Source organism: Pseudomonas sp. NGC7, assembly GCF_047159675.1.
Taxonomy (GTDB): domain Bacteria; phylum Pseudomonadota; class Gammaproteobacteria; order Pseudomonadales; family Pseudomonadaceae; genus Aquipseudomonas; species Aquipseudomonas kermanshahensis.
Map to the genome: position 1 here is coordinate 5,698,179 of NZ_BAAFZY010000001.1, position 115,343 is coordinate 5,813,521.

The window sequence follows — 115,343 nt, forward strand, 5'->3', positions numbered from 1 at the left end:
CCGACCTCGAAAAGCACCACGTCTACTTGCTGACGGACACCTCGCACCATGTCGCAGCGCATCTGAATGCTATGTTGAAGGCCGCCATCCAGAAAGAAGGCGTAACAACGCCGCCCCATTGCTGGGAGGGCGGTGGTTGAACCGCCCGCGTTATTTCCTGACCAGGGAAGTACCTGGCTGCCATAATGAGCTGGCATTGCTCGTGGCCCGTGACGATACAGGCCTAGGCATGCGAGTGGCGTGGTTCTAGGGGGAGCCACCACTGACTCGGAGGTTCCCGCATGTTTGATTCCAGCGCCCTGTTGCGCCAGCGCTTTGCTGGGCTGCGCAGCACGGCAGAGTTGTTTTCCCTGCGTCATGTGAAGCAGTCGTACCAGGCATTGTCTGTGCGTCGCAATGTGGCCGAGCCGCCCTTCTTCAGCCAGGACGAGGGCGCCATGCTTACCGTGCGGGTCAGCGGCGTTGAGGCCTATGCCGCCACCGCCGACCTGTCCCAACAAGGCTTGCAGCAGGCGCTCGAACGCGCCGAAGCGCTGGCCCGGCAGATCGCCAGGCATATCCTGCTGGACCTGCGCGACCAACCGGTGACCAGCGCACGCCACGACCATGTCTCGCCCAACTTCGACCAGCCACTGCCCAACCTCGCCGATTGCCTGGGCCTGCTCGCCGCCGAGTCGGCCAGCGTGCCCCAGGACAGCCGCCTGGTGGATTGGCAGGCCGGCCTGGACATCACCCTGGTTGAACAAACCTACCTCAACTCCGCCGGCGCCGAACTGCGCCACGCCCAGCGCTTCCTGTTCCCAGGCCTGAGCGTGACGGCCAGCGACGGCCAAGACAGCCAGAGCCGCAGCCTGGGCCGGGACAACTTTGGCCAGCAGGGGGGCTTCGAGGTCATCGAGCGCTGTGGCCTGGTCGGCGCCGCCCGCCGGGTCGCCGACGAGGCGCTGCAACTGCTGCTGGCACCCAATACGCCCAGCGGCCCGCGTGACCTGCTGCTGATGCCCGACCAGATGATGCTGCAGATTCACGAGTCCATCGGCCACCCGCTGGAGATGGACCGCATTCTCGGCGACGAGCGCAACTACGCCGGCACCAGTTTCGTCAACGCCAGTGACTTCGGCCACCTGCAATACGGCTCGAAGCTGCTCAACGTGACCTTTGACCCGACCATCGGCGAAGAACTCGCCAGCTACAGCTACGACGATGACGGCACCCAGGCCAGCAAGCAGTTCCTGATCCGCGATGGTGTGCTACTGCGCCCGTTGGGCGGCGCCCTGTCGCAGTTCCGCTCCGGCCTGGACGGCGTGGCCAACAGCCGTGCCTGTGGCTGGAACCGCGCACCGATCGACCGCATGGCCAACCTCAACATCGAGCCGGGCGACCGCTCGCTGGCGCAGCTGGTCAAGGGTATCGAGCACGGCATCCTGATGCGCACCAACCGCTCCTGGTCCATTGACGATGCCCGCAACAAGTTCCAGTTCGGCTGCGAGTGGGGCCAACTGATCGAAAACGGCGAGCTCAAGGGCATCGTCAAGAACCCCAACTACCGCGGCATCTCGGCGCAGTTCTGGCGCAACTTGTCCGCCGTCGGCGACGCCAGCACCTTCCAGGTGCTCGGTACGCCCAATTGCGGCAAAGGCGAGCCCAACCAGGTGGTGCGGGTCGGCCATGCTTCGCCGGCCTGCGTGTTCAGCCAGATCGATGTCTTCGGAGGCGACGCCTGATGAGCGCCACACCCCAACACCGTTTCGAAAGCCTGCTTGGCGCCCTGCGCGATGCCCTGCAGCCGGGCGAACAATTCACCTTTGGCTACAGCGCCGAACAGTCACAGTTCGTGCGCTTCAACCATGCCAAGGTGCGCCAGGCCGGCGAGGTGAGCCAGGCCAGTGTGCAACTGCGCCTGATCTGTGATGGCCGCCAGGCCGAGCAGTTGATCACCCTGGGCGATGATGCCGTGCAGGACCGCGCGCGCCTGGCCGATGCCCTGGGCCAACTGCGTCAGACCTTGCCCCTGCTGGCCGTCGACCCCTACCTGCGCCTGGACGAAACCCCGTGGAACAGCCACAGCCAGCAAGACCACACGCTGCCGGAACTGGATGAAGTGCTGGCCTTGATCGAACGGGAAGCCGGCGACCTGGACCTGGTCGGCATCTACGCCGCCGGGCCGATCTGTCGCGGCTTCGCCAGCTCGTTCGGGGCCTTTGGCTGGCACCAGGCCAACAGTTTCAACATGGACTGGAGCCTGTTCCACAGCAACGGCCAGGCCGTGAAAGCCAACTATGCCGGGCAGGCCTGGAGCGCTGACGAGTTCGTCGCGCGCCTGCGCCTGGCCCGCGAGCAACTGGCGTTCCTGGGCCGCCCTGCCATCACCTTGAAACCAGGCAGTTACCGCGCCTACCTGGCGCCAGCGGCCATGGACGAGATCGCCGGCATGCTGTGCTGGGGCGGGTTTTCTGCGCAGGCCCTGGCCACTGGCAACAGCGCCCTGCAGCGCCTGTATAACGGCGATGCGCAGCTGAGCCCGCTGGTCAGCTTCGACGAGCAAGTCAGCGGCTCGCTGAGCCCGGCGTTTTCGGATGAGGGGTCACCCCGCCTCGATGTGCCGCTGATCCAGCAAGGCCAAGCCGTGCAGCGCTTGATCAGCGCACGCAGTGCGGCCGAGTTCGCGCTCGTGGCGAATGGTGCCGACAGCTACGAGTCGCCCTGCGCCTTGAGCCTCGCGGCGGGCAACCTGGCCAGTGAAGCAATCCTCGAACGGCTGGGCACCGGGCTGTATATCAGCAACTTGTGGTACCTGAACTACTCGGACCTGCCAGCAGCACGCATGACCGGCCTGACCCGTTTTGCCACCTTCTGGGTGGAGAATGGCCAGATTCAGGGGCCGGTAAGCACCATGCGCTTCGATGACAGCCTGTACAGTTTGCTGGGCAGCCAGCTGGAGGACCTGACGCGCGAGCGCGAGATGATCTTGTCTACCAGTACCTATGGACAGCGCAGTACTGGGTCGAGTCATTTGCCAGGGGCGCTGGTCAAAGGCCTGACCCTGACATTGTGATAGGCATTACCGGCCCTTTCGCGGGGCAAGCCCGCTCCCACAGCGATGTCACCCCATTCGAGGGCAGTGGAGATCCTATGGGAGCGGGCTTGCCCCGCGAAGAGGCCGGCACAGACAAAAGAGGACGTCATGCCTGATCGTGCACCGCTGGACCCCGTCACCGCCCGCTGGATCCCCTGGGTCGTGGCCATCGCTTTCTTCATGCAGTCCCTGGACGGCACCATTCTCAACACCGCGCTGCCGGCCATGGCGCGCTCGCTGGAAGAGGACCCGCTGCGCATGCAAGGCGTGATCATCGCCTACATGCTCACCGTAGCCTTGCTGATCCCCGCCTCCGGCTGGCTCGCCGACCGCTTCGGTACCAAGCACATCTTCTTCAGCGCGATCCTGTTGTTCAGCTTCGGCTCACTGCTATGCGCCGCCGCCGACAGCCTCGGTTTTCTGATCATGGCCCGAGTCGTTCAAGGCCTGGGCGGCGCATTAATGCTGCCGGTCGGCCGGCTGGTGGTACTGCGCGCCTACCCCCGCACCGAGCTGGTGCGGATCATGAGCTTCATCACCATCCCCGGCCTGCTCGGCCCCCTGCTCGGCCCAACGGTCGGTGGCTGGCTGGTGGAAATCCTCAGCTGGCACTGGATCTTCCTGCTCAACCTGCCGGTCGGTGCCATCGGCTGTTATGCCGTGTGGAAGTTCATCCCTGACCTGCGCGGCGCAGAGCGCACCAGCTTCGATGGCCCGGGCTTCCTCTTGTTCGGCGCGGCGATGGTGCTGATCACCATCGCCATGGAAGGCTTGGGCGAGTTGCACTTGCCGCACTTGCGGGTGATGTTGCTGCTGTTCGCTGGCATGGCCTGCCTGGCCGCCTACTGGCTGCGGGCCGGGCGCGATCCCGAGCCGCTGTTCTCGCCCAGCCTGTTCCGCGTGCGCACCTTTGCCATCGGCATCCTCGGCAACCTGTTCGCGCGCCTGGGCAGCGGCGCCCTGCCCTTCCTCGTACCCTTGCTGCTGCAGGTGGCACTGGGCTATTCGCCAGCCCAGGCAGGCATGAGCATGATCCCGCTGGCTGCAGCGGCGATGCTGGCCAAGTCCATCGCCCGGCCGCTGATCGAGCGCTTCGGCTACCGCATCATCCTCACCGGCAATACCCTGCTGCTGGGCCTGCTGCTGGCCAGCCTCGGCCTGGTCGACGAGCAGACGCCCTACGCCGTGCTGCTGATACAACTGGGCCTGCTCGGTGCCGTGAACTCCATGCAGTTCACGGCCATGAACACGGTAACCCTGATCGACCTCGACGATGCCAGCGCCAGCAGCGGCAACAGCCTGCTGTCGGTGGTCGCGCAACTGGCGCTGAGCCTGGGTGTGGCTTGCGCGGGTGCATTGCTGGGCGGCTTCACGGCGGCCGGCAGCGCCGAGGGGGTGGAAAGCACCTTGGGCGCCTTCCAGCTGACCTTCGTGACCATCGGCATCATGGCCATGCTGGCCGCAGCCATCTTCCTGCAACTGGCGCCGACAGACGGAAGGCGTGCCCGTCGTCCGGAACAACACATGGAGTCGTAGGGCGAATGGCCATGAGGCTGGTAGACTGTGCGGCATTTTTCGCTTCGCCACACAGGCCCGCCTCGTGACCACCGAATCCACCGCCTTTGCCACCCTGCCGCTGTCCGCCGCCATGCTGGCCAACCTGGACGCCCTCGGCTATACCTCGATGACGCCGATCCAGGCACAGAGCCTGCCGGTCATCCTCAAGGGCCAGGACCTGATCGCCCAGGCCAAGACCGGCAGCGGCAAGACCGCTGCGTTCGGCATCGGCCTGCTGAACCCGATCAACCCACGCTATTTCGGTTGCCAGGCGCTGGTCCTGTGCCCGACCCGCGAGCTCGCCGACCAGGTCGCCAAAGAGTTGCGCCGGCTGGCGCGCGCCGAAGACAACATCAAGATCCTGACCCTCTGCGGCGGCGTTTCGCTCGGCCCGCAGATCGCGTCGCTGGAGCACGGTGCGCACATCATCGTCGGCACCCCGGGGCGCATCCAGCAGCACCTGGATAAAGGCACCCTGGTACTCGACGGGCTCAACACGCTGATCCTCGACGAAGCCGACCGCATGCTCGACATGGGCTTTTTCGACGCCATCGCCAGCATCATCGGCAAGACCCCGGCCCGCCGCCAGACCCTGCTGTTCTCAGCCACCTACCCGTCCGGCATCAAGCAGCTTGCCGCAGACTTCATGCGCAACCCGCAGCAGGTCAAGGTCGAAAGCCTGCACACCGACAACCAGATCGAACAGCGCTTCATCGAAATCGACGCGCAACAGCGCCTCGAAGCGGTGACCCGCGTGCTCGGCCACTATCGCCCGCAATCGTGCGTGGCGTTCTGCTTCACCAAGCAGCAGTGCGAAGACGTGGTCGCCCACCTCACGGCCAAAGGCATCGTCGCCCAGGCCCTGCACGGTGACCTCGAACAGCGCGACCGCGACCAAGTGCTGGCCATGTTCGCCAACCGCAGCAGCTCGGTGCTGGTGGCGACCGACGTGGCCGCGCGCGGCCTGGACATCGACGGCCTGGACATGGTGCTCAACGTCGAGCTGGCGCGTGACGCCGAGATCCACGTGCACCGTGTCGGCCGCACCGGCCGTGCCGGCGAGAAGGGCGTTGCGGTCAGCCTGGTGGCCCCGGCCGAGGGCCACCGCGCCCAGGCCATCGAAGCGTTGCAGAAGAGCCCGCTGCGCTGGGACCAGCTGGACAGCCTGAAAAATAAAGGCGGCGAGCCGCTGCTGCCGGTGATGAGCACCTTGTGCATCGCTGCCGGGCGCAAGGACAAACTGCGCCCAGGTGACATCCTCGGCGCATTGACCGGCGATGCCGGCATCCCGGGCAAGCAGGTGGGCAAGATCGCCATCTTCGATTTCCAGGCCTTCGTGGCAGTGGAACGGGCACTGGCCAAGCAAGCGATGCAGCGCCTGAACAGCGGCAAGATCAAAGGCCGGGCCCTGAAAGTCCGCATCATTTAAAAAACTATTGGGGCCGCTTTGCGGCCCTTTCGCGACACAAGGTGGCTCCTACACGGGTTACGCGATCCCCTGTAGGAGCGGCCTTGTGTCGCGAAAGGGCTGCAAGGCAGCCCCAGCAATCTTCAAGAGGTAACCCGTGCACACCACCGACGTGATCATCCTCGGCGCCGGCGCCGCCGGCCTGATGTGCGCCCAGCTCAGCGCCCGCCGTGGCCGCCGGGTACTGCTGCTGGACCACGCCAACAAGCCAGGCAAGAAAATCCTCATGTCCGGCGGCGGGCGCTGCAACTTCACCAACATGTACACCGAGCCTGCCAACTTCCTTTCGCACAACGCGCACTTCTGCAAGTCGGCGCTGGCCCGCTACACCCAGTGGGACTTCATCGAGCTGGTGGCCAAGCATGGCGTGCCGTATCACGAGAAGAAGCTCGGGCAGCTGTTCTGCGACAACAAGGCCAGCGACATCCTCAACATGCTCCTGGCCGAGTGCGACGAGGCCGGTGCCGAGTTGCGCATGGACACCAGCATCTCGCACATCGAGAAAACCGAAAACGGCTACCTGCTGCAAACCAGTGCCGGGCAGTTCGCCTGCCAGTCGCTGGTGATCGCCACCGGCGGCCTGTCGATCCCGACCCTGGGCGCTACCGGTTTCGGCTACCAGGTGGCGCGCCAGTTCGGCCACACCCTGCTGCCGACCCGCGCCGGGCTGGTGCCCTTCACCATCACCGAGCCCCAACTCAAGGCACTGTGCACCGAACTGTCGGGCACCTCGCTGGACTGCACGGCCAGCTGCAACGGCACCAGCTTCCGCGAGAACCTGCTGTTTACCCACCGCGGCCTGAGCGGCCCGGCGATTCTGCAGATCTCCTCGTTCTGGGAGGCCGGCGACACGGTGGAGATCAACCTGCTGCCGGACCGCGATGCACTGACCTGGCTGCAACAGCAGCAGGCCGAGCGCGCCAACGCGGAACTGAAGACGGTGCTTGGCGAGGTGTTCACCCGCAAGCTGGCCAACCTGTTGGCCGAGCAGTGGTTCGAATCGAAGCCGATGAAGCAGTACACCCCGGCAGAATTGGCCCAGATCGCCGAAAAACTGGCAGCCTGGCAGGTGGTACCGGCTGGCACCGAGGGCTATCGCACCGCCGAAGTGACGCTGGGCGGCGTGGACACCCGCGAGGTGTCGTCCAAGACCATGGAGTCGCTCAAAGCCCCGGGGCTGTACTTCATTGGCGAGGTGCTGGATGTCACCGGCCACCTGGGCGGTTTCAATTTCCAGTGGGCATGGGCATCGGCTAACGCTGCGGCGCAGTTCGTGTAGAGTAGAATCCATTCAGCAGCACGGAACGCTTCTTGCTGGTCCGTGCGGCACTGTATTCATTCGATCACAGCCCAAGGCCATCATGTCATCGAGCTCGTTCCGTCAGTCACTGCGTCGCCTGTGGGGCCAAGACAAGTTCAGCTACAGCATCAGGGTTACGGTCGCCCTCACCGGCAGCATGGCCTTGTGTTGGTACCAGGATGAAATGGCCCTGCTGATCCCCTTGTTCCTGGGCATCATCGCCAGTGCGCTGGCCGAAACCGACGACAGCTGGCAAGGCCGGCTCAGCGCGCTGGCGGTAACCCTGGTGTGTTTTGCCATCGCCGCGCTGTCAGTCGAGTTATTGTTCCCCTACCCCTGGATCTTCGCCGGCGCCCTGGCCCTGGCGGCCTTCGGCCTGACCATGCTCGGTGCACTGGGCGAGCGCTATGGTGCGATCGCTTCAGCCACGCTGATTTTATCGGTGTACACCATGATCGGCGTGGACCAACGCGGCGGCCAGGTGAATGACTTCTGGCACGAGCCAATGCTGCTGGTGGCGGGCGCAGCCTGGTACGGCCTGCTGTCGGTGCTGTGGCAAGCGTTGTTCTCCAATCAGCCGGTGCAGCAAAGCCTGGCCAAACTGTTTTTCGAGCTGGGGCGCTACCTCAAGCTGAAGGCCAACCTGTTTGAACCCATCCGCAACCTCGACCTGGAGGCCCGCCGCCTGGAGTTGGCCCAGCAGAATGGCAAGGTGGTCGCGGCGCTCAACGCTGCCAAGGAAATCATCCTGCACCGGGTCGGCAACAGCCAGCCAAATTCCAAGGTCAGCCGTTACCTGAAACTGTACTTTCTGGCCCAGGATATTCACGAACGCGTCAGCGCCTCGCATTACCCGTACAACGCCCTGGCCGAAGCGTTCTTCCACAGCGACGTGATGTTCCGCTGCCAGCGCCTGCTGCGCCATCAAGGCTCCGCCTGCCAAGACCTGGCACGCTCGATCCGCTTGCGCCAGCCGTTCGTGCTCGACAGCCGGTTTGCCGACACCCTGGAAGACCTCAACGCCTCTCTGGAGCACTTGCGCAACCAGAACAACCCGGCCTGGCGTAGCCTGCTGCGGTCGTTGCGGGCACTGGCCGCCAACCTTGCCACCCTCGACCGCCTGCTGGGCGCCGCCAGCAACCCGGACAGCCTGGCCGATGCCAGTGACAGCAGCCTGCTCGACCGTTCGCCACGCTCGCTGAAGGATGTGTTGAGCCGCCTGCGCACCCAGCTCACGCCGACCTCGCTGCTGTTCCGCCACGCTCTGCGCTTGTCGCTGGCACTGTCGATCGGCTACGGCATGGTGCATTTGATTCACCCGACCCAGGGCTACTGGATCATCCTCACCACGCTGTTCGTCTGCCAGCCCAACTACGGCGCGACCCGGCGCAAGCTGGTGCAGCGGGTGTTCGGCACGGCCATCGGTTTGACGGTTGGCTGGGCCCTGTTCGACCTGTTCCCCAGCCCGATCATCCAGTCGATGTTCGCTGTGGTCGCCGGGGTGGTGTTCTTCGTCAACCGCACCACCCGGTACACCTTGGCAACCGCAGCGATCACCTTGATGGTGCTGTTCTGCTTCAACCAGATCGGCGACGGCTACGGCCTGTTCCTGCCGCGCCTGTTCGATACCCTGGTGGGCAGCCTGATCGCCATTCTGGCGGTGTTCCTGTTCCTACCCGACTGGCAAGGCCGGCGCTTGAACAAGGCGCTGGCCAACACCTTGGCCTGCGCCAGCGTGTACCTGCGCCAGATCATGCAGCAGTATGCCCACGGCAAACGCGACGACCTCGCCTACCGCCTGGCCCGCCGCAATGCCCACAACGCCGATGCGGCGCTGTCGACCACGCTGGCCAACATGCTCATGGAACCGGGGCACTTCCGCAAGGAAGCGGACGTTGGCTTCCGTTTCCTGGTGTTGTCGCACACGCTGCTCAGCTACCTCTCCGGGCTTGGCGCGCACCGCGACACCGCCTTGCCGGCGGAGGTGCAAGAGCTGTTGATCGAGGGCGCGGGGCAAAGCCTGGCCAACAGCCTGGATGAAATCGCCAATGGCCTGGCGGCGCGGCTACCGGTGGCGATCCACAGTGATGCCGAAGAAGCGCTGGCCAACGACCTGGAGCAGATGCCAGAAGAGCTGGATGAGCACCAACGGTTGGTGCAGACCCAGCTGGCACTGATTTGCAGGCAGTTGGGGCCATTGCGCACGCTGGCAGCGCACCTGGTCAAGGAAAGCGCGCCGGCCTAAATGCTATGTGGCCTGTGGCGGCCTCTTCGCGGGTAAACCCGCTCCCACAGGAAATGGGTATCGCTTGCGTGGGAGCGGGTTTACCCGCGAAGAGGCCAGCACGGGCATTAGAGGTCAAAAGCCATGCTGGCGTAACAAGCGCGCATAACTGCCATCAGCTTTCATCGCCGCAATCGCCTGTTCGAACCGTTCGACAATCTGCTGGTGTTGCGGGTGTTTCAGGCTGACCAGAATATGCAGGCTGTTCTGCGCCAGTGGCGGGTCGATCAGTTCCACACCATCACGCACCGCCTGCGGTTCGCGCTGCAGGTTGTAACGGGCCACGTATTCATCTTCTACCGCCAGGTTCACCCGGCCTGCCGCCAACATGCGCACGGCTGACGAGAAATTGCGCACAGGCACTTTGTGCAAGCGGGTGTCGCTGTCGAAATCGGGCGAGTAGGCATAGTCACGCACCACGGCAATGCTGTAGGGGTACAAATCGGCAGCATGCTGATAGTCAAACGCCTCACCCTTGCGCTTGAGCAAGCGGATGCGGTTAGTCAGGTAGGCGTCGGAAAACTGGCCGATGCGCGCACGCGCGTCGTTGCGCCAGGCATTGATCAACACGTCGTAACGCCCTTCGCCGACGCCCATCAAGGCCCGTGCCCAGGGCACTTCTTCGAACGCACTGGTGTATCCGGCCCGGGCCAGCGCCGTGGTGACGATGCTGGTCGCCAAACCGCCGCCGGGCATGCTGGTGTCGGTAAACGGTGGCCAGTTGTCCGCCACAAGCCGCAGCTTGCCGTAACCCTGGGCGGGCGAGGCCAGCATCACTGCCAGCAACCCCAGAACACAAAGCAGTGGCCGCATGCTCAAGTCCTTTCGCAATGGAGGGCACACACTGTGTAGGCGGTCTGCACCACAACTGCCGCTGAGCGTACACAAAGCTGCGGCCGAAGGCAGCGGGCAATAGTGTCATTTTGCCTCTATTTTGGCCGAAGGCTGCATGACACCGCCTGCAGCAATCAGCCACTCGTCGGTAGCCTTGGGATTTGCGATGATCGACGGATCATTCAAGGAGTTCCTGCCCATGTCCATTGACTGGCTTTGCAAGCACCACACTGATCTCGGCAAGGAGCAGCTCTATGCCATCCTGCAGTTGCGCACTGAAGTGTTCGTGGTCGAACAACGCTGCAGCTACCAGGAAGTCGATGGCCAGGACCTGACCGGCGACACCCTGCACCTGATGGCCTGGCAAGACGACAAGCTGGTGGCTTACCTACGCCTGCTCGACCCGCAATCCCAAGGGGGCGATGTGGTCATCGGCCGCGTGGTCACGTCACCTGCGGCGCGCGGGCTCAAGCTGGGGCATGCGTTGCTGCTCAAAGGGCTGGAGGCGGCCGAGCATTGCTGGCCGGGTACGCCGGTGTACCTGTCGGCACAGGCGCATCTGCAAGGGTTTTATGCAGGCCATGGGTTTAAGGCGGTGGGTGAGGAATACCTTGAGGATGACATTCCGCACATTGGTATGCGTAAAGGCTGAGAAGGCCCGGGGCGCTGTGGGAGCGGGCTTGCCCCGCGAACACCGGCGAAGCCGGTGCCATGCACCGCGTAGCCCCATTCGCGGGACAAGCCCGCTCCCACAATGACCATTGGTCTCTGCGCGGCAGCGCAACGCCAAGAAGCTGGGCAATCTCCCACAGGCCGGCTTTAGAGCACGTCACGGATACCCCAACACTTCGCGGATCTGGCGCAAATGCCGAATGATCCACTGCTTGTCGATCGCGCCCCAGTCATGAATGCGATAATGCCCGGCATGATTGCGCGCGCCTTCCTGCTGCTCGAACTCACAGACGATGTCCAGGTCGGCCAGGGCGGCGATGGTGTCCTGGGCCGTGCGGCGTGGCATGCCGGTGGCCTCCATCAGCGCCGGCACGCTGGTCGCGGTCTGGCTGTCGATCAGCCAGGCCACGTACAGGCGGCGGTAGAAGCTGCTCTTGGTCTTGCTCACTTCCATGCTGCATGGTCCTTAACAGTTGCCCGGCAGCTCCCGATAGGTCAGGTAGACGCGCAGGTCGAATTCAAGTTGATGGTAGTCCGGCTCCATGTGCTGACAGAGCTGGTAAAACGCCTTGTTATGGTCGCGCTCACGCAGGTGCGCCAACTCGTGCACCACGATCATGCGCAAAAACTGCGGCGCGGCCTCCTTGAACAAAGCGGCGATGCGGATTTCCTTCTTCGCCTTGAGATTGCCACCCTGCACCCGGGATACCGCCGTGTTCAGCCCCAACGCTCGGTGGGTCAGGTCCAGGCGGTTGTCGAACAGCACCTTGTCCAGGTTGGGCGCACTGCGCAGGTACTGCTGCCGCAACGCCTGGGCATAACCGTACAGCGCCTTGTCGCTCTGCACGTCATGGCGGTCGGGGTAACGACGCTGCAGGTACTCGCCCAGGCGGTCGCTGTCGATCATCTGCCGCACCTGCTCTTGCAGGTGCGGCGGGTAGGCTTGCAGGTAACGTAATACGGTCATGGCAGTGCATTCGGCGTGACGAAGGGCGATTCTAGCCAATCATGGCCGAGGCCAGGAGAAAATCGCCGGGAAGCCGCTGGCATCCGCTGCGGTCATGGGGTGCGCCACCAGAAAACCCTGCACGTAGGCGCAACCGTTTGCCTTCAGCCACGCAGCCTGGGCCGGGGTTTCCACACCTTCGGCGATCACTGTGATGCGGTAGTCGGCGCACAGACTCACCACGCTGCGCACCAGCGCGGCGTCCACGGCTGAGTCCGGCAGGCGTGCCACCAGGTGGCGGTCCAACTTCAGGGTATCGATCGGTAAATCCCGCAGCATGCGCAACGAGCAGTCACCTGCGCCAAAATCATCCAGCGCCACCCGCACGCCCAGCTCACGCAGGCGGTGTATCTGCTTCACCGCCGCGTCGATGTTGTACATCAGCGACGTCTCCGCGACCTCGACTTCAAGCTGCGCGGGGTCAAGTTGATAGTCCAGGATCACCCGCTGCAGCTCCTCGACCAGGCCCGGCATGACGAACTGGGCACGGCTCAGGCTGATACCCAGCACCAGGTCGCGAGGGAAACGATCGCACCAGGCCTGGCGCTGCGCTGCCCCCTGACGGTAGATCCAGCTGGCCAGGCGGTTGATCAGCCGGGCCTCTTCCAGCAGGGGGATGAACAGCCCCGGCGGCACATCGCCAACGCTGGGGTGCTGCCAGCGCAACAACGCCTCGAAACCGCGCAAGTGGCCATCGGCGAAGCCCACCTGGGGTTGATACACCAGGCTAAAGTCCTGCTGTTCGATTGCTGCCCGTACACCGTCTTCAAGCATTAACCGTGAACGTGCGCGGCCATTGAGCTCGTGGTCATAGAAGCGGTATTGCTGGCGGCCAGCCTGCTTGGCCGCGTACATCGCCGCATCGGCTGCGCGCAGCAGGCCCTCGACGGTGGCGCCGCAGTCGGGGTACGTGGCAATGCCGATGCTGACCCCAAGGCACACATCCAGCCCTTCCACCTGCTGGCTGATGGCGATGCGCTCAAGCAAGCGCTCGGCGTAACGCCCGGCCTGCTCGGGGTAAGGCAAGCTATCGAACAACGCCGTGAACTCATCACCGCCCATCCGTGCCAGCAGTGCTTCGCTACCCAGGCAGTCCTTGATTTGCTCGGCGACCCAGCGCAGCACGCGATCACCCGCTTCATGGCCCAACGAGTCGTTGATCCGCTTGAAGCCATCCAGGTCCATGTACATCAGCGCCTGCGCCTTGTCCGAGCGCTCGTTGCGCAGCAGCACGCCCTCGGCGGCCTGGTAGAAGCCGCGGCGGTTGAGCAGGCCGGTCAGCGGGTCGGTTACCGCTTGGTATTCGAGCTGTTGGTGGAGGTTGCGCACCACCGACATGTCCAGCACCGTCACCACCATCGCCTGCTGATCGGCCGGCAAGGGTGCACACGACAGCGCGACCGGTACCAGTTCGCCCCCCAGGGTGCGTAACTGAGCATCGTGCACGCGGAAGATCCGCCGCCCCAAGTAGGCCTGGTAGAAGTCCGACTCGCTCCACAGGTTGGCGTTGGCCATTTGCACCAGGTCAAGCAACTGGGCGCCCTGCAACTGCTCCACTGGCGCTGCCAGCAAGCGTGAAATGGCTGGGTTGGCGAAACTGATGGTGCCGGCAGCATCTACCACCAGAATCCCTTCGGCGGCGTTTTCCAGAATCGAAGCGTTGAACGCCCTGGCTGTTTCCAGCTCGCGGGTCAGTTGCTGCAACATGCGCCGGTTGCGTTGCTGATCGAGCAGGGCCTGGACCTTGGGCTTGAGAATCTGCGGGTCGAACGGCTTGAACATGTAGTCCACCGCGCCACTGGCGTACCCCTTCAGCACGGCGGCATCGGACTGTTCGTTAGCGGTAAGGAAGATGATCGGGGTCAGCCGCGTGCGCTGGCTGCCGCGCATCAGCCGGGCGACTTCGAAGCCGTCCATTTCTGGCATCTGTACATCCAGCAAGACCAGGTCGACGTCGTGTTCGAGCAAGGCACTCAGGGCTTCCACCCCCGAACTTGCGGTCAATACTTGCCAATCCTGCCGGGCCAGCAAGGCCCGCATACTGATGAGGTTCTCGGGGTAATCATCTACCACCAGTAGAACCGAGCTGCCACCATCCCGTGGCTGTGGTTGAAGGTGAGCGCCATCCATGCTGCTTCTCTATTGTGTGACCGACTTCAAATCACGATTGGATCCGATAAGTACTCTAGACCCGGGCCTGTAACTCGCAATGCAATCAGAACGCTATCAGTGCATAAACTGTACGGTAGCCGACTAACGGTTGCTCTGCCGTGAATACGGGTTATCGCAGGCATAAAAAAACCCGCATCTCTGCGGGTTTTTCAGTACTACCAGCGAATCAATTGACCTTGGCGGCCAATTCACCTTTCAGGTAACGCTGGAACATGCCTTCCAAGGAGATCGGCTTGATCTTGGAGGCATTGCCGGCGGTGCCGAACGCTTCGTAACGGGCGATGCACACGTCACGCATGGCTTTGACGGTTTCACCGAAGAACTTGCGTGGGTCGAACTCGCTTGGGTTCTGGGCCATCAGGCGACGCATGGCACCGGTGGAGGCCAGGCGCAGGTCGGTGTCGATGTTGACCTTGCGCACGCCGTGCTTGATGCCTTCGACGATTTCTTCAACCGGCACGCCGTAGGTTTCTTTGATGTCGCCGCCGTACTGGTTGATGATCGCCAGCCACTCTTGCGGTACCGAAGAGGAACCGTGCATCACCAGGTGGGTGTTAGGGATGCGCTTGTGGATTTCCTTGATGCGGTCGATCGCCAGCACGTCACCGGTCGGTGGCTTGGTGAACTTGTAGGCGCCGTGGCTGGTGCCGATGGCGATGGCCAGGGCGTCGACCTGGGTCTTCTTGACGAAGTCGGCGGCTTCTTCAGGGTCGGTCAGCATCTGGCTGTGATCCAGCACGCCTTCAGCGCCAATACCGTCTTCTTCACCGGCCATGCCGGTTTCCAGCGAACCCAGGCAGCCCAGCTCGCCTTCTACCGAAACGCCGCAGGCGTGCGCCATGGCAACGGTCTGCTGAGTAACGCGGACGTTGTACTCGTAGTCGGTTGGGGTTTTGCCGTCTTCACCCAGCGAGCCGTCCATCATGACCGAGCTGAAGCCCAGCTGGATCGAGCGCTGGCACACGTCAGGGCTGGTGCCGTGGTCCTGGTGCATGCACACCGGGATGTGCGGGAACTCTTCGATCGCGGCCAGGATCAGGTGGCGCAGGAAGGGCGCACCGGCGTATTTACGGGCACCTGCCGAAGCCTGCACGATGACCGGAGAGTCGGTCTTGTCGGCGGCTTCCATGATTGCGCGCATTTGCTCGAGGTTGTTGACGTTGAAAGCTGGAACGCCGTAACCGAACTCGGCGGCGTGGTCCAGCATCTGGCGCATGCTAATGAGTGCCATTGTGTATCTCTCTCCCGACAAGCGTCGTTTGTTTCGTGCAAGCCTGCCGCAGGGGCGGTTGCTGTTCAAGTAGTGTGGGCCACCTGGGCGGCCCGGCCAGTCACGGTGCCTTGCAGCCCCGCCCTATCAGATCGTTGGTTGCCACCCAGTACACCAGGCCTTCTTCGCCTTTGGTGTGGAAGGCCAGCACGCCATCGCTGTACATCGCGCCCGACGCGCTCGGCTCGGACTTGAGCCGGTAGACCTGGTCGCCGCCGCCAAGGCGTACGTCGACCGAATCTTGTTGTGCATCCGCGAAGCGCCACAGCACTTCAGTCTGGGTGTCACAGACCCAACGGGTCCAGTTATCTGCCGGGGCGGGTTGCGCCGGCTGCAGCAGTGAGCATCCTGCCAGTGTCGCCAGGGCCGCGATGGCCATAAGCGCTTTCATCTCATTACTCCGCTAAGGGCTGCTTTGCAGCCCATCGCCGGCAAGCCGGCTCCCACAGGTACCGCACCACCCTAAGGGCATGTGCAAGGCCTGTGGGAGCTGGCTTGCCGGCGATGGGCCGCACAGCGGCCCCAGTGTTGAAGACCTTCAAACCCAGCTTAGGTGCCCGAGAACCCGATCAAGGGCAACCAGGCGCCTTGTGCTGGTGGTCTTCGTCATACTTTTCCAGGCCATCCGGACCCAGGCGCTTGTTGATGACCGGTACGGTCTCAGCCTGCCACTCGGACTGGTAGCAGCCGCCCTTGGGCGACCGCGACGCGGCTTCATCCGAAGACGGGCTGCTGGAGCACGCGCTCAGCATCCCGGCCAGAATCATCACAGGCAATTGCTTGACCATCAGGTCGCTCCCTTTGCCAAGCGCCAACGTCATCAGGCCTTGGCCCGCTCTTCCAGGATTGCCACAGCCGGCAGGACCTTGCCCTCGACGAACTCGAGGAACGCGCCACCACCGGTAGAAATGTAGGAGATATCGGCGCCAACGCCATATTTGTCGATCGCCGCCAGGGTGTCACCACCGCCCGCGATGGAGAACGCGGCGCTTTCGGCGATGGCTTTGGCCAGCACTTTGGTGCCGTTGCCGAACTGGTCGAACTCGAACACGCCAACCGGGCCGTTCCACAGAATGGTCTGCGACGACTTCAGCAGCTCGGCGAAGTTGGCAGCGGTTTGCGGGCCGATGTCCAGGATCATGTCGTCAGCGGCAACGTCGGCAATGGCCTTGACGGTCGCTTCGGCGCTTTCGGCGAATTCCTTGGCAACCACCACGTCGACCGGCAGCGGTACGTTGACCTTGGCAGCGATGGCCTTGGCGGTGTCGACCAGGTCAGGCTCGTACAGCGACTTGCCGACGGGGTGGCCAGCAGCCGCCAGGAAGGTGTTGGCGATGCCACCACCGACGATCAGCAGGTCGCAAACGGTGCTCAGGCTGTTCAGCACGTCGAGTTTGGTCGACACCTTGGAGCCCGCGACGATGGCCGCCATTGGCTTGGCCGGGGCTTTCAGCGCCTTGCCCAGGGCATCCAGCTCGGCGGCCAGCAGTGGGCCGGCAGCGGCGACTTTGGCGAACTTGGCCACGCCATGGGTCGAACCTTCGGCGCGGTGGGCAGTGCCGAACGCGTCCATCACGAACACGTCGCACAGGGCAGCGTATTTCTGCGCCAGCTCGTCGGCGTTCTTTTTCTCGCCCTTGTTGAAGCGCACGTTCTCGAACAGCACCAGGTCACCGGCCTTGACCTCGACACCGTCCAGGTAGTCGGCGATCAGCGGCACGTCACGGCCCAGGGCTTTGCTCAAGTAGTCGGCGACCGGCTTGAGGCTGTTCTCAGCAGAGAATTCACCTTCGGTCGGGCGGCCCAGGTGCGAGCAGACCATTACCGCTGCACCCTTTTCCAGGGCCAGCTTGATGGTCGGCAGCGCTGCCAGGATACGCGCGTCGCTGGCTACCACACCGTCCTTCACAGGCACGTTGAGGTCTTCGCGGATCAGTACGCGTTTACCTTGCAGGTCGAGGTCGGTCATCTTCAACACGGTCATGAATGCAGTCCTTCAGGGCTGTTTGTTGCGGGTTGGTTGAACGACGTGCAGATAGTGTTCGGCAACGTCGAGCATACGGTTGGCGAACCCCCATTCGTTGTCGAACCAAGCCAGCAGGTTTACCAGGCGGGGGCCGGAAACACGGGTCTGGCTGGCATCGACGATCGCCGAATGCGGGTCGTGGTTGAAATCACAGCTGGCGTGGGGCAGCTCGGTATAGGCCAGCAATCCTTTGAGCGGGCCCTCCAGCGCTGCCTCGCGCAGCACCCGGTTGACCTCGGCGGCGCTGGTGTCGCGGGCGGTCTGCAGCGTGATGTCCAGGCATGAGACGTTGACGGTCGGCACGCGTACCGCTTTGGCCTGAATTCGCCCGGCAAGTTCCGGCAGCAGCCGCTCGATGCCGCGCGCAAGGCCCGTGGACACCGGGATCACCGACTGGAACGCAGAGCGCGTACGGCGCAGGTCTTCGTGGTGGTAAGCGTCGATCACCGGCTGGTCGTTCATCGCCGAGTGGATGGTGGTGATCTGCACGTATTCGATGCCGAACGCCTGGTCCAGCACGCGCAACAGCGGCACGCCGCAGTTGGTGGTGCAAGACGCGTTGGACACCAGGCGCTCGTTGCCCGTCAGGCATGCCTGGTTGATGCCGTACACCACCGTGGCGTCCACGTCCGCCTCGCTGGCCATGGGCTGCGAGAACAGCACCCGTGGCGCGCCGGCATCGAGGAATCGCTGGCCATCGGCGCGGGTGTTGTAGGCGCCGGAGCACTCCAGCACCAGGTCGATATCCAGGGCGGCCCAGTCGATGCCTTCCGGGGTGGCGCTGCGCATCACCTTCACGCAGTCGCCGTTAATATGCAGACAGTCACCGTCGACTCTCACTTCCCCAGGGAAACGCCCGTGGGTGGAGTCGAAGCGTGTCAGGTACTCGAGGCTGGCCTGATCGGCCAGGTCGTTCAACGCAACAATCTCGAAACCGGCCTTCGCCCCCCGCTCGAACAACGCGCGCAGGACACAGCGGCCGATGCGGCCATAACCGTTGAGTGCAACTTTGTAGGGACGCGGGTGGGGCATTCGTAGGCTCGCTAACGCATGATGGCTGTTGGGGCCGCGGTGCGGCCCATCGCGACGCAAGGCCGCTCCTACAGGTACCGCGCCATCATCGGGGCTGCGCAGTACCTGTAGGAGCGGCCTTGCGTCGCGATGGAGGGCAAAGCCCTCCCCTTGCACGACCTGGAGGGCATCACTGCCCTCCATTTTCACATCAGTCTTCCAGCAGCTCTTCGGCGGTGCCCAGGATATTCTCCAGGGTAAAGCCGAATTCTTCGAACAATGCAGAGGCCGGGGCCGACTCACCGTAGGTGGTCATGCCGATGATACGGCCTTCCAGGCCGACGTACTTGTACCAGAAGTCGGCGTGGGCAGCTTCGATGGCGATGCGCGCCCCCACTTCCAGTGGCAGTACAGACTGCTTGTAGGCAGCGTCCTGGGCGTCGAACACGCTGGTGCACGGCATGGAAACCACGCGGACCTTGCGGCCTTGCTCGCTCAGCTTGTCGAAGGCCTGAACCGCCAGGCCCACTTCGGAACCGGTGGCGATCAGGATCAACTCTGGCTCGCCAGCGCAGTCCTTGAGGATGTAACCACCACGGCTGATGTCAGCGATCTGCTGGGCGTTACGGTCCTGATGCTGCAGGTTCTGACGCGAGAAGATCAGCGCCGATGGGCCGTCTTTGCGCTCCAGGGCGTTTTTCCAGGACACGGCCGATTCGACCGCGTCAGCTGGGCGCCAGGTGTCCAGGTTCGGCGTGCTGCGCAGGCTGGTCAGCTGCTCGATCGGCTGGTGAGTCGGGCCGTCTTCGCCCAGGCCGATGGAGTCGTGGGTGTAGACGTGGATCACGCGCTGCTTCATCAGGGCCGACATGCGCACCGCGTTGCGGGCGTATTCCATGAACATCAGGAAGGTCGCGCCGTAAGGCACCAGGCCGCCGTGCAGGGCAACGCCGTTCATGATCGCGGTCATGCCGAACTCGCGTACGCCGTAGTAGACGTAGTTGCCGCTAGCGTCATGGGCGTCGACGCCCTTGCAACCTTTCCACAGGGTCAGGTTGGAACCGGCCAGGTCAGCCGAACCGCCGAGGAACTCAGGCAGCAGCGGGCCGAAGGCGTTCAGGGCATTCTGGCTGGCCTTGCGGCTGGCAATGGTCTCGCCTTTGGCAGCGACTTCGTTGATGTAGGCCTGGGCCTTCTCGGAGAAGTCAGCCGGCAGCTCGCCGCTGTCACGGCGCTTGAACTCAGCAGCCAGCTCAGGGTACGCCTTGGCGTAGGCGTCGAAGCGCTGGTTCCACTCGGCTTCAGCTTTGGCACCGGCGGCCTTGGCGTCCCACTCGGCATAGATGTGGGCCGGGATTTCGAACGGGCCGTGGTTCCAGTTCAACTCTTTACGGGCCAGGGCGATTTCGTCGTTGCCCAGCGGTGCGCCGTGGCAGTCTTCCTTGCCCTGCTTGTTCGGCGAACCGAAGCCAATGATGGTCTTGCAGCAGATCAGGGTCGGCTGATCGCTTTTGCGTGCAGTCTCGATCGCGGTCTTGATCTCGTCGGCGTCATGGCCGTCGACGTTGCGGATCACCTGCCAGTTGTAGGCTTCGAAACGCTTCGGCGTGTCGTCGGTGAACCAGCCTTCGACTTCGCCGTCGATGGAGATGCCGTTGTCGTCGTAAAAGGCAATCAGCTTGCCCAGGCCCAGGGTGCCGGCCAAAGCGGCGACTTCGTGGGAGATACCTTCCATCATGCAGCCGTCGCCGAGGAACACGTAGGTGTTGTGGTCGACGATGTTGTGGCCGTCACGGTTGAACTGTGCGCCCAGGACTTTTTCCGCCAGGGCGAAGCCCACGGCGTTAGCCAGGCCTTGGCCCAGTGGGCCGGTGGTGGTCTCCACACCTGGGGTGTAGCCGTATTCCGGGTGGCCCGGGGTACGGCTGTGCAGCTGGCGGAAGGCCTTGAGGTCGTCGATCGACAGGTCATAGCCGGTCAGGTGCAGCAGCGAGTAGATCAGCATCGAGCCGTGGCCGTTGGACAGCACGAAGCGGTCACGGTCGGCGAAGCTTGGGTTGCTCGGGTTGTGCTTCAGGTAGTCACGCCAAAGCACTTCGGCGATATCCGCCATGCCCATAGGGGCACCTGGGTGGCCGCTGTTAGCCTTTTGCACGGCATCCATGCTGAGGGCACGAATGGCGTTGGCACGTTCACGACGGCTGGGCATCGCTGATCTCCTGGGGCTGAAAGGTTGTGATACGAAAAAAGGCGGCCATTTTCGCCCACTGGGGGGCTGGGGGCAAACATTTAAGCGTCAAGCGGCACGCTTTAAGCGGCAAGGTGCATGCAAGCATGGGCTGGGGCCGCTCTATCCTTGCAGCTCATCGCCAATATCAAAACTTTTTGATATTGGCCTTGCGGGTGCCACGATGCCTGTCTAGACTGCCGCCCCATGAACCTCCGTGCGCAATCGATCCCTCAGCGAAGCGACACCCTGGCCGCCTTGTGCAAAGCCAGTGGCGACGCGCTGCGCCTGAATGTTTTGCGCGCATTGGCCAGCGATTCGTTTGGCGTGCTCGAACTGGCGCAAATCTTCGACATCGGCCAGTCCGGCATGAGCCATCACCTGAAGGTGCTGGCCCAGGCCGAGCTGGTGGCGACCCGGCGCGAGGGCAACGCGATTTTCTACCGCCGCGCCCTGCCCGACAGCCTACGCCTGGGCGGGCGTCTGCACACGGCGTTGCTCGAAGAAGTCGACGACCTGACCTTGCCACCTGCAGTGCAGGCGCGCATCGCCCAGGTACAGCAACGCCGCGCAGCCACCAGCCAGGACTTTTTCCTGCGCGTGGAAGAAAAATTCCGCGCCCAGCAAGACCTGATCGCCGGCCTGCCGCAGTATCGCGAAAGCCTGCTGGCGCTGCTCGACAAGCTGAACTTCGCGCCCACCGCCAGCGCGCTGGAAGTAGGCCCCGGCGACGGCGGCTTCCTGCCGGACCTGGCACGGCGCTTCGCCATGGTGACCGCCCTGGACAACAGCCCGACCATGCTCGAGCTGGCCCGCCAGGTCTGCCAGCGTGAGCGCCTGGACAACGTGAACCTGCAGTTGGCCGATGCACTGAATGCAACGGATGTGGCAGCCGACTGCGTTGTGCTGAACATGGTGCTGCACCATTTCAGCGACCCGGCCCTGGCCCTGCGCCAGCTGGCCAAACGGGTGAAAGCGGGCGGCAGCCTGCTGGTCACCGAACTGTGCAGCCATGACCAGGGGTGGGCGCGCGATGCCTGCGGCGACCTCTGGCTGGGCTTCGAACAGGACGACCTGGCCCGTTGGGCCAATAGTGCCGGGCTGGTCCCCGGGGACAGCCTCTATGTGGGCTTGCGCAACGGTTTCCAGATACAGGTCCGCCATTTTCAGCGGGCGACTGGCGACATACACCATCGGTAAATTTTAGGAACCCTTCGAGATGAGCGAATACTCCCTTTTCACCTCCGAGTCCGTGTCCGAAGGGCATCCGGACAAGATCGCCGACCAGATTTCGGACGCTGTCCTTGATGCCATCATCGCTCAGGACAAATACGCCCGCGTGGCCTGCGAAACCTTGGTCAAGACCGGTGTCGCCATCATCGCTGGCGAAGTGTCCACGTCCGCCTGGGTCGACCTCGAAGAACTGGTACGTAAAGTCATCATCGACATCGGCTACAACAGCTCCGACGTCGGCTTCGACGGCGCCACCTGCGCGGTGATGAACATCATCGGCAAGCAGTCCGTGGACATCGCCCAGGGCGTCGACCGCTCCAAGCCGGAAGACCAGGGCGCTGGCGACCAGGGCCTGATGTTCGGTTACGCCAGCAACGAAACCGACGTGCTGATGCCAGCACCGATCTGCTTCTCGCACCGTCTGGTCGAGCGCCAGGCCGAAGCGCGCAAGTCGCGCCTGCTGCCGTGGCTGCGCCCGGACGCCAAGTCGCAGGTCACCTGCCGTTACGAAAATGGCAAGGTAGTCGGCATCGACGCGGTGGTCCTGTCGACCCAGCACAACCCTGAGGTCTCGCAAAAAGACCTGCAGGAAGCGGTGATGGAGCTGATCGTCAAGCACACCCTGCCGGCCGAACTGCTGCACAAAGATACCCAGTACCACATCAACCCGACCGGCAACTTCATCATCGGTGGCCCGGTGGGTGACTGTGGCCTGACCGGCCGCAAGATCATCGTCGACTCCTACGGCGGCATGGCCCGCCACGGTGGTGGCGCGTTCTCCGGCAAGGACCCGTCCAAGGTAGACCGTTCCGCCGCCTACGCCGGTCGCTACGTGGCCAAGAACATCGTCGCTGCCGGCCTGGCCGAGCGTTGCGAGATCCAGGTCTCCTACGCCATTGGCGTAGCTCAGCCAACCTCCATCTCGATCAACACCTTCGGTACCGGCAAGGTCTCCGACGACAAGATCGTCCAACTGGTGCGCGAGTGCTTCGACCTGCGTCCGTACGCGATCACCAAGATGCTCGACCTGCTCCACCCGATGTATCAGGAAACCGCGGCCTACGGCCACTTCGGCCGCACCCCGCAGCAGAAGACAGTCGGCGACGACACCTTCACCACCTTCACCTGGGAACGCACCGACCGCGCCCAGTCGCTGCGTGACGCTGCCGGCCTGTAAGTTTCCTACAGCGCTGGACGAAAGCCCCTGCCGAGCAATCGGCAGGGGCTTTTTTGTGACATATCGGCTGACAACTGTTCACGGCAATCGGCACCCAGCCTGCCTAGGCTGAGGGTTCCCACCCGCCATGCAAGGATGCTGGCCATGCCGTTCATGCTGTTGTTCGCACTGCTGCTATCGCTACATGCCTCGCTGGTGCACGCCAGCCCCTGCCCCGACTGGGACGCCAAACAAGCCCACGCCGAGGTCACCCACCTTCGCAGCACGATTGCCCAATGGGACGACGACTACCATCGCCTGGGCATCATCCAGGTAGCAGATGAACTGTATGACCAGAGCCGGCAACGCCTGGAACACTGGCAGCAATGCTTCGGCCTGCAGGCGCAACCCGCGCCACTGGCCACGGCGCGCGGCCCGATTACGCACCCCGTCCCGCATACAGGCGTCGACAAGCTGGGCGACGAGCAGGCCGTCGGCCGCTGGATGGCCGGCAAGGCTGGCCTGTGGGTGCAGCCGAAGGTCGATGGGGTGGCGGTATCCTTGCTCTACCGACAGGGGCAACTCGTACAGTTGCTGAGCCGGGGTGACGGGGCCCAGGGGCACGACTGGAGCCGCCACATCCCGCACCTCGATGCCATTACCCGGCAACTGCCCCAGGCCCTTGACCTGGTGTTGCAGGGTGAGCTGTATCTGCGCCTGGACCAGCACGTGCAAGCCCAGGCGGGCAGCGCCAAGGCGCGGGGCACCGTGGCAGGGCTGCTCGCCCGCAAGCAGCTCAGCGCTGAACAAGGCGCCAGCATCGGCCTGTTCGTCTGGGATTGGCCACAGGGCCCCAGCAGCCAGGCCGAGCGCCTGTCGCAGCTGGCCCAACTGGGCTTCCCCGACAGCCAGCGCTACAGCGTTGCCATCGACTCCATCGCCGATGCCGCACACTGGCGCCAGCACTGGTACCGCTCACCTCTGCCCTTCGCCACCGACGGCGTCATCCTGCGCCAGAGCAGTCGGCCTCCTGCCGAGCGTTGGCAGGCCAAGCCGCCCTACTGGCTGGCAGCCTGGAAATACCCCTACGCCCAAGCCTTGGCAGAGGTACGTGAGGTACGCTTCCGGGTCGGTCGCACGGGCAGGGTCACGCCGGTGCTGCGCCTGCACCCGGTCACACTGGACGACCGGCTGATCACACAGGTCAGCCTGGGCTCACTGGCACGCTGGCAGCGCCTCGACATTGCGCCGGGTGATCAGGTAGCAATCAGCCTGGCCGGCCTGACCATTCCGCGTTTCGAGCACGTGGTGCACCGCGCGGTCCAACGCCAGCCGGTGGAGGCGCCGCAACCGGGGCGCTACCACCCCCATAGCTGCTGGCACGCAGACGACGGTTGCGACGAGCAGTTCATTGCGCGGCTTACGTGGCTCAGTGGCAAGCAGGGGCTGGCAATGCCGCGCACCGGGCCAGGTACGTGGCAACGCCTGGTCGGGGCTGGGTTGGTCACTTCGATGACGGATTGGCTGCAACTCGACGCTCAGCGCCTGGGCCAGGTACCGGGCATCAGCGACGCCACCGCCACGCAGCTGCTGCACGCCTTCGAAGGCGCCCGATCACAGCCCTTCTCCCGCTGGCTGCGCGCGCTTGGCGCACCCGTACCGGGTGGCATCCAGCTCGACGGTGATTGGGCGCAGCTGTCCTCGCGCACGGCCGATGAGTGGCACGCCATGCCGGGTATCGGCGCAGTGCGCGCGCGTCAGCTGGAAGCGTTTTTTACGGCCAACGAAACTCAAGCCATTGCGGCGCAGTTAAACGAGGCCGGCGTGAACGCGTTCCAAATCAGCAACAAACCGCTCGCGCAATGATTTTTTACCAAATCCCACGCAAGGAAAGTCTGAGTTTCGGCCATAAAAAACCAACAAGGGTTTCTAAATAGGAAAAACCAAGGCAGGATTTCCCCCAACTTTTCTGCCCCGCCCCGTTCAGGAGGCTTTTCATGAAACGTATTTCGACTCTTTTCTTGCTCGCAACACTGGGCCTCGCTGCTGGCGCCGTGCAGGCTGCCGAGCCGGATGCTGGCCTGACTGGCTGCGCGGCCAAACGCAGCGCCATCGAGAACCAACTGAAGATTGCCCGCGAACACGGCAACAGTGACCAGGTTGCGGGGCTCGAGCAGGCACTGGAAGGTGCAAAAAACTGTACAGAAACCAGCCTGCGCAAAGAGCGTGAACAAAAGGTGCTCGATGCGCGCCATGAGGTCGCGCAACGCGAAAAAGACCTGAAGAAGGCCGAAAAGAAAGGCGATGCTGAAAAGATAAACAAGCGTAAAGACAAACTCGCCGAGTCGCGCAAAGAACTGCAGGAAGCGGTCGACGAACTCGACCGCTGAGGTGCAGCGTCCGTGAGCGCCTTATCGCCGGCAAGCCGGCTCCCACGGGTACTCCACTGCTCTCAAGGGCTGTGTATTTCCTGTGGGAGCTGGCTTGCCGGCGATAAGGCCCTTACAGGCGATCAATGATTGCGGAATTCAGTATGGCAAGCCTTGCACCCAGCCTCGACCCTGTCCATCGGTCCCTTCAACTGCGCCGCCTCCAGCGGCTGGCCCCGGGTAGCATCGACCAATTCACCGGTCACGCCCTCCAGTTGCCGGGCAAGGTCATGGAACCGCGCCTGACGCTCCCACACCTCCGCTCGCGCGCTGCTGTCACCACCATCGCGCGCTTGGGGGAAGTGCTGCCACGGCTGGTGCGACAGGCTGTCGAGCTTCACGGCCCCGTCGGAGAACTTCACCCCGTCGAACGGCAAACGGCCGCGCAGCATGCCACCCAGGTCCTCGCTGGTCTTGAGCATGTCCTTGAAGATCGCCTTGCGCTGGCCCAGCGGCGAGTTCGGGTCCACACGGTCACAGGCACTCAGGGCAAGGGCTGCGAGCAGAACAACGGTCAATCGCTTGAACATCACGGTCACTACGGCCTACGAAAATGGGCGGCCAGTATCGCTGGCCAAGGGCCAAAGACCAATAGCCACATAAAACACAAGGGCGAATCTTCATGTTCGCCCTGACAGGAATCCCCCTATGAAATTCGCCCTGCGCCACCTGGCCTGGACACTCCCGGCACTGGCCCTGCTGGCCGGCTGCAACGGCGGCGAGAACGCCAAACCTGAGCCCCATGCCATTGCCACCTATGCCAGTGCCACCTGGCAGGACCTGCCCAGCGTCAGCGACACCGACCTGGTGGCCGGCTTCCACGCGTGGCGCAATGGCTGTGAAAAACTCAAGCGCGACGCCGTCTGGGCCACCACCTGCGAGGCCGCTGCCAGCGTGCCGGACGATGCACTGCAAATACGCGCCTTCCTGCAGCAAAACCTGCAGGTCTATGGCTTGCGCTCGGCCGAGAACAACGCCAACGGCCTGATCACTGGCTACTACGAGCCGGTCTACCCGGGCAGCCTGAAACCGACCGAAACCAACCACGTAGCGGTGTACGGCGTGCCCGACGACATGATCGTGGTCGACCTCGCCAGTGTGTACCCAGAGCTCAAGGGCAAGCGCCTGCGCGGGCGACTGGATGGCCGGGTGCTCAAGCCTTACGACACAGCCGAAGTCATCAACCGTGAGGGCGTAAAAGCCCCGGTGCTGGCCTGGCTGACCGACCCGATGGACTTGCAGTTCCTGCAGATACAGGGTTCGGGCCGGGTACAACTGGAAGATGGCCGCCAGCTGCGCCTGGGCTACGCCGACCAAAATGGCCACCCCTACCGGCCGATCGGGCGTTGGCTGGTGGAACAGGGCCAGTTGAAGAAGGAAGACGTGAGCATGGGCAGCATTCATGCCTGGGCCCAGGCCAACCCGCAGCGGGTACCAGAGCTGCTGGCCAGCAACCCCAGCTACGTGTTTTTCAGCACCCGCCCCGACAGTAACGAAGGCCCGCGCGGCTCGCTCAACGTGCCACTGACGGCCGGCTACAGCGTGGCGATCGACCGCAAGGTGATTCCGTTGGGCAGCCTGCTGTGGTTATCCACTACGCGCCCGGATGGTACCCCGGTGGTGCGGCCGGTAGGCGCTCAGGATACCGGGGGTGCGATTGCCGGTGAGGTACGTGCAGACCTGTTCTGGGGGACCGGGCCAGAAGCCGGTGAGCTGGCCGGGAACATGAAGCAGCAAGGGCAGATCTGGATGCTGTGGCCTAAAGGCAAACCGCTGCCTGAAGTACCGAAAGTGCCTTGATCGGGGCTGGGCTCTTCGCGGGGCAAGCCCGCTCCCACAGTAATCGTGCAAACCCTGAATAATGCACGATCCCCTGTGGGAGCGGGTTTACCCGCGAAGAGGGCAACTCGGTTTCAGACGGAAACCACGAAAAACGCCACGATCAACGCCAACCCAGCAAACCACACCACTGACCGCAATGCCGCCCAGTCCGCCAGGTAGCAGATGATGTAGAGCAACCGACTGGTGATGTACATCACGCCCAGCACGTCCTGCGTCACCTGCTCGGCATTGCCGACGATATCTGCCACCAGCACGGCCGCCGCAAACGCGGGAAACGCTTCGTAGCTATTCTGCTGCGCCGCATGGGCTCGGCGTGGCAGGCCCGATAGCGTGTCCAGGAAGGCACGCGGATCGTGATTGTCCTTGAGGCCGAAGCGGCCACTGCTCACTTTGGCGATCAATGCGCAAAGCGGTGGCAATATCAGGGCAATCAGGATGCACCACAGGGCAACGGTCATGGACAGCACTCCTTGTTCAATCGAAAGGTTAGAGCTTCATTACCAGCATGCCTGCCAGCACCAGCCCGCAAGCTAGGAGTCTTGGCCCGCCAAAAGGTTCTTTGAGGTAGCGCATACCCAACAGCACCACCAGGATCACGCTCAGTTCCCGCAGCGCCGCCGCCTCGGCCACCGACCCCAGGTGCATGGCCCACAGCACCAGGGCATAACTGAACAGCACGCAAAGCCCTACGGCCAACCCCAGCCGCCATTGGGTTCGCCAGAACAGCACAAACGGTGCCCGGCGCGCCACACTGGCCAGCAGCGGGAAAGGCCAGGCACTGAGCAAGGTCAGCCATACCAGGTAGTCCCAAGGCTTGCCCCACAGCCGCACCGCCTGGCCGTCGAACCAGGTGTAGCAACCGATGCACAGGCCAATCAGCGCCACCACGGGCAACATCGACCAAGGCAGCCGATCACCACCGCCCCCCTGCCACAGCAGGCACGCCATGCCACACGGAATGAGCAGGATGCCGATGATCTGCTGCTGGCTCAGCGATTCCCCGGCAAAGGCCAGGGTCAAGCCCAGCACCACCAGCGGCGACAACCCGCGCATCAGAGGATAGACCAGCCCCAGGTCGCCAACCCGATAGGCCTGGATCAGCAGATAGCGGTACAACTGTTCGGCCAGCGCCGAGGCGACCAACCAGGGCCAGATGTCGGCGGGAGGCACCTCGACAAAGGCCACGGCCAGCACGGCAAAAGCCAAGGCGACCGTGTCCATGCTGGCAATCACCAACAAGCGTTCGCCGCTGAATTTGATCAGGGTGTTCCAGGTCGCATGCAGGAGGGCGGCGACCAGTACCAGGGAAGTTGCCAACACGCCTTCAAGTCCTTGTGACGTTATTGAGGCACGAATATATCGTCTTCAGTCTGGTGTGCGTATGTCGGAAGATGTTCAGCGCTTACGAAATCGGGCGCCGCGCGGGCGGCGCATCTAAAAACCATCGCACAACTCAAGCCCTACACATGAACGATTCCAACAATTCCGGTCAAAGGTGTGCCCCGAAGCCCTCGCCAGGTCATCAAAGAACTGCCCGAGTCATTCGGGTACGACTTGGAAGCCACTGTTACAGGATTTGGGATGCTTGAATTAGTTGCCGCGTTTATCTGCCTCACCACCCTTCTCACCTACGTCAACTACCGCTTCATCGGCCTGCCACCCGCCATTGGCGTGATGGTCACGGCACTGCTGTTCTCGTTGATGCTGCAAGGGCTTAGCCTGATTGGCTTCCCTGGCCTCGAAGAGCGCGTCGAAGGCCTGATGAACCAGATCGACTTCAACGATTTGCTGATGCACTGGATGCTGGCATTCCTGCTGTTCGCCGGCGCCTTGCACGTCAACCTCTCAGACCTGCGTAGCTATCGCTGGCCGATCGGCCTGCTGGCGACCATCGGCGTACTCATCGCCACCGTGGTGATCGGCTACCTGTCGCACTGGGTGTTCGCGATGTTTGGCTGGCAGGTTCCGCTGATCTACTGCCTGCTGTTCGGCGCGCTGATCTCGCCCACCGACCCGATTGCCGTGCTCGGCGCATTGCGGACCGCCAATGCCTCCAAGCCGCTGAAAACCACCATCGTCGGCGAATCGCTGTTCAACGACGGCACCGCGGTCGTGGTGTTCACCGTGCTGCTGGGCATCATCCAGCTCGGCGAAACCCCCAGTGCCTATGACACGGCGGTACTGTTCGCCCGCGAGGCCATTGGCGGCGTGGTGTTCGGCGGCGTGATCGGCTACGCCACCTACCGCATGATCAAGAGCGTCGAGCAGTACCAGGTCGAGGTCATGCTGACCTTGGCGCTGGTCATCGGTGGCTCGGCAATGTGCTACGAACTGCACGTTTCTGCACCGATCGCCATGGTGGTCGCCGGCCTGATCATCGGCAACATGGGGCGCAACCTGGCGATGAACGACATGACCCGTCGCTACATGGACGGTTTCTGGGAGTTGATCGATGACATGCTCAACGCCTTGCTGTTCGCGCTGATCGGCCTTGAGCTTCTGCTGCTGCCGTTCAACTGGATGCACCTGGCGGCCGGCGGTGTGCTGGCACTGGCGGTCCTGCTGTCGCGGCTGCTTACCGTGGCCCCGGCAATCTTGCTGCTGCGCCGCTGGCGGAGTGTGCCGAAAGGCACCGTGCGGGTACTGACCTGGGGCGGCCTGCGCGGCGGCGTGTCGGTAGCGCTGGCACTGTCGCTGCCGCTGGGTGAGGAACGTGACCTGCTGCTGTCGATCACCTACATCGTGGTGCTGTCGTCGATCCTGGTGCAGGGGCTGAGCATCGGGCGGGTGGTGCGCAAGGTTAGCGCCCAGCCCTGAGATTGCCGGGGCCGCTTTGCGGCCCATCGCGACACAAGGCCGCTCCTACACGGGATTCGCATTCTCCTGTAGGAGCGGCCTTGTGTCGCGATGGGCTGCAAGGCAGCCCCAAAATATCTACTCGACTGCCGAGTCCGGGAACTGGTCCTGGACGTATTTGATCTCGGTGCGCCCGTGAGCCGCGGGCATGCCATCTTCGCCGAGGTTGACGAACACCATCTTGTCGACGGTCAGGATGCTCTTGCGGGTGATCTTGTTGCGCACTTCGCACTTGAGGGTAATCGAAGTGCGGCCGAATTCAGTGGCGGTGATGCCCAGTTCGATGATGTCGCCCTGGCGTGAGGCACTGACGAAGTTGATCTCCGACATGTACTTGGTCACCACACGCTGGTTGCCCAACTGGACGATGGCGTAAATCGCCGCTTCTTCGTCGATCCAGCGCAACAGGCTGCCACCGAACAGGGTGCCATTGGGGTTGAGGTCTTCGGGTTTTACCCATTTGCGGGTGTGAAAGTTCATCGGTACTCCTAACCTGCTTGGCTAACGTGCATTCATGATGGCAGAGCGGCCGTCGCCGCTCCATTGAACATCGACTATCGTCTCGATTAATCGACAGAAAACCTTGGGCGAAGGTCCCTGTCGCGGCTATAATCCTGCCGCTTCACTTGGCCACCCGCAGCGGCGGCCATGCCCGCCACCTGTCCGAGGGGCGCTGCAGCAGGCTAGGCCTGTCAGGCTCGGATGGGGCGTTGTCCGCTCCTGCGGACGCTCAACGCACAACGGCGCCCATTCGCACACTACGAATGGAGGCTCTCATGAGCGCTGTAAACACGCCTGCTGGTTTTACCGATTTCAAAGTCGCTGACATCTCCCTGGCTGCCTGGGGCCGTCGCGAAACCATCATCGCCGAATCGGAAATGCCTGCACTGATGGGCCTGCGTCGCAAGTACCTCGCCGAGCAACCGCTCAAGGGTGCGAAGATTCTGGGCTGCATCCACATGACCATTCAGACTGCCGTGCTGATCGAAACCCTGGTTGCCCTGGGTGCCGAAGTGCGCTGGTCGTCCTGCAACATCTTCTCCACCCAGGACCAGGCCGCTGCCTCCATCGCTGCCGCCGGTATCCCGGTGTTCGCCTGGAAAGGCGAAACCGAGGAAGAGTACGAGTGGTGCCTGGAGCAGACCATCCTCAAGGATGGCCAGCCATGGGACGCCAACATGATCCTCGACGACGGCGGCGACCTGACCGAACTGCTGCACAAGAAGTACCCAGCTGTTCTGGACCGCGTCCACGGTGTCACCGAAGAGACCACCACCGGCGTGCACCGCCTGCTGGACATGCTGGCCAAGGGCGAGCTGAAAGTCCCGGCGATCAACGTCAACGACTCGGTCACCAAGAGCAAGAACGACAACAAGTACGGCTGCCGTCACAGCCTGAACGACGCCATCAAGCGTGGCACCGACCACCTGCTGTCGGGCAAGCAAGCCCTGGTGATCGGCTACGGTGACGTGGGCAAGGGCTCGGCCCAGTCCCTGCGTCAGGAAGGCATGATCGTCAAGGTCACCGAAGTTGACCCGATCTGCGCCATGCAAGCCTGCATGGACGGCTTCGAGCTGGTCTCGCCGTTCATCGATGGCATCAACAACGGCACCGAGGCCAGCATCGACAAAGCGCTGCTGGGCAAGATCGACCTGATCGTCACCACCACCGGTAACGTCAACGTCTGCGACGCCAACATGCTCAAGGCCCTGAAGAAGCGTGCCGTAGTCTGCAACATCGGCCACTTCGACAACGAGATCGACACCGCCTTCATGCGCAAGAACTGGGCCTGGGAAGAGGTCAAGCCGCAGGTGCACAAGATCCACCGCACCGGCGCTGGCAGCTTCGACCCGCAAAATGACGACTACCTGATCCTGCTGGCCGAAGGCCGTCTGGTGAACCTGGGCAACGCCACCGGTCACCCAAGCCGCATCATGGACGGTTCGTTCGCCAACCAGGTGCTGGCACAGATCTTCCTGTTCGAGCAGAAGTACGCCGACCTGTCGGCCGAGAAGAAAGCCGAACGCCTGACCGTTGAAGTGCTGCCCAAGAAGCTCGACGAAGAAGTGGCCCTGGAAATGGTCCGCGGCTTCGGCGGCGTGGTCACCCAGCTGACCCAGCAGCAAGCCGACTACATCGGCGTGACTGTCGAAGGCCCGTTCAAGCCACACGCGTACCGCTACTAAGCGGCAAGCGCCCGGCGGCATGCCCGCGGGCGCTTGTAGTCGTTTAATCTTGATCGATGCCCAAGCCAGGCCGGCCCCCACCGCCCTGGCTTTTACTTGCAGCGTGCGGCTCATGGCCTGCAGCTGAGGAAACAGAGATGTCACAAGAACGCCGCTACAGTTTCGAATTCTTCCCGACCAAGACCGATGCCGGTCACGAAAAGCTGATGGGCGTTGCCCGCCAGCTAGCCACCTACAACCCCGATTTCTTCTCCTGCACCTACGGTGCGGGCGGCTCTACCCGCGACCGCACACTCAACACCGTGCTGCAGCTGGAGAGCGAAGTGAAAGTACCTGCCGCACCGCACCTGTCGTGCGTCGGCGACACCAAAGAAGAGTTGCGCGCCCTGCTTGCCGAGTACAAGGCTGCTGGCATCAAGCGCATCGTCGCCTTGCGTGGCGACCTGCCTTCCGGCATGGGCATGGCCAGCGGCGAGCTGCGCTACGCCAGCGACCTGGTCGAATTCATCCGCCAGGAAACCGGTGATCACTTCCACCTGGAAGTGGCGGCCTACCCCGAGATGCACCCCCAGGCCCGCAACTTCGAGATCGACCTGGCCAACTTCGTGCACAAGGTCAAGGCCGGTGCCGACAGCGCCATCACCCAGTACTTCTTCAACGCCGACAGCTATTTCTACTTTGTCGAGCGTGCGCAGAAACTGGGCGTCGATATCCCAGTAGTGCCCGGCATCATGCCAATCACCAACTACAGCAAGCTGGCCCGGTTCTCCGACGCCTGCGGCGCCGAGATCCCGCGCTGGATCCGCAAGCAGCTGGAAGCCTATGGCGACGACACCGCCAGCATCCAGGCCTTCGGCGAAGAAGTGATCACCCGCATGTGTGAACAACTGCTGCAAGGCGGCGCACCGGGCCTGCACTTCTATACCTTGAACCAGGCCGAAGCGAGCCTGGCGATCTGGAACAACCTGAAGCTGCCTCGCTGAAACTTTTTGGCAATATCTGATTAAGAAATGATTAAGGCTTTGGTCATAGACTAAGGCCTTATTTATTTTCGGGTTAAACAGGTCTTGCCTGACATGCAGCATCCCCAGCCATCGCGCCCTCAGCTCGTCTACTTGGCTTTCGGCCCGGCCACCTACCACCAGGAAGCCTGCTTCAGCATCGTCAGTGCCCTTGCCCACCTGGACGTGTCGGCAGGCGAGGCGCTGGATATTCAGGTCTATACCGACAACCCGGCGCCCTATGCCAAGCTGCCGGTCACGCTGCACCTGCTCGACGACGCCACGCGCGCGGCGTGGAATGCCCCGCATGGTTATCACTTTCGCAGCAAGCATGTGCTGCTGCGCCAGGTGCTGACGCAGCATGCAATGGCGGTGCTGATCGATACCGACACCTTCTTCCGTCAGTCACCGATGCGGCTGTTCCAGCGGGTCGCGCCTGGCTATCTGCTGTGCAACGCCATCGGCGGGCGCTACGGCGCCAACCAGAAATGCCTGCTGTACAAGAACCTGCTGTCCGTCCTCCAGGCCCAAGGCCTGGCCGATTGCCAGATGCCGCTGATCAACTCGGGCGTGATCGGGCTCACCGCCGAAGACGCGCAGGCACTGGACCACTCCATCGCCATGATGGACCAGTTCTACCCACTGGCCCGCGAGGCCTACACCCTCGAAGAGTTCTGCCTGGCCGTGGCGGCCTACCGCAAACTGCAGCTGGCCGAGTGCACCGACGTCATCCACCACTACTGGAGCCGCAAGGCCCAGTTCCGCGCCAAGATCCAGGCCTGGCTGCGCAAACATGGCGATGCGCCGCTGTGTGAAGCCGCGCTGGCCGATGTTGCGCGGGTCAATGATCAACTGCCGCGGCCGCCGACCCTGCATCGGCTGGGCTACAAGGCGTTGAGCCTGACCCTGCCCAGCCACGAGCGGCAATTTGCCCGCGAATTACTGTATGGCAGCTACCCCTACCCTAACGAGTTCGACCGGGCCTGTGCATCGGCCTGGTGGGACAAAGCCCTGGAGAACTTCAATGCGCGCAACGGCCGCATCGAACCCGAACAGCTGCGCCAGTGCCTGCGCCACCCGGGCCTGCGCCTGTCGCTCGGGGAACAGCGCAAGGCTATCGAAGCGCACCTGCTCAAGCCGGCACAGGCCTGAACAGCCGCCGCTTCACTGGCCTTGAGCAGGCCGAGCGCGTAATCTGCGGCCCATGCTCGCCACCACCCGCCTGTTCTGGATCCTGCTGCTCGCCTGCCTGAGCCCGTTGGCCCTGGCCGAACGCCTGCGCCTGGTGTCCGACGACTGGGCACCGTATGTGTACCAGCAAGACGGCCAACCCCGGGGCATCGACTACGAAGTGACCACCCAGGTATTCAGGCGCCTGGGGGTAGAAGTGGAATGGCAGTTCCTGCCCTGGAAGCGCTGCCTGGCGATGATCGAGCAAGGGCTGGCCGACGGGATTGTGGATATCTTTCAGTTCGACACGCGCAAGCCCTATCTGGTCTACCCAGCGGAGCCCATGTCGGATGTAGAGTTCGTGCTGTTTCAGGCCCGCCCCCGCCGCCATGCCGTCAATGGGCTGGACGACCTTGCGGGGCTGACCGTCGGCACATCGCCCGGCTACACCTACGGCGCCGCATTCAACGATTCGCCGCGTTTTCGCCGCGAAGCAGCCCCTACCCATGAAGCCAACTTCGGCAAACTGCTGCGGGGGCGTATCGATTTGCTGATTACCGACCGCAGGGTCGGGCGCTACCTGATGCGCCAGCTGGGCCTTGAACAACGCATCGAAGAGCTGCCCTGGGTGGTCAGCCGACAGGCGCAATACCTGGGGCTGACCCGCAAACCCGGGCGAGAAGCACTGGCCCAGGCGTTCTCCGAAGAGTTGCAACGCTTCAAGCAGGAACCCGCCTACGCTGCCATCAGCCACCGCTACATAGGCGACATCGGAAACATTCTCAACGCCGTTGAGCAGCAGGAAAGCAGCACGTCGCGATAGCTCTGTTATACTCGGGCCTTCCCGCCAGGCTTACGCCCGGACGCTCGGCCTAGCAACAGGCATCCCGATCGGCAACGACGCACCATCGCGTCAGCCCTCCGCTTCCTGGATGTGCAGTGAAAGCCAAGCTGGACCGGACGCGATCGCATCTCACCGATGCCCGTCGCGCCAGGCAGAACATCCCAACGGGCCCAGCCCACACGAGAACAGGATTGCCCATGTCCTTTGCTTCCCTCGGTCTCTCCGAGGCTCTTGTCCGCGCTATCGAGGCTGCGGGCTATACCCAGCCGACTCCGGTGCAACAGCGGGCTGTTCCCGCCGTGTTGCAAGGCCGTGATCTGATGGTCGCTGCCCAGACAGGTACTGGTAAAACCGGCGGTTTCGCCTTGCCGATCCTCGAGCGCCTGTTCCCGGGTGGCCACCCTGACAAATCGCAGCGCCATGGCCCGCGCCAGCCGCGCGTACTGGTCCTGACTCCGACCCGCGAACTGGCCGCCCAGGTGCATGACAGCTTCAAGGTCTATGCCCGTGATCTGCCGCTGGTCAGCGCCTGTATCTTCGGCGGTGTCGGCATGAACCCACAAATCCAGGCCATCGCCAAAGGTGTCGATGTACTGGTCGCGTGCCCTGGCCGCCTGCTCGACCTGGCTGGCCAAGGCAAGGTCGACCTGGCCCACGTCGAAATCCTGGTTCTCGACGAAGCCGACCGCATGCTCGACATGGGCTTCATCCATGACGTGAAGAAGGTCCTTGCCCGCCTGCCGGCCAAACGCCAGAACCTGCTGTTCTCGGCCACCTTCTCCAAGGACATCACCGACCTGGCCGACAAGCTCCTGCATAACCCGGAGCGCATCGAGGTCACCCCACCGAACACCACGGTCGAGCGCATCGAGCAGCGCATCTACCGCCTGCCCGCCAGCCACAAGCGTGCGCTGCTGGCACACCTGATCACCCAGGGTGCCTGGGAACAGGTGCTGGTCTTCACCCGTACCAAGCATGGCGCCAACCGCCTGGCCGAGTACCTGGAAAAGCACGGCCTGACCGCCGCCGCGATCCACGGTAACAAGAGCCAGAACGCCCGCACCAAAGCCCTGGCCGACTTCAAGGCCAACGCGGTACGTGTACTGGTTGCCACCGACATCGCCGCCCGCGGCCTGGACATCGACCAGTTGCCCCACGTGGTCAACTTCGAGCTGCCCAATGTCGAGGAGGACTACGTCCACCGCATTGGCCGTACGGGCCGTGCCGGCCGTTCGGGTGAGGCCATTTCCCTGGTCGCACCTGATGAAGAGAAGCTGCTCAAGAGCATCGAGCGGGTCACCAAGCAGAAGATTGCTGACGGCGACCTGATGGGCTTCGACGCAAGCCAGGTCGAGGCCGAGAAGCCGGAAGTGCGCGAACGCCCGCAAAACGCCGGCCGTGGCGGTCGCAACCAGCCACGCGGCGAAGGCGGCAAAGACGCCAACGGCGGCCGCAAAGACAAAGGCAAGGACAAGGGCAAGACCCGGCAGCACGCTGCCGAGAAGCCTGCCGAGAAGGAAAAGGCGGGCGACAAGCCGCAACAGCGCAAGCCGCGTGACAACAAGCCACGCCAGCAGCAAGCCAGCCAGAACAGCACACCGAAAGCACCGGCCGACCGTGCCCCGGACGAGTTCCTGGATGACGAAGTCGACAACTTTGGCAACCGCGCTGACTACGTCAGCCCGTACCAGGGCAAGAACCAGGGGCGTAACCGCCGTCCTGGCGGTGGCACTGGCGCAGGTCAAAGCCAGGGCCAAGGTGCGGCTCCACGCAATAACAACGGCGGCCAACCTCGCACGGGTGGCCAGCCACGCAGCGCCAGCGGCGAGAAACGCCCACCGCGCAATAACGCAGGCGGTGGTGCACGCCGTGACAACAACGGCGGTGGTCGCGGTCGCCCGGCGCGCGATGATGCTGCGCGTCAGGAACCTGCAGTCCGCAGCTCGCGTGAGCCGCAGAACCAGCCAGTGATCATCCGCAAGGAATCCAAACTCGATCGTTACCCAACGCCTGAGCAACTGGACGATCTGCCAAGCCGCCCACGCGGCGAGCGACCTGCGCTGCTGACGCGCAATCGCTGATTGTAAAAAACTGGGGCCGCTGCGCGGCCCTTTCGCAACACAAGGCCGCTCCTACAGAAGAATGCGTTTCTCTGTAGCAGCGGCCTTGTGTCGCGAAAGGGCTGCGTAGCGGCCCCAGCGGTTTCAGCTATAACGCAATTACTTCTGCTTCACGCCTTCAAGGCTGATATCCAGGTCCAGAGTCTGCGAAGTCGCGCCTGGGCCTTTGATGCCGAAGTCGTTCAGGTTCAGCGTGGTGGTGGCGTTGAAGCCAGCACGTTCGCCGCCCCATGGGTCTTTGCCTTCACCGTTGAAGGTGGCCTTGAAGGTGACCGGTTTGGTCACGCCGTGCAGGGTCAGGTCACCGGTCACGTCGGCAGTCTTCTCACCGGTCGATTTGACGGCAGTCGACACGAACTTGGCGTCCGGGTACTTCTTCACGTCCAGGAAGTCTTTGCTGGCGATGTGCTTGTCACGCTCGGCGTGGTTCGACCACAGGCTGGCAGTCTTCAGGTCGACGTTGATCTTGCTCGCTTCAGGCTTGGCGCTGTCCCAGCTGAAGTTGCCGTCGAAGTCCTTGAAGGTACCGTGAATGAAGCTGTAGCCCAGGTGGCTGATCTTCCAGTCGACGAACGCATGCTGGCCTTCCTTGTCGATCTTGTAGTCAGCGGCCATGGCCTGGCCAGCGGAGAACAGTGCAGTACCGAGCGCCAGAGCGGCAAAAGTCTTTTTCAACATCCTTTCTATTCCTTGCAATTGAGGTTGAGAGTCAAGCTTTGCGGCCCAGCATACGGATCAGGGTCGCGTCACGGTCTATGAAGTGGTGTTTCAGTGCTGCCAGGCCATGCAGCACGGCAAAAATCACCAGGCCCCAGGCTAGCCAGAGGTGGATCACCCCAGCCAGGTCCGCCTGATCGGGCAGGTCGCTGACCAGAGCCGGTACTTCGAACAAGCCGAATACCGGAATACCGACACCGTCGGCGGTGGAGATCAAGTAACCGGCGATCATCACCGCGAACAGCCCCACATACAGTGCCAGATGGCCCAGCTTGGCGGCCACGCGGGTGAGTGCCCCGTGGTTGGCCGGTGCCGGCGGTGGCGGGCTGATGAAACGCCAGAGTACGCGCAGCAGCATCACTGCCAGCAGCACCAGGCCGATGCTCTTGTGCAGGTCAGGGCCCGACTTGCGCCAAGGGTCGTAGTAATCCAGGCCGACCATCCACAGCCCCAGGCCAAACAGGCCGAAGACTGCCAGCGCGACACCCCAGTGCAGGATGATGCTGACCACGCCGTAGCGAGAAGGTGAATTGCGCAGTTGCATGTTGGCGTGTTTCCCCGTGAAAGCTGTGCACAGACTAACGCGTAACGTATCGAATAAAAGCGGAAAAAATTGCTTCGGATTATCGAGAAATCCGATGGATATTGTGAAAGCTTCCTATTAAGGAAACATTAACGATAGTCGGTGAGTTCAAGGTTGCCAGTGCCGGCCTCTTCGCAGCACAACGCTGCGCCTACAGGAGGAAGAGGCCGGCACTGTCGATCAGTCAACCCGCCTTGGCCTGGGTATTGGCCACTGGCTTCTTCGCGGGCTCTGATTTGACCGTGGCCTTTTTCGCTTCGACAGGCTTGTGCGCCTGTTTTGCCGCCGGCTTGTGGGCCGGGGCATGCTTGGCAGGCGCGGTTTTGGTCGCGGCAGGCTTGGCAGCAGCAGGTTTTACCGCGGCTTCCTTGGCCACAGGCGCCGGTGCAACCGGTTCTGGAGCGGCCTGTGGCGCCGGTGCCGGGGCCACTTCGTCGGCCTTGGCAATCGGCTGGGCTTTCACCTCAGGCTTGTCAGCCCCACCAAACAGGCGCTTGAAGAAACCTGGCTTGTCCTGCTTGGCCTCTTCTTTCACCGGCTCGGCCTTGGCAGGGGCTTTTTCCACCTTGTCGCCCTTTTCAGCCTTGTCGGAAGCACCACCGAACAGGTTGGAGAAGAACCCACCCTTGTCTTTGGCCGCCGCGGCGCCTGCTGCTGCTGCCGCGACCGGTACGGCTTTGGCCGGGTCGAACGACTTGCCGGCCAGCAGGTCCTGCACCTGGCCCGCCGCGCGTTGACCGCTGCGCAGGGCGCCTTCCAAGGTGCCTGGGTAGAGGGCGTCAGTGTGCTCACCGGCGAAGCTGATGCGCTGCACCGGGCGCTCCCACAGGCGCCAGTATTTGCTGATCTGCCCTGGGCCGTAGGCCAGGTAGGCGCCACCGGTGCCAGCGTCAGTGCTGTAGCGTTTGACTTCGTAGCCGGTGAACGAACCGCGGGCCTGTGGATAAAACGCATGCAGGCGGATAAGTACCTGGTCGACCATCTGCTTGTCGCCAAATGCCTGCAGCAGGCGGGCGTTGTCGCCGGACAGGTTGATCACCACGTTGGCGCCGCCCTTCAGCGCCGGTTCGATCCACAGCATGCCCAAGCCTGCGTTACTGAAGATTTCGCCGGACATACGGGCACGGCTTTCCCACACCGGCTTGTTGAACTTGAGCATCAGCTGGTCGCGCCAGCCATAGTTGGTGCCCTTGAGCGCGGCCAGGTGCTGGCTGTCCAGGCCCGGGGTCATCTGGATCTTGGCCAAGGCGCGCAGCGGCACGGCCATGACCAGGTAATCGGCCTGGTAGCCCACGCTACCAACCTTGACGGTGACGCCGTCCTTGTCCTGCACGATGGCAGTGACCGGCGAGCTGGTCTTGATGGTCTTCAGCTGCTTGACGAACGCCTGGGCCAACACCGGGCTGCCACCGGGCAGGCGCGCGGCACGCAGATCGCGGTCGCTGACACCACGGTAAACGCGGTTCTGCTGAGCGAAATACAGTAGCGACAGGCGCGACGGCTCATCGTAACGGCTACGGATCTGCTGGTTGACCAGCTGACGCGCGGTGGCCGGCAGTTGCAGCTTGTCGAGCCAGGAAGACACGTTGATCTGATCGAGGGCGAACAGCGTGCTGGTCGCCTGCGGGTTCAGCGGGTCGTCGATCGAACGGGCCAGGTCGTCGAGGGTTTTCTCGTAGCGCTTGAGCGCCTCGGCAGTGGCGGGCTGCTTGGTGGCAAGGTCCGTCGCACTGAAGTACTCACCGTCGATCAGGTAGCCCGGCGTACGCACGAACTCTGGCGCCGGCAGTGTTTCAAGTTTGAAACGGTCGAGGTACTGGTTGAGTACCGGCTGTGCCTTGGCGTTGCCGATCCACTCACTGGTGGCCAGGCCCGAGCGACCGCCCATGCCCGACTTGGCCTCCAGCAGCGTCACCTGCCAGCCCTTGCTCTGCAGTTCATAGGCGGCAGTGAGGCCCGCAAGGCCCCCACCCACCACGATAGCCGTAGGTGTTTTGTCCTTTGCCAGCGCGGCACCGCTGGACACACCAATCAATACCAACGCGCACAGGCGCACCCAAGCAGCAGCCATGTCGGCGAACTCCGAGTCAGACGTTACAGAAAAATAGGGAGGCAGGAATGCCCCGAGGCGATGCGTTAAGAATACGTCAGCTCTGCCAACCCTGCCAGCACGGCGACATCAAGTCCTTTTGGCAACTGACATTTTTGCCAGTAGCGGTGTCATAGGCATGCAGGCGATGCTGGCGACAATGGCCAAAAGCCCGCCAGGAGGGCCTGCGCATGATCTTCGAGGAGCGTTTCAATCATGTCGAACGACAGTTTCTGTGGCACAAGCAGACACTTTGCACGGCATCTGGCCTGAGCATCCGCTCTAACAGCACGTCCTGGACAGGCTTTCACGAAGCGCTCAAGGGCGAAGACGGCACGGAGCTGGTGATTGGCGAACACAGCGATGTGGAGATCACCTTCTCCCAGGAGGTCGAGTGTTTACGGCTGGAATACTACGTAGTCAGCGACTTTCTCTGTGACGACCTGCACATGCTGTTTGATGCCAGGAACTACGACTACGATCTGGTCGCGCCAGCCTCCCGCAACTTCTACTGGCTCACCATCGAGGGCAGCGGCTTCACCGACCTTCTGCCAGGCCCCATCTCCACGCGTCCCTATCACCAGGTCATCGACGGCCCCTTCCGGCGCCTGACCATCTCCACCTCGCAGGCCGGCACGGTGCACATTCGCAAGCTCGAATGGACCGGTACCCGACGACATTGACCGCCAGCGGTTGTGGTGCCCTCCAGCTTTGCTTAGGCTTACGCGGTCCAAGCCAGCAGCAAAGCCAGGAGAAGTACCCATGGGCCTCAACGATCAGTGGATGCAACGTGACCTCAAGGTCCTGTGGCACCCCTGCACCCAGATGAAAGACCACGAGCAGTTGCCGCTGATCCCGATCAAGCGTGGTGAAGGGGTGTGGCTGGAGGACTTCGAAGGCAAGCGCTACCTGGACGCCGTGAGCAGTTGGTGGGTTAACGTGTTTGGCCATGCCAACCCGCGCATCAACCAGCGCATCAAGGACCAGGTGGACCAGCTGGAGCATGTGATCCTGGCCGGTTTCAGCCACCAGCCGGTGATCGAGCTGTCCGAGCGCCTGGTCGCCATGACCCCAGCCGGGCTGGACCGGGTGTTCTACGCCGACAACGGCTCATCCTGCATCGAAGTCGCGTTGAAGATGAGTTTCCATTACTGGCAGAACATCGGCAAACCCGAGAAGAAGCGCTTCGTCACCCTGACCAACAGCTACCACGGCGAAACCATTGCCGCGATGTCGGTGGGCGATGTGCCGCTGTTCACCGAAACCTACAAGGCGCTGCTGCTCGACACCATCAAGGTGCCCAGCCCCGATTGCTACCTGCGCCCTGAGGGCATGGGCTGGGAAGAACACTCGCGCAACCTGTTCCAGGCCATGGAGCAAACCCTGGCCGAGCACCACGCCACCATCAGTGCGGTGATCATCGAACCGTTGATCCAGGGCGCAGGCGGCATGCGCATGTACCACCCGGTTTACCTGAAACTGCTGCGCGAAGCGTGTGACCGCTACGGCGTGCACCTGATCCACGACGAAATCGCCGTGGGCTTCGGCCGCACCGGGACGATGTTCGCCTGCGAACAGGCCGGCATCCGCCCAGACTTCCTGTGCCTGTCCAAGGCACTGACCGGGGGCTACCTGCCGCTGGCCGCGTGCCTGACCACCGATACCGTGTACCAGGCCTTCTACGACGACTACCCGACCCTGCGCGCGTTCCTCCACTCGCACAGCTACACCGGCAACCCGCTGGCCTGCGCCGCAGCGCTGGCGACCCTGGATATCTTCGAACAGGACAACGTGATCGAGGCCAACAAGGCCTTGTCCGTGCGCATGGCCACGGCCACCGCGCACCTGGCCGACCATGCGCATGTCGCCGAAATCCGCCAGACCGGCATGGCCCTGGCCATCGAGATGGTCCAGGACAAGGCCGGCAAGGTCGCCTACCCCTGGCAGGAGCGCCGCGGCCTGAAGGTATTCGAGCACGCCCTGACCCGCGGCGCGCTGCTGCGCCCACTGGGCAGCGTGGTGTACTTCCTGCCGCCGTATGTGATCACGCCCGAGCAGATCGACTTCCTCGCCGAGGTGGCCAGCGAAGGCATCGACATCGCCACCCGCGATAGCGTAAGCGTTGCCGTACCGGCCAACTTCCACCCCGACTTCCGCGACCCGGGCTAGGCCCGAAAGCCCGCCGCCGACCCTGTGGGAGCGGGTTTACCCGCGAATGCGATGTTGCCCCCACCTTCGCATTCGCGGGTGAACCCGCTCCCACAGGGTCACATGATCCCTTTTCGTCCGAGCTGAACCATGAGACTGTCCCGCTTCTTCATCGACGCCCCCCTGAGCCTTGGCGAGCATGACCTGCCCGAAGCCCAGGCCCATTACATCGGCCGCGTGCTGCGCATGGCCCCCGGTGACGCCGTGCAGCTGTTCGACGGCAGCGGCCAGGAATACCGTGGCCAGTTGCTCGAAGTCGGCAAGAAAACCGTGCGCGTGACGCTGGACCAGGCCCTGGCTGGCCAGGCCGAATCGGCGCTGCACATCCACCTTGGCCAGGGCCTGTCCCGTGGCGAGCGTATGGATTGGGCCATTCAAAAGGCCACCGAACTGGGCGCCAATGAAATCACCCCGATCGTCAGCGAGCGCTGTGAAGTGCGCCTCAAGGACGAACGCGCCGACAAGCGCCTGGCCCACTGGCGCCAGGTGGCCATCAGTGCCTGTGAACAGTGCGGCCGGTCGAGCCTGCCCGTGATCCACCCGCCGGTGACACTGGCCGAATGGATCAAAACCACCGAAGCCGACCTGAAACTGGTCCTGCACCCGGTGGCCGAACCACTGACCAGCCACGAAACACCGTCACGCCTGGCCTTCCTGATCGGCCCAGAAGGCGGCCTGAACGACGCGGAAGTCGACCAGGCCAAAGCCGCCGGCTTCCACGCCGCGCGCCTCGGCCCACGCGTGCTGCGCACCGAAACCGCGCCTGTGGTGGCGCTGTCGGTGGCACAGCAGTTGTGGGGCGATTTTTAACCCTGCGCCTAAAGTACGTAGAACGACAGGGCGATGAAGTGCAGCAGGCTGCCGGCGATCACGAACAGGTGCCAGATGCCGTGCCAGTGGCGAAAGCGGCTGTCGAAGGCAAAGAAGATGATGCCCACCGTGTAGAACACCCCGCCGGCCGCCAACCAGGCGAAGCCGGCGGTACCGAGGCTGCGCAGCAGCGGGTTGACCGCCACCAGGACAATCCAGCCCATCACCGCATAGATGATGATCGACAGCACCCGCGCCTCGGAGCGGGGCTTGATCTCCTGCAGCATGCCGATCACCGCCAGCCCCCAGACCACCCCGAACAAACTCCAGCCCCAAGGCCCGCGCAAGCTGACCAGGCAGAACGGGGTATAGCTGCCGGCGATCAGCAGGTAGATCGACAGGTGATCGAGCTTGCGCATGATCACCTTCGCCCGCCCACGCGTGCTGTGGTAGAGGGTGGAAATGCTGTAGAGCAGCAGCAGTGTGCCGCCGTAGATGGAGAAACTGACGATCTTCCAAGGATCGCCCTGCAGGCCCGCGACGACGATCAGCCAGATGCCACCGATACAAGCCAGAATGGCGCCGACCAAATGGGTCCAGGCGTTGAAGCGTTCACCGTAATACATGCAAACACAGACCTCCTGTGAGGGGCTGGGTTCCTGAGACAATCAGCTTTGGCCTCTTCGCGGGGCAAGCCCGCTCCCACAGGTACAGCTTCTGCCCGGCATTATTCGATCCCTGTGGGAGCGGGCTCGCCCCGCGAAGAGGCCAGAGCAAACACCTTATTATCCAGAGTTAGGTTGCAGATCCGCGTCACGCACCAGCCGTTCCAAGGCTATCAGGTCCGGCACCCGCGCCACCTGCTCGCCCACCTGCACCGCCGCCAGCTCCAGGCTGCCCAGCGCCACATCCACATAATTGAGCTGGCTGTCGAGTTTGCACGACCGTGGGATGTCCTGCAGCAGCACCGCCAGGTAGCGCAGCCCGGTATCGCCCAGGGCATTGAGCACCACGATGCGCGCGCGCTCGCCACACGGGGTTTCGCCGCCGCATGCCGCCTCGAAGCCGATCAGTGGCAAACGCTGCTTGCGCCAGTCGATCCAGCCCAGGTGCCAGGCGGGCTCGCCACGCTGGCACACCAGGTTGCGCTGGCCGAACAGTTCGGCCACGGCGACATTGGGCAAGACCAAGGTACGGTCGCCCAAGGGCAACAACAGGCCGGTAAGGCTGCTGCGCTGGCCCGAGATCAGTTCAAGCATGGGCTTGGCTCCAGTGGGCGATGCTCTGCAGCAACACAGACTCCTGGTAAGGCTTGCCCAGGTATTCGTTGACACCAATGGCCATGGCCCGGTCGCGGTGCTTCTGCCCGGTGCGCGAGGTGATCATGATGATTGGCAAATCCTTCAGGCGCTCGTCACGGCGAATGCGCGTAGCCACCTCGAAACCGTCCATGCGGGGCATCTCGATGTCCAGCAGCAACACATCCGGCCGATGCTCTTCCAACTGCGCCATGGCATCGACCCCGTCCTTGGCAGTGAGTACGCTCATGCCATGACGCTCCAGCAGCCGGCTGGTGACCTTGCGTACGGTGACCGAATCGTCCACCACCATCACCAGCAGTGACCGGCGCGGCGCCGGGCCGAACAATTGCCGCTGGGCATCGCCGCCGCCCGGCAAGCGCGCCAGGCGCCGTTGCTGGCCACGCAACTGGCCCAGCAGGTCGAGAATCAACACGACGCGGCCGTCGCCCAACAAGGTCGCGCCCGACAACCCGGCGACCGCAGCGAATTGCGGGCCGAGGCTCTTCACCACGATTTCCCGGCTGGGTGAGAGGCTGTCAGCCTGGATGGCGAACGACTGTTCCTGAGAGTGCACCAGCAGCACCGGCAGCGGCACGCTTTGCCCAAGCAGGCTGGGCCGTGGCTGGCCTTGCAGCAATTCACCCAGGTAACGCAGGTCGTAGGTGTGGCCTGCGTAGACGTAACGCGGGGCATCCAGCTGGTAGCAGGCCGCAAGCTCCGCAGGCGGCACGCGGACAATGCCTTCGATGGTATTGAGTGGGATCGCGTATTGGTCTTCGCCCAGGTGCACCATCAGCGCACGGTTGATCGACACCGTGAACGGCAGGCGGATCAGAAAGCGTGCGCCCTTGCCCTGGGCCGACTCGATGGTCATCGAGCCCCCCAACTGCTTGACCTCTTCGTGCACCACGTCCATGCCCAGCCCACGCCCGGAAATCTGGGTGATCTTCTCGGCGGTGGAGAAACCGGGGCGCAGGATGAACTGCAAGACCTCGTGATCGCTCAAGTGCGCCTGCGGGTCCAGCAGGCCACGCTTGATCGCCTTGCGCCGCACGGCCTCCAAGGGTACGCCGGCGCCATCGTCGGTCATCTCGATGACGATGTCGGCGCCTTCGTGCAACAGGTTCAGGTGAATCGTGCCGTGCTCCGGCTTGCCGGCAGCCAGGCGCGCTTCGCGGCTTTCCAGGCCATGGTCGACGGCATTGCGCAGCATGTGCTCCAGGGGCGCCACCATGCGTTCGAGCACGCTGCGGTCCAGCTCACCTTCGGCATTGCCCACCACCAGTTCAACCTGCTTGCCCAGCTCGCTGGCCACCTGCCGCACCACGCGTTGCAAGCGCGGCACCAAGCGTTCGAAGGGCACCATCAGGGTCGCGGTAAGGCCTTCCTGCAACTGGCTGTTCACCCGCGCCTGCTGCTGCAACAGGCCGTAGGCTTCCTGAGCACGCTGGGCCAAGGTTTCCTTCAGGTCGAGCAGGTCGGAGGCCGACTCGAACAGGGCCCGCGACAGCTGCTGCAGCTGCGAGTGGCGGTCCATTTCAAGGGGGTCGAAATCGTCGTAGGCGTCGCTCTCGAACGGCTGCCGGCTGGAAATCCGCCCCTGGGTCTCGACATCCAGGCGCAGCAGCTGGTCACGCATGCGCTCCAGGGTGGTTTCCATTTCGTTGAGGGTGAACTGCGCGTCGTTGACCTGCTGCTCGATGCGGCCACGGATCACCGAATGCTCACCGGCCAGGTTGCCCAGGTCGTCGAGCAGTTCGGCATCGACCTTGACCATGTCGCCGGCTGCCCGCTCCGGCGCGGCAGCAGGCACTTCGAGGGCCGAAGCCTCGACAGCACCTTGGCCGGCCGCGCTGTCGGTCAGGGCCGCACTGCTGAAGTTGCGGATGTAGTCGATCAGCGCCGTGGCGGCATGCAGCGGCTGCCCCAGGCGCACCGCATCGAGCATGTGCGCCAGGCGGTCATGGCAATTTTGCAACAAAGCGAACAACGGCGGGCTCGGCGGCAGGCGGCCGGCAGCGAGCAGTTCGTAAAGAAATTCCAGCTCGTGGGCCAGGTCGCCGATGGCGGCGATCTCGACCATGCGGGCACCGCCTTTGAGGGTATGCAGGTCACGCAGCAGGTTATCCACCTCGACACTGCTGCGCGGGTCGGCCTGCCAGCGCGCCAGGGCCGCAGCGGCGCTTTCGACGATGTCCGAGCTTTCTTCCAGGAAGACTTCCAGCAGCTCCTTGTCGCCTGGGCTCTCAGGCTCTTCAGTCAACGGCTCGCTCTCTGGCGGCAGCGCCAGGTTGCGCGACGGCCCCAGGCCAAGGTCCATGTCGGGGTGCAACGGGGTGACCGTATCAATGCCCACAAGGCCCGTGGCCTCAGGTGCCAAGGCCTGCGCCAAGAGGCTGCGCAAGCTGTCGATCAGCGCCGGCCTGGGCGAAATCTCCTGCCCGGCGGCCACCTCGTCGAGCATGTCCAGCAGCGCTTCATGGCCTGCCTGCGCCTGGGCGAAAAAGCGTGCGTCGGCGGCCAGGCTGCCCTCTTCCACGGCACCATAGACGTCGAGCAGGGCCTCGCAGACGTCGTCCATCTGCCACAGGTCAGCCAGGTGCGCCGCGTGGCCCAGGCTGGTCAGCTCATCGAGCAGGGTGTCCAACGCCTGGCGCTGCCCCGGCTGCTCTTGCCAGCGCGACAGCAACGACTCGGCGTCGAGCAGAATGTCCATGGCCTGGGCCAAGAAACTGGCGGTCAATTGCGGGTCGCGCTTGTTGCGGCGCGCATGCTGCGGGTCTTCATGCAGGCTGGCCAGGCGCACATCCACCGCCTGGCCCACTTGTTCGATCAATTCGGCGGCACCCGGGATGGCCGCCAGCGGCGTGCTGTCCAGCTGTGCCAGGCCCAGGTGGAACAATGAACGCCCGGCCTCCAGCCATTCGATCTCCGCCACTTGCAGGGGCAACTGGTGGCCCTTGTACTCACGCGCCAGGCGGTCGAAGGCGGTGGCCAGCTCGGCGACTGGCATCACGCCCGCCATGGCGGCGCTGCCCTTGAGCGTGTGCAAGGCGCGTTGCAGGCTGTCGCTGACCGGCGTGTCGTGGCCGTCGGCGCCCTGCAAGAATGCCTCGAGGCTGGCCAGGTGGCCGTGCGCCTCGCTGCGGAAGATGTCCAGCAGGTGCGGATCGAGGCCATCCACCTCAGCAGCAGGTGGCGCATCGTTTTCGGCCAGGGCATGCAGATGCCCGGCCAGTTGCTCGATTTCGGTCAGCTGCGGTAACTGCCCGGCGGCAAAGTCGGCCAACAGGTCAGGCAGGTGGACGAACACTTGCTGCAAGGCGACCACCCCTTCCGGGGTGAGCACGCTTCGGCCTTCGAGCATTCGATTGAGCAGGTGCTCCGCGCCCCAGGCCAGCTCGGCCACCGCCTCGGCATGCACCATGCGCCCGCTGCCCTTGAGCGTATGCAGCGCACGGCGCACTTCCAGCAGTGCCTCGCGCTGCTGGTTGTCGGCTCGCCAGCGCAGCCAGTGGCGCTCGATTTCCGGCAGCAGTTCACCGGCCTCGTCGAGGAACACGTCGCGCAGCTCGTCGTCGATGCCATCGCCGTAGTCTTGTTGGCCGAAGCCGGTTTCGCTGACCGCGCAGACCACGCCCAGTGCCGCCAGGCTGGCGCGCGCCATTTCGATGAAGGGCTGAGCATCGGCAAGCGGGTCGGCCACCCGCCATTGCAGGTAGCATTCGGCTGCGCTCAGGGCATCGGCCAGGTGCGCCAGCTCATCGGCTGGCGGCTCTACGTCCAGGTGCTGCAACCAGCGTTGCACGTAGCTGGCGCAGCCGGCAAACACATCGGCAGGGCCCGGCAGCATCAGCATCGCCAGCGCCCCGCGCACTTGCTGCAGCAGCCCCGGCAGCGGCTGCAGGCGCTGCCGGGGCCAGTCGGACTCCAGGCAATCACCAATCAAGTCCTTGGCCTGCTGCAGTACGGCCAGCGACTCGCTCAGCACCAACTGGCGGATCTCGGTGAGGTCCGAGCCCGGCATCCCGCCCTGCCCGCTTTCTTCCAGCGGGCCGACCATGCCATTGAGGGTCGCCTCCACATACAACAGGGCGCCCGCCACATCCATCAAGACCGCGTCATCCACCGAGCCCTCGCCGGGGGCCAAGGCCTGCAGCGCCAGCACCTGGTCGATGATCACCCGCCGCGGCTGCTGGAAGCCCAGCACTGCCAGGGTGTCGGCGACATGGCGCAACGGTGCGAGCAGGGCTTCGGACTGTTCGCTGTGCTGGCGGTCGCCGCGCACGAACTGGTCCAGGCGTTCCTTGATGCGCATCAGGTCGTCGCACAGCGCGCTCACCACCGAGCGCAGGGCATCGCGGCCGGGCCCGGCCTGCATCTGTTCCCGCCAGTTGCCCAGCGACAGGTCAAGGTTGGCCAGGTCATCGGAGCCGGCAAAGCGCTGGGCAGTGCCACTGATGAGGCTGGCCTGGGCCAGGGGCTCCACGCCGCGGCAGGCACGCAGCTGGTTGAGCAACGGCAGCATCACCAAGGGCAGGTCGTGGCGCGCGCCGCGCAGCCGTTCCAGGTACGACGGCAGTTGCTCCAGGCCACGGAACAGCGCCCCCAGGCAGTCGCCGCGTGGGCTGACCTGGCCCTCGGCCAAGGCCCGGGCGAACAGCTCCAGCTCTTCAGCCAGGCGCGTCGCACCGCGCAACTCGAGCATGCGCAGGCAACCGTGTACCTGGTGCAGGTTGTCGACCACGAACGCCAGCATGGACAAATCGCCCGGCTCGCCAGCAAAGCGCTCCAGGGCCTGTCGCGCCTGGCCCAGGCAGTCGAGGATGGCGGCCTTGGTCCAGGCCAGCGCTACCGTTTCGTGGCGCTCGGGGCTTACAGCGGCAGAAGCCATGGGCATTCCTCAGCGCGGCTCGGCAGGTGCCGGCAGGGTGAAACCAGAAACAGACCGGCGCATCTCGCTGGCCATGCGTGCCAGGTGGCGGATGCTGTCGGCAGTGGCGCCGGACCCGGCAGACGTCTGCGCGGTGATCTGCTGGATGACGGCCATGGTGTGGGAAATCTGCCCGGCAGAAGACGTCTGCAACTGGGCCGCGTCGGAAATACTGTGGATCAGCTCGGCCAGGTTCTGCGACACCCCTTCGATCTCCGCCAGCGCCACCCCGGCATCCTGGGCCAGGCGCGCGCCGCGTACCACTTCGGCGGTGGTCTGCTCCATGGAGATCACCGCCTCGTTGGTATCGGCCTGAATGGTGCGCACCAGCGCCTCGATCTGCCGCGTGGCCGACGACGAACGCTCGGCCAGGCGCTGCACTTCGTCGGCAACCACCGCAAAGCCCCGCCCGGCTTCACCGGCCAGCGAGGCCTGGATCGCGGCGTTGAGGGCCAGGATGTTGGTTTGGTCGGCAATGTCGTCGATCAGGCTAACAATGTCTCCGATCTCCTGGGACGACTCACCCAGGCGCTTGATCCGCTTGGCGGTGTCCTGGATCTGTTCGCGAATGTTGTCCATGCCGTTGATGGTGTTGTGCACCACCTCGTTGCCCTTGTTGGCAATCGCCACCGAGCGCTCGGCCACCTTGGCCGACTCATAGGCATGCGCCGACACCCGGTCAATCGATTCGACCATGTCGCCCACCGCCTCGGACGCCTCGCTGATTTGCGCGGCCTGGTGCTCGGACGCTTTGGCCAGCTGACGCGCGGTGTTCTGCGTGTCCTGCACGGCAGCGGCCACCTGCACGGCGCTGTGGTTGATGGTAGCGACCAGGTCGCGCAGTTGGTCGACGGAGTAGTTGATCGAGTCGGCGATGGCGCCGGTAAAGTCTTCGGTGACCGACACGGTGACGGTCAGGTCGCCATCGGCCAGCTCTTCGATCTCGTCGAGCAGGCGCATGATCGCCTGCTGGTTGCGTTCGTTCTTCTCCGCGGTCTCGCGCAGTTGCCGGTTGGTGGTGCGCACCATGACCAGGCCGATGAGGATGATCGAGGCCAGCGCCAGCAGGCCCAGGACGTAGCCGCCGACCGTGTCCAGGGTACGCCCGCCGGCCAGGTTCTCGAAGCCGTTGGCCAGGTGCGAGGCCTCGTCGAGCAGGGTTTGCGACAGGCTGAAGATGTTGCCCGCAGCTTCACGCACGCGGAACAGTTCGGGCGATGTTTCGAGGATTTCGTCCACCGAGCCGGCCACGAACTGGAACAGCTCGGCGATTTCAGCCAACCGCGCCCGGGCATCGGCGTCCTCGACGCGGGTCACCTGCAGCGCGGGGTTGCCGTTGAGCATGCCCTCCAGCACCTGGCCAAAACGCCCGGCATCGCGGCCGAAGGCATCGGCGGCCTGGGCCGCGGTGTCGTCACCGGCCAGCACCGTGTTGACCGAACCGAGGATGCGCTCAGCCAGCAGCAACTGGCGCTGGGCAACGACCACCTGGTTGGCGGGGGCACCGCTCTGCAGCAGGATTTCGACCACTTTTTCGTATTCGACCTGCAACTGCGGCACAGTCTCGGCAAGCGTCGCCGCCACCTGGTGCAGAGACAACACCGTCTGCTCGCTGGCCAGGATGGTATCGGTGTTCTTGCGCAGGTTTTCCCAGTCCTGGCGGACGGCTTCCATCTCATCGCGCACCGTGGCCGGTGCCGCTGGCAGGCCGGTGGACGTGTCACCTTCGCGCAGGTAGCTCCAGCGCCGCTCGAAATCGTTGCGCGCATCCGACAGCAGCTTGAACGCCAAGGCCTTGCCCGTCGCCGCCTCGGTGGCGTTCTTGGCAATCCGCTGGGACAGCACGCGAAGCTCACCGGCATGGCCGATGTACTGTTTGTCGTAGTTGGACTGGGTGCTCAGGTAGGCGAAATTGGCGAACAACAGGATGATCGACAGGATCAGCACCAAAAACAGCACGGTGATCTGCGCGATGCTGCGCGTACGCGGAGCCATGGGCGTTGCGGTAGCGCTGGTGGCAGGCTTGTTCACGTTCGCAGGTCCTATAACGCCACATCAAGAAAGCCCGGCGCCTGGGCCAAGGCGAAGGGGCTGAAGATTGCCCAATTGCGTTCACGCGGGAAGTGCCCCTGCACAAAGCGGGCGGCCGCGCGGATCAATGGCTGCGGGGGCGACAGTTCCAGGCTGCTCAGGGCAAAGTGCTGCAGCCCCAGTACTTCGTCCACCAGCAGGCCGACGAACAGGTCCTCATGGTCCAGCACCAGCACCCGCCGCTGCTTGCCAGGGGCGGCCGGGCCAAGCCCGAAGAAGCTGCTCAGGTCCATTACCGGCAGCAACCGCCCGCGCAAATTGGCAACTCCGCAGACCCAAGGCTGAACCCCAGGAACACGGCTGCTGCGCGGTTCGCGCAGCACTTCGGCCACCTCGCCCATGGGCGCGACGAACCATTGCCCGGCGATCCGAAAGCCGATCCCGCTCCACTGTTGCAGGCGGGTGTCCTGCAGGGGCTGGTCCGCCACCAGCAGGCGGCAGCGCCGGTCGATGTCCAGCAGCAACTCGAAGGCGGTCAGCGACGCGCCATGAGGGCGGGTGGTCAAGCCCCCAGCACTTCTTTGAGCTTGGCGATCAGTGCGTCTTCTTCGACCGGTTTGGTCAGGAAGTCGCGCGCGCCCTGGCGCGTCGCCCAGATACGGTCGGTTTCCTGGTCCTTGGTGGTTACCACGATCACCGGAATGGCGCTGGTTTCCTTGTCCTTGCTCAGCTGGCGGGTGGCCTGGAAGCCGTTCATGCCGGGCATGACGATGTCCATCAGCACCGCGTCGGGCTTTTCCTGACGGGCCAGGGCCACGCCATCGCCACCGTTGTTGGCCTTGAGCACCTGGTAGCCGTGCTTTTCCAGCCATTCGGTCAATCTGTACATCTCTGTCGGCGAGTCGTCGACAATCAGAACTCGGGCCATGCTGTTTCCCCATCAGGAAAGTAAGACCGCGCCATGGCGGACGCGGTCAGGGTGCGTGTTGTTGGTGTTCGGCAAAACCAGGCACATGGGCCCTGATCGCCTCGAGCAGTTCTTCTTTGCTGAATGGCTTGGTGAGGAACTGGTCGGAGCCCACCACCCGCCCGCGGGCCTTGTCGAACAGGCCGTCGCGCGACGACAGGAGGATCACCGGTATGTCCTTGAAAGCGCTGTTGTGCTTGATCACGGCGCAGGTCTGGTAACCGTCCAGGCGCGGCATCAGCACATCGACGAAGATGATGCGTGGCTGGTGATCGACGATCTTGGCCAGGGCATCGAAACCATCGCTGGCGGTAATCACCTCGCAACCCGCTTCGCCGAGCAACATCTGCGCGGTACGGCGGATCGTGCGTGAGTCGTCGATCACCATGACCTTCAGGGGTTGTTCCATCACTTGGGCTACCGTCGCTGCTCAGGCCAGAATTGCTGGGGCCGCGTTGCGACCCTTTCGCGACACAAGGCCGCTCCTACAGGTTTGCGCAGCATTGTGCCTCGCATTTTTAGCACACTCCGGGTAGCCATTCCATCTGCTGCGCCCCTTGACCATCGGCGCTCCCGGCGCCACCCTGAGCCACTTTTCTTTCGATCCATCGCGGCTGCGCGCCGCCAAGAGGAACCACCCCATGAGCGTTCGCCTCGGCATTGTCATGGACCCCATCGCGTCCATCTCCTACAAGAAGGACAGCTCGCTGGCCATGCTGCTGGCCGCCCAGGCACGCGGCTGGAGCCTGTTCTACATGGAACAGCGCGACCTGTACCAGGGCGAAGGCAAGGCCCGTGCACGCATGCGCCCACTAAACGTGTTCGCCGACCCGGCGCGCTGGTTCGAGCTGGGCGACGAGCAGGACAGCCCCCTGGCCGAGCTGGACGTGATCCTGATGCGCAAGGACCCGCCGTTCGACATGGAGTTCGTCTACAGCACCTACCTGCTGGAGCAGGCCGAGGCCGAAGGCGTGCTGGTGGTCAACCGCCCGCAGAGCCTGCGCGACTGCAACGAAAAACTGTTCGCCACGTTGTTCCCGCAATGCACGCCACCGACCCTGGTCAGCCGCCGCCCGGACATCATTCGCGAATTCGCGGCCAAGCATGGTGACGTGATCCTCAAGCCGCTGGACGGCATGGGCGGCACTTCGATCTTCCGCCACCGGGTCGGCGACCCCAACCTGTCGGTGATCCTCGAAACCCTGACCGCCCTGGGCGCGCAGCAGATCATGGCGCAGGCATACCTACCAGCGATCAAGGACGGCGACAAGCGCATCCTGATGATCGACGGCGAGCCGGTCGACTACTGCCTGGCGCGCATCCCGGCCAGTGGCGAAACCCGCGGCAACCTGGCCGCCGGTGGCCGTGGCGAAGCGCGCCCGCTGACCGAACGTGACCGCTGGATCGCCGCCCAGGTCGGCCCGACCCTGCGCGCGAAAGGGCTGCTGTTCGTTGGCCTGGACGTGATTGGCGAGCACCTCACCGAAATCAATGTCACCAGCCCGACCTGTATTCGCGAGATCGACAACGCCTTCAACACCGACATCGGCGGGCAATTGATGGACGCCATTGATCGCCAGCTGAAGGCGCGCTGACCGGCAACGCGCGGCACAATCGCGGAGTGGGGTATGATGCGGGTCCTTTTTACTTGGCCTGCTGCCCCGCCCCGCGGTTGCTGGATACCTGATGACGCTGCCCGCTGACATCCCCTCCGACCTGCTGCCACCGCGCGTTCGCCCGGTGGACCGGCTCGGCTTTACCCTGTTCCTGGCTGCCCTGGTGCACCTGGCGCTGATCCTTGGCGTCGGTTTTACCGTGGTCAAGCCGGCTGAAATCCGCCATACCATGGACATCACCCTGGCCACCTTCAAAAGCGAGAAAGCGCCCGAGAAGGCCGATTTCCAGGCTCAGGACAACCAGCAAGGCAGCGGCACCCTGGAGAAGAAGGCGGTGCCCAAGACCACCGAACTCGCCCCCTTCCAGGACAGCAAGATCAACAAGGTCACGCCACCGCCTGCGGCCAAGCCCGAGGTCGCGCCGCCGCCCACGCCTGAGAAGTCGGCCGTGGTGACCAAGGCCGCCAAGCCTCACAAAGTCGAGCCCAAGCCCAAGGAAAGCAAGGCGCAGCCAAAGCCTGCAACGCCCACGCCTGATTTTGACAGCTCGCAGCTGTCCAGCCAGATCGCCAGCCTTGAGGCAGAGCTGTCCAATGAACAGCAGCTGTACGCCAAACGCCCGCGCATCCACCGCCTCAACGCCGCCTCGACCATGCGCGACAAGGGCGCTTGGTACAAGGAAGAATGGCGCAAGAAGGTCGAGCGGGTGGGCAACCTCAATTACCCTGACGAAGCGCGGCGCCAGCAGATCTACGGCAACTTGCGCATGATGGTCTCGATCAACCGCGATGGCTCGCTGTACGAAGTGCTGGTGCTGGAATCGTCCGGGCAACCGGTGCTGGACCAGGCGGCGCAACGTATTGTGAGGCTGGCGGCGCCGTTTGCGCCGTTTACCGGAGACTTGGCGGAATTCGACCGGCTTGAGATCATCCGTACCTGGCGCTTTGCCCGTGGGGACCGGTTGTCCAGTAACTGATTTGCTGGCTGTACTGGCCCTTTCGCGGGCAAGCCCGCTCCCACCCGAACTGTGTAGCCTCCAAGTCTAGCGTCGCACCTGTGGGAGCGGGCTTGCCCGCGAAAGGGCCGGTACAGGCGACACATAAACCACCTTGTCAGCCTCGCCACCTGGCGCCACACTATCCCCCATGAAAACCCTCGCCCCGAGCTACCTCAAGCATCAGTTCCTGATCGCCATGCCGCACATGGCCGATCCGAACTTTGCCCAGACCCTCACGTACATCGTCGAGCACAATGCCAATGGCGCCATGGGCCTGGTGGTCAACCGACCGCAGGAGCTCAGCCTGGCCGACATCCTCGAGCAGTTGCGCCCGGACGATGAACCCCCGGCCAGCACGCTGCACGTGCCGATCTACCAGGGCGGCCCGGTGCAAACCGATCGCGGCTTCGTGCTGCACTCCAGCGAGTGCACCTACCAGGCCACTGTCGAACTGCAGGGCCTGTCGCTGTCCACCTCGCAGGACGTGTTGTTTGCCATTGCCGAGGGGGTGGGGCCGCAAAACAGCCTGATTACCCTGGGCTACGCGGGCTGGGAAGCCGGCCAGCTGGAAGCCGAACTGGCCGACAATGCCTGGCTCAACTGCCCGTTCGACCCCGAGATCATCTTCGGCCTCGCCAGCGACCAGCGCCTGAACGCCGCCGCCGCCAGCCTGGGCATCAACCTCAGCCTGCTGACCAGCCAGGCGGGCCACGCCTGATGGCCGAGCTACGCCTGCTGCTGGGCTTTGACTACGGCACCAAACAGATCGGGGTGGCGGTTGGCCAGGTCATCACTGGCCAGGCCCGCGAGCTGTGCACCCTGAAAGCGCAGAACGGCGTGCCGGACTGGGCCCAGGTGGAAAAACTGGTCGCTGAATGGAAACCCGACGCCATCGTCGTCGGCCTGCCGCTGAACATGGACGGCACCCCCAGCGAGATGAGCGCGCGCGCAGAGAAATTCGCCCGGCGCCTGAACGGCCGCTTCAACCTGCCCGTGCACACCCACGACGAACGCCTGACCACCTTCGAGGCTAAAGGCGAACGCCTGACCCGCGGTGGCCAGCGCGGCAGCTACCGCGACAACCCGGTCGATGCCATTGCCGCCGCCCTGCTGCTGCAAGGCTGGCTGGAGGCCAATACCTGATCATCTTTGCCGCCGGGCAGAGCCGGCGGCCCCCGAGGAGCACGCAATGAGCCTACCCAATCCCGCCGATCTGATCCGGCAGATGGCTGTCGACCTTCGCGCCCACCTGGCCCGCCGTGCTATCACCGAGCCGCGCTTCATCGGCATCCGCACGGGCGGCGTCTGGGTCGCCCAGGCCCTGCAGGAAGAAATGGGCGATACCAGCCCCATGGGCACCCTGGACGTGTCGTTCTACCGCGATGACTTCAGCCAGAACGGCCTGCACCCGCAAGTACGCCCGTCCGAGCTGCCGTTCGAAATCGAAGGCCAGCACCTGGTCCTGATCGACGACGTCCTGATGAGCGGTCGCACCATCCGGGCCGCGCTCAACGAGCTGTTCGATTACGGCCGCCCGGCCAGCGTCACCCTGGTCTGCCTGCTCGACCTGGATGCCGGCGAGCTGCCGATTCGCCCCAATGTGCTGGGTGCCACCCTGTCGCTGGCAGCCCATGAACGGGTAAAATTGACCGGACCCGCACCGCTCGCCCTCGAGCGCCAGGACCTCGCCTCCGCTTCCGCCCTTTAAGAGTCCCCCGCGATGACGCCAATCGACGCCAAGCGCCCGCTGCAGCTCAATGATCAGGGCCAGCTGCGCCACTTTCTCTCGCTCGACGGTTTGCCCCGCGAACTGCTGACCGAGATCCTCGACACCGCCGACTCCTTCCTGGAAGTCGGTGCCCGGGCCGTGAAAAAAGTCCCGTTGCTGCGCGGCAAGACCGTCTGCAACGTGTTCTTCGAGAACTCGACCCGTACCCGCACCACGTTCGAACTGGCCGCGCAGCGCCTGTCTGCCGACGTGATCAGCCTGAACGTGTCGACTTCCTCGACCAGCAAGGGCGAAACCCTGTTCGACACCCTGCGCAACCTGGAAGCCATGGCTGCCGACATGTTCGTCGTGCGCCACTCCGATTCGGGCGCCGCACACTTCATCGCTGAGCACGTGTGCCCCGATGTGGCCGTGATCAACGGTGGCGATGGCCGCCATGCGCACCCGACCCAAGGCATGCTCGACATGCTGACCATCCGTCGACACAAGGGCAGCTTCGAGAACCTGTCTGTCGCCATCGTCGGCGATATCCTGCATTCGCGGGTGGCGCGTTCCGACATGCTCGCGCTCAAGGCGCTGGGCTGCCCGGACATCCGCGTGATCGGCCCGAAAACCCTGATTCCGATCGGCATCGAGCAATACGGCGTGAAGGTCTACACCGACCTCGCCGAAGGCCTGAAAGACGTCGACGTGGTAATCATGCTGCGCCTGCAGCGTGAGCGCATGGCCGGTGGCCTGCTGCCCAGCGAGGGCGAGTTCTACCGACTGTTCGGCCTGACCACCGCACGCCTGGCCGGTGCCAAGCCCGATGCCATCGTCATGCACCCTGGCCCGATCAACCGCGGTGTGGAGATCGAATCGGCAGTGGCCGACGGCAAGCACTCGGTGATCCTCAACCAGGTGACGTACGGCATCGCCGTGCGCATGGCCGTGCTGTCCATGGCCATGAGCGGGCAAAACGCGCAACGCCAACTCGACCAGGAGAACGCCCTGTGAGCATCAGTATTCTTGGCGCCCGGGTCATCGACCCCAACAGCGGCCTGGACCAGATCACCGACCTGCACCTGGACGGCGGCCGCATTGCCGCCATCGGCGCAGCGCCGGCCGGCTTCAGCGCCAGCCGCACGATCCAGGCCGATGGCCTGATTGCAGCGCCTGGCCTGGTCGACCTCGACGTCTCTCTGCGTGAGCCGGGCTACAGCCGCAAAGGCAACATCGCCAGCGAAACCCGCGCCGCCGTGGCCGGCGGTGTGACCAGCCTGTGCTGCCCGCCGCAGACCAAACCGGTGCTGGACACCTCGGCCGTGGCCGAGCTGATCCTCGACCGTGCCCGTGAAGCCGGCAACAGCAAGGTCTACCCGATCGGCGCCCTGACCAAGGGCCTGGAAGGCGAGCAACTGGCCGAGCTGGTGGCCCTGCGCGACACCGGTTGCGTGGCCTTCGGCAATGGCCTGCAGCAAATCCCCAACAACCGCACCCTGGCCCGTGCCCTGGAGTACGCCGCCACCTTCGACCTGACCGTGGTGTTCCACTCCCAGGACCGCGACCTGTCTCAAGGTGGCCTGGCCCATGAAGGCGCCATGGCCAGCTTCCTCGGCCTGCCGGGCATCCCGGAGACTGCCGAAACCGTGGCCTTGGCGCGCAACCTGCTGCTGGTCGAACAGAGCGGCGTGCGGGCGCACTTCACCCAGATCACCAGCGCCCGCGGCGCGCGCTTGATCGCCCAGGCCCAGGAACTGGGCCTGCCGGTGACCGCCGACGTGGCGCTGTACCAGCTGATTCTCACCGATGAGTCGCTGCGCGAGTTTTCCAGCCTGTACCACGTGCAGCCACCGCTGCGCACCGCCGCCGACCGCGACGGCCTGCGCGCGGCCGTCAAGTCGGGGGTGATCCAGGCGATCTCCAGCCATCACCAGCCGCACGAGCGCGATGCCAAGCTGGCGCCGTTCGGTGCCACGGAGCCGGGTATCAGCAGCGTCGAAGTGCTGCTGCCACTGGCCATGACCCTGGTCGAAGACGGCCTGCTCGACCTGCCGACCTTGCTGGCACGCTTGACCAGCGGCCCGGCTGCCGCCATGCGCCTGCCGGCGGGTGAACTGAAGGTAGGTGGCGCGGCGGACCTGGTGCTGTTCGACCCGAAAGCCTCGACCGTTGCCGGCGAGCAGTGGCTGTCCCGTGGCGAGAACTGCCCGTTCATCGGCCACTGCCTGCCTGGCGCTGTGCGTTATACCTTGGTCGATGGGCACGTCTGCCACGAGGCCTGAGTAACCCCAGGGGCCGCTCTGCGGCCCATTCGCGGGGCAAGCCCGCTCCCACAGGATCTTCGCAATCATCAAGGCAAGCGGAGAACCTGTGGGAGCGGGCTTGCCCCGCGAATGAGCCAGCACAAATGTGCCCGCCAAGCTCAACCGCTCATCCCCCAAGGTTGAAATCCTTCCCCCCACCCCCATATGAGTCTGCATCAGGCACTTTCGCCCCGCTGCGTGGAGACTCTCCCCTTGACCACCATCGTTTCTGTCCGCCGTAACGGCAAAGTCGTCATGGGCGGCGACGGCCAGGTTTCCCTCGGCAACACCGTGATGAAAGGCAACGCCAAAAAGGTCCGTCGCCTGTACCACGGCCAGGTCATTGCAGGCTTCGCCGGTGCCACCGCCGATGCCTTCACCCTGTTCGAACGCTTTGAAGGCCAACTGGAGAAACACCAGGGCCACCTGGTCCGTGCCGCCGTCGAGCTGGCCAAGGAATGGCGTACCGACCGCTCCCTGAGCCGCCTGGAGGCCATGCTGGCCGTGGCCAACAAGGATGCATCCTTGATCATTACCGGTAACGGCGATGTGGTCGAACCCGAAGACGGCCTGATCGCCATGGGTTCCGGTGGCGCCTACGCCCAGGCCGCCGCCCGCGCCCTGCTGAACAAGACCGACCTCTCGGCCCGCGAAATTGCCGAGACCGCGCTGAACATCGCCGGTGACATCTGCGTATTCACCAACCACAACCTGACCATCGAGGAGCAGGACCTGGCCGACTGATCAGTTGTTTTGGCGTCCCGCCCAGGGCGGGACTTTTCCACACTGATTGCTCTGCTTGAGGACCATTTTCATCATGTCCATGACCCCCCGCGAAATCGTTCACGAACTCAACCGCCACATCATCGGCCAGGACGACGCCAAGCGCGCCGTGGCCATCGCCCTGCGCAACCGCTGGCGGCGCATGCAGCTGCCGACCGAGCTGCGCGCCGAGGTGACCCCGAAAAACATCCTGATGATCGGCCCGACCGGTGTGGGCAAGACCGAAATCGCTCGTCGCCTGGCCAAACTGGCCAACGCGCCGTTCATCAAGGTCGAAGCGACCAAGTTCACCGAAGTCGGCTACGTCGGCCGTGATGTCGAATCGATCATCCGTGACCTGGCCGATGCCGCGCTGAAGATGCTCCGCGAGCAAGAAATCATCCGCGTGCGCCACCGCGCCGAAGATGCCGCTGAAGACCGCATCCTCGATGCCCTGCTGCCGCAGGCGCGGGTCACCAGCTTCAGCGAAGAAGCCGCGCAGACCAGCAGCGATTCCAACACCCGCCAGCTGTTCCGCAAACGCCTGCGCGAAGGCCAACTGGACGACAAGGAAATCGAGATCGAAGTGGCTGACGCCGTAGGTGTCGAAATCGCCGCGCCGCCTGGCATGGAAGAGATGACCAACCAGCTGCAGAGCCTGTTCGCCAACATGGGCAAGGGCAAGCGCAAGGCGCGCAAGCTCAAGGTCAAGGAAGCGCTGAAGATGGTCCGCGAAGAAGAAGCGGGCCGCCTGGTCAACGAAGAAGAACTCAAGGCCAAGGCCCTGGAAGCTGTTGAACAGCACGGTATCGTGTTCATCGACGAAATCGACAAAGTGGCCAAGCGTGGCAATGTCGGCGGCGCCGATGTGTCCCGCGAGGGTGTACAGCGCGACCTGCTGCCGTTGATCGAAGGCTGCACCGTCAACACCAAGCTGGGCATGGTCAAGACCGACCACATCCTGTTCATTGCCTCGGGTGCGTTCCACCTGAGCAAGCCAAGCGACCTGGTGCCTGAGCTGCAGGGCCGCCTGCCGATCCGTGTCGAACTCAAGGCACTGACCCCAGAAGACTTCGAACGCATCCTGCAGGAGCCGCACGCTTCGCTGACCGAGCAGTACCAGGCACTGCTGAAAACCGAAGGGCTGAACATCGAGTTCCTCACCGACGGTATCAAGCGCCTGGCCGAGATCGCCTACCAGGTCAACGAGAAAACCGAGAACATCGGTGCCCGCCGCCTGCACACCCTGCTTGAGCGCCTGCTCGAAGAGGTGTCGTTCAGTGCCGGTGACCTGGCCAGCACCCACGATGAAACGCCGATCCAGATCGATGCGGGCTATGTGAACAGCCACCTGGGTGAGCTGGCGCAGAACGAAGACCTGTCGCGCTATATCCTGTAAGACCGTATGGGGCCGCTTTGCGGCCCATCGCCGGCAAGCCGGCTCCCACAGGTACCCCACAGTATTCAAGCACTGTGCTATCCCGGTGGGAGCTGGCTTGCCGGCGATGGGCTGCAAAGCAGCCCCAATCAAGCTTGAATCCCTCCCTCAGAAGCTGGAAGCTTGCAGCATCAGCTCCCGAGAGATTCAGCCCATGGCCCGTCTGCCCACCGCCATCAACCTGCACAAAGCCTCCAAGACCTTGAGCCTTACCTACGGCCCCAACGAGGTCTACCACCTGCCCGCCGAATTCCTGCGCGTGCACTCCCCTTCCGCCGAGGTCCAGGGCCACGGCAACCCCATCCTGCAAGTTGGCAAGGTCAACGTCGGCCTCGCTGGCCTCGAACCCGCCGGCCAATATGCACTGAAATTGACCTTCGACGACGGCCATGACAGCGGCCTGTTCACCTGGGAGTACCTCGAGCAACTGTGCCTGCGCCAGGAACAGCTGTGGGCCGAGTACCTCGACGAGCTGCACAAGGCCGGAAAATCCCGCGATCCGGCCGAATCGGTCGTGAAACTCATGCTCTAGCGCAAGCCCTCGAACGTTTAGAGCGCATTTTCTAATCTCATCTGCTTGAATGCCCCTACAGGCAGCTCAGTGACGGGCTGTCTTGCGCATTACATGAAAGTCGGGTAACCAATGGAGCTGGCAAGTTCCCTGCATCGCCTTGAAGGCAATCAGGGCCTGGCCGGTATGTAGAGGTCGCGAGCGAAAGCAGGCTGTCTTCACACGCAGAATTCCCCGCAGCTCATCGCCGAATGCATCCGGCCCGCAGCACCGCTGTTCCTTATCACTGGTCACCCGAGTAGCAGTACCGGGCTCTGGACTGTGCAAGCGCCACAGGCAACCGGTACTCGTCTCTGGACAACGGAGCGTCGCAGATGAGTAACAAGAACAACGATGAGTTGCAGCGGCAGGCCTCGGAGAACACCCTGGGGCTGAACCCGGTCATCGGCATCCGCCGCAAGGACCTGTTGAGCTCGGCACGCACCGTGCTGCGCCAGGCCGTGCGCCAACCTTTGCACAGCGCCAAGCACGTGGCGCACTTCGGCCTGGAGCTGAAGAACGTGCTGCTAGGCAAATCCAGCCTCGCCCCCGAAAGCGACGACCGCCGCTTCAACGACCCGGCCTGGAGCAACAACCCCCTTTACCGCCGCTACCTGCAAACCTACCTGGCCTGGCGCAAGGAGCTGCAGGAGTGGATCGGCAACAGCGACCTGTCACCCCAGGACATCAGCCGCGGGCAGTTTGTCATCAACCTGATGACCGAGGCCATGGCGCCGACCAACACCTTGTCCAACCCGGCCGCGGTCAAGCGCTTCTTTGAAACCGGTGGCAAAAGCCTGCTCGATGGCCTGTCCAACCTGGCCAAGGACGTGGTCAACAACAGTGGCATGCCCAGCCAGGTGAACATGGACGCCTTCGAAGTGGGCAAGAACCTGGGCACCAGCGACGGCGCCGTGGTGTTCCGCAACGACGTGCTGGAGCTGATCCAGTACAGCCCCATCACCGAACAGGTGCATGCGCGGCCACTGCTGGTGGTGCCGCCGCAGATCAACAAGTTCTACGTATTCGACCTGAGCCCGGAAAAAAGCCTGGCGCGCTTCTGCCTGCGCGCACAACAGCAGACCTTCATCATCAGCTGGCGCAACCCGACCAAGGCCCAGCGCGAGTGGGGCCTGTCGACTTACATCGATGCGCTCAAGGAAGCCGTCGACGCCGTGCTGGCGATTACCGGCAGCAAAGACCTGAACATGCTCGGCGCCTGCTCCGGCGGCATCACCTGCACTGCCCTGGTGGGCCATTACGCCGCCTTGGGCGAAAAGAAGGTCAATGCCCTGACCCTGCTGGTCAGCGTGCTGGACACCACCATGGACACCCAGGTCGCGCTGTTCGTCGATGAACAGACCCTCGAAGCCGCCAAGCGCCACTCCTACCAGGCCGGCGTGCTCGAAGGCAGCGAGATGGCCAAGGTGTTCGCCTGGATGCGCCCCAATGACCTGATCTGGAACTACTGGGTCAACAACTACCTGCTCGGCAACGAGCCGCCGGTGTTCGACATCCTGTTCTGGAACAACGACACCACGCGCCTGCCGGCCGCCTTCCACGGCGACCTGATCGAGATGTTCAAAAGCAACCCACTGACCCGCCCCGGTGCACTGGAAGTGTGCGGCACGCCGATCGACCTGAAGCAGGTCACCTGCGACATCTACAGCCTGGCCGGCACCAACGACCACATCACCCCGTGGCCGTCCTGCTACCGTTCGGCGCACCTGTTTGGCGGCAAGATCGAGTTCGTGCTGTCCAACAGCGGCCACATCCAGAGCATCCTCAACCCACCGGGCAACCCCAAGGCGCGCTTCATGACCGGCGCCGATCGCCCGGGCGACCCCGTGGCCTGGCAGGAGAACGCGACCAAGCATGCCGACTCCTGGTGGCTGCACTGGCAAAACTGGCTGGGCGAACGTGCCGGCGACCTGAAAAAAGCGCCGACCCGGCTGGGCAACCGCGCCTATGCCGCTGGCGAGGCATCTCCGGGCACCTACGTTCACGAACGTTGAGTTGCAGCGCCGTGGCCACCTGCGGGTGGGCCACGGTGTTCACTTCACCACAGAGCCACGCGCATGCCGTCACCCTATATCTTCAGGACCGTCGAACTGGACAACCAGTCCATCCGCACTGCCGTGCGCCCGGGCAAGCCGCACCTGACGCCGCTGCTGATCTTCAACGGCATCGGCGCCAACCTGGAGCTGGTGTTTCCGTTCATCGAAGCGCTGGACCCGGACCTGGAAGTCATCGCCTTCGACGTACCGGGCGTAGGCGGCTCGTCGACGCCACGCCAGCCCTATCGCTTTCCGGGGCTGGCCAAGCTCACGGCACGCATGCTCGATTACCTCGACTACGGCCAGGTGAATGTGATCGGCGTGTCGTGGGGCGGCGCCCTGGCGCAGCAGTTTGCCCACGACTACCCCGAGCGCTGCAAGAAGCTGGTACTGGCGGCCACGGCCGCCGGCGCGGTGATGGTGCCGGGCAAGCCCAAGGTGCTGTGGATGATGGCCAGCCCTCGGCGCTACATCCAGCCGTCGCATGTAATCCGCATCGCCCCGCTGATCTACGGCGGTGGCTTTCGCCGCGACCCAGACCTGGCCATGCGACACGCGGCCAAGGTGCGCTCCGGCGGCAAGCTGGGCTATTACTGGCAACTGTTCGCCGGGCTTGGCTGGACCAGCATTCATTGGCTGCACAAGATCCAGCAGCCCACCCTGGTACTGGCTGGCGACGACGACCCGTTGATCCCGCTGATCAACATGCGCCTGCTGGCCTGGCGGATTCCCAATGCCCAGCTACACATTATCGACGACGGCCATCTGTTTCTGATCACCCGGGCCGAGGCCGTCGCCCCGATCATCATGAAGTTCCTCCAGCAAGAGCGTCAGCGCGCGGTCATGCATCCGCGCCCGGCTTCGGGCGTGTAGGGGCGGGTTCGCCCGCGACGGGGCCAGCAGGCGCCCAGGGTCAAGACGAGGGAGTGTTGCCATGAAAGACAAACCGGCCAAAGGAACGCCAACGCTTCCCGCCACCAGCATGAACGTGCAAAACGCCATCCTCGGCCTGCGCGGTCGCGACCTGATTTCCACGTTGCGCAGTGTCGGCCGTCATGGCTTGCGCAACCCACTGCATACCGCCCGCCACCTACTGGCCCTGAGTGGTCAGCTGGGCCGCGTGATGCTCGGCGACACCCCTTACCAGCCGAGCCCGCGAGACACCCGCTTCAGCGACCCGACCTGGAGCCAGAACCCGTTCTACCGGCGCGGCCTGCAAGCCTACCTGGCCTGGCAGAAGCAGACCCGCCTGTGGATCGATGAAAGCCACCTGGACCACGATGACCGCGCCCGCGCGCAGTTTCTGTTCACGCTGATCAACGATGCCCTGGCGCCCAGCAATTCGCTGCTCAACCCACTGGCCGTGAAGGAGCTGCTCAACACCGGCGGGCAAAGCCTGGTGCGAGGCGTGGCGCACTTGCTTGACGACTTGCGCCACAACGATGGCTTGCCTCGCCAGGTGGACGAACGCGCCTTCGAAGTGGGTGGCAACGTCGCGGCAACCCCCGGCGCCGTGGTGTTTCGCAACGAACTGCTGGAGCTGATCCAGTACCAGCCGATGAGCGAAAAACAGCACGCCCGCCCACTGCTGGTGGTGCCGCCGCAGATCAACAAGTTCTATATCTTCGACCTCAGCTCGACCAACAGCTTTGTCCAGTACATGCTCAAGAACGGCCTGCAGGTGTTCATGGTCAGTTGGCGCAACCCCGACCCACGGCACCGCGAGTGGGGGCTGTCGAGCTACGTTCAGGCCCTGGAAGAGGCGCTTAACGCGTGCCGCAGCATCAGTGGCAACCGCGACCCCAACCTGATGGGCGCCTGCGCTGGCGGGCTGACCATGGCAGCGCTGCAAGGCCACCTGCAAGCCAAGCACCAGTTGCGCAGAGTGCGCAGCGCCACCTACCTGGTCAGCTTGCTGGACAGCAAGTTCGAAAGCCCCGCCAGCCTGTTCGCCGACGAGCAGACGATCGAGGCGGCCAAGCGCCGCTCGTACCAGCGCGGTGTGCTGGACGGCGCCGAGGTGGCGCGGATCTTCGCCTGGATGCGGCCCAATGACTTGATCTGGAACTACTGGGTCAACAACTACCTGCTCGGCAAGACCCCGCCCGCCTTCGACATCCTCTACTGGAACGCCGACAGCACACGCCTGCCGGCGGCGCTGCATGGCGACCTGCTGGACTTCTTCAAGCACAACCCGCTGACCCACCCGGCAGGCCTTGAAGTGTGTGGCACGCCCATCGACCTCAAGCAGGTCGACCTCGACAGTTTCACCGTGGCCGGCAGCAACGACCACATCACCCCGTGGGATGCAGTGTACCGCTCAGCCATGCTGCTGGGCGGCGACCGACGCTTCGTGCTGGCCAACAGCGGGCATATCCAGAGCATCATCAACCCACCTGGCAACCCCAAGGCCTACTACCTGGCCAACCCGAAGCTGTCCAGCGACCCGCGTGCCTGGTTCCACGACGCGCAGCGCAGCGAAGGCAGCTGGTGGCCTTTGTGGCTGGAGTGGGTCACCCCCCGCTCCGGCCCGCTGAAAGCGCCACGCACCACGCTTGGCAATGCCACCTATCCGCCGCTGGGCCCTGCGCCAGGCACCTATGTCCTGACCCGATGAGCACACCGCCCGGATGAAGACCCGCGACCGTATCCTTGAATGCGCCCTGCAGCTGTTCAACCAGCAAGGCGAACCGAATGTCTCGACCTTGGAGATCGCCAACGAACTGGGCATCAGCCCTGGCAACCTGTACTACCACTTCCATGGCAAGGAACCGGTGGTGCTGGGCCTGTTCGAGCGTTTCGAAGAAGCGCTGATGCCGCTGCTCGATCCACCGCTTGAAGTGCGCCTGGAGGCCGAGGACTACTGGTTGTTCCTGCACCTGATCGTCGAGCGCATGGCCCAGTACCGCTTCCTGTTCCAGGACCTGTCCAACCTGACCGGGCGCCTGCCGAAGCTGGCCCGCGGCATGCGCAGCCTGATCAACGCACTAAAGCGAACCCTTGCCGCGTTGCTGGCCAGCCTCAAGGGCCAGGGACAAGTGGTGAGCGAAACCCAGGCGCTGGGGCAGTTGGTGGAGCAGATCACCCTGACACTGATGTTCTCGCTGGATTACCAGCGCGTGCTGGGGCGGGAGGGGGATGTGGGGATCGTGGTGTACCAGGTGATGATGCTGGTGGCGCCGCATCTGCAGGCCCAGGCCCGGGCGGCGGCGGAGCAGTTGGCGGTGCGGTATCTGGAGGGGTAGTGCCGCATCGGCGGTGCCCTCTTCGCGGGGCAAGCCCGCTCCCACAGAGACCCAGCTCAGGGTTTGCAAGCTGAGCTGAATCTGTGGGAGCGGGCTTGCCCCGCGAAGAAGGCGACGCGGTTAGATCAGGGTACCGGTACCGGTCGCTGCCGACGGTGTGCTGCTGGCCGGTGCCGCGCTTGGCGCTGGCGCTGCAGCAGTCGGAGCCGGTGCCGCACTGGCCGCAGGTGCTGCCGGTTTGGCGGCGGCCGGTTTGGCCGGGGCCTTCTTCACTGCCGGTTTCTTCGCCGCTGCAGGCTTGGCCGCAACAGGCTTGGCAGCGGGTTTGGCCGCAGGCTTGGCAGCAGCGGTTTTCGCAGCAGGTTTTGCCGCAGCCGCTTTGGCCGCCGGCTTGGCTGCTGCGGTTTTCGCAGCAGGTTTGGCAGGCGCCTTGGCCAGTGGCTTGGCAGCGGCTTTGCTCGCAGCCGCCTTGGAGATCGGTGTGACCGAGGCACCGGTCAGTTTCTCGATCTGCTTGGTCAGGCTGTCCACTTGCTGGTGCAGCGCCTTGATCTCATTGCGGCTTGGTACGCCCAGGCGCGAGATGGCGCTGTTCAGGCGCTTGTCGAAGGCTTCTTCAAGCTCGCTCCACTTGCCCAGCGCGCGATCCTTCACGCCGGACACGCGCGACGTGGTCGAGGCCTTGGCGCTATCAGCCACGTCTTCGGCGGTCTTCTTCGCCTGCTTCTCGGCCTTCTCGCCGTCCTTCACCAGCGTATCGAACAGCTTCGGGCCGTCCTGGTCGATCTTCGAATAGATCCCCAGGCCCGCCAGCCAGATCTTGCGGGAGTACTTCTCGATCCCGCCGACCCAGGAGCTGCTTTCTTTGTCGGAATTCTTCTTGCCAGCCATCCTGCTCTCCTTATGGTTTGTGCGCGACGCGCTCAAGCAGCTCGTGCAGCTGTTCAAGCTTGATGGACAACGCCTCAACGTCATGTTTAGACGGAATGCCAAGGCGATTCAAGGCGCGACCAACCCGTGCGTCGAAAGCTTTTTCGATCTTGTCGAGTTGAACTTCGACCTTGCCGCGTACGCGGCTGACTTCCTGGGTCGCTTCATCCAGCTGGTTGTTGGCCGCATCGAGCTCTTTGTCGATGCGCTTCTTGCCACGTTTTTCAACGCCTTCGCCGGCTTTGACCAGCTCGTTGAAGTACTCGGAACCTTCCTGGCCGACGCGGGCATAGGCGCCGATACCTGCCAGCCAGATCTTGCGCGCATAACCGCGCACTTCGCCCAGGGTGCCTGGAGCGTCGTCCTTTTTCTTCACATTCACTTTGGCCATGCTCTGTACCTCATGCTCATGAGTGGAGAGGAACTGCCCATGGAGGTTGGGCTTGAGCATAAGGTAGGGAAGAAAATTAGAAACCTCACCCTAAGCTCACGCGGCATAGGGGGCCAAACATGTACCGCCGCCGCCACAGGCATGGGCGCTAGCGTGCGAGCATTCCCGCCACCGGAGCTCACACCTCATGCCTGCGTCCCCGCCCCTGCAACCCACCACGTTCAAGCAACGGGTAGCCAGCCAATTCGCCCAACGCCCCACACTGCGCGAGGTGGTTGCCAAGGCCGGTTTGACGATCTTGGCCAACCGCTACCCCTGGATCACCCGCAACCACCCGCAGTTGCAGTCCCTCGAGCCCTTCACGCTCATCCACGGCGCAGGCAAGCAACCGGCACAGGTCCCCCTGGTAAACACGCTGCTCGACCATTTTCTGACGGGCAAAGGCATGGCCCTCACGCACACAGACGTGCTCAGCATTGCGCCGCCCCTGCCCTTTCTGCCGCAGGCGGCAGGTGTCGGCCCGAACGCCCAGCCCGAAGTCAGCCTGAACATGGACAACCTCAACCGCGACTTCGACGAACTGCTGGCGGCCCTGACCGAAGCCTTTCAGCAGGCACAGATTGGTTTCTGGGCTGCAAGCGACGCCACATCGGGCCTGTCCCATGTGCACAGGTTGGCGCAGACCTTGAAAGCCGCCCTGCTGCTAGGCGTGGAACGGCAGGGCTTGTCCGAACCGGCGAAAGCCGTGCTGTATGGTGTGATCAACGGCACGGCCAGCGCGCTGGCGATCAACCGGCTGCAGGTCACCCTCGATGAGCATCCACCCCTGGTCTTACCGGACCTGTTGATCATCGCCGAGGCCGGGATGGTGCTGTGGTGTAAACCTTCAGGCGCGGTGCGCAGCTACGTTGACCTTGCGGCCTTCGCCGAGGCCCTTCGCGACGCACTGGCGCAGCAGTATCAATTCGACACGCTGCGCTGGGCGCAGCAACCACTGAACACAGACCCATTCGCGTTCCAGTCCACTGAACTACTCAATGGCATCCTCGACAGGGTCGGCCGCCTGCGGTTGTCCACGCTCACCAGCATCCACGCGCTTGAGGAGGCCTTCAGCACGTTGAGCGACCCTTCGTCCTATTTCCTCGACCTGCCCCTGCCAAGCACCGAGCAGCCACTGCTAAGCCTGCCCACCTGGCTGAGCCAAGCAGACAGCACCGGCCACCTGCTGTACGCCGAAGCCCTGCTGGAGCTCGCCGCCAGCCAGGCGCACGCCCAGGGCAGGACGTCGCTCGACGCGATAGAACCCCTGGGCCGCTATGCCGCTCGCCGGCTGCGCGAACAGATGCACGCGGACTTCCCAGCCGAAATACCACAGGACCCCGACCAGTTGCTCGTGCAGATCTCGGTGGTGGTACCGCTGTCGTCGTCCGGCCCCGCGCAATTGAATTACCTGAAAAGCATGACCCTCACGGAACTGGCCATTGCACGTCTGCACACGGGCAGCGACGAAGTGGCGTCCGGCCTGCTCGACACCCACGCACGGCCTCTGGGCAGCTGGCTAAACCTGGATTACGTCAACCGCTTGATCTCGACCGTGGATGTCGGCGGGCATTACCCCGCTTATGTCGCCCTGCAACTGCAAGACGCCACGCTCAGGGCCAGCCGCCTCCAGCGCCATGCCACGGAATGGCGCAGTACCCTGCAGTTCGCCGCGCTCAGGGCCAGGATCGAAGCCAAGCTCAGCGCACAGGCCTGCCAGGCAATCGTCGATTTCTGCCGTGCCAATCACGCGTCACCTGATGCGCTCAGCATTGCGCCACTGGCGTTTCTGCCTGCACCGGGTGCCTCCGAAGGCAACACCGTGCACGGCATGTTCCTGATCAAGGTAAAGGCCAACCAGCGCTGGGTCCTGTATCGCCCCCTGTTCGCGGATGACGCCGTGGCGGAGTTTGCCAGCCTGGACAGCCTGATGGCGCAGATACGGGCCGATCAAGCGTTGCAGCAACAGCTGCTGGCCTGGATGGATGACGACGCCAGGGGCATCTACCAGCACGGCGGATTCGAACGTCCGCACCTGCACAGCGGCCTGTCGGCCCTGGCGCACTTGATTGGCACGCAGTCGGCGTTGGTGGACACCCTGGTGGAACGCCTCAGAGTCCCTGTTACAGCCGTTCACGCCCCTTGGCTGGAAGATTTGGACAACCACCTCTACAACGCACGCATCCAGACACTGCTACTGCTGGCCTCCCGGCAGAGCCGCTCGAATGCGCAACAGCGCTGGGCCTTGATCGTGCAGAGCGGCTGGGTTCTGTTCAACACGGTCACGCCGCTGCTGCGTGGCCCTGCGGCCATGCTGGCCTGGCTTGTCGCCGCCGTGGCAACGCTCAAGGATGACCTGCCCGCCTTGTCCGATGGCAGCGCGGAAGAAAAGGCCTTGGCAGCGGCAGATGTGCTGACCAACCTGGCCCTGTTGTTGATGCAGGGCCCCACAGCCCCAACGCATGCGGGGATCAGCTCGGCAGCAGTGGACGCCATGGCCCTGGAAGGCCCCGCCCACAAAACGCCCTCCACGCCGGTAACCGTTGAGCCACCCAAGACAGCGGACTGGGCCGAACCCCACCAGGCGCAACGCCCCGGCCACGTCAGTGTAAGCCGTTGGCACAACAGCCAGCGGGTGGGCAATTTGCCCTCCCATGCCCGCCAGCGCCTGGGCGAACTGCGCGCAGGCGTTTCCCTGCAAGGCCATGCGGCTGAAACACAAGGCCGCCTGCGCGGGCTGTACACGGTGCAAGAGCGGCTCTACGTGAACCTGCAGGACGTGGCCTACGAGGTGCAGGAAACCTGGGGCGGAATCCAGATCATCGGCCCGGACACCAGCCAAGGCGAATGGCACACACGTTGGGGCGGCGCGCCCGACGGCTATTACATCGTCGGACGCGAACGCAGTAAAGGCCCTTGGCTGCGGCGCTGGAATGACGAATGGGTCCTGGACTTGCACTTGGCCGGCGGCATGCCAAAAACCCGAGAAGCCGTCACCGCGCAGAATCGCCAGCACTACGATGCACTGCAAGCGACCGGTCAAGCCAACCAGGACAAATTGACCCAGCTCGAACCCTTCATGGAGCGCAACCGCATCGAGCTTGAAGCGTTTGACGACGAGGCGGCTGCGTTCAGCCTGGCGTTCAAAGCGTTGCCCAACCCCGACGTCAAGGCACTTCCACCGGCGCTCCGGGTGCAGCGCCAGGCAGTGCTGGAAATGCGCAGGCAGCACCTACCGCAGATCGCCGCGGGGTCGCTGTACCTCGAAAAGCAGGCCAGCTTGCTGCATGCCAACGCCGATCTCTACCGGCAGATGCTCGAGCCTCGCTACCTGAAGTACGACCTTTCGGGCGCCACTGCACGTCGGCTCAGCAACTGGACAGAAGCCGCCATCGACAATGACATGCTGCTGGTGCGGCGCCTGCTCGAACTGGTCGACCACGAACACTTGCAGGAGCAATCAGTGGGCTTGCGTGGGGTGCCAGACAGTGACGAGCAGAGGGGCCGACACGCCGTATTTCGCGAATCGACCCGAGACGCACTGAAGGTCAGCCGCCGCCTGCTCGTGGTCAGCGAGCGACTGGATAAAACGCTTTCCGACGTGCTCAGCGATGCCCGAATCGCCTACCCAGACAAGAAAGCCAAGATCGAACGCGCCATCAAGCTGCGCCCTTACTCGTCGTTGATCGTCCGCGCACAGATTGTCAGCGACCTGGCTTACCTGACACTGGACAAGACCCTGCTCACTGCCGAAGCGGCCATTGACTTGCTGCCCTTGCAAAACAGCCTGAGCGACACGGACCTGTCAGCAGCGCTGTGGAGCCACGATGGCGTTGCCTCTGCCAACCTGCCTGCCGACCAACAAGCGGAGGTGCTGGGCAACGCCCTGCGCGTTTACCGGGCCGTCATCGGCAGGGCCAGGTACATGCAATCGTTCACCGCACCCGCCGTGGACACCACGATGCTGCAGGCCTACATCGAGGCGATGACGGGCCTGGAACGCCTGGCAGAAACCGACTTGAGCACCGCCTTGATGAATGCCGAGCAGGGCTCATCGTCCCCTGCGCGACAGCTGACCCACCGCGTCAGGGCCGGCAAACGCACCCTGATCCGAACCTCCCGAGGGCGCTCGGTGCTGGTCGAACGTGACCAGGAAGGCGATCATGCCGTTCAGCGCAACCCGGCCACCGAGCAACCTGGGGGCGCCTATGAGCGGCGCAATGGCCAATGGTTCGAAGTCCCAGGCGAGGAGCGCCCCGCCGCGCAAGACACCGCACAGCTGCGCAGTCGCGCGCAACACCTGCTGGCGCACGTAAATGACCGGGTCGCGCTGGCAGCGCGCTACGCGAACGAGCCGAACAGCCTGGCCGACCTCATGGATTGGCAGATCGAGGACATGCGCAAGGTCGAGCAGCACGTAAGCGCTGCCGATGACCGGGCGTCCGAAGGCCTGGCGAGTCAACTGCGCGATGCCATCGCCTCGCTGAACACCGAAAAACGCCGACTGCTCACCGACGCCTACCTCAACACCCGCCACCCGGACAGCAGTGCGTTACGTTACCTGTATCAGCAACAGCGGATAGAGATCGCCCTGAGCACTTCGCGTAAGCCGCTGCGCACTGCCAACGACTACCTGGACGTCTACCAGATCAAGGACGTGCAGGTGCCCAATGCGGTGCTGTGGGAGGCTCACTTCCACTACCGCAGCGCCGACGCGGCGCCCCGCACCTTCGTCAAAGGCCACCTGAAGCACTGGGAGCCGCGCCCCGCGCGTGCCAGCAGGGCCGAAAAGGCGCGCGAGGTCAGGCTTGAGCACGCCCATACAGCGGCTGAACGGATCGACATCTACCGCGGCGACCTGCGCCTGGACCAGATAGAGGGCATCATCCCCTTTCCGGCCCACTGACGGGCCGGCCAACGGCACAGCCCTGGTGTCAGGCCAGGGCTTTGTCCAGCGCCCGCTCGATCTCGCTCTTGATGCTAGCGCCCATGATCGACAGCATCATGCCGAGCTTAAGCTCGACGCGGATGGTGTCTTCGCCAATCTGCACGCTGCCGTTGGCGCCGCTGCGCGCGACGTCGACGCGGTCGCCGTTCCAGGTGGCCTTGAGGTCATATTCGCGGCTGAGCTTTTCTACCAGCGCCTCGGCCTTGGCGCGGGCAGCCTCGCGGCCGAGGGAATGTTTGCGTTCGACGCTGATCTGGGTCATGCGGGTGATCCTGGGTATGAAGACATAATCAGCATTATGCCCGCCCCTGCCCCCTGGCACACCCCGCCAAGACAAATCCGCCCATTCGCCCTAGAATGGCGGTAATTTTTTCCGGTGAAGCGATATGAACGACCAGCGCAAAGGCGAACACGCCGAACCCACCACCCATTTTGGCTACCAGGACGTCCCGGAGAGCCAAAAGGCGAAGAAAGTCGCCGAGGTGTTCCACTCCGTGGCCGCCAAGTACGACCTGATGAACGACGTGCTTTCCGGCGGCATGCACCGCCTGTGGAAGCGCTTCACCATCGAGCTGTCGGGCGTTCGCAGCGGCAACCGCGTGCTGGACATCGCCGGCGGTACCGGTGACCTGGCCGCCAAGTTCTCGCGCCTTGTAGGCCCGACCGGGCAAGTAGTGCTCGCCGACATCAACGATTCGATGCTCAAGGTCGGCCGTGACCGCCTGCTCGACCGTGGCGTGGCCGGCAACATCGAGTTCGTCCAGGCCGACGCCGAGAAGCTGCCGTTCCCGGACAACCACTTCGACTGCGTGACCATCGCCTTCGGCCTGCGCAACGTCACCCACAAAGACGAAGCCATTCGCTCGATGCTGCGCGTGCTCAAGCCCGGCGGCCGCCTGTTGATCCTGGAGTTCTCCAAGCCGACCAACAAGCTGATGTCCAAGGCCTATGACGCCTACTCGTTCGCCTTCATGCCACTGGCCGGCAAGCTGATCACCAACGACTCGGAAAGCTACCGCTACCTGGCCGAATCGATCCGCATGCACCCCGACCAGGAAACCCTCAAGGCCATGATGGTCGACGCCGGCTTCGACCGCGTCACCTACCACAACATGACCAGCGGTATCGTCGCCGTGCACCGGGGAATCAAGCCCTGATGCTGCTGGCCGGGCTGCTCGCCAGCGTCGAACATGGCCTGAACCGCGTCCTGCGCATGGACAGCACGGCGCTGCCGCGGCTGGCCGCGCTCGAAGGCAAGGTCATCGAGATCGATTGCCGTCAGCCGGCCCTGCAGGTGTTCATCCTGCCCGATGAAGACGGCCTGATGCTGGCCGCGCACTGGGAGGGCGAGGTCGACTGTAGCCTGCGCGCCCCTGCCGGCAGCCTGGCGCAACTGGCCCTGGCCAAGGACAAGACCGCCGTGCTGCACAGCCCGCAGGTCGAGCTGCATGGCGATAGCGCTGTGTTGCTCGACCTGTTCGGCGTGCTGCAAGACCTTGAACTGGACTGGGAGCACGAGCTGCAGCGCTGGCTCGGCCCGGTGGCCACAGCGTTGCTGGCCGGCCACCTCCGCCTGCGCGCGCGCTGGACCCGCCAGGGCCTGACGCGCTTCAGCCAGAACCTCTCCGAGTACCTGGCCGAAGAGTCGCGCACCCTGGTCGGCAAACGCGAAGCCGAAGCCGCCTTCAGCGAGCTCGATACCCTGAAGGTCGATATAGAACGCCTCGAGGCGCGCCTGCAGCGCCTCTCCCGATCCCTTGATACCAGCGATAACGCATGAAGCTGCTCGCCGTCCGCCGTCTCTTTCGCATCCAGCGTGTGGTGATCCGCTACCGTCTCGATGACCTGTTGTTCGACCTGCCCCTGCCCTGGTGGCTGATGAGCGTGCGCCTGCTGATGCCTTGGCGCTGGCTGCCGCGCAAGCCCTCCGCGCTCAGCCGCGGTGCGCGCCTGCGCCTGGCGCTGCAGGACCTGGGGCCGATTTTCATCAAGTTCGGCCAGCTGTTGTCTACCCGCCGCGACCTGCTGCCCACCGACATCGCCGACGAACTGATGGGGCTGCAAGACCGCGTGCCGCCGTTCGACCCGAAACAGGCCGTTGCATTGATCGAAGAACAGCTCGGCGCCAAGGTCGGCGAGCTGTTCAGCCGTTTCGACGTCGAGCCACTGGCCTCGGCCTCGGTGGCCCAGGTACACGCCGCCCGCCTGAAAAGCGGCGAAGAAGTCGTGGTCAAGGTGGTCCGCCCGGGCCTCAAGCCGGTCATCGCTCAAGACCTGGCCTGGTTGTTCCTGATCGCCAAGGGCGCCGAGCGGGTGTCTGCCGACGCCCGCCGCCTGCACCCGGTGGAGGTGGTCAACGATTACGAAAAGACCATCTACGACGAACTCGACCTGCTTCGCGAGGCGGCCAACGCCAGCCAGCTGCGGCGCAACTTCGAAGCCTCCGAGCTGATGTACGTGCCCCAGGTGTACTGGGACCTGTGCCGGCCCAAGGTGCTGGTGATGGAGCGTATCTACGGCGTGCCGGTCACCGACATGGCGACCCTGGCCGACCAGCGCACCGACATGAAGCTGCTGGCCGAACGGGGTGTGGAGGTGTTCTTCACCCAGGTGTTCCGCGACAGCTTCTTCCATGCCGACATGCACCCCGGCAACATCTTCGTCAGCACGGTCAAGCCGTGGAGCCCGCAGTACATCGCCATCGACTGCGGCATCGTCGGCAGCCTCACGTCGGAAGACCAGGACTACCTGGCGCGCAACCTGTTTGCCTTCTTCAAGCGTGACTACCGCCGCGTTGCGCAACTGCACATCGATTCGGGTTGGGTGCCGGCGCACACCAAGGTCAACGAATTCGAGGCGGCGATCCGTACGGTGTGCGAGCCGATCTTCGAAAAACCGTTGAAAGATATTTCCTTCGGCCAGGTGCTGATGCGCCTGTTCCAGACCGCCCGGCGCTTCAACATGGAAGTCCAGCCTCAGCTGGTGCTGCTGCAGAAGACCTTGCTCAACATCGAAGGCCTCGGCCGTCAGCTCTACCCGGACCTGGACCTGTGGAGCACCGCCAAGCCGTTCCTGGAACGCTGGATGCGCGAGCGCTACAGCCCCAAGGCCATGGTCGGCAATCTGTACAGCCAGGCCGAGCAGCTGCCGCACCTGGCCGGCATGACCCGCGACCTGCTTGAGCGCCTGTCGCAACCGCACCTGCACGACCCGCAGTTGCCCGAGCGCCGCCGCCAAGGTGACCGCTGGGCGCTGCGCCTGCTGGGCGCAGGCTTGCTCGGGGGGGGCGCGGTGCTGGCCGCAGGCGCAGCCGAGGCCGCCAGCCTGGCCGCCCCGGCCGCTTGGCCAGCCTGGCTGATGCTGGCCGCCGGCCTTTACCTGATCGTGCGCCAATAGCCAGCCGGCCCGCTGGCTGGCACACTAGCGCAAAGGGCCCGGCACAGGAGCGGGCCCGTTTTGGAGTGGACGATGAAAGACTGGCTGGACGAGATCAAGTGGAACAGCGATGGCCTGGTACCGGCCATTGCCCAGGACCACAAGACCGGACGCGTGCTGATGATGGCCTGGATGAACCGCGAGTCCCTGGCCCTGACCGCCGCCGAGCAACGCGCCATCTACTGGTCGCGCTCGCGTGGCAAGCTGTGGCGCAAGGGCGAGGAATCTGGCCATGTGCAAAAACTGCACGAAATGCGCCTGGACTGTGATGCCGACGTGATCATCCTGATGGTCGAGCAACTGGGCCATATCGCCTGCCATACCGGCCGCGAAAGCTGCTTCTACCGCGTCTTCGAAGACGGCCAGTGGAAAACCGTCGACCCGGTCCTGAAGGACCCGGACGCCATTTATAGCGCAGGACACTGACATGAGCGACACCCTCAACCGCCTGGCCGACGTGCTGGAACAACGCAAGCACGCGGCACCCGACAGCTCCTACGTGGCAAGCCTGCATCACAAGGGCTTGAACAAGATCCTCGAAAAGCTCGGCGAAGAGTCCATCGAAACGATCATCGCCGCCAAGGACGCCGCTGTCAGCAAGGATTACAGCGATGTCATCTATGAAACCGCCGACCTGTGGTTTCATAGCTTGGTCATGCTCAGCGCGTTGGGGCAACACCCACAGGCCGTGCTCGATGAACTGGAGCGCCGTTTCGGGCTTTCCGGGCATGACGAGAAGGCTGCGCGTCAACCTTCCGCCTGACTGTATAGAATTCTAGGAGAGCAACATGGGTATCTTTGACTGGAAACATTGGATTGTCCTGCTGGTCGTCGTCGTTTTGGTGTTCGGCACCAAGAAGCTGAAAAACTTCGGCAGCGACCTCGGCGAGTCGATCAAAGGCTTCCGCAAGGCCATGAACGACGAAGAAAACAAGCCGGCCGAGCAGACCCCGCCGCCTGCCCAGCCCGTGCCACCGGTGCAGAACACTGCACAACAGCCCCAGGGCCACACCATCGAAGGCCAGGCCCAACCGGTCCAAGAGCCGCAGCGGAAAGACTGACCCATGTTCGGCATCAGTTTCAGTGAGTTGCTGCTGGTAGGCCTTGTCGCCTTGCTGGTGCTCGGCCCCGAGCGCCTGCCGGGCGCCGCCCGCACGGCAGGGCTGTGGATCGGCCGCCTCAAGCGCAGCTTCAACAGCATCAAGATGGAAGTCGAGCGCGAGATCGGTGCCGACGATATCCGTCGCCAGCTGCACAACGAGCACATCCTGCAAATGGAAGAGCAAGCCCGGCGCATCCTCAACCCCCAGACGCCACCGGTGCAGCCCCCTGTCACCACGGCCACGGTGCAGCCGCCCGCTGGGCTCGAAGCCACGCCAGACGCTACGCCGGCCGCCCCGACAGCGCCGGCCGCCCCCTCTGAACCGCCACAACCGCCGCGAGCCCCATGAGCGAAAATCCGGAACACGACCAGCCCATGCCGCTGGTCTCGCACCTGACTGAACTGCGCACCCGCCTGTTGCGCTGTGTCGCCGTCATCTTCCTGATCTTTGCCGGGTTGTTCTCCTTCGCCCAGCAGATCTACACCCTGGTGTCCGCGCCGCTGCGCGACCACCTGCCGGCCAATGCAACGATGATCGCCACCGACGTGGCATCGCCGTTCCTCACGCCGTTCAAGCTGACCATGATCGTTTCGCTGTTCCTCGCGATCCCGTTCATCCTTCAGCAGATCTGGGGCTTTATCGCACCTGGGCTGTATCGCCACGAAAAACGCATTGCCATACCCCTGCTGGTGTCGAGCATCTTCCTGTTCTACGCCGGCATGGCCTTCGCCTATTTCCTGGTGTTCCCGCTGATTTTCGGCTTCTTCGCCAGCGCCACGCCCGAGGGTGTGTCGATGATGACCGACATCGCCAGCTACCTCGACTTCGTCATGACCCTGTTCTTCGCCTTTGGCGTCGCCTTCGAGATCCCGGTCGCCGTGGTGCTGCTGGTGTGGATCGGCGTGGTCGACGTGAAATACCTGAAGAAGGTTCGCCCCTACGTGATCATCGGCTGCTTCGTGGTCGGCATGGTCCTGACCCCGCCAGACATCTTCTCGCAGACCCTGCTGGCCGTGCCCATGTGGCTGTTGTTTGAGGTCGGCGTGCTGTGTGGCAGCCTGATCCGCAAGCGCGGCGCGCACGATGAAGCGGCCAACGATCACAACGACCAGCCGCCAGCGACGCAACCGTGAACCTGCTGCTACTTGAAGAAGCCGATTTCATCGCGGCCGACCGCGTGGTGCTGGCCGACCGGCGTTTCACCCACATGCAGGAGATCCACAAGGTCGCGGTGGGCGATAGCCTGCGCGTCGGCCAGGTCAACGGCTTGATGGGCCGCGCCACCGTGGTGCGCCTGGAAGGCCATGAGGCAGAACTGCACGTCGGCTTCGACCAGCCACCGCCCGCCAAGCTGCCGCTGACCCTGGTGCTGGCCGTGCCGCGGCCAAAAATGCTGCGCCGGCTGTTCCAGACCATCGCCACGCTGGGTGTACCGCGCCTGATCCTGGTGAACAGCTACAAGGTCGAGAAGAGCTTCTGGCAAACGCCGTTCCTCAACCCCGACAGCATTCGTGAAAACCTCATCCTGGGCCTGGAGCAGGCACGCGACACCGTGCTGCCCGAGGTGATCATCGAGAAGCGCTTCAAGCCCTTCGTCGAAGACCGCCTGCCCGCCATTGCCGAAGGCACGCTGGGCCTGGTGGGCCACCCGGGCCCCTACCCCGACTGCCCGCGCGCCGTCGAACAAACGGTCACCCTGGCCATTGGCCCCGAGGGCGGCTGGATCCCCTACGAGGTCGAGCTGCTGGGCAAGGCTGGCCTGGCACCGGTGCAACTGGGCGAGCGCATCCTGCGCGTGGAGACTGCCGTGACCGCGCTGCTGTCGCGCATTTTCTGACGCATCAGTCAGTCTTTTCCCCCATCAAGTTTCTCTCTCCCAGGCCGATGCCTTGGCAACACAATAATTATCCGTGCTGCCAAGTTACCGGAGAGTCGAACATGTACCGATGGTTAGCCCACTCGCTGGGGAACGTAAGCGTCAATCGCAAGCTAGGCCTAGGCTTTGGCCTGGTATTGCTCCTGACCCTGGCCATTACCCTGACCGGCTGGCACGGCCTGGACAGCGTCATCGACCGCGGTGACAAGCTGGGCAATATTTCGGTGATCCAGCAGTACACCCAGGAACTGCGCATCGCCCGCCAGCATTACCAGCGCAACCGCGATGACGCCGCCGTCGCCGAGCTGGAAAAGGCCCTGGCCAACCTCGATCGCCAAGTGACGTTGATGCTGGGCCAGATCGACCACCCCACCGACCGTCAGCGCCTCGAACAACAACGCGAGGCGGTGCGCATTTACCAGCAAGCGTTCAACGACCTGAAGCAGGCCGGCCAGCGCCGCGAGGCCAGCCGTAGTGTGCTCGGCGACAGTGCCGACAAGGCCGTCGAGCTGGTCGCCCGCGTGCAGCGGGGCCTGCTGAAAGGGGGTGACATCGCGCAATACCAGTATGCGGTCGAGGTAAGTGCGCTGCTGCAACAGGCGCGCTTCCAGGTCCGCGGTTATACCTACAGCGGCAACGCCGAGTTCCAACAGACCGCACTGAAGGCCATCGACGCAGCCCTGGCCGAACTCAAGGCACTGCCCGCCAAGGTGCCGGCAGAGCATGCCGCCAGCCTTGACGATGCCGCCACCGCCATGGCCGGCTACCGTGATGCGGTCAACCAGTTCAGCAACGCGCAGACGGCCAGCGAGCAAGCGCTGCAACACATGGCCGACCAAGGCACGGTGTTGCTGCAAGCCAGCCAGGCGATGACCACGTCGCAAACCGCAGTGCGCGACGCTGGCGCCACCCAGGCCAAAACCTTACTCGCCGCCGCCACCGCCTTGGCCTTAGTCCTGGGCCTGCTGGCGGCCTGGGCGATTACCCGGCAGATCATCATCCCGCTGCGCCAGACCCTCAGCGCTGCCGAGCGCGTGGCCAATGGCGACCTAAGCCATGACCTGCAGGTGCAGCGCCGCGACGAGCTGGGCCAACTGCAGGCCAGCATGCAGCGCATGACCCGAGGCTTGCGCGAACTGATCGGCGGCATCGGCGACGGCGTCACGCAAATCGCCAGCGCTGCCGAAGAGCTGTCGGCGGTCACCGAGCAGACCAGCGCCGGGGTCAACAACCAGAAGGTCGAGACCGACCAGGTGGCGACGGCCATGAACCAGATGACCGCCACCGTGCACGAGGTGGCGCGTAGCGCCGAGCAGGCCTCGGAAGCGGCCCTGATGGCCGACCAGCAGGCCCGCGAGGGCGACCGGGTGGTGGGTGAAGCGGTGGCGCAGATCGAACGCCTGGCCTGCGAAGTGGCCAACTCCAGCGAAGCGATGAACCAGCTCAAGGCCGAGAGCGACAAGATCGGCAGCGTCCTTGATGTGATCAAGTCGGTGGCCCAGCAGACCAACCTGCTGGCCCTTAACGCGGCAATCGAAGCGGCACGCGCAGGTGAAGCCGGGCGGGGCTTTGCCGTGGTGGCGGACGAAGTGCGCAGCCTGGCCCAGCGCACGCAACAGTCGACCGAAGAAATCGAAGAGTTGATCGCCGGCCTGCAAAGCGGCACCCAGCGCGTGGCCAGCGTGATGGACAACAGCCGCCAGCTGACCGACAGCAGCGTCGAACTGACCCGCCGCGCGGGCGGCTCGCTGGAGACCATCACCCGGACGGTATCGTCGATCCAGGCGATGAACCAGCAAATAGCCACAGCGGCAGAGGAACAGACGGCCGTGGCCGAGGAGATCAACCGCAGCGTGATGAATGTGCGGGACATCTCTGACCAGACGTCGGCGGCCAGTGAAGAGACGGCCAGTTCCAGTGTCGAGTTGGCGCGGTTGGGTACGCACCTCCAGGGGTTGGTCGGACGGTTCCGGCTCTGATCAGCGATTTTCGGCGCGTGTGCCGGCATCTTCGCGGGTAAACCCGCTCCCACAGGTACAGCGCTACCCTCAAAGCCAGCGCAAAGCCTGTGGGAGCGGGTTCACCCGCGAAGAGGCCGCCACAGGCAGAGCCTTCCTACCAGTAACAGCGAAATTTCCTACCTGATTTTCAGGTCAAGTCCTACACCTCCGCTGCCGATGGGCAGGAGTGTCATGCCGGCATTGTGCCCGCACGACCTCTCTCAAATGGACGGAGACTCACCATGCTCGGTTACCTTAACCGCAGGCTCGGCAACATCGGTGTCGGCGCCAAGCTCGCCCTCGGCTTCGCCGTGGTCTTGCTGCTTACCCTGGCCACCACCCTCAGCGGTTGGCGCGCGCTGGATGGCGCCATCAGCCGTTCGGAACAACTCAGCGAAATCGGCCTGATCAACGACCTGGTCAAAGACCTCCGCGCAGAGCGCATCACCTACCGCGTGCTCAGTGATGACGCCAGCAGGTCGCGTATCGTGCGCATCCTCGATCAGCTGGAAGGCATGTTGGCTACCCTGCAGCAGCGCAGCAATGTCGATGACTCACGCCAGATGCTCACCCAGAAACTGCAGTTGCTGCAGCGTGTGCGCGACGACTTCGCTGAACTGCAACGCCTGGTCGGCCAGCGCCAAGCGCGGCGCGACGCGATGCAGGCACAGGAACAGAAACTCAACGACGTCATCGATGAGCTGCAGACCCAAGCCTTGCTGAAGATGCCCGACGATAACCGGCAAAGCGGCCTATTGGGCCTGATGGACACCCTTAGCCGTCACGTCGACGTTGCCAACCAGCAGAGCCTGGTGCCGGCCTATACCTTCTCGCCCGTCGAGGACTTCGCCAAGGTCGGTGACGCTGCCTTGAATGCCGCCGACAGCAGCCTGGGGCAGTTGCTCAAGGACCTTGCGCCCTTGGGCCTGTCGCGCACATTGACCGAACAACCCGGCACCGAACTGGCCAACTACCGCGCCAGCCTGGACCAGTACCGCAGCGTCGCTATACGGGTCGAGCAGTTGCAAGGCAACATGGAAAAGATGGGCGATGAACTCAGCGCCGTCAGCGTGGAGCTGGGCGAGCGCAAAGTCGAACAACGCGACAGCGAAGCCCTGGCCGCCCGCTCGTTGCTGACCAGCGTGGCCGTACTGGCGCTGCTGGTCGGCGTGCTCGCCGCCTGGCTGATCACCTTGCAGATCACCCAACCGCTGCGCCAGACGCTGACCTTGGCCGCCCGTATCGCCAAGGGCGACCTGAGCCAGGTCGAGCCGGTACTGCGCCGCGACGAGATGGGCCAGTTGCAGTCCAGCATGCGCGACATGACCGTGAGCCTGCGCGAGCTGATCGGCGGCATCGACCAGGGCGTCGGCCACCTGTCGCAGGCGGCCTCACAGCTGGCGGCCAGCAGCGAAGACACCAAGCTGCGCATCAGCCAGCAACGCGAAGAAACCGACCAGGTCGCCACCGCCATGAACCAGATGAGCGCGACGGTGCAGGAAGTCGCGCAAAATGCCGAGCAGGCCTCCATGGCCGCGACCAACGCCGACCAGCAGGCGCAGATGGGCGACCAGGTGGTGGCCGAAGCCATCGGCCGCATCGAGCAACTGGCCGGGCAGATGGACCATTGCCTGGCGGCCATGCAGCACCTGGCGGGCGAGAGCCAACGCATTGGCAGCATCCTCGATGTGATCAAGTCGGTGTCCGAACAGACCAACCTGCTTGCCTTGAACGCGGCGATCGAAGCGGCACGGGCCGGTGAAGCCGGGCGTGGCTTTGCCGTGGTGGCCGATGAGGTGCGGGGTTTGGCCCAACGTACCTCTACGGCAACCGAAGAGATTGGGCAGCTGATCGACAGCCTGCACAGCGGTACTGACGAAGTGAACCGTTTACTGGACAGCAGCAAGAGCCTGACCGAGCAGAGCGTGGAGCTGAGCCGCAAGGCCGGGCATGCGCTGGGGCAGATCACCGACACGGTGTCGAGTATTCAGGGCATGAACCAGCAGATTGCCACGGCCAGTGAAGAGCAAAGCGTGGTAGCCGAGCAAATCAACCGCAGTGTGCTGAATGTGCGCGATGTGTCGGACCAGACCAGCGCGGCCAGCGAACAGACGGCGGCGTCAAGCGGGGAGCTGGAGCAGTTGGGGCGGCAGTTGCGGGGGATGGTGGGGCGGTTCAGCCTTTAATACTGCTTGTGTTCATGCGCCTCCCTGTAGGAGCAGCCTTGTGCTGCGAAGAGGCCGGTAGACTACCCGTGATCTTCGCAGCGCTTACCGGCCTCTTCGCAGCACAAGGCTGCTCCTACAGGGCTGTCGTTACAGTACCTGACGCAGAAACGCCTGCGCGCGCGGGTCCTTCGGTGCATCGAAGAACTGCGCCGGCGGGGCATCTTCCAGCAATTTGCCGTGATCGAAGAACAGCACCCGGTCCGCCACTTCACGGGCAAAGCCCATTTCGTGGGTGACGCAGACCATGGTCATGCCTTCCTGGGCCAGGGTCTTCATCACGTCCAGCACCTCGCCGACCATTTCCGGGTCGAGCGCCGAGGTCGGCTCGTCGAACAGCATCACCTTCGGCTCCATCGCCAAGGCGCGGGCGATCGCCACCCGCTGCTGCTGGCCGCCAGAGAGGCGCGACGGGTACTCGTTGGCTTTCTGCGAAATACCCACTTTCTCCAGCAGCGCACGGGCCTTGGCCTCGCGCTCGGCCTTGCCGCGCTTGCGTACGACTTTTTGCGCCAGGCACAGGTTTTCCAGCACGGTCATGTGCGGGAACAGGTTGAAATGCTGGAACACCATGCCGACTTCGCGGCGGTAGGCGTTGATGTCGGTCTTCGGGTCGGCCAGTTGCAAGCCGTCGATGGCGACAACGCCTTCGTCGAAATGCTCCAGGCCGTTGAGGCAGCGCAGGAAGGTCGACTTGCCCGACCCCGAGGGGCCAAGCACCACCACCACTTCGGCCTTGGCCACGCGCGTGGTGACGTTGTCCACCGCACGCACGACGTGGCCGCGGGTGTCGAACACTTTTACCAGATCACGGACTTCAATCACTTTGCGCAAGCCTCCGCTCGAGCCGGCTGGCCAAATGCGACAGCGGCAGGTTGATTAGCAGGTACAAGCCTGCCACGCAGAACCAGATCTCGAACGTCGAGAACGAGGTGGTGATGGCCTCGCGGCCGCTCTTGGTCAGTTCGGTAATGGCAATTACCGACACCAGCGAGGTGTCCTTGACCAGGCTGATGAACTGGCCAGCCAAGGGCGGCAGCACACGCTTGAAGGCCTGGGGCAGGATCACGTGGCGCATCGACTGGCTGGCGTTCAAGCCCAGCGAACGGGCCGCCTCGTTCTGGCCGCGGGCAATCGACTGCACGCCGGCACGCACGATCTCGGCGACATAGGCGCCGGTGAACAGCGCCAGCGCAGCCACCCCGGCGAACTCGCGGGACAGGTTGAGCACAGTGCCGATGAAGAAGTAGAAGATGAAGATCTGTACCAGCAGCGGTGTGCCGCGCACCAGTTCGACGTAAACGGTCGACAGGTCACGCAGGGTCGGGTTGTTCGACAGCCGGCACAGGCCCGCGAACAGGCCGATCACCAGGCCCAGGGCACCGGACACCACCGACAGCCACAACGTGGTCCACAGGCCCCACGCCAACGGGCCTGCCGCCCAATGGCGGGTCACGCCGATCTGGTCGCCCTCAGCCACATCATCGCCACGGCTCAGCAGCAGGCTGTTGCTGTCGACGTCGAGCACCTGCTCGGCGCCCCCTTCTTCCTTCAGCGTTACGCGGGCAGTGTCACCGGAAACGACGATGTCCTGCACGGTGCCATAGCCGGCCGCGCGCTGGGCTTCTTCGGCCTGGTAGGCAAAATATTGCGGGACGCGGTTCCAGCGCCACTCGTAAGACATCATCGAGGTGGCCAGGTACAGGCTGACTGCCAGGCCCACCAACACCAGCGCGGTCAGCGCGTGCCAGGGCCACTGGGCTTTTTTGTGTTTGATCACGTGGGGTACTTCCGTAAATGCGAACGCGCAGGGTTTGCCTGCGCGTTGGGGTCAAAGGCTGGGCTTGTGGCCTGGGCCTTATTCCATTTCCTTCAGCCAGTCCTTGTTCTTGAACCACTTGTCGTGGATACGATCGTAGGTCCCGTCATGCTTGATCTGGTGCAGGAAGTTGTTGATGAAGTTGATGCTGTCGTAGTCGCCCTTCTTCAGGCCGAACGCCAGTGGCTCGTAGGTGAAGGGTTCTTCGAGGAACAGCAGCTTGCCAGCGCCGGCCTTTTCCACCGCCACCACGTTGTACGGGGCATCGTAGACGAAGGCATCGGCCTTGCCGTTGACCACGTCCATCACCGCTTCCTGCTCGTTGTCATAGCCGTGGTACTTGGCTTTGCCGATCAGCTTCTTGGAAACCATCTCGCCGGTGGTGCCGAGCTTGGAGGTGATGCGGTACTTCTCGTTGTTCAGGTCTTTGTAGGTCTTGATCTCGCCTGCCAGCTCCTTGCGGATCAGCAGGGTCTGGCCAACCACGATGAAGGGTTCGCTGAAGTTCAGGCGCAGGTTACGTTCCTGGGTCAGGGTCATGCCGCTGCCGATCATGTCGAACTTGTCGGTCAGCAGGGCTGGGATGATGCCATCATAGGCGGTGGAGACCGTCTCCAGCTTGACGCCCATGGACTTGGCCATGGCCTTGAGGATATCGACTTCGAAGCCGATGATCTCGCCACGCTTGTTGGTCATCTGGAACGGCATGTAGGTAGGGTCCATGCCCACTTTCAGGGTGCCGCGCTTGACCGCGTCTTCGATGGCGCCAGCCTGGGCTGCCGAGACCGCGACCAGGGCGGTGACACCGACCAGCAGTCGCGAAAGGTATTTCTTGATCATCACCAAGTCCCCTAGCAAGAAAAGAAGCAAATCTTATTGTTGGCACGGCCGTACGGCCGAAGCGTTCTATCGGAGAGGGATGCTAACGCATGGCGGCCCGGGGACCTAGAGCTGGGGGGGACTTTGTTGGCCAAAATCGAATAGAGGGGGCTATTGCTGGCGAGGGCTGCGCCCTCGTTTCGCGGCACAAGGCCGCTCCTACAGAGGCATGCATATCCTGTAGGAGCGGCCTTGTGTCGCGAATGGGCCGCAAAGCGGCCCCGGGGTCTATCAGGCGCCGACGAGTGCCGGTTGGCCTTCATTCTCTGGATGCAACGGCAACAACGGCGAGTGCGGGTCGTTTTCGATCGACGCACGCCACACATCGATCCACGCCGCGTTCTGCCCGGCCCAGACCTGCTCATGCAGGCGCGACAAGGCAACCGGGTCGCTGAGCAAGGCCAGGCGGGTGCTGAGGTCGAGCCCTTGCGGCCCCACTTCCAGCGCCTTGGCCACACGCTCGGCACGCAGCGCTTCGATCGGCGCTGCCTGGCCATGGCGAGCCGTCGCCATGGCGCAGGCCAGGGCGTTCTGCCGTGGGTCGACCACTGCCCGCACGAAGCCGTCATGCAGGGCATGCCAGCGGTTTTCGTGGGTGTACTGGTCGGTTGCCAGCAGCTCTTGCGGCGTGGCGTATTCCTCAGGGATCAGGAACAGCTTCTCGTCCTTGGCCGCCAGGCCCAGGCGGGTACGGCTGGAAATCACCGACACCGGGATCGACAGCACCAGCGAACCCACGATCGGCGCCAGCCACCACAGGAAGCTCGGGTTCAGCCAGGCCACCAGCGCTGCCCAGGCAAAGCCCAGCAGGGTTTGTGGGCCATGGCGGCGCACGGCTTCGCTCCACGGCGTGGAGTCGTCGTCACGCTGCGGCGAGTTCCAGGTCGCGGCCCAGCCGAGGAACGCGGCCAGCACGAAGCGGGTGTGGAAGATCATGCGCACCGGCGCCAACAGCATGGAGAACAGCATCTCCATCAGCATCGACAGGGTGACCTTGATGCGCCCGCCAAACTCGACCGCACCCTTGGCCCAAATCAGGATGATGCTGAGCAGCTTGGGCAGGAACAGCAGCACGATGGTGGTGGAGAACAGCGCGACGGCCTTCTCCGGGTGCCATTGTGGCCACAGCGGATAAAGCTGGTACGGCTCGATGAAGTACTGCGGCTCCATCAAGGTGTTGGTCGCCAGCAGCGCCGTCGACAGCACCAGGAAGAAGAACCACAACGGCGCCGACAGGTACGACATCACGCCGGTGAGGAACACCGCACGGTGCACCGGGTGCATACCCTTGACCAGGAACAGGCGGAAGTTCATCAGGTTGCCGTGGCACCAGCGGCGGTCGCGCTTGAGCTCGTCGAGCAGGTTCGGCGGCAGCTCTTCGTAACTGCCCGGCAGGTCGTAGGCAATCCACACGCCCCAGCCGGCACGCCGCATCAGCGCGGCTTCGACGAAGTCGTGGGAGAGGATCGCACCGGCGAACGCACCCTTACCCGGCAACGGCGCCAAGGCGCAGTGCTCGATGAACGGCTTCATGCGGATAATCGCGTTGTGGCCCCAGTAGTGCGACTCGCCCAGCTGCCAGAAGTGCAGGCCGGCGGTGAACAGCGGGCCATACACGCGGGTGGCGAACTGCTGCATGCGCGCATACAGGGTATCCATGCCCGACGCCTTGGGCGCGGTCTGAATGATGCCGGCGTCCGGGTTGGCCTCCATCAGGCGCACCAGGCTGCTCAGGCACTCGCCGCTCATGACGCTGTCGGCGTCGAGCACGACCATGTACTTGTACTCGCCACCCCAGCGACGGCAGAAGTCGTCGAGGTTGCCGCTCTTGCGCTTCACCCGGCGCCGACGGCGGCGGTAGAAGATGCGGCCAAAGCCTTTGGTCTCGCGGCACACGTCCAGCCAGGCCTGTTGCTCGGCCACGGCGATGTCGGTGTCGTTGGTGTCGCTGAGCACGAAGAAGTCGAAACGGTCGAGGTTGCCGCTGGCGGCCACCGACTCGAACGTTGCCCGCAGGCCGGCGAACACGCGCGGCACATCTTCGTTGCAAATCGGCATGACCAGCGCGGTGCGTGCCTCGGGCGCGATCGGCTCATTGCCGGCACTGCTGCCGGAAATGCGGTACTTGTCGCGACCGGTGAGCAGCTCGAGGAAGCCCATCAACGCGGTCCAGAAGCCCGCCGACACCCAGCAGAACAGGATGCCGAACAGAATCAGGATGGACGTCTGCAAGGCATACGGCCAAACCTGCACGACGGTATCCCACAGCGGCTGGTTGACCACCTCGTCGAGGTCGACGAACGACCAGCCCTGGTACGGCAGGATGCCCTTCATGTACCAGCCGGCAACGATGGTCTGGCCGATCATCAGGGTCAGCAGGATATAACGGCGGATCGAGCCGACCGTGCGCCAGCGGGCCTTGGGCAGCTCACGCTGCTCTGGCTGCGGCGCGTTGGTGCGCCCGGTCAAGCGGCGCCACATGCGGATCAGCACGTTGGTGCGCCAAGGCTCGGGCACGACACGGGTGCGCTTGATCGGCGGTGCGATTTTCAGGCACAGCCGGCCGCTGCCGTCGACGCCGAGCATTTCGGCGTCTTCGAGTTCGGCGGCGCTGCCCACGGTCAACCGCGGGCCCACCGAAGCCTGCACGGCCTCGGCGGCGTTGGCGGCCGGGTTGGCCGCCAGGCGTTGGTGCAGCTCACTGAACGAGGTACAGCTGGCGAGTTCCGCGCGCTGCTCATCGCTCAGTGGGAGGTGGGCCAGGTATTCGCCAAGCGATACCGGCCTTGCGCTTGAGTTACTCATCGGCAGGCAACTGATAGGTCCAGGTCTCGGTCAGCACTTTTTCGGTGGTGGCCGGGGTACCGTTGGTGGACGCCGCATCGGCGGCAGGTTGTTCGGCCTTGGCGTCTTTGTCGGCCTTGGCATGCTTGGCAGCGGCCTTGTCCTGCTTGGCGTCCTTGGCAGCAGGCTTGGCAGGCTCGACAGGCACGTCGCGCACCAGCGCAGCGCGCATTTCCGTCGATTTGTTGGCTTCCTTGACCTTCAACCGCAGGGTCAGGCGCCAGCCTTTGCTTTCTGGGTTATAGCGCAGGTTGTTCTCGACCACCTCGGCGTTATCGCCAACGCTGACCTGGCTACGTACCGCGGCGTCTTCCGGCAGGGCAGCCAGGTTGGCACCGGCGAAGTCGACGATGAACGCCACGCTGCCGTCAGGCTGACGGATCAGGTTGGACTGTTTGACGTCGCCCGTGGAACGCATTGTCTGAGTGACCGAGGCCAAGTCCTGGGCCTGGAACTGGGCTTCCTGGATGGTCCAGTGCAGGCGGTAGTCGTACTCGAACGGCTTGCCTGGCTCCGGCAGGGTCTCTGGGCTCCAGAAGGCCACGATGTTGTCGTTGGTTTCGTCGGCAGTCGGGATCTCGACCAGGTCGACGGTGCCCTTGCCCCAGTCACCTTTTGGCTCGATCCAGGCGCTTGGGCGCTTCTGGTAGTTGTCATCAAGGTCTTCATAGTCCTTGAAGTCGCGATGACGCTGCATCAGGCCGAAACCACGCGGGTTCTCGACGCTGAAGTTGCTCACGGCCAGGTGTTTCGGGTTGTTCAGCGGGCGCCACAGCCACTCGCCGTTGCCGGCATGGATCGACAGGCCTTCGGAGTCGTGCAAGGCCGGGCGGTAGTTCATGACCCGGGAAGGCTGGTTAGGGCCGAACAGGTACATGCTGGTGAGTGGCGCGATGCCCAGGCGGCTGACGTGGTCACGCAAGTAGACCCGCGACTTGACGTCGACCACGGTGTCGCTGCCCGGACGCAGGGTCAGCTTGTAGGCACCGGTGGAGCGCGGCGAGTCCAGCAGGGCGTAGATCACCAGGTGCTTGTCGGTAGCCTTCGGCTTCTCGACCCAGAACTCGGTGAACCGCGGGAACTCCTCGCCCGACGGCAGCGCGGTGTCGATGGCCAGGCCACGAGCCGACAGGCCGTACACATGGCCCTTGCCGACCACGCGGAAATAGCTGGCGCCAAGCAGGGTCATGATCTCGTCCTGCTTGTCGGCCTTGTTGATCGGGTAAAGCACGCGGAAACCGGCATAGCCTAGGTTCTTGGTGGTTTCCGGGTCGTGCGGCACGTCACCGAACTCGAAGCGGCTCGGGTCGTACTTGATTTCTTCGACCTTGGTAGCGGTGACTTCGTTGATTTTCACCGGGGTGTCGAAGTGCATGCCCTGGTGGTAGAACGAGAGCTTGAAGGGGGTCTTGTCCTTGGCCCACTCGGCCTTTTCCTGCAGGAAGTGAATCTTCTGGTAGTCGGCGAACTTCATGTCGCGGAACACCGCAGGCAGATTGCTCTTCGGTGCTTCGTACTTCTGGCCGGCCAGATCCTTTGCCTTGGCTGCAACATCGTCAAGATTGAATGCCCACAGCTGGCCCGCGTTCATCAGGCCGACCAGTGCCACACTGGCCATCAGGGCCTTACGTAGCCGAATGCCGGGGATTCTTGATGCTTTATGGGGACTAACAATCACGAGCAACCCTCGCCGAAAACAGATCATGAAACCAACGGCCAGCGACTAATGCCGGGTTGGCGAGCACTGTTCGGACCCCGTGAGGGCGTAATGATTCCCCAAACGGATCCAGACAATGCTCGAGTCAGAGTGAAACGAACCTGCGAACGCAGGTCCATGCAGCGCGCGATTATCCAGCAGGTCGCGTGACAACGCATCAGGCTGGACTAACTATTTATCGTACAAAACCCCTTGTTCTCCTACAAACAAGGGGTTTTTGACCTCATATTTGTAACATAAATGTTACGGGGCCATCATTGACCAGGTGCACCTGCATGTCCGCACCGAAGCGCCCACTCGCCACCTCGGCGTGCTGGCCCTTCGCTTGCGCTAAAAGATAGTCGAACAACTCGGCACCGAGGGCAGGCGGTGCCGCCGTCGAGAAGCCCGGCCGCATGCCGCTGCGCGTGTCCGCCGCCAAGGTGAATTGCGACACCAGCAGCAAACCGCCCCCAACATCCTTGAGCGACAGGTTCATCTTGCCCTGTTCGTCGCTGAACACGCGATAGTTAAGCAGCTTGTGCAACAGCTTATCGGCATGTTCCCGGGTATCTTCAGGTTCGACGGCCACCAGCACCAGCAGGCCTTGGTCGACGGCGCCGACGATCTCGCCGGCCACCTCTACCCGCGCGCCACGCACGCGTTGCAACAGCCCCTTCATGCTTCTTCCAGGGGCAGGTCGAGCAAGCGCCGGGCCATCTGGTCGGCGGCGCGCACCAGGGCATCGGTGATGCCGGGCTCTGAGGCCGCATGGCCAGCATCGCGAATGACTTTCAGCTCACTGTTGGGCCAGGCCTGGTGCAGGGCCCAGGCGTTGTCCAGCGGGCAGATCACGTCGTAGCGGCCATGCACGATCACCGCCGGCAGGTGGGCGATCTTGGGCATGTCGCGGATCAGCTGGTCCGGCTTGAGGAACGCATTGTTCATGAAATAGTGGCATTCGATGCGGGCAATCGACAGCGCCCGCTGCGGCTCGGAGAAGCGGTCGACCACCAACGGGTTGGGGCGCAGCGTGGCCGTACGACCTTCCCAGGTGGACCAGGCCTTGGCGGCGTGCATCTGGGCGATCTGGTCGTTGCCGGTCAGGCGCTTGTGGAAGGCCTTGACCAGGTCGCCGCGCTCTTCTGGCGGGATCGGCGCAATGTAGTCCTGCCAGTAGTCGGGGAACAGGCGGCTGGCGCCTTCCTGGTAGAACCATTCGATTTCCTGCGGGCGGCACAGGAAGATGCCGCGCAGGATCAGGCCGTGCACACGCTCGGGGTGGGTCTGGGCGTAGGCCAGGGCCAGGGTCGACCCCCACGAGCCGCCAAACAGCACCCACTTGTCGATGCCCAGGTGCTTGCGAATGCGTTCCAGGTCTTCGACCAGGTGCCAGGTGGTGTTGTTCTCCAGGCTCGCGTGGGGCGTGGAGCGGCCACAGCCGCGCTGGTCGAAGGTGATGATGCGATACAGGTTGGGGTCGAAGTAACAACGGCTCTGCGCGTCGCAACCGGCGCCCGGGCCACCGTGGATGAATACCACGGGTAAACCTTCCGGCGAGCCACTTTCGTCGACATACAGCACATGCGGCGCTTCCACGGCCAGATCGTGCCGGGCGTAGGGTTTGATCTGCGGGTAGAGGGTCTGCATTGCGCACTCCGTGTGAGGATTAAGTCTGCCGTTGGGCATCATAAACCTGAATTGCGCTTTGAGCATGTCCTGTTGCCATCCTTGGTCCTATCCCATCCGCAAGACGGATGGCGGCGCCCGTCAGCCTGGCAAAAACACATAACTACCTCAGTGGCCCCGGCCTGCTGAACATACTTGCGAGCCCACCCAACCTTGGAGGCTCTTGTATGAACCCGTCTTCCCCTACCCCCTCGCGCAACACGCCTTTGCACGCCGCACGGATAGGCCACGCCACCCCGCCATGGCTGAAGGCTGCCTCCAGCGAGGCGTACCAGTCGCTACGCGACGCGCAGGGCAAGGTACCGCCGTGGTTTGAAGCAGCGCTGCAGGATCAACCAGGCATCGCACGCGCGCTGGCTCAGGAACATGCCCAGCACCGCAGCCACGCGGCGCAGGTCCAGGCGCTGTTCGCCTCGCTGCCAGACCTGCACACCTTCGCCAGCGAGCAACTCACACAAGCCATCAAGGCACGCTTCGACCTGGATGTTGAGGTGTCCAACACCTACCTGGTCGATGCCAGGCTGATCCAGACCGAACACGCAATCGATGCCCGACAAGCCGTCGACCGGGCAACCCGGTCGCTCCTGCAATGGGCATTGCACAATTTTGATGCTGACGCGTGCGCAGCGGATGGCATGGATGCGCCGCAGGCCTTGCTGAAAAAGTCGGTGGTACTGGACCACCGGCGCTTCATGGGCACCGTGCCCTTGACCAATACCGTGGCGATTCCCGCACACGCGTTCGCCGAGCTGTGCCGTACCTTGGACATCGGTGGGCGCTATCACAAGCAGGTCTATGACATTTACTACCCGGCCCCAACCGGCGACCAAGGGCCCCATGAGGCGGCCCTGCAGGTGTACGAAACACTCGCCCGTGCCGAGCAATCCGCGTTCAGGCAAAGCCTGCACAGTGCCTGGTTGCAGGGGCATATCAGCCAGGGCTTTTATGACGCGGCGCTGGCCGCCCCGCTGGACGCGCCTCTGCCGCACACAGGCAGCTCACTCACGTTCAGCCTGCTGACATTGTGGGAGGTCGAAATTGTCGGCATGGCAGTGCTGCAGTTGCAGCCCGACAGTGGCTCACAAAACGCCAGGGTCGCACTGTACAACCCCGACGACCCGCACACCCCGCTGAAGGAATACGCCTCTTTCGACGCACTGGAAGCCGCGCTGCGCGACGCGCTCCGACTGGACATCCATTACCTGGACAACTGCCTGGCGGCCCGGGACAAACCGTCGATCCAGCAAAAGCTCCAGGACCGGTTGACCCCCATGGGCTGGAGCACCCGCGGCCTGCATGAGCGGGTCACAGACCCGCAGGCAACGCTCGAACCGATACCGCACAAGGCCAGGTACTCGTTTCTAGGCACCTTGGTGACACAAAAGGTGGCCCGTCATGAAAAGGACGCCCTCTTCCATGCCGTTCCCACCTGGGCTGTCGACCTACTGTCTGCCAAGCGTCACCGAGAGGCCATCGCCGGGAAGGTACTGACCACGCTGAACATCGCGGGCTTTTTCGTCCCCGGCCTTGGCGAAGCGATGCTCGCGGTGTGCATCGCGCAGCTGGGTTACGAAGTCTATGAGGGCATCGAAAGCTGGAGCAACGACGACAGGGAGCAAGCCCACCGCTACCTGATCGATGTGATGGAAAACACCGCTACCCTGGCTGCCTGGGCGGCGGCGGGCTATGTCGTGAAGGAAGGGATCGGTGCTGTGCTGGCAGGTAAGCCAGAGGCCCCCGTGCTTGAAATCCCCGAAGTGGATACCCCTTCTTACATCGAGGAACTCGAAGAAGTCGATTTGCCGGATGGCGACACTCGGTTGTGGAAACCCGACCTTGCGCCCTTCGCCCACGATACGCCCTTGCCAGCGGGCCTTGAGCCGGATGAAACCGGGCTGTACAGCCATGCCGGCAAGCGTTGGCTGATGCTGGAGGGCCAGCTGTATGCCGTGAAGCAAACCCCGCCGAGCAATGCCTACCGGATCGAACACCCGCGCAGGCCCCAGGCCTACACACCTGCCTTGCAGCACAACGGCGCCGGCGCCTGGCTGCATGAGCTGGACAGGCCCCTGGCGTGGCAAGGCATGGCGCTGTTCCGGCGGGCCGGGCACCTTTCTGCGGCGTTCGATGAAGCAACAGCGACACGAATCCTGCAGGCCTGCGGTATTGACGAAGCGGTGTTGCGCCGGTCGGTCGCTGACAGCCAGCGCCTGCCCGCGCTGCTGGAAGATACCTTGACCCGCTTCAACCTGGACCAGCAGATCGGGCAATTGCCTGCGGACGCTGAGCCTGGCCTGCCAGGTGCCGAGTTCGAGGCCCGCTATCGCCAGCTACCTGCCACCCAGGCCCCTGGCGCCAGTGTGATCCAGCACATTTATCCACAGCTTCCCGACACCATCACCCAGGAGTTGTTGCGCAACGCCAACCCGCTTGAGCTGCAACAGTTGGTGGCCGGGCGAGTGCCCCTGCGCATTGGGCAAGAGATCCACCTTTATCAGGCGAACGTCCGGCTAACGCGTGCGTATGAAGGGGTGTATCTGCAGAGCCTACGCAACTGGGACACCGATCAACTGGTCGTGCAGACGCTCGGGCAACTGCCCGCTTGGCCAGCCGATACCACCCTCGTGCTTGAACAGCGCCAGCACTCACCCATCCAGCTCACGCGTCTCGGGCCGCCGGACGGGCCAGGCCGCACCACGATCGTCAGCGCCAGAGCAGGCTATCTCGTGCTGGGCAATGACCACCCGGATGCACGGGTTGTCACGCACAATTCCCTGTACGGCGCGCTGTTCGAGGTGCTGACTGCCGCTCAACGCGAAGCACTGGGTATCGTCGACGAGCAAGGCCTCAGGCACTTGGTTCAACAGGTGCCGCCGATGCCACGTTCGGCCCTGCGCAAGGTGCTCGGCATGCAACCCGTGCGCCCAGGCTTTCGCTCGCCACTGCGCTTGGCCGATGGCCGCCTTGGCTATCCCCTTGGCGGCATGCGCCACCGCGCCGCAAGCATTTCACGGCACACCTTGCTCAGCTCGATCCGACAGATAGGCCAACACGCCCCCAACCCCCGGCCTGCCGAGCAGATTCTCACCGCGCTGGAGCACAGGGCCCTCACCCGCGCTGACATCGAAGAAAGGCTCAGCACCTTGCTGGAACAACGTGATGAACTGCACAGCCGGCTGGACGACTGGCGGCGGATAGCGGCGCTGGCGCCTCGTCAGGCCCCGGATGATTTAGAACGGGTGTTGAATGCAATCGCTCAGCATTGGTACGAGCGCGCATTCCTGACACCCACCGACATCGCGCCCCCCCTTCGCCTGGAACGCCTGTCGCTGCACGATTTCCCGCTCAACCTGCCGGAATTCTTCACGGCCAACGTCACTGACCTGCAATTGATCGAAACAGCGCCCGAAGATTTCGCCGGCTGGAGCCATCACGCCCCCCACCTCAATGGCCTGCTGCGACAGTTCGCAAACCTGCGGTCGCTGGAGATCAGCCGCGCCTACCGGCCTGGGGCCTTGCCTTCGCCGTTTCAGTTCAGCCTGCCGGTGATTGCCCAGCACCTGCCCGCGCTCGAATCGCTGAGCCTGACCCATCAGAACCTCTCGCTGTCCTCGACCGACATCGACAGCCTGGCGGGGCTCACTCACCTGCGCCGGCTGGACCTGAGCGGCAACCGCTTGTCCGAGCAGTACCCCCCGCGTTTCAACGAACTGTCACTCGACTACCTGGGCCTGGACAACCTGGCGCTGGACCACTGGCCAGAGGGGGTTGGGTTCAACGCCGTGACCCAAATACGTCACATTGGGCTGCGCAATAATCAGATCACGATGCTGCCACGCTTCCTGCTGGACAACCGAATCAACCTTACTGATCACGCCGTGCTCTCATTGCAGGGCAATCACCTGTTCGAGGACGACCTGCTGCGCGTGATGATGAGCGAAGATGGCCGCGCCTCCCGCTTCGAGGTAGACCGCAGCGAAGCCTTCAGCGCCCGCCTGGCCCTGCAACTGCAACGTCGCCAGCAGCTACGCAACGCCATCGACGACTATGTGAACGCCTCCAGCTCCAACGCGCCGGTCAGCCAGGCCGTGATGGCCACCAGGACCCGTGTGGCAACAGCGTTGAACGAGTTCTGGCATTACCAGGAGATCGGGCTGACGCGGGCAGCCCTGCGCCTGAACGACATTGCGCTCGAGCATTTCCCCAGGCTCTTGCCGGCATTTTTCACCGAACAGGTGCATAACCTTGCACTTGAGCGGGTAAGTGGCTCAACCGCCCAGCTCGACGGGCTGTTCCGCCAGTTCCCGCAGGTGACGCGCCTGTCTGTCGATGCTTATCAGCAGGCAGAGCAGACACTGCCTTCGGCCCTGCTGCGCCTGCCCGGGCTGACCGACATTGCCTTGCGCAACGCTGGCCTGGTGATCGACCAGCAGGTGATCAATACGCTCGGTCGCCTGCCCACGCTTAATTCGTTGGACCTCACAGGCAACCGCATGGGGCTGATCACACAGGCGCCTGAAGCGCTGCAAACGCTGCGCCGCCTCGACCTGAACGCCATGGGCCTGGAACAGTGGCCAAGCTGGGTGGACAGCCTGCTGCCGCTGGAGCTGCTGGACCTCAGTGAAAACCGCCTCACCGAATTGCCTGCGCACATCCTGGCCAACCTCGACAACAACTTCCCCATCAGCTCGATCTTGCTGTTCAGCAACCCGCTCAGCGACGAAGCCGTCATGCGCGCTCGCGCGTCCTCGGATAGCCAGCACAGCTTTACCTTTGGCATCGACCTCTCGGACAGCATGAGTGAGTCCTCGACAGAAGGCGCGATGGCCGGCCACTTCCACTTACCCTTCCTGGACCCCGCTGCCGATGCGCCCAACCTGCAGGACTGGCTGCTCGCCTCGGACGTCGAAAACGAAGCCCTGAAAGATTGCTGGGACGCCCTCCAAGCATCGGGCAATGCCGGGAACCTTCTGGCGCTGGTAGGCCGCCTGCGCAATGCCGCCCCTTACCAGAATGGCAAAAGCCGTGTGGCGTTCTGCGCACGGGTGCGCAAGGTGTTGGTGAGTGCGGTGGTCAACCCGGACGACCTTGTGCTGTTCAACCATCAGGCCAGTGAGGCATTGCTGCAGGAAAACGGCGACCAGACCTGCCACGACGGCGCCTTGCTGGTGTTCCAGAATATTGAGCTGTACATCGCCAACCAGCGTTTGCAGTTCGATGCGGCAGATACCGAAGGCAACCTCTACCGGGAACTGCGCCGTTTGTATCGCCTGCAGGCACTGGATGAAATCGCCAAAAGCGAGACTGCCCGCCGGGATGAAGCAGAGGTGCGCCTCACCTACCGACGCGAGCTGAACACCCCGCTTGACCTGGGCCAACCCGAAGACACCCTGCGTTACGCGATCAGTGCCAGCATCGATGAGTTGGCGCATGCCGAGCTGCAGGTCCAGCGCGGCGAGCTTGGCGAGGATTTCCTGAATTTTGCGGCCGCCAACGCTCGGTGGGTCCAACATTTGCGCCAGGCCTACGCCGGTCGTTTTGCTGAAATCGAGCAAAGCTACCAAGCTCAGGTAGCAGACCTTCCAGATCAGTTTCCGGACAGGCCCCTCGACACGCTTACCGAAGCATTCGAGGCGTTGGAACGGAGCAAACAAGCCCGCGAGGCACGCCTGATCCGCGAACTCACCTCATTCGCCAACCCAGACCGCAGGCCACGTTCCTCGACTGAGTAGCCCCCACCCGGCAACCGCCGCAGGTAACTAACTACCACTTGGCGATAAGCCCCCGCAGACAGACTCCGACACTGACCAATCAATCGGAGTCTCTCATGCCTGCCATCACTGCCCCTGCCGGAATCGTCGGCGACGACGCTATCAACCCCGCCTACTCACTGATCACAGGGCTCGTCCCCGATTGGTTCAAGGCACTGCCGGCGCACCAGTACGCGGCCTTGCGCAGTGCTACCCAGCAGCCTTTGGACTGGTATGAACAGGCATGCCTGCAGATGCCGGAGACCGTCGCGACCTTTCACGCCGAGCATGCCCATTTCCGCTGGCTCGAATCCCAGAAGCAACACGCCTTGGGGCAACTGACCACCCTTGAAGCCTTCGCCGAACCCCTGCTCAAAACAGCCATCACACAGCGTTTTGGGCTGGAGGTGGACGTTCGCCGGGCCGTCCTGTTCCACCCCAAGCTTGCGGACACGCCCTGGTCTTTCGCGAACCTGTCAAAAGACCCAGCAGTGGAGGCCGCCGCCGCCGTGCGCCGAGCCACCCAGCCCTTGCTGACCGCCGCGCTGCAAAACTTCGTGGCTGGCGACACTCAGGCTGGGGGGATGGACCTGAGACGCATGAAAGCAGTCATCTACGACCCCGCCAATGAGGACCACACGCTGGCGATCGCCCCCCATGAATTCGCCGCACTGTGCCGGGAACTGGACCTGGGCGGGCAGTACCAGAAAACCCTCGAAGCCGTGTTCAACCCCACCTCTTCGGCCGACCAAGCACCGGGTGCAGCCGCCTTCAATCAGCTCGGCCTGCTCAAACGGTGCGAAAGCTCGACGCTGAAGCTGCATGCCTGCGTGGCGTACATGAAAAAGCACATCAGTGAACGCACATACGGTTTGCTGCTGGACTTTGCGGATAACAAGCGCGTTGTGCAAAACGCCAGCCCGCTGCTGAGCCGTAACCTGCAACTGCGGGATGTCGACCTGACTGGCGTGGTGGCCATCGGCCCGTCGGACGACCAAGGCGGCCTGCACGGGCCCTTCACTGTCTACATTCCCGAAGACCCGGTGTGCCCTCTTAAGGAATACGCCTCCACGCTCGACTTCGTCAGCGACTTACGCAACCGAATGTTCAGCCGAGGCTACTTGGACTTCTTCCGTGGCCTGGTGGCCGATGAGCAAGCCGACGCCCTGTTCGCCACCCTTACCGATCGCCTCTATCCGCTGGTGTGGGCCGAGGGCGGACAACTGAAGGTTCGCCGCCCGGATCGGCAGGCCAAGCTGCACGTGCGCATGCACGACTACAGCCAGTCATTCCTGACCGAGTTCACCCTGCGCAAGGTTCGAAAACTGCAAACGGATGCGCTTTACCATGGCGTGCCCACTGCGGTGATGGACGAAAAGGCACTGGAAGCGCGCCTCGCGTATTTCGCTGGCGGGGTGCTGCAGGCACTGAACATCGGCGCCTTCTTCGTACCCGTGCTGGGCCAGGTGATGATGGTTGTCACCACCGTTCAGCTGGCCTATGAAAGTTACGAGGGTATCGAAAGCTGGAGCCGTGGCGAGCGCGAGCAGGCCTTGGGCTACCTCATGGACGTGGTCGAGAACGTTGCCTTGTTCGCCGCACTCGGCGCCGCTGGTGCCGGTGCTGGCACCACGCCCGCCCTCGAGCGTATACCGGTCGAAACCCCATCGTTCATCGAAGAGCTGCAAAGCGTTACCTTGGCCAATGGCAAGACACGCCTGATCAAGCCCGATATCACGCCCTTTGCCCATGACATCCTGTTGCCTGCTGGGCTAAAGCCTGACGAATTCGGCCTCTATCACTACCAGGGCAAGACTTGGCTGGCGCTGGAAGACCGCGTCTATTCAGTCAAGACCTCGCCAGGCAATCCACCCCAACAGCGCATTGAGCACCCAACCAAAGCCATCAGCTACGAGCCCTTGCTGCGCCATAACGAAGCCGGTGCCTGGCAGCATGAGTTCGAGCGCCCGCGCCAATGGCAGGGCCACACGCTGTTCCGACGCCTGGGGCCTTCGGCCAGCGGGTTCTCTGAAGAAACCGCCCGACGCATCCTCGCCGTCAGCGATACCCATGAATCCGTCCTGCGCCAGGTACTGACCGAAAACCAGCGCCCGCCAGCACTGCTGGAAGACACCCTGCGCCGCTTCGGGCTGGATCAGGAGGTGTCACAGGACTTGGCCGGCACAGACGCGAACACACGTATCACTGCCTTTCAAGCGCGCTACCAGACACCGCCCGTCGATCAGGCCCCCAGCACCCAGACCATTACCCGCCGCTACCCCGCGCTGCCCGTTGGTATCGCGGATGAGTTGGCGCGCCATGCCAGCCCAGCGGAGCTGGAGCAATTGCTGGCGGGCAAGGTCCCGTTGCGTCTGGCTCAAGAAATCCATACCTACCAACAGCAGGTACGCCTGGCGCGCGCCTACGAGGGGCTCTACCTCGACAATGTGAACAACCCGGACACCGACAGGCTTGTTTTGCACAGTGTGGCGCGCTTGCCTGGCTGGGCTGACGAAATCCGCATCGAGCTACGCCAAGGCAGGTTCACCGGCCCCGTGATCGATCAGGTAGGCGCGCCAGACGGGCCTGTTCGCAAAGTGCTGACTCAACACGCCGATGGCTACCACACCTACGATGGCGAAGGGCACGAACTGCATGGGCGCGACACGATCTACTCGGCCATCTTGCATGCATTGCCCGACGCGAACCGGGCAGCATTAGGCTTTCCCAATACCTGGGAGGGCCCTGCGCTCAAGCAGCGCGTGCAGCAGTTACCGTTACTGCCACGGCCCGAGTTGCGCAAGGTGCTCCACATGCAACCGGCTAAACCGGGCGCAAACTCGCCCATGCGCCTTGCTGACGGGCGAGTGGGCTACCCCTTGAGCGGCCGCGGCTCGCTCACCAGCACAGTTTTGAGGGAAGACCTGCTGTATCTGATTCGGCTGCTGGCGCTTGAGCAAGACACGCAGAGCGCCGAAGCGGTGCTGGCCGCCCTGGAGGGCGCAGGGCTGTCACGCGTGCAGATCAGCGACCGCTTGAATGAGCTGATGGCCGAGCGTGATGCCCTGGACCAGAGCCTGACCGCCTGGAGCGACGCGGCCCTTGAGCTGCCCGACCTGCACAGGCGTCTGGACAGCCGAACCCGCATTCAGGACGCGCTATGGCTGCATTGGCAGGCCACCAACCTACCGGAAATCGGCCGGGGCGCTGCCACGCTGCGCCTGGATCGCATCCTGCTGATCGACTATCCCGCACAGCTACCCGCCTTTTTCGAGCAACGCATCGTGCGCTTGCACCTGGTTGATTACCAAGGCACGGGCCTTATGAACTCACACACCCTGGGCGCGAACATCGGCCCGGAACTGCAGGCGGTAGACAACTTCCTGCAACGCTTCCGGCACCTCACATCCCTGGAAGTCAGCAGCCCTCAAGGGCTCACCTACAGCACCTTGAACCTGCAACCCCGACAGGTGTTTGCGACACTGCGCGAGCTGCGGCTACACGACACGCGCCTGGGCTTGAGTGGCGGTTATATCGCAGGGTTGAGTGACCGTTTCCCAAACCTGGAGGTGCTGGACCTGAGTGGCTGCCCGATCAACTATGTTGACGACAGGCCGCACATCGGCAATGTCCGTTTACGTTATCTCGGGCTAGACCGCACGGGCCTGGTGGATTGGCCTGCCTGGCTCAACAGTCAGTCGCTCACCACGATCGATCACCTCTCCCTGCGTGACAACGCACTGACCAGCGTGCCCGACGAACTCGCCCTTGCGCCACGAACTGCACAGCCACGTCGGCGCATATCCTTGCAAGGTAACCTGCTGTCGCGTCGAACTATCCTGACGCTGTTGGCAGATCAACCCTCCGAGGCCAGACAGTTCGACATGGCATTCGACACCCCTCCCAGCATTCAGCACAGTGTTCAGGCCTACCGGCGAGATCAACAGCAGGTGCTGGCCATCTTCGACAACTGGGCCAATGCCTCAAGCTCGTCCAACCCCCTGAGCGAACAGGCAACCGTAGCCAGAAGGCAAATCGGCGAGGCATGGCTCGCATTCATGCGCACTGACTTCCTGGGGGCCATGGGCCCGTTGCAATTAACCGACATTTCGCTGGCTAACTTTCCACCGCAATTGCCGCCTCACCTGTACGCCCGCGTGCGCGAACTACAGCTGCTGCGCATGACCGCCACCCGCGAGCAGCTCGACAGGCTCCTGGGGCACTTCACACAGTTGGAGGCACTCACCCTCGATGGCCACGTTGCACCGGCTGGCGCGCTTCCCAACTTGCTAGCGTCCTTACCGGACCTGCACCACCTGACAATCCGTATAGAGGGCGGTCAGATCGATGATCAGGCCATGGCAATGTTCGCGCGCATGCCCCAGTTAGAATCGCTCAATCTGGAAGGCAACCGCCTGGCCGCCTCTTTCGATAATGAGAACCTGCAAACCCTGAGCGATCACCTGACCCGGCTCACCTTGTCCAACACCGGCCTGCACGCGTGGCCAGCGTGGGTAGAGACCCTTCTGCCCCTGGACATTCTGGACCTCGACGATAACCAGATCGTCAACCTGCCGGACAACATCCTGTACAACCCGCGCAATGACCATGCGCACACGGAAATATCCCTGCGTGGCAACCCGCTGAGCGATTTCACGATGTCCCGCGCCCATGGTTCTGAAGCGCGCAACAGGTCCTACAGTTTTCTGATGGACCTGCCCGACGAAATTCTTCAGGAGCATTGGCGCGAGCGTCACGACTCGGACAGCGAGTCCGATGACAGCGACGATGATGACAGCGTCGGTTCCGGCGACCATGGCCATGCCCACAGCCCCGCCCTGGAACCTGAAATGGATGCCCCCGACGTCGACGACTGGCTCATGGCAAGCGTGGAGGAAAACGAAGCGCACCGCACGGTGTGGGAGACGCTGCAGCAGGGCGGCGAAGCGCCGGCATTGCTCGAACTGGTAGGCCGCCTGGCGCACACGGCCTCATACCGAACGCTGGGCACCCGCGCCGATTTCGTCGCGCGCGTCTGGCGCATTCTGGAGGTCGCCGGCAACAGCGCCGAGGAACGTGCACTGTTCAACGGCATGGCCCACGCGGGCGTCGAGCGCAATGGTCAAGGGCTATACCAGACCTGCCACGACGGCGCCTGGCTGGTGTTCAACCAGATGGAAATCAAAGTGTTCACCGAGCAGGCACTCAAGGCGCTGCCCGAGCAGTCCCGCGGTCAGGCGCTGTATCGGCTGGTACTGCGCCTCTATCGGCTGGAGGCCGTCGAAACCATCGCCCGCGAACGGGCCGGTACCCGCGACGAAGCCGAAGTGCGCATGGCCTACAAGCTGAACCTAGCGGAGGCTTTGGAACTGCCGCTGGCACCCAAAAAGATGCTCTACCAGGCCTGCGCCAACGTCAGCCCCGCAGAGCTGGATGCTGCTCGGGCGCAGGTACTTGCCGATGAAAATGGCGACCCGTTCCTGCTATTCGCCGCCCGGCAGGATGCCTGGGTCGACTACCTGCGGGAAACCTATGCAGAACGGTTCGCCTTACTTGAGCAAGACTACCAACAGCGCGTGCTGGATGCGCCAGATGAAACACGGGAGCCCGGCGGTGCCAGCCCGACCCTGGAAGCACTGGCGCCGCTGTTCGAACGCCTGAAGCTCGAATACGAACAAAAGGTCGCCCACCTGATACGCGAACTGACCATTGCCGAAAGCTACAGGTACGCTTGACGCCCCGTTGAGCGGCGCGCTGCGCCGCTCGACATCCGCTTACTTTCCGTAGCGCTCCCGGCCCCAGGCCAGCAGTGTCTCAAGCAGCGCGCGCAGCACCGCTTGGGTCGGCTGCGCAAGGTCTTCGCGGTACGCGAAGGGTTCCACCTCTTCCATGTAGGTACTCTGCGCCAGCTCCAGCTGCACAGCATGAATGTGCTCGGCCGGGTTACCGTAATGCCGGGTGATATGCCCGCCTTTGAAGCGCCCATTCAGCACATGGCTGTAACCCTGTGCCTCAGCGCACGCCCCCTGCAGCCGCTCGGCCAGCTCGGCATCGCAACTGGCGCCGTTGAAGGTGCCCAGGTTGAAGTCCGGCAGCTTGCCGTCGAACAGGTGCGGAATCAGCGAGCGGATCGAGTGGGCATCCCACAGCAAGGCGTAGCCGAACGCCTCGCGCAGGCGCGCCAGCTCGCGCTGGATCGTCTCGTGATAAGGCCGCCAGATCTGTTCCAGGTAGGCCTTGCGCTCGTCCGCGGAGGGTTCCTTGCCGTGTTTGAACAGTGGCTCACCCTCGAACAGCGTGGCCGGGTACAGCCCCGTGGTGGCCCCGGCGTACAGCGGCTTGTCGTCGTCCGGGCGGTTCAGGTCAATGACGAAGCGTGAATACTCCGCCGCCACCACGCTGGCACCCAACTCACGGGCGAAATCGTACAGGCGCGGGATATGCCAGTCGGTGTCGGGCAGGCTCTGCGCCTGGTCGACCAAGCCCTCACGCACGGCTTGAGTCAGGCCGAGCCCGGCGTGGGGCATGCTGATCAGCAGGGGCAGGCGGCCCTGGTGAAAACTCAGTACCTTGTCCATTGCGCCTCGCTCAGTTGGAAAGTTCATGGCCCCGGCGCACCACGCGCTTGGGCAGGTCGCCGCCGAGCCAATAGGCCAGGTCGGCAGGGCGTTCGATTTGCCAGGCGACGAAGTCGGCCACCTTGCCGGCTTCAAGCGAGCCGTGGCTGTCGCCCAGGCCGAGGGCCGTAGCGGCATAGGTGGTCACGCCAGCCAGCGCTTCTTCCGGGGTCATGCGGAACAGCGTGCAGCCTATGTTCAGCATCAGGCGCAGCGACAACCCTGGCGAGGTGCCGGGGTTGAGGTCACTGGCCAGGGCAATTTTCACCCCGTGGCGGCGCAAGGCCTCCATCGGGGGCAGTTGGGTCTCGCGCAGGAAGTAGAAGGCGCCCGGCAGCAGCACGGCGACAGTGCCGGCCGCGGCCATTGCAATGGCGTCTTCCTCGGTCATGAACTCCAGGTGATCGGCCGACAGCGCCTGGTAGCGCGCAGCCAAACTGGAGCCGTGCAGCGACGACAACTGTTCGGCATGCAGTTTGACCGGCAGGCCCAACTCATGCGCCTTGATGAATACCCGCTCGACCTGGGCCGGGGAGAACGCCAGGTGTTCGCAGAAGGCATCCACGGCATCCACCAGGCCCTCTGCGGCCAAGGCCGGCAGCATCTCGTCGCAGATGTGGGTGATGTAGTCGTCGGCCCGGCCAGCGTACTCCGGCGGCAGGGCGTGGGCCGCCAGGCAGGTGGCGCGCACCGCCAGCGGCAATTCGTCGGCCAGGCGCCGGGCCACGCGCAGCATCTTGCGCTCGTTGGCCAGGTCCAGGCCGTAGCCGGATTTGACCTCAAGCGTGGTCACGCCATCGCGCATCAACGCCTGAACCCGCTGGCGAGCACTGGCGAACAGCTCATCCTCGCTGGCCGCGCGGGTGGCCCGCACGGTGCTGGCGATGCCGCCGCCTTGCGCCGCGATTTCGGCATAGCTCACGCCTTGCAGGCGCTGCTCGAACTCGCCGCTGCGGTTGCCACCGAACACGGCGTGGGTGTGGCAGTCGATCAGGCCAGGGGTGACCCAGGCGTAGCCTAGGTCCACCGTACGCTCAGCCTCGACCGGCCGCAGCTCGCTGCGGGGGCCGATCCATTCGATCAGCCCGGCGCAGGTGACGATCGCCGCGTCCTCGATGATCGCGTAACGCCCGTCCACCATGGTTGCCGCATGGCAGTGCTGCCAGAGGGTTCTCATTTGCAAATCTCCTGTACTAGCGGTGCAGCTCGGCCGGCGCCTGGGCCGCCTTGCCCTGCCCTGCCCGCGGCTTGCACCACAGCAGGTAGGACGCGACCAGGAACACCACCCAGACGACACCGACCAACAACGCGGCCTGGGTATCCGGGAAGTAACCGAGCACGCCAAAGATGAACACCATGAACGCGATGGCCATGGCGGGGCCATAGGGCCAGAACGGTACCGGGAACGCGAGCTGCGCGGCTTCTTCGCGGCTCATGCTGCGGCGCATGGCGACCTGAGTGACCAGGATCATCAGCCACACCCACACAGTGGCGAAGGTGGCGATCGAAGCGATCAGCAGGAACACGTTCTCGGGGATCAGGTAGTTGAGCAACACCCCAACCAGCAGCGCCGCGCCCATGACCACCACGGTCATCCACGGCACGCCGTGCTTGGACAGCTTGCTGAAACCACGCGGGGCGTGGCCTTGCTGGGCCAGGCCATACATCATGCGGCCGGCGCCGAAGATATCGCTGTTGATGGCCGAAATCGCAGCGGAAATCACCACCACGTTCAGCACTGCCGCTGCCGAACCGATCCCCAGGTTGCTGAAGATCTGCACGAACGGGCTGCCTTCGCTGCCGATCTGCGGCCACGGGTACAGGCACATCAGCACGAACAGGGTCAGCACGTAGAACAGCAGGATGCGCAGTGGCACGGCATTGATGGCCTTGGGGATGACCCGTTGTGGGTCCTTGGCCTCACCGGCGGTCACGCCGATGATTTCGATACCGCCAAAGGCAAACATGACCACCGCGAAGGAGGCGATCAGGCCGCCGACACCGTTAGGCATGAAGCCGCCATGCTCGACCAGGTTGCTCAAGCCGACGGCATGCCCGGTGCCCACCTGGCTGAAGCCGAAGGCCATGATGCCGAGGCCGGCGAGGATCATCGCGACGATGGCGCCGACCTTGAGCAGCGACAGCCAGAATTCCATTTCGCCGAACACTTTGACGTTGCACAGGTTCAGGCCGCCAATCAGGAAGACGATGCCCAGTACCCAGATCCAGCGGGCCACTTCAGGGAACCAGAAGCCCATGTAGATACCGAAGGCGGTCACGTCGGCGATGGCGACAATGACCATCTCGAAGGCGTAGGTCCAGCCGAGGATGAAGCCGGCCATAGGGCCGAGGTAGGTCGTGGCGTAGTGCCCGAAGGAGCCGGCGACCGGGTTGTGCACGGCCATCTCGCCGAGGGCGCGCATGACCATGAACACGGCGGCGCCGCCGATCAGGTAGGCCAGCAGCACGGCGGGGCCGGCCATCTGGATGGCAGAGGCGGAACCGTAGAAAAGCCCGGTACCGATAGCGGAGCCGAGCGCCATGAAACGGATGTGCCGGGCCGATAGCCCGCGCTTGAGACCTTGAGCTTGTTGCATGTCACGTCCTAATTTTGTTTTTGTGGTCGTGAGATCGAGGGGGCTGCGTTGCAGCCCTTTCGCAGCGCAAGGCTGCTCCTACAGGGAAAGCGTTGCCGTTGTAGGAGCAGCCTTGTGCTGCGAATGGGCCGCAACGCGGCCCCAAAGGCATTACAGGCTAGGCAGAACCCCAGCCGGCAACAGCCCGGTCAGACTGCCCTTGGCCAGCAGTTCGACAGCCTTCTCGATATCCGGCGCAAAGAACCGGTCGCGGTCGTAGTGCGGCACTTCGCTGCGCAGCGCCTGACGCGCCTGCTCCAGCTTGGCGGAGGTCTTCAGCCCTTTGCGCAGGTCCAGGCCCTGGCAAGCGCCCAGCCATTCGATGGCCAGCACGCCACGGGTGTTCTCGGCCATTTCCCACAGGCGCTTGCCCGCCGCCGGGGCCATCGATACGTGGTCTTCCTGGTTGGCCGAGGTGGGCAGGCTGTCGACGCTGTGCGGGTGCGACAGCGCCTTGTTCTCGCTGGCCAGCGCAGCAGCGGTGACCTGGGCGATCATGAAGCCGGAGTTGACCCCACCGTTTTCCACCAGGAACGGCGGCAGTTGGGACATGTGTTTGTCCATCATCAGCGAAATGCGGCGCTCGCTCAGCGAGCCGATTTCGGCGATGGCCAGGGCCAGGTTGTCAGCGGCCATGGCCACCGGCTCTGCGTGGAAGTTACCGCCCGAGATCACGTCACCTTCGGCAGCGAACACCAGCGGGTTGTCGGACACGGCGTTGGCTTCGATGCCCAGCACTTCGGCAGCCTGGCGCAGCTGGGTCAGGCAAGCGCCCATGACCTGTGGCTGGCAGCGCAGCGAGTACGGGTCTTGGACCTTGTCGCAGTTCTTGTGCGATTGCGAGACTTCGCTGGTTTCACCCAGCAGGTCGCGGAAGCACGCGGCGGTGTCGATCTGGCCACGCTGGCCACGCACGGCATGTACCCGTGCATCGAACGGCGAACGCGAGCCCAGCGCCGCTTCCACGGTGAGGCCACCGCAGGCAATGGCGGCGGCATACAGGTCTTCGGCGTAGAACAGCCCGCGCAAGGCGTAGGCCGAGGACGCCTGGGTGCCGTTGAGCAGGGCCAAGCCCTCTTTGGCGGCCAGGGTCAGAGGTTCCAGGCCAGCAACGGCCAGGGCTTCGGTGGCCGACAGCCACTGGCCCTTGTAGCGCGCCTTGCCTTCCCCGAGCAGCACCAGCGACATGTGCGCCAGCGGTGCCAGGTCGCCGGAAGCACCGACCGAGCCTTTGAGCGGGATGTGTGGGTAGACTTCGGCGTTGACCAAGGCGATCAGGGCATCGATCACCTTGCGGCGGATGCCGGAGAAACCACGGCTGAGGCTGTTGATCTTGAGCACCATGATCAAGCGCACCAGGTCGTCGTCCAACGGCGCGCCGATGCCGGCGGCGTGGGACAGCACCAGCGAGCGCTGCAGGTTTTCCAGGTCATGGCTGGCAATGCGGGTCGAGGCCAGCAGGCCGAAACCGGTGTTGATGCCGTAGGCGGTGCGGTCTTCGGCAAGAATCTGTTCGACGCAGGCAACGCTGTCGTTGATCGGCTGGTCGGCGCTGGCATCCAGGCGCAGGCGCACGGGTGCGGCGTGGATCGCGCGCAGCTGGGCCAGGGTCAGGGTGCCAGGCTTGAGGGTCAGTTCGGTCACTTCGCTACTCCATTCTGTCGGGGCCCGCAGGCCCCTTCTTGTTGTTCAGTATCTCTCAAAGTGCAGCGATCAGCCCGTGATCATTGGCAGGTCGAGGCCTTGCTCTTTGGCGCAATCGACGGCGATGTCGTAGCCGGCATCGGCATGGCGCATAACGCCGGTGCCTGGGTCGTTGGTCAGCACGCGGGCGATGCGCTCGGCGGCTTCATCGGTACCGTCGCAGACGATGACCATGCCGGAGTGCTGCGAGAAGCCCATGCCTACGCCGCCGCCGTGGTGCAGCGACACCCAGGTGGCGCCGCTGGCGGTGTTGAGCAGGGCATTGAGCAACGGCCAGTCGGAGACGGCGTCGGAGCCGTCACGCATGGCTTCGGTTTCGCGGTTGGGGCTCGATACCGAACCGGAGTCCAGGTGGTCGCGGCCAATCACGATCGGCGCCGACAGCTCGCCGCTGCGCACCATTTCGTTGAACGCCAGGCCCAGCTTGGCGCGCAGGCCCAGGCCGACCCAGCAGATACGCGCTGGCAGGCCTTGGAAGCTGATGCGCTCGCGGGCCATGTCCAGCCAGCGGTGCAGGTGGGCGTCGTCGGGGATCAGTTCTTTGACCTTGGCGTCGGTCTTGTAGATGTCATCGGCTTCGCCAGACAGCGCGGCCCAGCGGAACGGGCCTACGCCGCGGCAGAACAGCGGGCGAATGTAGGCCGGTACGAAGCCTGGGAAATCAAAGGCGTTGGCCACGCCCTCTTCCTTGGCCATCTGGCGAATGTTGTTGCCGTAGTCGAAGGTCGGGATGCCCTGCTTCTGGAAATCGAGCATGGCCTGTACGTGCACAGCCATGGACTGCTTGGCAGCCTTGACCACCGCAGCCGGTTCGGTCTGCGCGCGGTCGCGGTACTGCTCCCAGGTCCAGCCGGCCGGCAGGTAGCCGTTGAGCGGGTCGTGGGCGCTGGTCTGGTCGGTGACCATGTCCGGGCGCACGCCACGCTTGACCAGCTCAGGCAGGATTTCAGCGGCGTTACCGTGCAAGGCGATAGAGATGGCCTTGCCTTCGGCGGTGTACTTGGCGATGCGCGCCAGGGCGTCGTCGAGGTCGTTGGCCTGCTCGTCGACGTAGCGGGTTTCCAGACGGAAATCGATACGGCTCTGCTGGCATTCGATGTTCAGCGAGCACGCGCCGGCCAGGGTCGCGGCCAGTGGCTGGGCGCCGCCCATGCCGCCGAGGCCTGCGGTCAGTACCCACTTGCCTTTCAGGCTGCCACCGTAGTGCTGGCGGCCGGCCTCGACGAAGGTTTCGTAGGTGCCCTGGACGATGCCCTGGCTGCCGATGTAGATCCAGCTGCCGGCGGTCATCTGGCCGTACATGGCCAGGCCCTTGGCATCCAGTTCGTTGAAGTGTTCCCAGTTAGCCCAGTGCGGTACCAGGTTGGAGTTGGCGATCAGCACGCGGGGGGCGTTGCTGTGGGTCTTGAATACGCCGACCGGCTTGCCCGACTGCACCAGCAGGGTTTCGTCGTCTTCCAGGCGGGTCAGGGTCTCGACGATCTTGTCGTAGCAGGCCCAGTTGCGGGCAGCGCGACCAATACCACCGTAGACCACCAGTTCTTTCGGGTTTTCGGCGACCTGCGGATCGAGGTTGTTCATCAGCATGCGCAGTGGCGCTTCGGTCAGCCAGCTTTTGGCGGTCAGCTTGTTGCCACGTGGGGCACGGATTTCAACGTCACGGTATTTGTTGTTGTCGGTCACGGGAAGGGTCCTCTGCGGTCGTCCGCGGGCAGGTGTGTCGTGGTCAATATACAAACACACCTTTACTTGTATGTACAAGCATGGACAACCAAAATATTTGGACCTGTTCGCTCCTGGCTTGAGTGGTGCGGTGGTGCATAGACCGAGCGCCGCCCGCGCGGCGCATCGCGAGCAACGCTCGCTCCTACGTTTGTTTCGGGCCAATTATTCCTGGGGCAAACGCGCGCGACCGCCTTGTTTGTTCGACGCGATATCGCGCCATGCGCAAAGGCGATCGCGTGCGTCTGTTACAGGTGTTACTGGCCAAAAACAAACGTAGGAGCGAGCGTTGCTCGCGATGCGCCGCGCGGGCGGCGCTCGATCTCACAGGCGCCAAAAATCTACTGGCGAGCCCTCAGCGCGCTGTCAGCTCGATCAAGCAAAAACGCCCCTGAACCTCCAGCCCCAGCAACTCATCGTTACCCTCAAGCCGCAGGCAGTCATACAACCCCAGCCGCTGCATCTCACGCCCCGCCATTGCCACTTCGACCTGGCTACTGGCCGCAAACAACAACAGCGTCGACGCCGAGCTGAACAGCCGGTGGGTACCATCGAGCCACTGCAACCGCGCCCGATACCGCTGCGGCGAATAGATCAGGTTGAAATCACGAATCGCCCCACCTAGCAGCTTGCAACTGACCTGGCTCTCGCCAGCAAACGCAAAGGCATCGAACGACAACAGCGGCCGACTGGCCTGGCCATCGACCAACAGGCGCATGCCATCGCCCTGCAGCACGGTGATGATCCGCTGGTAACCGGTGAACGACGAGAACCCGCCTGACTCTTCGATATCGGCAATCGACAGACGCCAGCCGAACCCGTCGAGGCCCTCGCCACTGTCGCGGGTGATTTCCTCGGTAAAGCCACCGCCGTTCTTCCACGGCATGCGCGGGTACCCCTGCGCACGCAACACCTGCATCTGGCTCATTTGCTGAAACGTCCTTCAAGGCGATGACGGGAACCGGGGTGGATCAACCGCGCAGCGGTGACCGGCTGGCGACCGGACCAGGTGCGGCGGCGAATCAGCAGGCATGGCTCGCCCCGCTCGATCTGCAGCAGCTGGCACTCGTGCGGCTCGGCCAGGATCGCCTCGACCACGTGTTCACCCTCGGTCAACGGCGCGACCTGGGACAAATAGGCGTAAGGCGTCTGCCGGGTGAAATCCTGCTTGAGGTAATCAGGGGCGATCGCTGCGTTGACGTAGCGGTCCTCGATTTGCACCGGGATGCCATTTTCGTAATGCACGATCAGCGAATGGAACACCCGCTGGCCTTCGCGCATGTCCAGCGCCAGTGCGCGCTCGGAGCCGGCCGCTTCTTCGGTAAGGGTGATCACCTGGCAGCTATGCTGGTGGCCACGCCCGGCAATTTCGTCGGCGATGTTGTTGACCTCGAACAGCGCCGAGCGGCTCTTGGGCTCGGCGACGAACGTGCCGACCCCTTGCATGCGCACCAGCAAACCGTCGGCCGTGAGCTCACGCAGGGCGCGGTTGATGGTCATGCGGCTGAAGCCCAATTGGCTGACCAGTTCGCTTTCCGAAGGGACCCGGTGATGAGGCGGCCAGCTGCCGTTGTCGATGTGCTGGATGATCATCTGTTTGACCCGCGCGTACAGCGGCGCCGGGCCCTCGCCCATCTGGGCAACCAGCGCGGAGACAGGAGGTGTCGGCACGGCGTTGGATCCTTGTGCGATTGAATGAGCGGTAGCTTGCCGCAGTTTACCCGGCAGGCAAACGCCTGTATATGTATATACAAGTTAACAATAACAGGATTTCACCGATGTCCGCCTACTTCGCCGAACGTGCCCTGCTGCCCAATGGGTGGGCCAGCAATGTCCGAATCGAGGTCGCCAGTGATGGCAACGTGGCCCGTATCGAGCCCGATGCTTCGGCCGAAGGCGCCGAACGGCTGGCCGGCCCGCTGCTGCCGGGCATGCCCAACCTGCATTCCCATGCGTTTCAACGTGCCATGGCAGGGCTGGCGGAAGTGGCGGGCAACCCCAACGACAGCTTCTGGACCTGGCGTGACCTGATGTACCGCCTGGTGGGCCAGATCACCCCGGAGCAACTGCAGGTCATCGCCCGCCAGCTGTATATCGAGATGCTCAAGGCCGGCTACACCTCGGTGGCCGAATTCCATTACGTGCACCACGACCAGGCTGGCAAGGCCTACGCGGACCCTGCCGAACTGTCCCGGCGCATCAGCGCGGCGGCAGCCAGCAGCGGCATTGGCCTGACCCTGCTGCCGGTGCTCTACAGCCACGCCGGTTTCGGCGGCCAGGCTCCGAACGAAGGGCAACGGCGGTTCATCAACTCCACCGAGCAGTACCTGCGCCTGCAGGCACAACTCGCCCCGCTGCTGGCCGCGCAGCCCGCACAGCAACTGGGCCTGTGCTTCCACTCGCTACGGGCGGTCACGCCAGGGCAGATCGCCCATGTGCTGGAGGCTGGCAGCCCGCACAGTCCGGTGCATATCCACATTGCCGAACAACAGAAGGAAGTCGACGACTGCCTGGCCTGGAGCGGCCGCCGCCCGCTGCAGTGGCTGTACGAACATGTCGACGTGAACGCGCGCTGGTGCCTGGTGCATGCCACCCATGCCGAAGCCGATGAAGTTACCGCCATGGCCCGCAGTGGCGCCGTGGCAGGCCTGTGCCTGACCACCGAGGCCAACCTGGGCGACGGTCTCTTCCCGGCGGTGGATTACCTGGCACAAGGTGGGCGCATGGGCATTGGCTCGGACAGCCATGTGTCGCTCAGCGTGGTGGAGGAGCTGCGGTGGCTGGAGTATGGCCAGCGGCTACGCGATCAACGGCGCAACCGGTTGTACCGCAGCGACCAACCGATGGTCGGCCGCACGCTGTATGACGCGGCATTGAGCGGTGGCGCCCAGGCGCTTGGGCAAGCGGTCGGCGAGTTGGCAGTGGGCAAGCGAGCCGACTGGCTGGTGCTCGACGGGCAGGACCCGTACATCGCTACGGCAA

General features: G+C 63.8%; 92 protein-coding genes, 3 pseudogenes and 1 riboswitch (2 of these 96 cut by a window edge). Of the genes and pseudogenes, 54 read left to right on the forward strand and 41 right to left on the reverse strand.

Going from position 1 to position 115,343, the window contains the following annotated elements; all coding sequences use genetic code 11:
* The 8 genes and pseudogenes from ACMCNM_RS25480 to yccS form a co-directional block, all read left to right on the forward strand.
* On the forward strand, positions 1–140 hold the final stretch of the coding sequence (locus ACMCNM_RS25480; protein ID WP_099455523.1) for a LysR substrate-binding domain-containing protein. The gene continues 751 nt to the left of window position 1, outside the view; only the last 140 of its 891 coding nucleotides appear in the window; its start codon lies beyond the left edge, outside the window; the stop codon is at positions 138–140.
* Positions 137–250 (forward strand): annotated as a pseudogene (locus tag ACMCNM_RS25485) (hypothetical protein); the annotation flags it as partial. The gene ACMCNM_RS25480 and the pseudogene ACMCNM_RS25485, both read left to right, overlap by 4 nt.
* A 31-nt stretch (positions 251–281) precedes the next feature.
* Entirely contained in the window at positions 282–1,724 is a 1,443-nt protein-coding gene (locus ACMCNM_RS25490) for a TldD/PmbA family protein (protein WP_412765644.1), read from the forward strand.
* Positions 1,724–3,055, forward strand: a complete 1,332-nt coding sequence (locus ACMCNM_RS25495) for a TldD/PmbA family protein (RefSeq protein WP_412765645.1) — start codon at positions 1,724–1,726, stop codon at positions 3,053–3,055. The genes ACMCNM_RS25490 and ACMCNM_RS25495 overlap by 1 nt, the downstream gene beginning before the upstream one ends.
* 129 nt (positions 3,056–3,184) lie before the next feature.
* Entirely contained in the window at positions 3,185–4,612 is a 1,428-nt protein-coding gene (gene mdtD / locus ACMCNM_RS25500; RefSeq protein ID WP_099455526.1) for a multidrug transporter subunit MdtD, read from the forward strand.
* Between the two features lie 112 nt (positions 4,613–4,724).
* Positions 4,725–6,062, forward strand: a complete 1,338-nt coding sequence (gene dbpA, locus ACMCNM_RS25505) for an ATP-dependent RNA helicase DbpA (RefSeq protein WP_238348880.1) — start codon at positions 4,725–4,727, stop codon at positions 6,060–6,062.
* Between the two features lie 136 nt (positions 6,063–6,198).
* The gene (locus ACMCNM_RS25510; protein WP_099455527.1) at positions 6,199–7,380 is read left to right on the forward strand and encodes an NAD(P)/FAD-dependent oxidoreductase; all 1,182 of its coding nucleotides are present in this window, start codon (positions 6,199–6,201) and stop codon (positions 7,378–7,380) included.
* A gap of 82 nt (positions 7,381–7,462) precedes the next feature.
* A complete protein-coding gene (yccS, locus tag ACMCNM_RS25515; RefSeq protein WP_099455528.1) occupies positions 7,463–9,646 on the forward strand; it encodes a YccS family putative transporter in 2,184 nt (727 codons plus the stop codon).
* Between the two features lie 114 nt (positions 9,647–9,760).
* Here yccS and ACMCNM_RS25520 read toward each other — a convergent pair whose 3' ends face one another.
* Positions 9,761–10,498 (reverse strand): substrate-binding periplasmic protein, encoded by a 738-nt coding sequence (locus ACMCNM_RS25520; RefSeq protein WP_186677294.1) that lies wholly within the window; start codon positions 10,496–10,498, stop codon positions 9,761–9,763.
* Between the two features lie 220 nt (positions 10,499–10,718).
* Between ACMCNM_RS25520 and ACMCNM_RS25525 the strand changes: the two genes are divergently transcribed.
* Positions 10,719–11,171 (forward strand): GNAT family N-acetyltransferase, encoded by a 453-nt coding sequence (locus ACMCNM_RS25525; RefSeq protein ID WP_412765646.1) that lies wholly within the window; start codon positions 10,719–10,721, stop codon positions 11,169–11,171.
* A gap of 177 nt (positions 11,172–11,348) precedes the next feature.
* Here ACMCNM_RS25525 and ACMCNM_RS25530 read toward each other — a convergent pair whose 3' ends face one another.
* From ACMCNM_RS25530 to tkt, 9 genes are all read right to left on the reverse strand, one after another.
* Positions 11,349–11,645 (reverse strand): winged helix-turn-helix domain-containing protein, encoded by a 297-nt coding sequence (locus ACMCNM_RS25530; protein WP_003249396.1) that lies wholly within the window; start codon positions 11,643–11,645, stop codon positions 11,349–11,351.
* Between the two features lie 12 nt (positions 11,646–11,657).
* Positions 11,658–12,158 (reverse strand): M48 family metallopeptidase, encoded by a 501-nt coding sequence (locus tag ACMCNM_RS25535; RefSeq protein WP_186677289.1) that lies wholly within the window; start codon positions 12,156–12,158, stop codon positions 11,658–11,660.
* A 39-nt stretch (positions 12,159–12,197) separates the two neighbouring features.
* Complete coding sequence (locus ACMCNM_RS25540; RefSeq protein ID WP_412765647.1) at positions 12,198–14,327, reverse strand: putative bifunctional diguanylate cyclase/phosphodiesterase; 2,130 nt, start codon at positions 14,325–14,327, stop codon at positions 12,198–12,200.
* Positions 14,328–14,535: 208 nt separating this feature from the next.
* Entirely contained in the window at positions 14,536–15,600 is a 1,065-nt protein-coding gene (gene fba / locus ACMCNM_RS25545) for a class II fructose-bisphosphate aldolase (protein ID WP_008093958.1), read from the reverse strand.
* A 100-nt stretch (positions 15,601–15,700) separates the two neighbouring features.
* A complete protein-coding gene (locus ACMCNM_RS25550) occupies positions 15,701–16,030 on the reverse strand; it encodes an MliC family protein (RefSeq protein ID WP_027592466.1) in 330 nt (109 codons plus the stop codon).
* 178 nt (positions 16,031–16,208) lie between these two features.
* Positions 16,209–16,460 (reverse strand): hypothetical protein, encoded by a 252-nt coding sequence (locus ACMCNM_RS25555; RefSeq protein WP_099430618.1) that lies wholly within the window; start codon positions 16,458–16,460, stop codon positions 16,209–16,211.
* Entirely contained in the window at positions 16,460–17,623 is a 1,164-nt protein-coding gene (locus ACMCNM_RS25560) for a phosphoglycerate kinase (RefSeq protein WP_412765648.1), read from the reverse strand. Before ACMCNM_RS25560 ends, ACMCNM_RS25555 begins: the two co-directional genes overlap by 1 nt.
* A gap of 12 nt (positions 17,624–17,635) precedes the next feature.
* Positions 17,636–18,697 (reverse strand): erythrose-4-phosphate dehydrogenase, encoded by a 1,062-nt coding sequence (gene epd, locus ACMCNM_RS25565; protein WP_186677283.1) that lies wholly within the window; start codon positions 18,695–18,697, stop codon positions 17,636–17,638.
* A 190-nt stretch (positions 18,698–18,887) separates the two neighbouring features.
* Entirely contained in the window at positions 18,888–20,885 is a 1,998-nt protein-coding gene (gene tkt, locus ACMCNM_RS25570) for a transketolase (RefSeq protein WP_412765649.1), read from the reverse strand.
* Between the two features lie 225 nt (positions 20,886–21,110).
* On the opposite strand from tkt, the gene ACMCNM_RS25575 reads away from it, so the two are divergent.
* From ACMCNM_RS25575 to ACMCNM_RS25590, 4 genes are all read left to right on the forward strand, one after another.
* Entirely contained in the window at positions 21,111–22,103 is a 993-nt protein-coding gene (locus ACMCNM_RS25575; RefSeq protein ID WP_412765650.1) for an ArsR/SmtB family transcription factor, read from the forward strand.
* 19 nt (positions 22,104–22,122) lie between these two features.
* Positions 22,123–23,313 carry a methionine adenosyltransferase gene (metK, locus tag ACMCNM_RS25580; protein ID WP_027592460.1) on the forward strand — a complete coding sequence of 397 codons (1,191 nt, stop codon included), beginning with the start codon at positions 22,123–22,125 and terminating at the stop codon, positions 23,311–23,313.
* A 144-nt stretch (positions 23,314–23,457) separates the two neighbouring features.
* Entirely contained in the window at positions 23,458–25,158 is a 1,701-nt protein-coding gene (gene ligB, locus ACMCNM_RS25585) for an NAD-dependent DNA ligase LigB (RefSeq protein WP_412765651.1), read from the forward strand.
* Positions 25,159–25,289: 131 nt separating this feature from the next.
* Positions 25,290–25,682, forward strand: a complete 393-nt coding sequence (locus ACMCNM_RS25590; RefSeq protein ID WP_027592459.1) for a DUF1090 domain-containing protein — start codon at positions 25,290–25,292, stop codon at positions 25,680–25,682.
* A 122-nt stretch (positions 25,683–25,804) separates the two neighbouring features.
* On the opposite strand, the gene ACMCNM_RS25595 is transcribed toward ACMCNM_RS25590, so the two are convergent.
* Entirely contained in the window at positions 25,805–26,251 is a 447-nt protein-coding gene (locus ACMCNM_RS25595) for a c-type cytochrome (protein ID WP_412765652.1), read from the reverse strand.
* Between the two features lie 118 nt (positions 26,252–26,369).
* On the opposite strand from ACMCNM_RS25595, the gene ACMCNM_RS25600 reads away from it, so the two are divergent.
* Positions 26,370–27,521, forward strand: a complete 1,152-nt coding sequence (locus ACMCNM_RS25600; protein WP_186677271.1) for a murein transglycosylase A — start codon at positions 26,370–26,372, stop codon at positions 27,519–27,521.
* Positions 27,522–27,634: 113 nt separating this feature from the next.
* Here the strand turns inward: ACMCNM_RS25600 and ACMCNM_RS25605 are convergent, their stop codons facing one another.
* Together ACMCNM_RS25605 and ACMCNM_RS25610 are read right to left on the reverse strand one after the other, a co-directional pair.
* Positions 27,635–28,021 carry an MAPEG family protein gene (locus ACMCNM_RS25605; RefSeq protein WP_186702422.1) on the reverse strand — a complete coding sequence of 129 codons (387 nt, stop codon included), beginning with the start codon at positions 28,019–28,021 and terminating at the stop codon, positions 27,635–27,637.
* Positions 28,022–28,049: 28 nt separating this feature from the next.
* Complete coding sequence (locus ACMCNM_RS25610; RefSeq protein WP_412765653.1) at positions 28,050–28,883, reverse strand: EamA family transporter; 834 nt, start codon at positions 28,881–28,883, stop codon at positions 28,050–28,052.
* A 261-nt stretch (positions 28,884–29,144) separates the two neighbouring features.
* Here ACMCNM_RS25610 and ACMCNM_RS25615 point away from each other — a divergent pair, with 261 nt between their 5' ends.
* Positions 29,145–30,380, forward strand: a complete 1,236-nt coding sequence (locus ACMCNM_RS25615) for a cation:proton antiporter (protein ID WP_027592454.1) — start codon at positions 29,145–29,147, stop codon at positions 30,378–30,380.
* A gap of 117 nt (positions 30,381–30,497) precedes the next feature.
* Here the strand turns inward: ACMCNM_RS25615 and ACMCNM_RS25620 are convergent, their stop codons facing one another.
* Positions 30,498–30,899 carry an acyl-CoA thioesterase gene (locus tag ACMCNM_RS25620; RefSeq protein WP_027592453.1) on the reverse strand — a complete coding sequence of 134 codons (402 nt, stop codon included), beginning with the start codon at positions 30,897–30,899 and terminating at the stop codon, positions 30,498–30,500.
* Between the two features lie 179 nt (positions 30,900–31,078).
* Positions 31,079–31,175, forward strand: a riboswitch (S-adenosyl-L-homocysteine riboswitch).
* Positions 31,176–31,195: 20 nt separating this feature from the next.
* Here ACMCNM_RS25620 and ahcY point away from each other — a divergent pair.
* The 5 genes from ahcY to ACMCNM_RS25645 all read left to right on the forward strand — a co-directional run bounded on the left by ahcY (position 31,196) and on the right by ACMCNM_RS25645 (position 37,701).
* The gene (gene ahcY, locus ACMCNM_RS25625; protein ID WP_027592452.1) at positions 31,196–32,605 is read left to right on the forward strand and encodes an adenosylhomocysteinase; all 1,410 of its coding nucleotides are present in this window, start codon (positions 31,196–31,198) and stop codon (positions 32,603–32,605) included.
* A gap of 137 nt (positions 32,606–32,742) precedes the next feature.
* Positions 32,743–33,588 carry a methylenetetrahydrofolate reductase [NAD(P)H] gene (gene metF / locus ACMCNM_RS25630; protein WP_027592451.1) on the forward strand — a complete coding sequence of 282 codons (846 nt, stop codon included), beginning with the start codon at positions 32,743–32,745 and terminating at the stop codon, positions 33,586–33,588.
* Positions 33,589–33,681: 93 nt separating this feature from the next.
* Positions 33,682–34,758: a hypothetical protein gene (locus ACMCNM_RS25635; RefSeq protein ID WP_412765654.1), complete on the forward strand. Its 1,077-nt coding sequence runs from the start codon at positions 33,682–33,684 to the stop codon at positions 34,756–34,758.
* Positions 34,759–34,810: 52 nt separating this feature from the next.
* On the forward strand, positions 34,811–35,599 hold the full coding sequence (locus tag ACMCNM_RS25640) for a substrate-binding periplasmic protein (protein WP_412765655.1): 789 nt from the start codon (positions 34,811–34,813) through the stop codon (positions 35,597–35,599).
* 218 nt (positions 35,600–35,817) lie between these two features.
* On the forward strand, positions 35,818–37,701 hold the full coding sequence (locus ACMCNM_RS25645; protein ID WP_186677267.1) for a DEAD/DEAH box helicase: 1,884 nt from the start codon (positions 35,818–35,820) through the stop codon (positions 37,699–37,701).
* A gap of 138 nt (positions 37,702–37,839) precedes the next feature.
* Here the strand turns inward: ACMCNM_RS25645 and ACMCNM_RS25650 are convergent, their stop codons facing one another.
* The 3 genes from ACMCNM_RS25650 to ACMCNM_RS25660 form a co-directional block, all read right to left on the reverse strand.
* Positions 37,840–38,418 carry a YceI family protein gene (locus tag ACMCNM_RS25650; RefSeq protein WP_027592446.1) on the reverse strand — a complete coding sequence of 193 codons (579 nt, stop codon included), beginning with the start codon at positions 38,416–38,418 and terminating at the stop codon, positions 37,840–37,842.
* Positions 38,419–38,449: 31 nt separating this feature from the next.
* Positions 38,450–39,001, reverse strand: coding sequence for a cytochrome b (locus ACMCNM_RS25655; protein ID WP_099430628.1), 552 nt, complete (start codon positions 38,999–39,001; stop codon positions 38,450–38,452).
* Between the two features lie 223 nt (positions 39,002–39,224).
* Positions 39,225–41,111: a flavin monoamine oxidase family protein gene (locus ACMCNM_RS25660; protein WP_265968820.1), complete on the reverse strand. Its 1,887-nt coding sequence runs from the start codon at positions 41,109–41,111 to the stop codon at positions 39,225–39,227.
* 209 nt (positions 41,112–41,320) lie between these two features.
* Between ACMCNM_RS25660 and ACMCNM_RS25665 the strand changes: the two genes are divergently transcribed.
* From ACMCNM_RS25665 to ACMCNM_RS25675, 3 genes are all read left to right on the forward strand, one after another.
* On the forward strand, positions 41,321–41,812 hold the full coding sequence (locus ACMCNM_RS25665) for a hypothetical protein (RefSeq protein WP_412765656.1): 492 nt from the start codon (positions 41,321–41,323) through the stop codon (positions 41,810–41,812).
* A 79-nt stretch (positions 41,813–41,891) separates the two neighbouring features.
* Positions 41,892–43,298, forward strand: a complete 1,407-nt coding sequence (locus ACMCNM_RS25670) for an adenosylmethionine--8-amino-7-oxononanoate transaminase (protein WP_027592442.1) — start codon at positions 41,892–41,894, stop codon at positions 43,296–43,298.
* A 129-nt stretch (positions 43,299–43,427) separates the two neighbouring features.
* Positions 43,428–44,147 carry a 16S rRNA (uracil(1498)-N(3))-methyltransferase gene (locus ACMCNM_RS25675; RefSeq protein ID WP_027592441.1) on the forward strand — a complete coding sequence of 240 codons (720 nt, stop codon included), beginning with the start codon at positions 43,428–43,430 and terminating at the stop codon, positions 44,145–44,147.
* An 8-nt stretch (positions 44,148–44,155) separates the two neighbouring features.
* On the opposite strand, the gene trhA is transcribed toward ACMCNM_RS25675, so the two are convergent.
* From trhA to ACMCNM_RS25710, 7 genes are all read right to left on the reverse strand, one after another.
* A complete protein-coding gene (gene trhA, locus ACMCNM_RS25680; protein ID WP_099455547.1) occupies positions 44,156–44,773 on the reverse strand; it encodes a PAQR family membrane homeostasis protein TrhA in 618 nt (205 codons plus the stop codon).
* Positions 44,774–44,932: 159 nt separating this feature from the next.
* A complete protein-coding gene (locus ACMCNM_RS25685; RefSeq protein WP_099455548.1) occupies positions 44,933–45,406 on the reverse strand; it encodes a chemotaxis protein CheW in 474 nt (157 codons plus the stop codon).
* Positions 45,399–50,342 (reverse strand): Hpt domain-containing protein, encoded by a 4,944-nt coding sequence (locus tag ACMCNM_RS25690; protein ID WP_412765657.1) that lies wholly within the window; start codon positions 50,340–50,342, stop codon positions 45,399–45,401. The genes ACMCNM_RS25685 and ACMCNM_RS25690 overlap by 8 nt, the downstream gene beginning before the upstream one ends.
* A 9-nt stretch (positions 50,343–50,351) precedes the next feature.
* A complete protein-coding gene (locus tag ACMCNM_RS25695; protein WP_189662490.1) occupies positions 50,352–52,376 on the reverse strand; it encodes a methyl-accepting chemotaxis protein in 2,025 nt (674 codons plus the stop codon).
* Positions 52,377–52,423: 47 nt separating this feature from the next.
* Entirely contained in the window at positions 52,424–52,978 is a 555-nt protein-coding gene (locus ACMCNM_RS25700) for a chemotaxis protein CheW (RefSeq protein ID WP_412765658.1), read from the reverse strand.
* Complete coding sequence (gene pilH / locus ACMCNM_RS25705) at positions 52,975–53,340, reverse strand: twitching motility response regulator PilH (RefSeq protein ID WP_099455550.1); 366 nt, start codon at positions 53,338–53,340, stop codon at positions 52,975–52,977. Before pilH ends, ACMCNM_RS25700 begins: the two co-directional genes overlap by 4 nt.
* Positions 53,341–53,386: 46 nt before the next feature.
* The gene (locus tag ACMCNM_RS25710) at positions 53,387–53,788 is read right to left on the reverse strand and encodes a response regulator (protein WP_027592434.1); all 402 of its coding nucleotides are present in this window, start codon (positions 53,786–53,788) and stop codon (positions 53,387–53,389) included.
* 232 nt (positions 53,789–54,020) lie between these two features.
* Between ACMCNM_RS25710 and gshB the strand changes: the two genes are divergently transcribed.
* From gshB to ACMCNM_RS25780, 14 genes are all read left to right on the forward strand, one after another.
* Positions 54,021–54,974: a glutathione synthase gene (gshB, locus tag ACMCNM_RS25715; RefSeq protein ID WP_027592433.1), complete on the forward strand. Its 954-nt coding sequence runs from the start codon at positions 54,021–54,023 to the stop codon at positions 54,972–54,974.
* Positions 54,975–55,065: 91 nt separating this feature from the next.
* The gene (locus ACMCNM_RS25720; RefSeq protein ID WP_027592432.1) at positions 55,066–55,971 is read left to right on the forward strand and encodes an energy transducer TonB; all 906 of its coding nucleotides are present in this window, start codon (positions 55,066–55,068) and stop codon (positions 55,969–55,971) included.
* A 169-nt stretch (positions 55,972–56,140) separates the two neighbouring features.
* Positions 56,141–56,710 (forward strand): YqgE/AlgH family protein, encoded by a 570-nt coding sequence (locus ACMCNM_RS25725; RefSeq protein WP_027592431.1) that lies wholly within the window; start codon positions 56,141–56,143, stop codon positions 56,708–56,710.
* Positions 56,710–57,135: a Holliday junction resolvase RuvX gene (gene ruvX / locus ACMCNM_RS25730; RefSeq protein ID WP_027592430.1), complete on the forward strand. Its 426-nt coding sequence runs from the start codon at positions 56,710–56,712 to the stop codon at positions 57,133–57,135. Before ACMCNM_RS25725 ends, ruvX begins: the two co-directional genes overlap by 1 nt.
* A gap of 46 nt (positions 57,136–57,181) precedes the next feature.
* Positions 57,182–57,700: a bifunctional pyr operon transcriptional regulator/uracil phosphoribosyltransferase PyrR gene (gene pyrR / locus ACMCNM_RS25735; protein WP_027592429.1), complete on the forward strand. Its 519-nt coding sequence runs from the start codon at positions 57,182–57,184 to the stop codon at positions 57,698–57,700.
* A 12-nt stretch (positions 57,701–57,712) separates the two neighbouring features.
* On the forward strand, positions 57,713–58,717 hold the full coding sequence (locus tag ACMCNM_RS25740) for an aspartate carbamoyltransferase catalytic subunit (RefSeq protein WP_027592428.1): 1,005 nt from the start codon (positions 57,713–57,715) through the stop codon (positions 58,715–58,717).
* The gene (locus ACMCNM_RS25745) at positions 58,714–59,985 is read left to right on the forward strand and encodes a dihydroorotase (RefSeq protein ID WP_027592427.1); all 1,272 of its coding nucleotides are present in this window, start codon (positions 58,714–58,716) and stop codon (positions 59,983–59,985) included. Before ACMCNM_RS25740 ends, ACMCNM_RS25745 begins: the two co-directional genes overlap by 4 nt.
* Positions 59,986–60,219: 234 nt before the next feature.
* Positions 60,220–60,750, forward strand: coding sequence for an ATP-dependent protease subunit HslV (gene hslV / locus ACMCNM_RS25750; protein WP_003249309.1), 531 nt, complete (start codon positions 60,220–60,222; stop codon positions 60,748–60,750).
* Between the two features lie 73 nt (positions 60,751–60,823).
* On the forward strand, positions 60,824–62,167 hold the full coding sequence (hslU, locus tag ACMCNM_RS25755) for an ATP-dependent protease ATPase subunit HslU (RefSeq protein ID WP_099430637.1): 1,344 nt from the start codon (positions 60,824–60,826) through the stop codon (positions 62,165–62,167).
* A gap of 193 nt (positions 62,168–62,360) precedes the next feature.
* Positions 62,361–62,738, forward strand: coding sequence for a gamma-butyrobetaine hydroxylase-like domain-containing protein (locus ACMCNM_RS25760; RefSeq protein ID WP_099430638.1), 378 nt, complete (start codon positions 62,361–62,363; stop codon positions 62,736–62,738).
* Positions 62,739–63,091: 353 nt separating this feature from the next.
* A complete protein-coding gene (gene phaC, locus ACMCNM_RS25765) occupies positions 63,092–64,771 on the forward strand; it encodes a class II poly(R)-hydroxyalkanoic acid synthase (protein ID WP_412765659.1) in 1,680 nt (559 codons plus the stop codon).
* Between the two features lie 63 nt (positions 64,772–64,834).
* Complete coding sequence (gene phaZ / locus ACMCNM_RS25770) at positions 64,835–65,686, forward strand: poly(3-hydroxyalkanoate) depolymerase (protein WP_099430640.1); 852 nt, start codon at positions 64,835–64,837, stop codon at positions 65,684–65,686.
* 61 nt (positions 65,687–65,747) lie between these two features.
* A complete protein-coding gene (gene phaC, locus ACMCNM_RS25775) occupies positions 65,748–67,430 on the forward strand; it encodes a class II poly(R)-hydroxyalkanoic acid synthase (RefSeq protein WP_412765660.1) in 1,683 nt (560 codons plus the stop codon).
* A gap of 13 nt (positions 67,431–67,443) precedes the next feature.
* The gene (locus ACMCNM_RS25780; RefSeq protein WP_027592421.1) at positions 67,444–68,058 is read left to right on the forward strand and encodes a TetR/AcrR family transcriptional regulator; all 615 of its coding nucleotides are present in this window, start codon (positions 67,444–67,446) and stop codon (positions 68,056–68,058) included.
* Between the two features lie 120 nt (positions 68,059–68,178).
* Here ACMCNM_RS25780 and ACMCNM_RS25785 read toward each other — a convergent pair whose 3' ends face one another.
* Together ACMCNM_RS25785 and ACMCNM_RS25790 are read right to left on the reverse strand one after the other, a co-directional pair.
* Positions 68,179–68,949 carry a phasin family protein gene (locus ACMCNM_RS25785; RefSeq protein ID WP_412765661.1) on the reverse strand — a complete coding sequence of 257 codons (771 nt, stop codon included), beginning with the start codon at positions 68,947–68,949 and terminating at the stop codon, positions 68,179–68,181.
* Between the two features lie 10 nt (positions 68,950–68,959).
* Positions 68,960–69,379, reverse strand: a complete 420-nt coding sequence (locus ACMCNM_RS25790; protein ID WP_027592419.1) for a phasin family protein — start codon at positions 69,377–69,379, stop codon at positions 68,960–68,962.
* A gap of 187 nt (positions 69,380–69,566) precedes the next feature.
* On the opposite strand from ACMCNM_RS25790, the gene ACMCNM_RS25795 reads away from it, so the two are divergent.
* Positions 69,567–74,324, forward strand: a complete 4,758-nt coding sequence (locus ACMCNM_RS25795; RefSeq protein ID WP_412765662.1) for a dermonecrotic toxin domain-containing protein — start codon at positions 69,567–69,569, stop codon at positions 74,322–74,324.
* A 28-nt stretch (positions 74,325–74,352) separates the two neighbouring features.
* Here ACMCNM_RS25795 and ACMCNM_RS25800 read toward each other — a convergent pair whose 3' ends face one another.
* A complete protein-coding gene (locus ACMCNM_RS25800; RefSeq protein ID WP_027592417.1) occupies positions 74,353–74,628 on the reverse strand; it encodes a polyhydroxyalkanoic acid system family protein in 276 nt (91 codons plus the stop codon).
* 124 nt (positions 74,629–74,752) lie between these two features.
* Here ACMCNM_RS25800 and ubiE point away from each other — a divergent pair, with 124 nt between their 5' ends.
* From ubiE to ACMCNM_RS25865, 13 genes and pseudogenes are all read left to right on the forward strand, one after another.
* Entirely contained in the window at positions 74,753–75,523 is a 771-nt protein-coding gene (gene ubiE / locus ACMCNM_RS25805) for a bifunctional demethylmenaquinone methyltransferase/2-methoxy-6-polyprenyl-1,4-benzoquinol methylase UbiE (RefSeq protein WP_012312396.1), read from the forward strand.
* Positions 75,523–76,146 carry an SCP2 domain-containing protein gene (locus ACMCNM_RS25810; RefSeq protein ID WP_099430645.1) on the forward strand — a complete coding sequence of 208 codons (624 nt, stop codon included), beginning with the start codon at positions 75,523–75,525 and terminating at the stop codon, positions 76,144–76,146. Before ubiE ends, ACMCNM_RS25810 begins: the two co-directional genes overlap by 1 nt.
* Positions 76,143–77,762 (forward strand): ubiquinone biosynthesis regulatory protein kinase UbiB, encoded by a 1,620-nt coding sequence (ubiB, locus tag ACMCNM_RS25815; protein ID WP_412765663.1) that lies wholly within the window; start codon positions 76,143–76,145, stop codon positions 77,760–77,762. The genes ACMCNM_RS25810 and ubiB overlap by 4 nt, the downstream gene beginning before the upstream one ends.
* A 72-nt stretch (positions 77,763–77,834) precedes the next feature.
* Entirely contained in the window at positions 77,835–78,227 is a 393-nt protein-coding gene (gene hisI / locus ACMCNM_RS25820) for a phosphoribosyl-AMP cyclohydrolase (protein WP_027592414.1), read from the forward strand.
* A 1-nt stretch (position 78,228) separates the two neighbouring features.
* Positions 78,229–78,564, forward strand: coding sequence for a phosphoribosyl-ATP diphosphatase (locus ACMCNM_RS25825; protein WP_027592413.1), 336 nt, complete (start codon positions 78,229–78,231; stop codon positions 78,562–78,564).
* Positions 78,565–78,589: 25 nt separating this feature from the next.
* On the forward strand, positions 78,590–78,862 hold the full coding sequence (locus tag ACMCNM_RS25830) for a twin-arginine translocase TatA/TatE family subunit (RefSeq protein ID WP_033693915.1): 273 nt from the start codon (positions 78,590–78,592) through the stop codon (positions 78,860–78,862).
* A gap of 3 nt (positions 78,863–78,865) precedes the next feature.
* A complete protein-coding gene (gene tatB / locus ACMCNM_RS25835; RefSeq protein ID WP_027592412.1) occupies positions 78,866–79,252 on the forward strand; it encodes a Sec-independent protein translocase protein TatB in 387 nt (128 codons plus the stop codon).
* On the forward strand, positions 79,249–80,037 hold the full coding sequence (gene tatC, locus ACMCNM_RS25840; RefSeq protein WP_027592411.1) for a twin-arginine translocase subunit TatC: 789 nt from the start codon (positions 79,249–79,251) through the stop codon (positions 80,035–80,037). The genes tatB and tatC overlap by 4 nt, the downstream gene beginning before the upstream one ends.
* The gene (locus ACMCNM_RS25845; RefSeq protein ID WP_412765664.1) at positions 80,034–80,741 is read left to right on the forward strand and encodes a 16S rRNA (uracil(1498)-N(3))-methyltransferase; all 708 of its coding nucleotides are present in this window, start codon (positions 80,034–80,036) and stop codon (positions 80,739–80,741) included. Before tatC ends, ACMCNM_RS25845 begins: the two co-directional genes overlap by 4 nt.
* 101 nt (positions 80,742–80,842) lie before the next feature.
* A pseudogene (locus ACMCNM_RS25850) lies at positions 80,843–81,904 on the forward strand (methyl-accepting chemotaxis protein); the annotation flags it as partial.
* Between the two features lie 141 nt (positions 81,905–82,045).
* Positions 82,046–82,759, forward strand: coding sequence for a methyl-accepting chemotaxis protein (locus tag ACMCNM_RS25855; RefSeq protein WP_412765961.1), 714 nt, complete (start codon positions 82,046–82,048; stop codon positions 82,757–82,759).
* A 263-nt stretch (positions 82,760–83,022) separates the two neighbouring features.
* Positions 83,023–84,063: pseudogene (locus tag ACMCNM_RS25860) on the forward strand (methyl-accepting chemotaxis protein); the annotation flags it as partial.
* Between the two features lie 198 nt (positions 84,064–84,261).
* On the forward strand, positions 84,262–84,966 hold the full coding sequence (locus tag ACMCNM_RS25865; RefSeq protein WP_412765962.1) for a methyl-accepting chemotaxis protein: 705 nt from the start codon (positions 84,262–84,264) through the stop codon (positions 84,964–84,966).
* 129 nt (positions 84,967–85,095) lie between these two features.
* On the opposite strand, the gene ACMCNM_RS25870 is transcribed toward ACMCNM_RS25865, so the two are convergent.
* The 7 genes from ACMCNM_RS25870 to pip all read right to left on the reverse strand — a co-directional run bounded on the left by ACMCNM_RS25870 (position 85,096) and on the right by pip (position 93,893).
* Positions 85,096–85,830 carry an amino acid ABC transporter ATP-binding protein gene (locus ACMCNM_RS25870; RefSeq protein WP_412765963.1) on the reverse strand — a complete coding sequence of 245 codons (735 nt, stop codon included), beginning with the start codon at positions 85,828–85,830 and terminating at the stop codon, positions 85,096–85,098.
* A complete protein-coding gene (locus ACMCNM_RS25875) occupies positions 85,823–86,785 on the reverse strand; it encodes an amino acid ABC transporter permease (protein ID WP_027592406.1) in 963 nt (320 codons plus the stop codon). Before ACMCNM_RS25875 ends, ACMCNM_RS25870 begins: the two co-directional genes overlap by 8 nt.
* 78 nt (positions 86,786–86,863) lie before the next feature.
* Positions 86,864–87,661 (reverse strand): transporter substrate-binding domain-containing protein, encoded by a 798-nt coding sequence (locus ACMCNM_RS25880; RefSeq protein WP_099455914.1) that lies wholly within the window; start codon positions 87,659–87,661, stop codon positions 86,864–86,866.
* Positions 87,662–87,934: 273 nt separating this feature from the next.
* Positions 87,935–90,508 (reverse strand): glucans biosynthesis glucosyltransferase MdoH, encoded by a 2,574-nt coding sequence (gene mdoH / locus ACMCNM_RS25885; RefSeq protein WP_412765665.1) that lies wholly within the window; start codon positions 90,506–90,508, stop codon positions 87,935–87,937.
* Complete coding sequence (locus ACMCNM_RS25890; RefSeq protein WP_346010837.1) at positions 90,501–92,225, reverse strand: glucan biosynthesis protein G; 1,725 nt, start codon at positions 92,223–92,225, stop codon at positions 90,501–90,503. The genes mdoH and ACMCNM_RS25890 overlap by 8 nt, the downstream gene beginning before the upstream one ends.
* Positions 92,226–92,487: 262 nt before the next feature.
* The gene (gene dtd / locus ACMCNM_RS25895; protein WP_186677192.1) at positions 92,488–92,925 is read right to left on the reverse strand and encodes a D-aminoacyl-tRNA deacylase; all 438 of its coding nucleotides are present in this window, start codon (positions 92,923–92,925) and stop codon (positions 92,488–92,490) included.
* Entirely contained in the window at positions 92,922–93,893 is a 972-nt protein-coding gene (pip, locus tag ACMCNM_RS25900) for a prolyl aminopeptidase (protein WP_099455566.1), read from the reverse strand. Before pip ends, dtd begins: the two co-directional genes overlap by 4 nt.
* 206 nt (positions 93,894–94,099) lie before the next feature.
* Here pip and ACMCNM_RS25905 point away from each other — a divergent pair, with 206 nt between their 5' ends.
* Both ACMCNM_RS25905 and ACMCNM_RS25910 read left to right on the forward strand, forming a co-directional pair.
* Positions 94,100–99,664, forward strand: a complete 5,565-nt coding sequence (locus tag ACMCNM_RS25905; protein ID WP_412765666.1) for a dermonecrotic toxin domain-containing protein — start codon at positions 94,100–94,102, stop codon at positions 99,662–99,664.
* Between the two features lie 95 nt (positions 99,665–99,759).
* Positions 99,760–105,417: an NEL-type E3 ubiquitin ligase domain-containing protein gene (locus ACMCNM_RS25910; RefSeq protein ID WP_412765667.1), complete on the forward strand. Its 5,658-nt coding sequence runs from the start codon at positions 99,760–99,762 to the stop codon at positions 105,415–105,417.
* Between the two features lie 39 nt (positions 105,418–105,456).
* Here the strand turns inward: ACMCNM_RS25910 and hutG are convergent, their stop codons facing one another.
* The 7 genes from hutG to hutC form a co-directional block, all read right to left on the reverse strand.
* Positions 105,457–106,260, reverse strand: a complete 804-nt coding sequence (hutG, locus tag ACMCNM_RS25915) for an N-formylglutamate deformylase (protein ID WP_099455569.1) — start codon at positions 106,258–106,260, stop codon at positions 105,457–105,459.
* Between the two features lie 10 nt (positions 106,261–106,270).
* A complete protein-coding gene (gene hutI / locus ACMCNM_RS25920) occupies positions 106,271–107,476 on the reverse strand; it encodes an imidazolonepropionase (RefSeq protein ID WP_412765668.1) in 1,206 nt (401 codons plus the stop codon).
* Positions 107,477–107,492: 16 nt separating this feature from the next.
* On the reverse strand, positions 107,493–108,896 hold the full coding sequence (locus ACMCNM_RS25925) for an amino acid permease (protein WP_027592397.1): 1,404 nt from the start codon (positions 108,894–108,896) through the stop codon (positions 107,493–107,495).
* Between the two features lie 150 nt (positions 108,897–109,046).
* Positions 109,047–110,579: a histidine ammonia-lyase gene (gene hutH, locus ACMCNM_RS25930; RefSeq protein WP_027592396.1), complete on the reverse strand. Its 1,533-nt coding sequence runs from the start codon at positions 110,577–110,579 to the stop codon at positions 109,047–109,049.
* 69 nt (positions 110,580–110,648) lie between these two features.
* Positions 110,649–112,322 (reverse strand): urocanate hydratase, encoded by a 1,674-nt coding sequence (gene hutU / locus ACMCNM_RS25935; protein WP_027592395.1) that lies wholly within the window; start codon positions 112,320–112,322, stop codon positions 110,649–110,651.
* Positions 112,323–112,716: 394 nt separating this feature from the next.
* Positions 112,717–113,289, reverse strand: coding sequence for a HutD family protein (locus tag ACMCNM_RS25940; RefSeq protein ID WP_412765669.1), 573 nt, complete (start codon positions 113,287–113,289; stop codon positions 112,717–112,719).
* Entirely contained in the window at positions 113,286–113,996 is a 711-nt protein-coding gene (hutC, locus tag ACMCNM_RS25945) for a histidine utilization repressor (protein WP_412765964.1), read from the reverse strand. The genes ACMCNM_RS25940 and hutC overlap by 4 nt, the downstream gene beginning before the upstream one ends.
* A gap of 143 nt (positions 113,997–114,139) precedes the next feature.
* On the opposite strand from hutC, the gene ACMCNM_RS25950 reads away from it, so the two are divergent.
* A protein-coding gene (locus ACMCNM_RS25950; RefSeq protein WP_412765670.1) for a formimidoylglutamate deiminase crosses the window boundary here: on the forward strand, positions 114,140–115,343 show its 5' portion. 161 nt of this gene lie beyond the right edge of the window; 1,204 of the gene's 1,365 nt are visible here — the first part of the coding sequence; the start codon lies at positions 114,140–114,142; its stop codon lies beyond the right edge, outside the window.

Bases quoted from the DNA above. Each gene is read 5' to 3' on its own strand.
- ACMCNM_RS25790 (WP_027592419.1), bottom strand. From the start codon at position 69,379: ATGGCCAAAGTGAATGTGAAGAAAAAGGACGACGCTCCAGGCACCCTG.
- ACMCNM_RS25620 (WP_027592453.1), bottom strand. From the start codon at position 30,899: ATGAACTTTCACACCCGCAAATGGGTAAAACCCGAAGACCTCAACCCC.
- ACMCNM_RS25555 (WP_099430618.1), bottom strand. From the start codon at position 16,460: ATGACGTTGGCGCTTGGCAAAGGGAGCGACCTGATGGTCAAGCAATTG.
- ahcY (WP_027592452.1), top strand. From the start codon at position 31,196: ATGAGCGCTGTAAACACGCCTGCTGGTTTTACCGATTTCAAAGTCGCT.
- ACMCNM_RS25925 (WP_027592397.1), bottom strand. From the start codon at position 108,896: ATGCAACAAGCTCAAGGTCTCAAGCGCGGGCTATCGGCCCGGCACATC.
- ubiB (WP_412765663.1), top strand. From the start codon at position 76,143: ATGAAGCTGCTCGCCGTCCGCCGTCTCTTTCGCATCCAGCGTGTGGTG.
- ACMCNM_RS25600 (WP_186677271.1), top strand. From the start codon at position 26,370: ATGAAATTCGCCCTGCGCCACCTGGCCTGGACACTCCCGGCACTGGCC.
- ACMCNM_RS25540 (WP_412765647.1), bottom strand. From the start codon at position 14,327: ATGGATGGCGCTCACCTTCAACCACAGCCACGGGATGGTGGCAGCTCG.
- ACMCNM_RS25520 (WP_186677294.1), bottom strand. From the start codon at position 10,498: ATGCGGCCACTGCTTTGTGTTCTGGGGTTGCTGGCAGTGATGCTGGCC.
- ACMCNM_RS25800 (WP_027592417.1), bottom strand. From the start codon at position 74,628: ATGACCCAGATCAGCGTCGAACGCAAACATTCCCTCGGCCGCGAGGCT.
- mdtD (WP_099455526.1), top strand. From the start codon at position 3,185: ATGCCTGATCGTGCACCGCTGGACCCCGTCACCGCCCGCTGGATCCCC.
- epd (WP_186677283.1), bottom strand. From the start codon at position 18,697: ATGCCCCACCCGCGTCCCTACAAAGTTGCACTCAACGGTTATGGCCGC.
- ACMCNM_RS25525 (WP_412765646.1), top strand. From the start codon at position 10,719: ATGTCCATTGACTGGCTTTGCAAGCACCACACTGATCTCGGCAAGGAG.
- ACMCNM_RS25855 (WP_412765961.1), top strand. From the start codon at position 82,046: ATGAACCAGATGACCGCCACCGTGCACGAGGTGGCGCGTAGCGCCGAG.
- ACMCNM_RS25560 (WP_412765648.1), bottom strand. From the start codon at position 17,623: ATGACCGTGTTGAAGATGACCGACCTCGACCTGCAAGGTAAACGCGTA.
- phaZ (WP_099430640.1), top strand. From the start codon at position 64,835: ATGCCGTCACCCTATATCTTCAGGACCGTCGAACTGGACAACCAGTCC.
- hisI (WP_027592414.1), top strand. From the start codon at position 77,835: ATGAAAGACTGGCTGGACGAGATCAAGTGGAACAGCGATGGCCTGGTA.
- tatC (WP_027592411.1), top strand. From the start codon at position 79,249: ATGAGCGAAAATCCGGAACACGACCAGCCCATGCCGCTGGTCTCGCAC.
- ACMCNM_RS25650 (WP_027592446.1), bottom strand. From the start codon at position 38,418: ATGTTGAAAAAGACTTTTGCCGCTCTGGCGCTCGGTACTGCACTGTTC.
- ACMCNM_RS25940 (WP_412765669.1), bottom strand. From the start codon at position 113,289: ATGAGCCAGATGCAGGTGTTGCGTGCGCAGGGGTACCCGCGCATGCCG.
- ACMCNM_RS25605 (WP_186702422.1), bottom strand. From the start codon at position 28,021: ATGACCGTTGCCCTGTGGTGCATCCTGATTGCCCTGATATTGCCACCG.
- ACMCNM_RS25490 (WP_412765644.1), top strand. From the start codon at position 282: ATGTTTGATTCCAGCGCCCTGTTGCGCCAGCGCTTTGCTGGGCTGCGC.
- tkt (WP_412765649.1), bottom strand. From the start codon at position 20,885: ATGCCCAGCCGTCGTGAACGTGCCAACGCCATTCGTGCCCTCAGCATG.
- ACMCNM_RS25740 (WP_027592428.1), top strand. From the start codon at position 57,713: ATGACGCCAATCGACGCCAAGCGCCCGCTGCAGCTCAATGATCAGGGC.
- gshB (WP_027592433.1), top strand. From the start codon at position 54,021: ATGAGCGTTCGCCTCGGCATTGTCATGGACCCCATCGCGTCCATCTCC.
- ACMCNM_RS25535 (WP_186677289.1), bottom strand. From the start codon at position 12,158: ATGACCGTATTACGTTACCTGCAAGCCTACCCGCCGCACCTGCAAGAG.
- ACMCNM_RS25645 (WP_186677267.1), top strand. From the start codon at position 35,818: ATGTCCTTTGCTTCCCTCGGTCTCTCCGAGGCTCTTGTCCGCGCTATC.
- ACMCNM_RS25795 (WP_412765662.1), top strand. From the start codon at position 69,567: ATGCCTGCGTCCCCGCCCCTGCAACCCACCACGTTCAAGCAACGGGTA.
- ACMCNM_RS25590 (WP_027592459.1), top strand. From the start codon at position 25,290: ATGAAACGTATTTCGACTCTTTTCTTGCTCGCAACACTGGGCCTCGCT.
- ACMCNM_RS25655 (WP_099430628.1), bottom strand. From the start codon at position 39,001: ATGCAACTGCGCAATTCACCTTCTCGCTACGGCGTGGTCAGCATCATC.
- hutC (WP_412765964.1), bottom strand. From the start codon at position 113,996: ATGGGCGAGGGCCCGGCGCCGCTGTACGCGCGGGTCAAACAGATGATC.
- pilH (WP_099455550.1), bottom strand. From the start codon at position 53,340: ATGGCCCGAGTTCTGATTGTCGACGACTCGCCGACAGAGATGTACAGA.
- ACMCNM_RS25635 (WP_412765654.1), top strand. From the start codon at position 33,682: ATGCAGCATCCCCAGCCATCGCGCCCTCAGCTCGTCTACTTGGCTTTC.
- ACMCNM_RS25785 (WP_412765661.1), bottom strand. From the start codon at position 68,949: ATGGCTGGCAAGAAGAATTCCGACAAAGAAAGCAGCTCCTGGGTCGGC.
- metF (WP_027592451.1), top strand. From the start codon at position 32,743: ATGTCACAAGAACGCCGCTACAGTTTCGAATTCTTCCCGACCAAGACC.
- ACMCNM_RS25640 (WP_412765655.1), top strand. From the start codon at position 34,811: ATGCTCGCCACCACCCGCCTGTTCTGGATCCTGCTGCTCGCCTGCCTG.
- dbpA (WP_238348880.1), top strand. From the start codon at position 4,725: ATGCTGGCCAACCTGGACGCCCTCGGCTATACCTCGATGACGCCGATC.
- ACMCNM_RS25810 (WP_099430645.1), top strand. From the start codon at position 75,523: ATGCTGCTGGCCGGGCTGCTCGCCAGCGTCGAACATGGCCTGAACCGC.
- dtd (WP_186677192.1), bottom strand. From the start codon at position 92,925: ATGAAGGGGCTGTTGCAACGCGTGCGTGGCGCGCGGGTAGAGGTGGCC.
- ACMCNM_RS25665 (WP_412765656.1), top strand. From the start codon at position 41,321: ATGATCTTCGAGGAGCGTTTCAATCATGTCGAACGACAGTTTCTGTGG.
- trhA (WP_099455547.1), bottom strand. From the start codon at position 44,773: ATGTATTACGGTGAACGCTTCAACGCCTGGACCCATTTGGTCGGCGCC.
- ACMCNM_RS25825 (WP_027592413.1), top strand. From the start codon at position 78,229: ATGAGCGACACCCTCAACCGCCTGGCCGACGTGCTGGAACAACGCAAG.
- ligB (WP_412765651.1), top strand. From the start codon at position 23,458: ATGCCGTTCATGCTGTTGTTCGCACTGCTGCTATCGCTACATGCCTCG.
- pyrR (WP_027592429.1), top strand. From the start codon at position 57,182: ATGAGCCTACCCAATCCCGCCGATCTGATCCGGCAGATGGCTGTCGAC.
- ACMCNM_RS25685 (WP_099455548.1), bottom strand. From the start codon at position 45,406: ATGCTTGAACTGATCTCGGGCCAGCGCAGCAGCCTTACCGGCCTGTTG.
- phaC (WP_412765659.1), top strand. From the start codon at position 63,092: ATGAGTAACAAGAACAACGATGAGTTGCAGCGGCAGGCCTCGGAGAAC.
- ACMCNM_RS25530 (WP_003249396.1), bottom strand. From the start codon at position 11,645: ATGGAAGTGAGCAAGACCAAGAGCAGCTTCTACCGCCGCCTGTACGTG.
- ubiE (WP_012312396.1), top strand. From the start codon at position 74,753: ATGAACGACCAGCGCAAAGGCGAACACGCCGAACCCACCACCCATTTT.
- ACMCNM_RS25595 (WP_412765652.1), bottom strand. From the start codon at position 26,251: ATGTTCAAGCGATTGACCGTTGTTCTGCTCGCAGCCCTTGCCCTGAGT.
- fba (WP_008093958.1), bottom strand. From the start codon at position 15,600: ATGGCACTCATTAGCATGCGCCAGATGCTGGACCACGCCGCCGAGTTC.
- phaC (WP_412765660.1), top strand. From the start codon at position 65,748: ATGAAAGACAAACCGGCCAAAGGAACGCCAACGCTTCCCGCCACCAGC.
- ACMCNM_RS25615 (WP_027592454.1), top strand. From the start codon at position 29,145: ATGCTTGAATTAGTTGCCGCGTTTATCTGCCTCACCACCCTTCTCACC.
- ruvX (WP_027592430.1), top strand. From the start codon at position 56,710: ATGGCCGAGCTACGCCTGCTGCTGGGCTTTGACTACGGCACCAAACAG.
- pip (WP_099455566.1), bottom strand. From the start codon at position 93,893: ATGCAGACCCTCTACCCGCAGATCAAACCCTACGCCCGGCACGATCTG.
- mdoH (WP_412765665.1), bottom strand. From the start codon at position 90,508: ATGAGTAACTCAAGCGCAAGGCCGGTATCGCTTGGCGAATACCTGGCC.
- ACMCNM_RS25720 (WP_027592432.1), top strand. From the start codon at position 55,066: ATGACGCTGCCCGCTGACATCCCCTCCGACCTGCTGCCACCGCGCGTT.
- ACMCNM_RS25760 (WP_099430638.1), top strand. From the start codon at position 62,361: ATGGCCCGTCTGCCCACCGCCATCAACCTGCACAAAGCCTCCAAGACC.
- ACMCNM_RS25575 (WP_412765650.1), top strand. From the start codon at position 21,111: ATGAACCTCCGTGCGCAATCGATCCCTCAGCGAAGCGACACCCTGGCC.
- ACMCNM_RS25780 (WP_027592421.1), top strand. From the start codon at position 67,444: ATGAAGACCCGCGACCGTATCCTTGAATGCGCCCTGCAGCTGTTCAAC.
- ACMCNM_RS25660 (WP_265968820.1), bottom strand. From the start codon at position 41,111: ATGGCTGCTGCTTGGGTGCGCCTGTGCGCGTTGGTATTGATTGGTGTG.
- ACMCNM_RS25710 (WP_027592434.1), bottom strand. From the start codon at position 53,788: ATGGAACAACCCCTGAAGGTCATGGTGATCGACGACTCACGCACGATC.
- ACMCNM_RS25690 (WP_412765657.1), bottom strand. From the start codon at position 50,342: ATGGCTTCTGCCGCTGTAAGCCCCGAGCGCCACGAAACGGTAGCGCTG.
- ACMCNM_RS25695 (WP_189662490.1), bottom strand. From the start codon at position 52,376: ATGGCTCCGCGTACGCGCAGCATCGCGCAGATCACCGTGCTGTTTTTG.
- ACMCNM_RS25550 (WP_027592466.1), bottom strand. From the start codon at position 16,030: ATGAAAGCGCTTATGGCCATCGCGGCCCTGGCGACACTGGCAGGATGC.
- ACMCNM_RS25725 (WP_027592431.1), top strand. From the start codon at position 56,141: ATGAAAACCCTCGCCCCGAGCTACCTCAAGCATCAGTTCCTGATCGCC.
- ACMCNM_RS25910 (WP_412765667.1), top strand. From the start codon at position 99,760: ATGCCTGCCATCACTGCCCCTGCCGGAATCGTCGGCGACGACGCTATC.
- metK (WP_027592460.1), top strand. From the start codon at position 22,123: ATGAGCGAATACTCCCTTTTCACCTCCGAGTCCGTGTCCGAAGGGCAT.
- ACMCNM_RS25905 (WP_412765666.1), top strand. From the start codon at position 94,100: ATGAACCCGTCTTCCCCTACCCCCTCGCGCAACACGCCTTTGCACGCC.
- hutI (WP_412765668.1), bottom strand. From the start codon at position 107,476: ATGAGAACCCTCTGGCAGCACTGCCATGCGGCAACCATGGTGGACGGG.
- ACMCNM_RS25865 (WP_412765962.1), top strand. From the start codon at position 84,262: ATGAGCGCGACGGTGCAGGAAGTCGCGCAAAATGCCGAGCAGGCCTCC.
- ACMCNM_RS25495 (WP_412765645.1), top strand. From the start codon at position 1,724: ATGAGCGCCACACCCCAACACCGTTTCGAAAGCCTGCTTGGCGCCCTG.
- ACMCNM_RS25670 (WP_027592442.1), top strand. From the start codon at position 41,892: ATGGGCCTCAACGATCAGTGGATGCAACGTGACCTCAAGGTCCTGTGG.
- hslU (WP_099430637.1), top strand. From the start codon at position 60,824: ATGTCCATGACCCCCCGCGAAATCGTTCACGAACTCAACCGCCACATC.
- ACMCNM_RS25830 (WP_033693915.1), top strand. From the start codon at position 78,590: ATGGGTATCTTTGACTGGAAACATTGGATTGTCCTGCTGGTCGTCGTC.
- yccS (WP_099455528.1), top strand. From the start codon at position 7,463: ATGTCATCGAGCTCGTTCCGTCAGTCACTGCGTCGCCTGTGGGGCCAA.
- ACMCNM_RS25675 (WP_027592441.1), top strand. From the start codon at position 43,428: ATGAGACTGTCCCGCTTCTTCATCGACGCCCCCCTGAGCCTTGGCGAG.
- hutG (WP_099455569.1), bottom strand. From the start codon at position 106,260: ATGGACAAGGTACTGAGTTTTCACCAGGGCCGCCTGCCCCTGCTGATC.
- tatB (WP_027592412.1), top strand. From the start codon at position 78,866: ATGTTCGGCATCAGTTTCAGTGAGTTGCTGCTGGTAGGCCTTGTCGCC.